The 87,539-nt window shown below is 35.2% G+C and carries 106 protein-coding genes and 7 pseudogenes (1 of these 113 only partly in view); 83 read left to right on the top strand and 30 right to left on the bottom strand.

Translation table 11 applies throughout. The features are described from left to right. Window positions 1-617: 617 nt before the first annotated feature. Window positions 618-1,295: a class I SAM-dependent methyltransferase gene (locus ABH966_RS13295; protein WP_370079134.1), complete on the top strand. Its 678-nt coding sequence runs from the start codon at window positions 618-620 to the stop codon at window positions 1,293-1,295. 674 nt (window positions 1,296-1,969) lie between these two features. Here ABH966_RS13295 and ABH966_RS13290 read toward each other — a convergent pair. After that, window positions 1,970-3,130, bottom strand: a complete 1,161-nt coding sequence (locus ABH966_RS13290; protein WP_370079132.1) for an acyltransferase family protein — start codon at window positions 3,128-3,130, stop codon at window positions 1,970-1,972. 298 nt (window positions 3,131-3,428) lie between these two features. Beyond that, complete coding sequence (locus ABH966_RS13285) at window positions 3,429-3,638, bottom strand: excalibur calcium-binding domain-containing protein (RefSeq protein WP_370079146.1); 210 nt, start codon at window positions 3,636-3,638, stop codon at window positions 3,429-3,431. Window positions 3,639-4,189: 551 nt separating this feature from the next. On the opposite strand from ABH966_RS13285, the gene ABH966_RS13280 reads away from it, so the two are divergent. The 3 genes and pseudogenes from ABH966_RS13280 to ABH966_RS13270 form a co-directional block, all read left to right on the top strand. Then, complete coding sequence (locus ABH966_RS13280; protein ID WP_370079130.1) at window positions 4,190-4,450, top strand: hypothetical protein; 261 nt, start codon at window positions 4,190-4,192, stop codon at window positions 4,448-4,450. 462 nt (window positions 4,451-4,912) lie between these two features. Continuing rightward, the gene (locus tag ABH966_RS13275; RefSeq protein ID WP_370079128.1) at window positions 4,913-6,214 is read left to right on the top strand and encodes an MFS transporter; all 1,302 of its coding nucleotides are present in this window, start codon (window positions 4,913-4,915) and stop codon (window positions 6,212-6,214) included. Then, window positions 6,215-6,355: pseudogene (locus ABH966_RS13270) on the top strand (DDE-type integrase/transposase/recombinase); the annotation flags it as partial. A 26-nt stretch (window positions 6,356-6,381) separates the two neighbouring features. Here ABH966_RS13270 and ABH966_RS13265 read toward each other — a convergent pair. After that, window positions 6,382-6,681: a hypothetical protein gene (locus tag ABH966_RS13265; RefSeq protein WP_370079126.1), complete on the bottom strand. Its 300-nt coding sequence runs from the start codon at window positions 6,679-6,681 to the stop codon at window positions 6,382-6,384. Window positions 6,682-6,965: 284 nt separating this feature from the next. Here ABH966_RS13265 and ABH966_RS13260 point away from each other — a divergent pair, with 284 nt between their 5' ends. Then, window positions 6,966-7,223: a YjcQ family protein gene (locus ABH966_RS13260; protein WP_370079124.1), complete on the top strand. Its 258-nt coding sequence runs from the start codon at window positions 6,966-6,968 to the stop codon at window positions 7,221-7,223. Window positions 7,224-7,826: 603 nt separating this feature from the next. Here ABH966_RS13260 and ABH966_RS13255 read toward each other — a convergent pair. The 9 genes and pseudogenes from ABH966_RS13255 to ABH966_RS13215 form a co-directional block, all read right to left on the bottom strand. Beyond that, window positions 7,827-8,294 (bottom strand): annotated as a pseudogene (locus ABH966_RS13255) (stress protein); the annotation flags it as partial. Between the two features lie 577 nt (window positions 8,295-8,871). After that, window positions 8,872-9,579: a hypothetical protein gene (locus ABH966_RS13250; protein ID WP_370079122.1), complete on the bottom strand. Its 708-nt coding sequence runs from the start codon at window positions 9,577-9,579 to the stop codon at window positions 8,872-8,874. A gap of 483 nt (window positions 9,580-10,062) precedes the next feature. After that, a complete protein-coding gene (locus ABH966_RS13245; RefSeq protein ID WP_370079120.1) occupies window positions 10,063-10,653 on the bottom strand; it encodes a uracil-DNA glycosylase family protein in 591 nt (196 codons plus the stop codon). Between the two features lie 202 nt (window positions 10,654-10,855). Next, window positions 10,856-12,004 carry a tyrosine-type recombinase/integrase gene (locus tag ABH966_RS13240; protein ID WP_370079118.1) on the bottom strand — a complete coding sequence of 383 codons (1,149 nt, stop codon included), beginning with the start codon at window positions 12,002-12,004 and terminating at the stop codon, window positions 10,856-10,858. Next, complete coding sequence (locus ABH966_RS13235; protein WP_370079116.1) at window positions 12,004-12,375, bottom strand: helix-turn-helix domain-containing protein; 372 nt, start codon at window positions 12,373-12,375, stop codon at window positions 12,004-12,006. The genes ABH966_RS13240 and ABH966_RS13235 overlap by 1 nt, the downstream gene beginning before the upstream one ends. A gap of 88 nt (window positions 12,376-12,463) precedes the next feature. After that, the gene (locus ABH966_RS13230) at window positions 12,464-12,925 is read right to left on the bottom strand and encodes an ImmA/IrrE family metallo-endopeptidase (RefSeq protein ID WP_370079114.1); all 462 of its coding nucleotides are present in this window, start codon (window positions 12,923-12,925) and stop codon (window positions 12,464-12,466) included. Between the two features lie 139 nt (window positions 12,926-13,064). Then, window positions 13,065-13,925 carry a DNA adenine methylase gene (locus ABH966_RS13225; RefSeq protein WP_370079112.1) on the bottom strand — a complete coding sequence of 287 codons (861 nt, stop codon included), beginning with the start codon at window positions 13,923-13,925 and terminating at the stop codon, window positions 13,065-13,067. 33 nt (window positions 13,926-13,958) lie between these two features. Continuing rightward, window positions 13,959-15,752 (bottom strand): hypothetical protein, encoded by a 1,794-nt coding sequence (locus ABH966_RS13220; protein WP_370079110.1) that lies wholly within the window; start codon window positions 15,750-15,752, stop codon window positions 13,959-13,961. Window positions 15,753-15,972: 220 nt separating this feature from the next. Then, window positions 15,973-16,329: a helix-turn-helix domain-containing protein gene (locus ABH966_RS13215; RefSeq protein WP_370079108.1), complete on the bottom strand. Its 357-nt coding sequence runs from the start codon at window positions 16,327-16,329 to the stop codon at window positions 15,973-15,975. A gap of 177 nt (window positions 16,330-16,506) precedes the next feature. Between ABH966_RS13215 and ABH966_RS13210 the strand changes: the two genes are divergently transcribed. The 18 genes and pseudogenes from ABH966_RS13210 to ABH966_RS13125 form a co-directional block, all read left to right on the top strand. Further along, window positions 16,507-16,701, top strand: coding sequence for a helix-turn-helix transcriptional regulator (locus ABH966_RS13210; protein WP_370079106.1), 195 nt, complete (start codon window positions 16,507-16,509; stop codon window positions 16,699-16,701). A 31-nt stretch (window positions 16,702-16,732) separates the two neighbouring features. Continuing rightward, window positions 16,733-17,011 carry a helix-turn-helix transcriptional regulator gene (locus ABH966_RS13205; RefSeq protein WP_370079104.1) on the top strand — a complete coding sequence of 93 codons (279 nt, stop codon included), beginning with the start codon at window positions 16,733-16,735 and terminating at the stop codon, window positions 17,009-17,011. A gap of 247 nt (window positions 17,012-17,258) precedes the next feature. Further along, the gene (locus tag ABH966_RS13200; protein WP_370079144.1) at window positions 17,259-17,504 is read left to right on the top strand and encodes a DNA-binding protein; all 246 of its coding nucleotides are present in this window, start codon (window positions 17,259-17,261) and stop codon (window positions 17,502-17,504) included. Window positions 17,505-17,579: 75 nt separating this feature from the next. Continuing rightward, on the top strand, window positions 17,580-17,846 hold the full coding sequence (locus tag ABH966_RS13195; RefSeq protein ID WP_370079102.1) for a helix-turn-helix domain-containing protein: 267 nt from the start codon (window positions 17,580-17,582) through the stop codon (window positions 17,844-17,846). A gap of 26 nt (window positions 17,847-17,872) precedes the next feature. Continuing rightward, the gene (locus ABH966_RS13190) at window positions 17,873-18,604 is read left to right on the top strand and encodes a DUF2786 domain-containing protein (RefSeq protein WP_370079100.1); all 732 of its coding nucleotides are present in this window, start codon (window positions 17,873-17,875) and stop codon (window positions 18,602-18,604) included. Between the two features lie 16 nt (window positions 18,605-18,620). Beyond that, window positions 18,621-18,986, top strand: a complete 366-nt coding sequence (locus ABH966_RS13185) for a hypothetical protein (RefSeq protein WP_370079098.1) — start codon at window positions 18,621-18,623, stop codon at window positions 18,984-18,986. A gap of 118 nt (window positions 18,987-19,104) precedes the next feature. Next, window positions 19,105-19,302 (top strand): hypothetical protein, encoded by a 198-nt coding sequence (locus tag ABH966_RS13180; protein WP_370079096.1) that lies wholly within the window; start codon window positions 19,105-19,107, stop codon window positions 19,300-19,302. A gap of 91 nt (window positions 19,303-19,393) precedes the next feature. Next, window positions 19,394-19,531 (top strand): hypothetical protein, encoded by a 138-nt coding sequence (locus ABH966_RS13175; protein ID WP_370079094.1) that lies wholly within the window; start codon window positions 19,394-19,396, stop codon window positions 19,529-19,531. A gap of 70 nt (window positions 19,532-19,601) precedes the next feature. After that, window positions 19,602-20,264 carry an ORF6N domain-containing protein gene (locus tag ABH966_RS13170; protein WP_370079092.1) on the top strand — a complete coding sequence of 221 codons (663 nt, stop codon included), beginning with the start codon at window positions 19,602-19,604 and terminating at the stop codon, window positions 20,262-20,264. Continuing rightward, the gene (locus ABH966_RS13165) at window positions 20,248-21,219 is read left to right on the top strand and encodes a hypothetical protein (RefSeq protein WP_370079090.1); all 972 of its coding nucleotides are present in this window, start codon (window positions 20,248-20,250) and stop codon (window positions 21,217-21,219) included. Before ABH966_RS13170 ends, ABH966_RS13165 begins: the two co-directional genes overlap by 17 nt. Next, the gene (locus ABH966_RS13160; RefSeq protein ID WP_370079089.1) at window positions 21,209-21,346 is read left to right on the top strand and encodes a hypothetical protein; all 138 of its coding nucleotides are present in this window, start codon (window positions 21,209-21,211) and stop codon (window positions 21,344-21,346) included. The genes ABH966_RS13165 and ABH966_RS13160 overlap by 11 nt, the downstream gene beginning before the upstream one ends. A 19-nt stretch (window positions 21,347-21,365) precedes the next feature. After that, window positions 21,366-21,497 (top strand): hypothetical protein, encoded by a 132-nt coding sequence (locus ABH966_RS13155; RefSeq protein ID WP_370079088.1) that lies wholly within the window; start codon window positions 21,366-21,368, stop codon window positions 21,495-21,497. 55 nt (window positions 21,498-21,552) lie between these two features. Next, entirely contained in the window at window positions 21,553-22,263 is a 711-nt protein-coding gene (locus ABH966_RS13150) for a hypothetical protein (RefSeq protein ID WP_370079087.1), read from the top strand. 28 nt (window positions 22,264-22,291) lie between these two features. Then, on the top strand, window positions 22,292-22,696 hold the full coding sequence (locus tag ABH966_RS13145) for a hypothetical protein (RefSeq protein ID WP_370079086.1): 405 nt from the start codon (window positions 22,292-22,294) through the stop codon (window positions 22,694-22,696). After that, entirely contained in the window at window positions 22,684-22,935 is a 252-nt protein-coding gene (locus ABH966_RS13140) for a hypothetical protein (RefSeq protein WP_370079085.1), read from the top strand. The genes ABH966_RS13145 and ABH966_RS13140 overlap by 13 nt, the downstream gene beginning before the upstream one ends. An 80-nt stretch (window positions 22,936-23,015) precedes the next feature. After that, window positions 23,016-23,195 carry a hypothetical protein gene (locus ABH966_RS13135; protein WP_370079083.1) on the top strand — a complete coding sequence of 60 codons (180 nt, stop codon included), beginning with the start codon at window positions 23,016-23,018 and terminating at the stop codon, window positions 23,193-23,195. 34 nt (window positions 23,196-23,229) lie between these two features. After that, complete coding sequence (locus tag ABH966_RS13130) at window positions 23,230-23,613, top strand: hypothetical protein (RefSeq protein WP_370079081.1); 384 nt, start codon at window positions 23,230-23,232, stop codon at window positions 23,611-23,613. An 80-nt stretch (window positions 23,614-23,693) separates the two neighbouring features. Then, window positions 23,694-23,939 (top strand): annotated as a pseudogene (locus ABH966_RS13125) (HNH endonuclease signature motif containing protein); the annotation flags it as partial. Between the two features lie 183 nt (window positions 23,940-24,122). Here the strand turns inward: ABH966_RS13125 and ABH966_RS13120 are convergent. From ABH966_RS13120 to ABH966_RS13110, 3 genes and pseudogenes are all read right to left on the bottom strand, one after another. Further along, the gene (locus tag ABH966_RS13120) at window positions 24,123-24,632 is read right to left on the bottom strand and encodes a DUF3231 family protein (protein ID WP_370079079.1); all 510 of its coding nucleotides are present in this window, start codon (window positions 24,630-24,632) and stop codon (window positions 24,123-24,125) included. 756 nt (window positions 24,633-25,388) lie between these two features. Continuing rightward, on the bottom strand, window positions 25,389-25,934 hold the full coding sequence (locus ABH966_RS13115; protein WP_370079077.1) for a collagen-like protein: 546 nt from the start codon (window positions 25,932-25,934) through the stop codon (window positions 25,389-25,391). Window positions 25,935-26,169: 235 nt separating this feature from the next. After that, window positions 26,170-26,652 (bottom strand): annotated as a pseudogene (locus tag ABH966_RS13110) (bclA protein); the annotation flags it as partial. A gap of 252 nt (window positions 26,653-26,904) precedes the next feature. Between ABH966_RS13110 and ABH966_RS13105 the strand changes: the two are divergent. The 6 genes from ABH966_RS13105 (at window position 26,905) to ABH966_RS13080 (ending at window position 29,257) form a co-directional block, all read left to right on the top strand. Then, on the top strand, window positions 26,905-27,195 hold the full coding sequence (locus tag ABH966_RS13105; RefSeq protein WP_370079075.1) for a hypothetical protein: 291 nt from the start codon (window positions 26,905-26,907) through the stop codon (window positions 27,193-27,195). Window positions 27,196-27,316: 121 nt separating this feature from the next. Further along, complete coding sequence (locus tag ABH966_RS13100; RefSeq protein WP_370079073.1) at window positions 27,317-27,532, top strand: hypothetical protein; 216 nt, start codon at window positions 27,317-27,319, stop codon at window positions 27,530-27,532. A gap of 118 nt (window positions 27,533-27,650) precedes the next feature. Beyond that, window positions 27,651-27,827: a hypothetical protein gene (locus ABH966_RS13095; RefSeq protein ID WP_370079071.1), complete on the top strand. Its 177-nt coding sequence runs from the start codon at window positions 27,651-27,653 to the stop codon at window positions 27,825-27,827. Window positions 27,828-27,833: 6 nt separating this feature from the next. After that, complete coding sequence (locus ABH966_RS13090) at window positions 27,834-28,388, top strand: site-specific integrase (protein ID WP_370079069.1); 555 nt, start codon at window positions 27,834-27,836, stop codon at window positions 28,386-28,388. A 158-nt stretch (window positions 28,389-28,546) separates the two neighbouring features. Then, the gene (locus ABH966_RS13085) at window positions 28,547-28,840 is read left to right on the top strand and encodes a hypothetical protein (protein WP_370079067.1); all 294 of its coding nucleotides are present in this window, start codon (window positions 28,547-28,549) and stop codon (window positions 28,838-28,840) included. Further along, window positions 28,841-29,257 carry a sigma factor-like helix-turn-helix DNA-binding protein gene (locus ABH966_RS13080; RefSeq protein ID WP_370079065.1) on the top strand — a complete coding sequence of 139 codons (417 nt, stop codon included), beginning with the start codon at window positions 28,841-28,843 and terminating at the stop codon, window positions 29,255-29,257. Between the two features lie 255 nt (window positions 29,258-29,512). Here ABH966_RS13080 and ABH966_RS13075 read toward each other — a convergent pair whose 3' ends face one another. The 3 genes from ABH966_RS13075 to ABH966_RS13065 all read right to left on the bottom strand — a co-directional run bounded on the left by ABH966_RS13075 (window position 29,513) and on the right by ABH966_RS13065 (window position 30,517). Beyond that, complete coding sequence (locus ABH966_RS13075) at window positions 29,513-29,632, bottom strand: YjcZ family sporulation protein (protein WP_370041794.1); 120 nt, start codon at window positions 29,630-29,632, stop codon at window positions 29,513-29,515. Between the two features lie 320 nt (window positions 29,633-29,952). Beyond that, entirely contained in the window at window positions 29,953-30,066 is a 114-nt protein-coding gene (locus tag ABH966_RS13070) for a YjcZ family sporulation protein (protein WP_370079063.1), read from the bottom strand. 298 nt (window positions 30,067-30,364) lie between these two features. Further along, entirely contained in the window at window positions 30,365-30,517 is a 153-nt protein-coding gene (locus tag ABH966_RS13065; protein WP_370079061.1) for a YjcZ family sporulation protein, read from the bottom strand. A 379-nt stretch (window positions 30,518-30,896) separates the two neighbouring features. Here ABH966_RS13065 and ABH966_RS13060 point away from each other — a divergent pair, with 379 nt between their 5' ends. The 22 genes from ABH966_RS13060 to ABH966_RS12955 all read left to right on the top strand — a co-directional run bounded on the left by ABH966_RS13060 (window position 30,897) and on the right by ABH966_RS12955 (window position 50,747). Further along, a complete protein-coding gene (locus ABH966_RS13060; RefSeq protein ID WP_370079142.1) occupies window positions 30,897-31,160 on the top strand; it encodes an HNH endonuclease in 264 nt (87 codons plus the stop codon). A 1-nt stretch (window position 31,161) separates the two neighbouring features. Further along, entirely contained in the window at window positions 31,162-31,470 is a 309-nt protein-coding gene (locus ABH966_RS13055; RefSeq protein ID WP_370079059.1) for a hypothetical protein, read from the top strand. 150 nt (window positions 31,471-31,620) lie between these two features. Then, window positions 31,621-32,124 (top strand): P27 family phage terminase small subunit, encoded by a 504-nt coding sequence (locus ABH966_RS13050; RefSeq protein WP_370079057.1) that lies wholly within the window; start codon window positions 31,621-31,623, stop codon window positions 32,122-32,124. Further along, window positions 32,114-33,760 carry a terminase large subunit domain-containing protein gene (locus tag ABH966_RS13045; protein WP_370079055.1) on the top strand — a complete coding sequence of 549 codons (1,647 nt, stop codon included), beginning with the start codon at window positions 32,114-32,116 and terminating at the stop codon, window positions 33,758-33,760. Before ABH966_RS13050 ends, ABH966_RS13045 begins: the two co-directional genes overlap by 11 nt. Before the next feature lie 11 nt (window positions 33,761-33,771). Further along, window positions 33,772-34,923 (top strand): phage portal protein, encoded by a 1,152-nt coding sequence (locus tag ABH966_RS13040; RefSeq protein WP_370079140.1) that lies wholly within the window; start codon window positions 33,772-33,774, stop codon window positions 34,921-34,923. Between the two features lies 1 nt (window position 34,924). Beyond that, window positions 34,925-35,650 carry a head maturation protease, ClpP-related gene (locus ABH966_RS13035; protein WP_370079053.1) on the top strand — a complete coding sequence of 242 codons (726 nt, stop codon included), beginning with the start codon at window positions 34,925-34,927 and terminating at the stop codon, window positions 35,648-35,650. Window positions 35,651-35,687: 37 nt separating this feature from the next. After that, complete coding sequence (locus tag ABH966_RS13030) at window positions 35,688-36,875, top strand: phage major capsid protein (protein ID WP_370079051.1); 1,188 nt, start codon at window positions 35,688-35,690, stop codon at window positions 36,873-36,875. A gap of 22 nt (window positions 36,876-36,897) precedes the next feature. Continuing rightward, entirely contained in the window at window positions 36,898-37,215 is a 318-nt protein-coding gene (locus ABH966_RS13025) for a hypothetical protein (protein ID WP_370079049.1), read from the top strand. Continuing rightward, window positions 37,215-37,514, top strand: a complete 300-nt coding sequence (locus ABH966_RS13020) for a phage head-tail connector protein (RefSeq protein WP_370079047.1) — start codon at window positions 37,215-37,217, stop codon at window positions 37,512-37,514. The genes ABH966_RS13025 and ABH966_RS13020 overlap by 1 nt, the downstream gene beginning before the upstream one ends. Beyond that, entirely contained in the window at window positions 37,492-37,875 is a 384-nt protein-coding gene (locus ABH966_RS13015; RefSeq protein ID WP_370079045.1) for a phage head-tail adapter protein, read from the top strand. The genes ABH966_RS13020 and ABH966_RS13015 overlap by 23 nt, the downstream gene beginning before the upstream one ends. Beyond that, window positions 37,838-38,239 carry a hypothetical protein gene (locus tag ABH966_RS13010; protein WP_370079043.1) on the top strand — a complete coding sequence of 134 codons (402 nt, stop codon included), beginning with the start codon at window positions 37,838-37,840 and terminating at the stop codon, window positions 38,237-38,239. The genes ABH966_RS13015 and ABH966_RS13010 overlap by 38 nt, the downstream gene beginning before the upstream one ends. Next, window positions 38,236-38,649, top strand: a complete 414-nt coding sequence (locus ABH966_RS13005; protein WP_370079041.1) for a hypothetical protein — start codon at window positions 38,236-38,238, stop codon at window positions 38,647-38,649. Before ABH966_RS13010 ends, ABH966_RS13005 begins: the two co-directional genes overlap by 4 nt. Further along, complete coding sequence (locus ABH966_RS13000) at window positions 38,649-39,242, top strand: phage tail protein (RefSeq protein ID WP_370079039.1); 594 nt, start codon at window positions 38,649-38,651, stop codon at window positions 39,240-39,242. The genes ABH966_RS13005 and ABH966_RS13000 overlap by 1 nt, the downstream gene beginning before the upstream one ends. A gap of 57 nt (window positions 39,243-39,299) precedes the next feature. After that, entirely contained in the window at window positions 39,300-39,770 is a 471-nt protein-coding gene (locus ABH966_RS12995; protein ID WP_370079037.1) for a hypothetical protein, read from the top strand. A gap of 159 nt (window positions 39,771-39,929) precedes the next feature. Next, entirely contained in the window at window positions 39,930-43,907 is a 3,978-nt protein-coding gene (locus ABH966_RS12990; protein ID WP_370079035.1) for a tape measure protein, read from the top strand. A gap of 1 nt (window position 43,908) precedes the next feature. Further along, window positions 43,909-44,301 (top strand): distal tail protein Dit, encoded by a 393-nt coding sequence (locus tag ABH966_RS12985; protein ID WP_370079033.1) that lies wholly within the window; start codon window positions 43,909-43,911, stop codon window positions 44,299-44,301. Beyond that, window positions 44,298-46,610, top strand: coding sequence for a hypothetical protein (locus ABH966_RS12980; RefSeq protein WP_370079031.1), 2,313 nt, complete (start codon window positions 44,298-44,300; stop codon window positions 46,608-46,610). The genes ABH966_RS12985 and ABH966_RS12980 overlap by 4 nt, the downstream gene beginning before the upstream one ends. Beyond that, on the top strand, window positions 46,603-47,775 hold the full coding sequence (locus ABH966_RS12975) for a GLUG motif-containing protein (RefSeq protein WP_370079029.1): 1,173 nt from the start codon (window positions 46,603-46,605) through the stop codon (window positions 47,773-47,775). Before ABH966_RS12980 ends, ABH966_RS12975 begins: the two co-directional genes overlap by 8 nt. Window positions 47,776-47,779: 4 nt before the next feature. Beyond that, on the top strand, window positions 47,780-49,117 hold the full coding sequence (locus tag ABH966_RS12970) for a polysaccharide deacetylase family protein (RefSeq protein WP_370079027.1): 1,338 nt from the start codon (window positions 47,780-47,782) through the stop codon (window positions 49,115-49,117). A gap of 94 nt (window positions 49,118-49,211) precedes the next feature. After that, window positions 49,212-49,496, top strand: coding sequence for a hypothetical protein (locus tag ABH966_RS12965; protein WP_370079025.1), 285 nt, complete (start codon window positions 49,212-49,214; stop codon window positions 49,494-49,496). A 76-nt stretch (window positions 49,497-49,572) separates the two neighbouring features. Beyond that, window positions 49,573-49,977, top strand: coding sequence for a phage holin family protein (locus tag ABH966_RS12960; protein ID WP_370079023.1), 405 nt, complete (start codon window positions 49,573-49,575; stop codon window positions 49,975-49,977). Beyond that, window positions 49,974-50,747 carry an N-acetylmuramoyl-L-alanine amidase gene (locus tag ABH966_RS12955; RefSeq protein ID WP_370079021.1) on the top strand — a complete coding sequence of 258 codons (774 nt, stop codon included), beginning with the start codon at window positions 49,974-49,976 and terminating at the stop codon, window positions 50,745-50,747. Before ABH966_RS12960 ends, ABH966_RS12955 begins: the two co-directional genes overlap by 4 nt. A gap of 19 nt (window positions 50,748-50,766) precedes the next feature. Here the strand turns inward: ABH966_RS12955 and ABH966_RS12950 are convergent, their stop codons facing one another. Then, window positions 50,767-50,958: a hypothetical protein gene (locus ABH966_RS12950; protein WP_370079019.1), complete on the bottom strand. Its 192-nt coding sequence runs from the start codon at window positions 50,956-50,958 to the stop codon at window positions 50,767-50,769. A gap of 315 nt (window positions 50,959-51,273) precedes the next feature. Between ABH966_RS12950 and ABH966_RS12945 the strand changes: the two genes are divergently transcribed. From ABH966_RS12945 to ABH966_RS12915, 7 genes are all read left to right on the top strand, one after another. Further along, window positions 51,274-51,705, top strand: a complete 432-nt coding sequence (locus tag ABH966_RS12945; RefSeq protein WP_370079017.1) for a BrxA/BrxB family bacilliredoxin — start codon at window positions 51,274-51,276, stop codon at window positions 51,703-51,705. Then, window positions 51,693-52,484: a class I SAM-dependent methyltransferase gene (locus tag ABH966_RS12940; protein WP_370079015.1), complete on the top strand. Its 792-nt coding sequence runs from the start codon at window positions 51,693-51,695 to the stop codon at window positions 52,482-52,484. The genes ABH966_RS12945 and ABH966_RS12940 overlap by 13 nt, the downstream gene beginning before the upstream one ends. A gap of 188 nt (window positions 52,485-52,672) precedes the next feature. Further along, window positions 52,673-53,497 (top strand): TIGR02452 family protein, encoded by an 825-nt coding sequence (locus ABH966_RS12935; protein ID WP_370079013.1) that lies wholly within the window; start codon window positions 52,673-52,675, stop codon window positions 53,495-53,497. Window positions 53,498-53,516: 19 nt separating this feature from the next. Next, on the top strand, window positions 53,517-53,870 hold the full coding sequence (locus ABH966_RS12930; protein ID WP_370079011.1) for a hypothetical protein: 354 nt from the start codon (window positions 53,517-53,519) through the stop codon (window positions 53,868-53,870). A 153-nt stretch (window positions 53,871-54,023) separates the two neighbouring features. Next, window positions 54,024-54,785: an ANT(4')-I family aminoglycoside nucleotidyltransferase gene (locus tag ABH966_RS12925; RefSeq protein WP_370079009.1), complete on the top strand. Its 762-nt coding sequence runs from the start codon at window positions 54,024-54,026 to the stop codon at window positions 54,783-54,785. A gap of 932 nt (window positions 54,786-55,717) precedes the next feature. Then, window positions 55,718-56,377 carry an AroM family protein gene (locus ABH966_RS12920; protein WP_370079007.1) on the top strand — a complete coding sequence of 220 codons (660 nt, stop codon included), beginning with the start codon at window positions 55,718-55,720 and terminating at the stop codon, window positions 56,375-56,377. Between the two features lie 520 nt (window positions 56,378-56,897). Then, the gene (locus ABH966_RS12915) at window positions 56,898-57,494 is read left to right on the top strand and encodes a YpjP family protein (protein WP_370079005.1); all 597 of its coding nucleotides are present in this window, start codon (window positions 56,898-56,900) and stop codon (window positions 57,492-57,494) included. Between the two features lie 181 nt (window positions 57,495-57,675). Here ABH966_RS12915 and ABH966_RS12910 read toward each other — a convergent pair. Continuing rightward, window positions 57,676-57,778: pseudogene (locus ABH966_RS12910) on the bottom strand (ATP-binding protein); the annotation flags it as partial. 842 nt (window positions 57,779-58,620) lie between these two features. On the opposite strand from ABH966_RS12910, the gene ABH966_RS12905 reads away from it, so the two are divergent. The 5 genes from ABH966_RS12905 (at window position 58,621) to ABH966_RS12885 (ending at window position 63,095) form a co-directional block, all read left to right on the top strand. Further along, entirely contained in the window at window positions 58,621-59,115 is a 495-nt protein-coding gene (locus ABH966_RS12905; RefSeq protein WP_370079003.1) for a small multi-drug export protein, read from the top strand. Between the two features lie 62 nt (window positions 59,116-59,177). After that, on the top strand, window positions 59,178-59,438 hold the full coding sequence (locus ABH966_RS12900; protein WP_370079001.1) for a YfzA family protein: 261 nt from the start codon (window positions 59,178-59,180) through the stop codon (window positions 59,436-59,438). A gap of 254 nt (window positions 59,439-59,692) precedes the next feature. After that, window positions 59,693-60,484 (top strand): helix-turn-helix domain-containing protein, encoded by a 792-nt coding sequence (locus ABH966_RS12895; RefSeq protein WP_370078999.1) that lies wholly within the window; start codon window positions 59,693-59,695, stop codon window positions 60,482-60,484. 559 nt (window positions 60,485-61,043) lie between these two features. Next, window positions 61,044-61,544 carry a hypothetical protein gene (locus ABH966_RS12890; protein WP_370078997.1) on the top strand — a complete coding sequence of 167 codons (501 nt, stop codon included), beginning with the start codon at window positions 61,044-61,046 and terminating at the stop codon, window positions 61,542-61,544. A gap of 279 nt (window positions 61,545-61,823) precedes the next feature. Next, the gene (locus ABH966_RS12885) at window positions 61,824-63,095 is read left to right on the top strand and encodes an oligosaccharide repeat unit polymerase (protein WP_370078995.1); all 1,272 of its coding nucleotides are present in this window, start codon (window positions 61,824-61,826) and stop codon (window positions 63,093-63,095) included. Between the two features lie 86 nt (window positions 63,096-63,181). Here the strand turns inward: ABH966_RS12885 and ABH966_RS12880 are convergent, their stop codons facing one another. After that, a complete protein-coding gene (locus tag ABH966_RS12880; RefSeq protein ID WP_370078993.1) occupies window positions 63,182-63,832 on the bottom strand; it encodes a FusB/FusC family EF-G-binding protein in 651 nt (216 codons plus the stop codon). A gap of 593 nt (window positions 63,833-64,425) precedes the next feature. Here ABH966_RS12880 and ABH966_RS12875 point away from each other — a divergent pair. From ABH966_RS12875 to ABH966_RS12840, 8 genes and pseudogenes are all read left to right on the top strand, one after another. After that, window positions 64,426-66,087 carry a S9 family peptidase gene (locus ABH966_RS12875; protein ID WP_370078991.1) on the top strand — a complete coding sequence of 554 codons (1,662 nt, stop codon included), beginning with the start codon at window positions 64,426-64,428 and terminating at the stop codon, window positions 66,085-66,087. Window positions 66,088-66,149: 62 nt separating this feature from the next. Further along, on the top strand, window positions 66,150-66,785 hold the full coding sequence (locus tag ABH966_RS12870; RefSeq protein ID WP_370078989.1) for a class I SAM-dependent methyltransferase: 636 nt from the start codon (window positions 66,150-66,152) through the stop codon (window positions 66,783-66,785). A gap of 12 nt (window positions 66,786-66,797) precedes the next feature. Beyond that, entirely contained in the window at window positions 66,798-67,769 is a 972-nt protein-coding gene (locus tag ABH966_RS12865) for an HD domain-containing protein (protein WP_370078987.1), read from the top strand. 212 nt (window positions 67,770-67,981) lie between these two features. Next, window positions 67,982-68,110: pseudogene (locus ABH966_RS12860) on the top strand (IS1595 family transposase); the annotation flags it as partial. Between the two features lie 725 nt (window positions 68,111-68,835). Next, window positions 68,836-69,234: a MarR family winged helix-turn-helix transcriptional regulator gene (locus ABH966_RS12855; protein WP_370078985.1), complete on the top strand. Its 399-nt coding sequence runs from the start codon at window positions 68,836-68,838 to the stop codon at window positions 69,232-69,234. Then, window positions 69,234-69,581 (top strand): DUF3147 family protein, encoded by a 348-nt coding sequence (locus tag ABH966_RS12850; RefSeq protein WP_323657388.1) that lies wholly within the window; start codon window positions 69,234-69,236, stop codon window positions 69,579-69,581. The genes ABH966_RS12855 and ABH966_RS12850 overlap by 1 nt, the downstream gene beginning before the upstream one ends. Window positions 69,582-69,592: 11 nt before the next feature. Beyond that, window positions 69,593-70,075: a GNAT family N-acetyltransferase gene (locus tag ABH966_RS12845; protein WP_370078983.1), complete on the top strand. Its 483-nt coding sequence runs from the start codon at window positions 69,593-69,595 to the stop codon at window positions 70,073-70,075. 300 nt (window positions 70,076-70,375) lie between these two features. Beyond that, window positions 70,376-70,840: a hypothetical protein gene (locus tag ABH966_RS12840; RefSeq protein WP_370078981.1), complete on the top strand. Its 465-nt coding sequence runs from the start codon at window positions 70,376-70,378 to the stop codon at window positions 70,838-70,840. A 145-nt stretch (window positions 70,841-70,985) separates the two neighbouring features. Here ABH966_RS12840 and ABH966_RS12835 read toward each other — a convergent pair whose 3' ends face one another. Next, on the bottom strand, window positions 70,986-71,333 hold the full coding sequence (locus tag ABH966_RS12835; protein ID WP_370078979.1) for a hypothetical protein: 348 nt from the start codon (window positions 71,331-71,333) through the stop codon (window positions 70,986-70,988). 339 nt (window positions 71,334-71,672) lie between these two features. On the opposite strand from ABH966_RS12835, the gene ABH966_RS12830 reads away from it, so the two are divergent. From ABH966_RS12830 to thrS, 7 genes and pseudogenes are all read left to right on the top strand, one after another. Continuing rightward, window positions 71,673-72,170, top strand: coding sequence for a hypothetical protein (locus ABH966_RS12830; protein ID WP_370078977.1), 498 nt, complete (start codon window positions 71,673-71,675; stop codon window positions 72,168-72,170). A 23-nt stretch (window positions 72,171-72,193) separates the two neighbouring features. After that, window positions 72,194-72,440, top strand: a pseudogene (locus ABH966_RS12825) (hypothetical protein); the annotation flags it as partial. 264 nt (window positions 72,441-72,704) lie between these two features. Continuing rightward, complete coding sequence (locus tag ABH966_RS12820; protein ID WP_370078975.1) at window positions 72,705-73,283, top strand: group-specific protein; 579 nt, start codon at window positions 72,705-72,707, stop codon at window positions 73,281-73,283. A 252-nt stretch (window positions 73,284-73,535) separates the two neighbouring features. Further along, window positions 73,536-74,156, top strand: a complete 621-nt coding sequence (locus tag ABH966_RS12815) for a hypothetical protein (protein WP_370078973.1) — start codon at window positions 73,536-73,538, stop codon at window positions 74,154-74,156. Between the two features lie 62 nt (window positions 74,157-74,218). After that, the gene (locus tag ABH966_RS12810; protein WP_370079138.1) at window positions 74,219-75,004 is read left to right on the top strand and encodes a lipid II flippase Amj family protein; all 786 of its coding nucleotides are present in this window, start codon (window positions 74,219-74,221) and stop codon (window positions 75,002-75,004) included. 121 nt (window positions 75,005-75,125) lie between these two features. Beyond that, on the top strand, window positions 75,126-75,485 hold the full coding sequence (locus tag ABH966_RS12805; protein ID WP_370078971.1) for a hypothetical protein: 360 nt from the start codon (window positions 75,126-75,128) through the stop codon (window positions 75,483-75,485). 457 nt (window positions 75,486-75,942) lie between these two features. After that, window positions 75,943-77,859 carry a threonine--tRNA ligase gene (gene thrS, locus ABH966_RS12800; protein WP_370078969.1) on the top strand — a complete coding sequence of 639 codons (1,917 nt, stop codon included), beginning with the start codon at window positions 75,943-75,945 and terminating at the stop codon, window positions 77,857-77,859. A 208-nt stretch (window positions 77,860-78,067) separates the two neighbouring features. On the opposite strand, the gene ABH966_RS12795 is transcribed toward thrS, so the two are convergent. Next, window positions 78,068-78,532, bottom strand: coding sequence for a hypothetical protein (locus tag ABH966_RS12795; RefSeq protein ID WP_370078967.1), 465 nt, complete (start codon window positions 78,530-78,532; stop codon window positions 78,068-78,070). 147 nt (window positions 78,533-78,679) lie between these two features. Continuing rightward, window positions 78,680-78,820: an aspartyl-phosphate phosphatase Spo0E family protein gene (locus ABH966_RS12790; RefSeq protein WP_198516187.1), complete on the bottom strand. Its 141-nt coding sequence runs from the start codon at window positions 78,818-78,820 to the stop codon at window positions 78,680-78,682. A gap of 552 nt (window positions 78,821-79,372) precedes the next feature. Here ABH966_RS12790 and ABH966_RS12785 point away from each other — a divergent pair. Next, window positions 79,373-80,005, top strand: a complete 633-nt coding sequence (locus ABH966_RS12785) for a hypothetical protein (RefSeq protein ID WP_370078965.1) — start codon at window positions 79,373-79,375, stop codon at window positions 80,003-80,005. An 11-nt stretch (window positions 80,006-80,016) separates the two neighbouring features. Next, window positions 80,017-80,571, top strand: a complete 555-nt coding sequence (locus tag ABH966_RS12780) for a histidine phosphatase family protein (protein WP_370078963.1) — start codon at window positions 80,017-80,019, stop codon at window positions 80,569-80,571. A gap of 81 nt (window positions 80,572-80,652) precedes the next feature. On the opposite strand, the gene ABH966_RS12775 is transcribed toward ABH966_RS12780, so the two are convergent. Together ABH966_RS12775 and ABH966_RS12770 are read right to left on the bottom strand one after the other, a co-directional pair. Beyond that, entirely contained in the window at window positions 80,653-81,207 is a 555-nt protein-coding gene (locus tag ABH966_RS12775; RefSeq protein WP_370078961.1) for a GNAT family N-acetyltransferase, read from the bottom strand. Window positions 81,208-81,659: 452 nt separating this feature from the next. Next, complete coding sequence (locus ABH966_RS12770) at window positions 81,660-82,250, bottom strand: hypothetical protein (protein WP_370078959.1); 591 nt, start codon at window positions 82,248-82,250, stop codon at window positions 81,660-81,662. A gap of 146 nt (window positions 82,251-82,396) precedes the next feature. On the opposite strand from ABH966_RS12770, the gene ABH966_RS12765 reads away from it, so the two are divergent. Next, window positions 82,397-82,891 carry a GNAT family N-acetyltransferase gene (locus ABH966_RS12765; RefSeq protein ID WP_370078957.1) on the top strand — a complete coding sequence of 165 codons (495 nt, stop codon included), beginning with the start codon at window positions 82,397-82,399 and terminating at the stop codon, window positions 82,889-82,891. Between the two features lie 85 nt (window positions 82,892-82,976). Beyond that, window positions 82,977-83,375, top strand: a complete 399-nt coding sequence (locus tag ABH966_RS12760; RefSeq protein WP_370078955.1) for a GNAT family N-acetyltransferase — start codon at window positions 82,977-82,979, stop codon at window positions 83,373-83,375. A gap of 53 nt (window positions 83,376-83,428) precedes the next feature. Here the strand turns inward: ABH966_RS12760 and ABH966_RS12755 are convergent, their stop codons facing one another. Further along, window positions 83,429-84,166 (bottom strand): class I SAM-dependent methyltransferase, encoded by a 738-nt coding sequence (locus ABH966_RS12755; protein ID WP_370078953.1) that lies wholly within the window; start codon window positions 84,164-84,166, stop codon window positions 83,429-83,431. A gap of 322 nt (window positions 84,167-84,488) precedes the next feature. Between ABH966_RS12755 and ccsB the strand changes: the two genes are divergently transcribed. Continuing rightward, the gene (gene ccsB, locus ABH966_RS12750) at window positions 84,489-85,658 is read left to right on the top strand and encodes a c-type cytochrome biogenesis protein CcsB (RefSeq protein WP_370078951.1); all 1,170 of its coding nucleotides are present in this window, start codon (window positions 84,489-84,491) and stop codon (window positions 85,656-85,658) included. A gap of 88 nt (window positions 85,659-85,746) precedes the next feature. On the opposite strand, the gene ABH966_RS12745 is transcribed toward ccsB, so the two are convergent. The 3 genes from ABH966_RS12745 to ABH966_RS12735 all read right to left on the bottom strand — a co-directional run. Then, complete coding sequence (locus tag ABH966_RS12745) at window positions 85,747-85,947, bottom strand: cold-shock protein (RefSeq protein WP_053592785.1); 201 nt, start codon at window positions 85,945-85,947, stop codon at window positions 85,747-85,749. A 218-nt stretch (window positions 85,948-86,165) separates the two neighbouring features. Further along, complete coding sequence (locus tag ABH966_RS12740) at window positions 86,166-86,792, bottom strand: response regulator (RefSeq protein WP_370078949.1); 627 nt, start codon at window positions 86,790-86,792, stop codon at window positions 86,166-86,168. After that, window positions 86,785-87,539: the 3' portion of an ATP-binding protein gene (locus tag ABH966_RS12735; RefSeq protein WP_370078947.1), read on the bottom strand. The gene runs 1,438 nt beyond the window's last position; 755 of the gene's 2,193 nt are visible here — the last part of the coding sequence; the start codon falls outside the window, past its right edge — the gene reads right to left on this strand; it ends in the stop codon at window positions 86,785-86,787. Before ABH966_RS12735 ends, ABH966_RS12740 begins: the two co-directional genes overlap by 8 nt.

Genomic DNA, 87,539 nt, shown 5'->3' with positions numbered 1-87,539 from the left:
ACTAATCACCTCATGATTAGTATGCGAGAAAGTGAATCAAAAGTGTACATCTTTAAGTGAGTGCGTTTGTACATGTAGATCTTAGCATTTGTAATTATGAAATAAAAAGCAGACAGCCTATTTATACTCAATAAATATTGGGCCTATAAGGGTCAGTTTTGGGGGGAGTCTTGATATCACGTTTGTAGAGGATAAATGAAGCTGATTTTGCAAAAGAGCAACCAAACAGCAACATTTATCCTATTTTTGTTCCCAAACTAGTTTGAGAAGTATACAGATAAATTCTAAGTATATCGAATGCCTCATAATCCATTTATATCAATGTTTCATGAAATTACAAATAGATAGAAACGTATGATAAAGTATTGAAAATGTTATTACTTGAACCAAAGTGATTGATGTTAGTTGAATACAATATTAATCATTCATTTATTTTTAGTTCAGATCGGTTACATTACCTCTAAAAATGGTTTTTATTTTGAATCATTACCAATATGAGGATTTTTTGTATGTTAATATGGAAATATAAAAAAATCAGTATGCAACAAACGGGTCATTTTATTGAAAACACTATGTAGTGCTTTTCGTATGCAAGGTAGGGAAGGAGGTCAAGATAAATGAAAATTACTATGCGATATGGGGTTGACGCTCCATTTTGGGTTGCCTTTTTAATTATTATCGGGCTGGTATTTACGTTATCGGGTGTAATTGGTTTAGTCAATGGATTTGTATTGGGCTATGGTTTGATTTGTCTTGTGACGGGCCTATGGATGTTTACATACTCAACAACAATCAAAATTGCACACAGAGAGGTGATTTTGAGCCTTGCACAAGCTAAATCAGGTGATGAACTTCTTGATGTGGGAACAGGTCGCGGACTTTTAGCTATTTCCGCATCTCAAAGGGGTTGTAAGGTGACAGCCACTGATATTTGGTCAAAATGGGATTTGGGAGGGAATGGAAAAGCTAAACTACAAGCTAATATGGTTGCTGAAAGTGTGAAAGAAATCGACATCATGGATGCTGACGCTCGGGAACTTCCATTTTCGGACGAAAGTTTCGATATTGTTGTCTCAAACTTCGTAGTTCATAACATTAAAAGTGTAGAAGGAAGAAGGAAGGCGATTCTTGAAATGTGGCGAGTTTTAAGACCAAATGGTCGAATAGTCATTTCTGATTTCAGTAAAACTTCTGAATACATTCAAATATTGAATTCAGTTTCCAATCGCGTTGAAGTAAAGCGATTTTTTTATACATTTCCGTTTTCAAAAGCTGTTGTTGTGCAAAAGATTTAAGAAATCTATAAAAGAAAAAGATGTATTTTCTAAAAGGTTCATATAACAGGGGCAGAACGAGCAAATGATGATTATAAGTTTTCTTTTAACTAGTTGGATATTAAGCTGGTTTAAGTTTGACGAGTTGTTTATTCAAGCATTCAAGGAACTATTTAACAAAAAGGTGACAATTGCAAGTTATTATTTTATATTTTTTTGTATTGGGGCAATTGGAGACTTAATCTTATTTTTCAACGGAAATAATATAAATTTATTCAGCTAACAACCAGGTTGAGGAATAAAGAAAATATCTTATAACATTAAAAGCACAGAACTCTCTGTGCTTTTTAAAGAATCCTATTAATGTTTTGAGAAATATACAGATATATTCTAAGTGTATTGAATACATCATAATCCATTTATATCAACGTTTTGGGAATTGTTATATGGATAAAAATGTATGGCAAAGGATTGAAATTGACATTACTTAAACCAATAAGATAGATGTTAGTGGAATACATTTTGCCAATATATTCCACTGCTATGTGTACATTTAAAGACTTTTAATAATGGAGCTTATTAAAGTAAAGCACCCGTTGAACAAGAACCATTATTTTTATGACACATCATTATCCTATTAAGACAAAAGCCAGCATTAATGCTGGCTTTTTCACTTATCTAAAAATTATTTCCTTTTACATCATTTTTTTGAGGTATGGAATCTTTCTCCATACAAAATGACTTAGCAAAAAGCTTAGAATGATTCCTAAAAATACCGTTATAAGAAATTTAGTCCAGACTGATATTGGTAGGTCATTCAATGTATATTGAAGGAAGACAACTACTGGGACATGGATGAAATAAACAACAAATACATTGTTTGCTAACATCTTTGACCAACGATTAGCGCCGTTAACTTTCTCTCTAAATATAATTAGAAGACCGATTACAAGTGAAATACACAGTAACGTCTCAATTAATGATCGAGCCAACGAACCGAAGTTTTGTCCACCCTTTAAAAGAAAAGGATCTATCGTATTTCCTCCAAAATACAAAATGGTCACTATTAATATTCCAATAACAAGCCAGATGTATCCTGCTCTCGCACTCATAGTTAAAAACCATTTGCGATGATAAGCCATAATGCCTAAACAAAAGAAAGTCACATACTGTGGTACATGTGCAAATTCAGTTTGAATAAATCCTAAAAAAGCTGTCCAATGATCAATAGGAAACCATATCCTTGTAATAAAAGTCACTAAACTAACGACCAACCACAGGGAGAGAATCTGATAAACCTTAATGTTTCTATCAGACTTTTGTGTGAATTTCTTAGATGTAAAGAAGGTCCAGACCGAAAACACAATCGCATACACAAGTAAATGCTCTAAAAACCATAAATGGCCAAATTGCATATCAGGCCATGATGGCCCAGTCCAATTCGCGGGTTCATTACCAAGTCCAAAAAATATATTAACATAGTAAGAAAAAAATGGGATGGGTTCATAATCTCTGAAATTAATGTAATATAAATACATCAGAATAGGAATCATCACGAGAAATCCCAGTAGTAATGGAATACCAATTCTAATAAGCCGTTCTTTTAAAAACCGTTTCGGCCCTTTTCTTGAGATTGATTGGGGGAGAAAATAGGCTGATAAAAAGAAAAACAAACTCATAAAAAATGCTGCATTTACAGAGAAAAATCTGCCCAACCAATTGATAGATTCATCATCCAAAAAATACCACCAACCACCTGGTCCATAAGCTTGTCCAGCATGGTGAGCTACTACAAGCATAATTAAAGCTATTTTTAAATTATCGATGAAATATAAACGATCACTCTCTTTTTTCACCTATAAACTCCTTTCCCACTAGAAGTTACACTGAGATAATATCAATGTATTTATTACCACCTTAGGAAAAAATCTGTTAAGTTCTTTATGAGGTTCAAGCCGATTTGAACCAACTTGAACCAAAAAACCTTTGTAAACGTTGATACAATAAGAAATTGATTAACGTTTTGAGGATTAATCATCGAGTAGGGCAGTGAATTTAGAATGCATCGATGTAATGAAGGTCCACATCAGCTTCAGCCGAGGTAGTTATTCCTTAAAATAAACTCATATTATTCACCCTAACAGAATTCAAACTTTATCTCTCGCAAGCAATACCATCTTTGTCACGATCTTTCGAAGCATTTGCTTTATATAGTTCAGCTGATACAAAAGGTGCGTATTTTGTTTTTCCGCCTTTGTTTTTCACATTGGCATCCTTAGCAACGCCACCTTTGTAGTCCTTATTTAACTCTGTGCAATTTTTGTATGTTTTCGCTGCTGCCTCTATTGGTGTCGGGATGCTCATTGTTGCACCGATTAAAAATGCACCTGCGATAATTGAAGTAGCTAATTTTTTCATAAATGTTCCTCCTAGAATTATTTTTATTGTTTTACCATGAACTACATAATAACAATAGTAATTAAAGTAGATTCTCCTTTATTATTGTTAATTGATGTAATAAAACATTAGGTTTAATGACCTCGAGTAAATATTACTATTATGTTCATGAGAAAACAATCCATTATTGCTTTATATTTACAAAATTGTTTGTGTGAAATACATAATTATGTTTCTTTTAAAGCAATTTTTAAACTCAATTAATGTAAATGATTTAATCATATTATCATTCTTTATAATTTCTCATATCTTTTGCAAATTTTATTCATGTCGTTTGTCAATTCATTATCATATGATTTTTTAATCATTAGAACAAAGGAATCGCCAAATAAAATACTATTCAAAGTAAGGTTTTCAAATTGATGAAAACTATAAACTGAAATTAGTTCTCCAAAAATATTTATTTTTATGCATTCTACCGTTATCGAAGAAGGTAGATGAAAGGCGGTGTATTTTAATTGAGTGTAATAAGGAATGACTCAGTTTTTACAACCAATCTAAAAGAAGCCTATGAATTTGCACATTACTTATCTTGTATTAAAGGTGTAGATAATGTTGAAGTAGAACAAATTAACGATAATTGCTACGTTAGATTTACTATGGAATGCATTGATGGATTAGGTGAACAGATTTGGAATATCGTAGAGCAATTCAATTTTGAAAGTTTAGTTTTTTACGGTGTGTATTGGGACGTTTTACGAGGGAATATAACTGAGTAGAAATAAACATTATGCCTTCCGCAGATGAATGTGGAGGGCTTTTATTATGTAACAGTTCTTAAGCTAAATGGCGTAAACTTTCGTGATATAAGTGTACATTTTCCATTAGCCATCTCTCTATTGGATTAAAGTGATTATATCTGTTCGTTAAACTTTCGGAATTATTTGAAAATAATTCGATAAAATGTATAATTATTTAAAGGGAGGTAATAAATACCGTATAAATTGTTTTGGTGTCGTTCATTTCCAAATAAATTAAAAATTATCATTCGCGGTTAAACAAGTAGGAGATGTTTAATCTTCATAAGAATCTTCCACCTCTATGTATATTACCTCTACTTGAAATCTAAACTAGAAAACAATACTATTATATCTTCTTTGCCAAAACATTCTATGCAGTATCTTCATTTTGCTTATAGATTATTCTTTCAAAACAATCTAGGAATGCGGAGGAGATATGTTATGGAAAAGAACTCAAATCTATGGAAAATTGTATTTGTAGCTAGTTTTATAGGTTTAACAGTTGATGGTATGGATATCCAAATGCTGTCATTGGCTATGCCGAGCCTAATTGACGAATTCGTCTTAGATACCAAGGCTGCTGGTTGGATCAGTACATTCTCTCTATTAGGGATGGCACTTGGTGGAATCCTAGGAGGTTGGTTATCTGACCGCTTTGGTCGTGTTAAAATGATGACCTATATGATGATCTTATTCTCAGTTGGAACCGCTCTTTTAGCTTTTGTACAGACATATGAACAATTTATTATTGTTCGTTTCATATCAGCAATTGGTATGGGGGCTGAATATTCTTTGGCCACAATGTTAATGGCTGAATATGTAAAAGTTAAAAATAGAGTAACGATTATGGGCGTATTAGGTTCTTCCTATTCATTAGGATATTTAGTCGCGGTTTTATTAGCGGGCGCGATTCTACCTGAATATGGTTGGAGACCATTATTCTTAATTTCAATCTTCCCGGTTGTTGTGGCGATCTATATTCGAGTAAAAGTACCCGAACCTACTGGCTGGAGATTGGCTAAAAAACAAGCTAAAACATCGAAAGTTAAGAAATCAAATGAATGGCTTGCTTTGTTTAGAGATAAGAAAGTTTTTACAATCTTTCTATTATGGATATTAACTTCTTCTCTATTGCAATTCGGTTATTACGGGATAGGTACTTGGTTACCGACGTATATAGTGAAAGAATTAGGCTTTAATTTCAAAGAAATGACAGGATATTTAATTGGAACATATACAGCATCGATTCTTGGTAAAGCACTTGCTGGTTGGGTTGCCAATGTAATTGGTCGTCGTGGGGTTTTCGTCATTGCAGGATTATCTACAGCAGTCATGCTACCAGTCATATATTTTTATCAATCACCAGGAAACATCATTATTTTAATGACTATTCTAGGTTTCGTATACGGAGCGCCGTATGGTGTAAATGCTACTTATTTAAGTGAAAGCTTCCCGACTCATATTAGAGGAACCGCTGTAGGTGCGGCTTATAATACGGGAAGAATAGGTGCAGCTATAGCTCCTATCCTTATTGGAATTATCGCTACTTCACAATCAATTGGATTTGGACTAGCTGTGTTAGGTATTTCTTATGCAATCATGGGGTTAATTCCTGCACTATTCATTAAAGAGAAAATGTATGATACTTTTGAAAACGATAAAAAAGGAGATGTATTAGAAAAAGAGGGGGAGATCGGGAAAGAAGGGGGTCTAGCAAAAGAGGTTCTAGTGCAGAAACCTTAAAGAGATAAAAAAGCCGCAAAGCGTTTCTTTAAGAAAGCTTTGCGGTCGATTTATGTTTCTAAGCCTAGTGGCATAACAGTTGATAAGAATAAGTATTATCCGATATCAATTGAACAGTTGAAAAATGAGCAAAGTATACCTACGCGAACGGAGAAAGCTATTTGTTATTATTGTTCTTTACCCTGAATTTCTTCATTGAAAAAATGGATACCTGTATGTCCTCCACCTTCAGCAACCATTTCGTTTGAAGCTATTTTTGTTGGAGATGTTCCAGCTCGTGTCGCTGCTTGAGCAGTTATCCGCTCTGATATGTTTTTGTCTATCTCCGTAGTATTTAAGTAGGATCCTAATTTAGCTTTTGCGCTATTGAGCATACTTAACGCTTTATCACGGTTTTCTTTTTTACTTAAATAAAATGCTGTTAAAGCTAACCCTGCAATTACAACACCTGTTCTTCGTTTTGCCATTATAAATCCCTCCCAAAAATATAGAATCTGACTCTATATTTTGTCTTTTCCCTACTTTTAGAGGAATAAACATAATTTATATATACATTACAGCATAAATAACCTTGTGCCTCTTTCATAAAAAACAAAATTCATAGTTCTTATATAAGTATGAAAAAGGAGAAACATTCCAAAACAGGGGAGAGTTAAGGGGCTTGCACGGTAAGGCTATTTATTATGGAGTCATTATGTGACAAATGTTACCTTTTAATCTATATTATTAAATAGATTGGAGGTAGCATTGTTTGGATAAGGAAAAATTAATATTAGATATTCTAGAAGGATTAATTAATCAGGAAGAGCCTAAATTTTATGATTTTGAAATAGAAAAACAAACATTCGGAGAAATAGTTGAAATGATCCAAGAAAAAGGGTTCATTTCTGGTGCGAGCATTTATCGTGAATGTCTAGAGAATAAATTAATATCGGTTTCCTTGTATAACGCCAAGGTTGAATCGAAAGGATTAAATTACATAGAAAATAATATTATGAGTCACATCTAACTGTATGTCACCCCAAAAGATAGATTTTTTGTCTAACTTTTGGGGTGAAATACGATTGAGTGACTATTTTTTATTTACTGGCACAACTACTGTTACTTTTTCGCCAATAAATCTGTTATCTTTTGAAGCACTATCAAAAACAAATTTTAATTCTTTGACACCTTCTAAACCTTCTTTTCCTAAATCAAATATAACTTCACCTTTTTGTATTACTTTGCCAATAAATTCGGACTCAAAATGAGAAATTTCAACAATAGAATTGATTTGACGTTTTGTATCAGTAGTCATTTTCGCTGAATTTGGATGAAAACTTAAAGTGTCATCAGATAAATTTTCTCCCGTTATCGATAGGATAAGTACATTTGTTTCAGCTTCTGTTTCAATCATTTTTGGATCACGCGCAACAAGTTTAGCTGTTTTCATGCCATCAATTGAAAATTCAACATCAGCACTTTTGTATTTTTCAGTTGGTGCTTCATATAAATCCGTGATTGTATATGTACCTGCAAAATCATCTTTCACTACATCACCAACATTCGCTTCTGTTAAATTATCTACTTTATTGGATTTGCTTTCTTCTATTTTAATGTCAGTCGAACCTGTTACAGCTTTTTCTAGTGAAGATGCATACTTAGCAAATTCATTATCTTCCATATCACCATTCATTTGTAATAAAAATTTTCCACTTTGATGAGTGTGAGAATAAAACATAGGACTTGAATTTCCTAATTCATCATAATAACTCTTTGCTTTTTTTAGATTTTCTTCATTATCGAATAAAAATATTCGACCACCTGAATTATCACCGAGAGAAGGGATAAAAATTCTTTTACCTTCTTTTCGGATATTTCCAAATTCATCTTTTGGTAAGTCTGAAGCTTCTCCTAGTTCTAAACCATCATCTTTAAAATGTTTAATTACATCATCTGTTGTTTTAGCTAGAACTTTTTGATGTTCTTCAGTTTTAGCACCATTCTCTTTTGGCTTATCGTCCTTTGATGAATCGCTTCCACATCCAGTTAATCCTAAGCTTAATACTAATGCTGCACTAAAAATTAGTTTTTTCTTCATTGAAAATCCTCCCTTTATATTACCATTCTAGGAAATTTGGAGGAAGAAGTACATAGACAAATAGAAAACTGTAATTAATACCTATTAAATTAGTAACTGCTAAATTGTTAGTGTGGATTAAAATCCATTTTTTTGGTGTGTGACAAGCAAAGTATACAGACACTTGCAGCTAGTCCCTTTGTAGACCAAACGGCTACTTCAAAATTAGGCACTAAAATTGGATTTGGCAATACAATCATTACAGCGAGATTTCTTAGTGTTAGGAAATCTCAAATTGAGTAAGATTTATCTACCAATGATTGAAAAAACTACTAAAAGGCAATTAACGACTATAACAACATCAAAAGGGTATTAGCTAAAGAAAAAATAAAAATCGTTAAGTGGGAGAATATTGACGAAAATTTTAGTGACTAGACCGTTACAACACCTAGAGATGACCTAGTATTACGATATGCCAATCAAACATTGAAAACGAAGGTTGAGAAATTACTTTTAAGCCATATAAACAAATGAAAGGGACTGATTAGAAAAGTGCCTATTTTTTATGTAAAGAAAAAAGCCACTCATTTGAGTGGACTTATTTCTTTACGTCTTCAATTAAGCCTAATTCTTGTTTAATTGTTGTAATCCCGACAATTCCTTGCAATAATTGACTATCAGAAGCTGTAATATCAGATTTTATCTTATCCATCTGAGAAGGAGAAAAGTTGCCTTCATCGAACATTTTCATAGCCTTTTCAGCAGCCATTTGTCTTGAAGCAGCTGCATATTTAAACTGATCCATAGCATCTTTAACATCTTTTTTCTGCTGCTTACTTAATTCATCAACTGGTAATGAATTTTTAAGAGTTAACTCTCCATATCCTTCTTTCAAAGCTTTCATATTATCGTAAGCTGTGTATACATCAGTACTACCATTTCCTATTGCTTCGAATGTTGGTTTCCAATATTTATTCCATAATTGATCGTACGATTTGGTCCACTCGTCGATGGCTGGTTGAGTGTTTTTAATAAAATAATCTTTTTGTTTAGCTATTTTATCTTGTTCTTTCGATTTAGCTTTAGCCTCTTTTTCTGCTTCTTTAGCATCTTGCTTGGCTTTTTTCTCTTCTTCTTTAGCCTTTTTTTCTTCTTCCTTAGCTTTTTGTTTAGCTTCGTTCTCCGCATCTTTTTCTTTAGCTTTATCTAATGCTTCCTGAGGCTTATCTGTTACTTCAGCTTTTTCCTCGCCACAAGCAGTAAGTAAAAGTGCAGACAAAACTCCTATGTAGACTAATTTTTTCATTATTTATATTCCTCCTCTAAATTACCATTTTAGGGAATTCGTAGGGAAAAGTACATACAAAAAAACAGACAACTTTGATTAGTTATCTTATTCTCCAAGAAGATCCGTCAGTTTTATTCCCTTGGTTCTCGGTTAAAATACAAACGTTTATCTAAAAATAAAAAGCAACTAAAGCAACAAAAAAGCAACCAAAATTCCGAAAGTAAGTGAATAACGGTGAAATCGAATCATTATACAATGACGTAAAACCTTGCTATAATAACCATTGCGAATACATATGAAAGAGGGTAAAAGCATGAACGCTTACGATGAATATAAGCGTTCATGCTTTTTTGATTCCTTGATATATCAAGGGTTATAGGGGATATTTCAAGTTGATTTTTGAAAAAAGTCACGGAAAGTAAACATTTATTCTTGTTTTATCTTTAATTGATTAGGAAATAGTTATTACTAAAAATTTAACTTCCTATTAGTTAGTCATTATTAAACAAACCAATTTACATTTTGAATAGAGTCTATGAAATTTTGTTTAAAAAAGCTAGTGTTTTGTTTATTTCTTGTTGATGAGGGATGGTCACTTTCAAAAATTTTACTAACAGGGACACCTATCTTCTTTAGTTGAGGTTTTAATACCCTTGCTTGTCCCCACAAGACATATGTAACCTGGTTAGTATTGCTATGAATAAATTTAATTAATTCATTTGAAAATTCTTCCCAAATTTTAACGTGAGTTCCAGGTTTACCATCCTTTTTACATGTTAATGCAGTATTTAGCCATAATACACCTTCAGATTCAGTTTTGCTGAACCAATCAGTAGGTGGTGAAAGTTTAAAAGTACCATTAGTTATTTTTTTTCTCATTTGTTTAATGGCGGGTAATTTTTGATATTCATTCATATACAATAACTTAAATATGTTCCGTAAAGAGGCATTTTTTGTTGGTTCTGTCCAGGATGAGTAGTTTCTTACTTCAAAAGCTCGACCTGTTGCTATTGGTGTGTCCTGTACTAATCCTGGGTAAGGATCCCTGCCAAAAATGACAACGTTAACATTATTTAAATCGACTTGAGTCATAATCCGGTCCAATTCTTGATTCTATGTCTAATAAACATTGGTGTATATCTGGTGTGAAAAATTTTGACCAACTAGTTTTAATTGGAGAGATACTAGAATAAAATTTAGATTTCAATATTGTTGACACCACTTTCATTCAGATTTCTTCCAGTATATACTTATTTTATTATGGTGTTCAAATAAATTGTAACTATGAAAAAGATTATTCTACTAACAACTCTGTGAACTTAGCATGCATTTTTTCAGTTGCAGCTGCGCGCATTCCAGAAGTAACGTGTAAATAAATTTTCGTAGTGGTGTCAGAGTTTTTGTGACCAACACGATTCATAATGAAATTTAAGTCCACACTAGCCTCTGCCAACAGACTAATATGTGTATGACGGAGGATATAGGTGCGAAATTGTTTTTGTATATCGGTAAGGGCGCCAAGGCGTCGAACGGTTTGGTTGAGCATCTTGACGGTAGGGGGGATACCTTCCTTGTCACCGAATACAAATTCAGACTTTACCCATTCACGATCTTCACGCCATTGATAAAGCTGTTTCAGTTTTTCTATCACAATATCATCAATATCCACGGAGCGGATACTACCTAATGTTTTTGGGGGTGTAAGCTCAAAGTCACCACGTACACCATTTTTCGCATATACCGTTTTGTTGATGTGGATCACCTTTTTTTCTAATTCGACATCTTCATACTTTAAAGCAACAGCTTCTCCTGGGCGCATACCTGTGAAAGCAATTGTGTAAATCAAAGTACGATACATGATATTACGGTGTTTGTCCACGTAACTTAAAAATTCCTTCAATTCGTCTGTTTCTAAATAAAGCTTCACTGTTTCTTCAGTAGTAACTTCCTCTAACGTCATTTTTTTCTTTGGAACAAAAGTAGCGTCTACAGGGTTCATCTCAATCAATCCAGTTTCTTTTGCATAGGCAAAAATCATTTTAGCTGCATTGTGAGTACCACGCAGCGTATTAAATGCAGTGCCGTTTTCAAATAGATGATTGAGGACACCTTGTAATTCAATAGTTGAGATGGCAGTCATTCTCTTTTTCGCTAAGTAACGATTGAGTAGGGAAATGCAGTAGGTACGATGGTCATTAGTCGTTTCCTTATTACCTTTCATCCGATAAAGTTTCAACCAATCTTGGCTGAACTCATCAAACGTAATTTTTGCATCAAAGGTATATGCTTTCTTTAACTCAGCAATAGCTTTTTCTACTCTTTCACGAGCTTCGCCTTTACTTTTACCACGACGAGTAATTTGTCGACGTTTACCAGTGGAAGGGTTACGAGGACCTTCACCAGTACAACGCCAAGTTGTCTTATTTATTTGAACGAAATGCACTAGTTGTCACCACCTTCATGAAATATATCCCAGATTATTTTTAGTTTCTCAACATCTTGCTCATTACAGTGGGGGAGAGACTTGTACCATTGCTGTAATGAGAGATTGTGAGCAAAAGGTTCTTTTAATGCTGGATTATAAGAAGGGTAAATTGAAAAATCTACCATTTCAACCATCTTTAGGTAATCACATTTATATGCGTTAGCGATTCGCTGCAAAGTTTCTGGTGTTGGTTTAATAGGATTACCAGTGCGACGATCTTTTCCTCTTTCAAGCATAGCTAAGTAGGAATAGGTAATGTCCATACGCTTTGCTGCATCACGTAAAGCCTCATCACCACGTAATTCTTTCAATAACTCACCTAAGCTCAAATTATTCACCTTCATTTCATTAATTTTGAATGCTTATATCATTATGTTTTCAAATATAGAACAGAGATAGTTCAGTTCCTATTCCATTTCAGCATAAGTGCTCTCTTCTGATGTATTGTTTTAATCGCTTAAAGGCAAAATCATATTCCACATTAAACTGCTGCTGCACATATTCGACAGTGAGATTACCCGGTTCTATCTCATCCAACATGAAAGAGGGGACACAGGCATGATACATAAAGTGGTTTGCTTTGTTCTCCTGATATTCTCGGAATAGAGGAGACATGTGACTTTGATTTCCAGTATGTAAAAGGACATGTGCTAGTTCATGGCAAAAATCCTGCCATAGCTGCTGATGTGTAAGTTGCTCATTTAAAAATATGTATGCACTCTCTTTTAGAAAGAGTGCCTGACTTTTATCTGGCCAATAAAAAACATAAATACCAAGCTTCAAGGATATTGTTTTGAAATCTAAATGTTCAGTTGTTAATATTTCTAACCGATTATAGAACTCTTCTATGAACTCCTCTGTATGCGTTTTGTACTTCATGGAAACATCTCCTGAAAATAATATAGAACTAATGTTCGTGTATAGTGTACAATAAAACCCCACCATTTGGAAGTGGGGTAAAGTATAAACAATATATAAAGATAAAAGATTGAAGCGAAACTTTAATATAACGCTATTTTCATAATATAGGATCACACAAATTAAGATGGTTTTCAATTTGACCAATTTCAATTTTTTTAGAGAAAAAAATAAATTCTTGACCTTTAGTAGATTTAGCAATTGAATAATTTAAATTGTACCGTTTATAGTCATAGCGTTTATAGAGTTTTTCAATTTGTTCTGCTATATCATATGTCAAAATCCAATATCGATTTCTCATAGTTTTTTTTATAATTTTGGCTAATTCTACGTGGTCTTGGTGAGAATAAAAATTTGTATATAAATCTGGCCCTTTTATATAATAAGGTGGATCAAAAAAGGTTAGAGACATTCTAGTTTTTTTTATAACATTTTTTATAAAGTCTTTTGCGTCCATATTATATACTTGGATTTGGTTTCTAAATGCATAAATGTTTTCAATACGGTTAATTATATCTTGTTTATTAAATCTACAATCAACAGTATTTTTTTCTTGAGATTCACCACCAAGCATACCAGCTTTAATAATGCCTGAAAAACAAGTTCTATTCAGAAAAAGAGTGGCGAAGGCAAGTCTAAGCTCACCTCCATCAATACCTTGAGCATAAATTTCTTTTTGATTTCTCCATTCTTCAGGAGTAACAGGGGTATCGTTAATCATTTGTATTAGTCCAGCTGGATCTGTAATAATGGTTCTCCATAATAAATATATTCCTGGATCAATATCATTAATAATTATTTTTCGTACATCACCATTAAATAATAGACTGAGGGCAACAGCAGCTCCTCCAGCAAAAGGCTCGATATATGTCGTTAAATTATTTTGTTGCACTAAATGTTTTACATAATCATATGTTTTATATTTACCACCTGGATATCGAAGTGGGGAGAGACTGGCCATTTTATCACCTCATTGATATAATATAACATTACTTTAATTTTGGCCAGAAAATTTGTATATAATTTCATCCATAGATTTTATTATTCTACAGATATTCTCCCAACTTTCAAGATTCTCAAAAGAAGTAGGATTAAAATCAGGTAAATGCACAAATTGATTTAGTTTTTGGGTAAGAGAAAAGTTATTAGATTTACTAAAAAGACTAATAATACGTGCTTCAGTAGTAGCGTAAAGGCCATCCTCAATTTTACCAATATGTTGAGCTATATATTGTGAAAATTTCTCATTTAGCTCTTTAGATGAGAAGTTTTTTACTGTTAAGCCTTTTAATTTATTTTCATCTGTATGATCAAGATTTGAAAATAATCGTGTATATTCGTAAGCATAGCTCTCCAAAAGACTTCTCATAAGAAAGTTAACAGAAAGACCAAAGAATTTATATTCAAGTTTATCTAATTCTCTAATTATTGCGTTGATACGAGTATTTTCACGATATTTATTTTTGAATGGATAAGCCTTTAGTAGATAATCGTATTCATCAGGATTCTTTCTTTTTCGACCTCCATTATTTTGTTTTTTATCCTTATCAGTTGAATTATCAACAAGGCTATCATCTGTTTCCCGACCATCCTCAAGGCTATCATCTGTTTCCCGACCATCCTCAAGGCTATCATCTGTTTCCCGACCATCCTCAAGGCTATCATCTGTTTCCCGGCCATCCTCAAGGCTATCATCTGTTTCCCAATCATTCTCAAGGCTATCATCTGTTTCCCGATCATTTTCAAGGCTATCATCTATCTCACGTTTATCGTCAGGTTCAATTTGGTCTTTATCATTTTCTATATTTGAATCTGATACAACCTCTTGTTCAGCTTCTAATCCATCTAAGCCATCTTCAGAATTCTTGTATTTAGTAAGTAATTCTAACAATGTTGCATGTGTTTCATTAAGAACTTCTGGTGTTTTTTGATTAATTTTCTTTCCTTCAAAGAAATTATAAATTTCTTCTTTTTTATTAAGTAGACGAGTATTAATAATCTCTTCTTCCCAATACATTTTCGCTATTAAAACCAGAATATTTAATAGTAATTTTTGTTTCATATTATTTTTAGGTAGTATGAGTTCATTATCATTTGAAAACTTAAGATTTAAACCATTTTCATCTGTAAAAAAAGTAAAGAAACGATATACAATTAACTCAGTTGGAAGAGAGGTATCAACTACATTATCTATGAATGTAGAATCACTACAGAAAATTTTATAATTTTCTATAATATTTGTGAGAATTGAGTATCTTTGTAAAGCTCTTTTAATTGTTAAAGGCGAATCAGGAGAGATAGATTTTATTTCATCTATTGTCTTACCGTTATCTACCATCTTTTTATAAAATCTCATTTTAGAAAATTGAGACCAAAGTCTTATTCCGTCAATATGTCTATTAAGTAATGCTTTATCTGCATCTTCTCTATATTTTACTATATCTACAGGAATTTCTTTAATAAATTGAGAACAATCTTTAGTAATTTTTGGGATGGGTTTATTTAAGCTAGTTAGTTTAGGATTATTCAATAGCTTTAACGACGACACACGCCGATTACCTTCTAATACAACATATTTGTTATTTTCTTTAACAACAATTAACCGTTCACCAGGAGTAAAACCACCATAACTATTAATACTTTTTGCTAATGTCATTAATTCTTCATATTCTATTAAATAATCAATAGTCTCTGTTTCAGTAAAATTTCTATCTTCTCTTGTTGTAAACCTAGGATTTAATGGGTCTAAAACTAAATCATTCAAATGTACATTTTTTGTTTCAAACAATTTTTCTTTCTCCTTACGTAAATTAATGTTTTTGTAGTTATTTGTAATAAAAATAGGTTATTGATCCTTGCGTAAATAGAACTAAAAAGTAAATAAAAATAAAGAGCTACAATATTACTACTGAAACTCAAATTCATTATTTACCTTGTTTACATAACCATAAATACTTAATTTTTACAATAATTTTTATTAACAAAGACATGCTACATTTTGCATGTCCTTATTTTTTATCGTTTTTTATGATTTCCCAAATGTTACGAAGTTTGCGTACTGCTTCCTCATCTGATTCGGGAAGCTCTCTATAAAATACATTAAGTTCTGGATCATTGGCGAAGGCTTGGAAAGCAGCTTCGTCTTTTTCTTGTGGTGTAAGTGCAGGGGTATCAGTTCGGCCCAATAGGTAATCAGTGCTTACTCCAAAATAATCTGCTAACTTAGTTAATGTAGAATTATCAGGTTCCCCTAAATTATTCTCATATTTTGCATAACCTTGCCTCGTGATACCTAATAAATCTGCAATTTCTTGTTGGGTCTTACGATGTTGAGTTCTGAGCATTTTAAGTCTAGTTGAAAACATAGTAATTCCCCTTTCGAAATATAAATTTATGTATTTTAATAATTAATACAATTATAACGCAACAATAAGTTACTGTGTGCAACTAGAAGTTACTAAAAAGATATTGACAGTAACATTATGTTGCTTTATATTGGATTTGTAAGGTAACCAAAAGTTGCCAATAAGGAGAGGTGAAGCGTGAGAGAGAAACTGATAAAACTTCGTGGTGAAAAAACAATTACTGAAGTTGCAAAGAGCCTTGATATTACAAGGCAGATGTTGAGTGCTATTGAAAGTGGTACAAGAACACCTTCTTTAGAATTAGCTAGAAGAATCGCGATTTATTATTCAAGTACCATTGAAGAAATTTTTTTTGAACTCGAATGCAACTAAATGTTACCATCTTGTGAAGGAGATGAGGAATTTGGGATGGAGTATGACAAAGCCAAAACGTAAGAAAAGACTCAAAAAGCCTGTTCCTTCAGATGAATTTAGGAATATAAAGGGGGCTAAACGTGAACGAATGATTGCGGAAAGAAAAGCGAGAAAGCTTACACAAGCACAACTAGGTAAAATGGTTGGCTGTTCAGGTGTAATGATTGGTGCTATTGAAAGTGGGCGGTCTAATCCAGGATTAGAGATTTCCTTACAGTTGAAAATTGTACTAGAAACACCATTATTCGAATTGTTTCCTGATTTATAAAAAAGTAATTGACTTGGAAGGGGGCACATTTTTTCCAGTTATCACGAAAGCATGCGAAAGAAAACAAAAATCTATCTAATTTTCGGTAGTTGATATCTCAATGTTTTTGAAGGGACGAAAAGAGACGAAAATATATTATTGAATTTAATTCCAAAAATGGATAAAAATCAAAAAGTATAATGGAGGTGAGGCTTTGATTAATGTAAATTTTGATTCTGTCGAACTTCGAGCATTAATTAGAGAGGAAATGAGGGCAGCGATCAATGACTTGGATTGGCAAGTAAGACCACTGCCGCCTATGTTAACGAGGGAGGAATTGAAACAGCTACTGCGCATCGGAAATACGAAGACTTCAGAGCTATTAGGGAGGGCTGATTTTCCTGTACTACGTGAGGCAGGTGTGTTAATTCCAACACATTTATTTATGAAATGGGTGGAAGAGCATACGGAGTGGGTGGAACAAAATGTGAAGCCATTAAGATCCATTGGTTAACGCTTCATATAAGAATTTTAACGTACAACAACTAAATAGAGTATTCCAGTTTGGAATATGGAAGGTGGTGAGAATATGAAAATGGGCTCCATATTGCAAGCATGTCGCGAGCGTGCAGGTCTATCACAAGAAGAGCTCGCACATCGCATGAATCGCACGCAGCCTTGTATCTCGAAATTTGAGAACAGTGTAAAAGTTCCAGATGCCGTCACATTTATGGAATGGTTCAAGCAGACAAACACACAAGAAGTTGCTGTTGCATTCTTAATGGGCATGGACGGGCTTACTATTCTACAAACATTGCTTCCGGTTATTGGTGGGTTTGTTTGTTGGTTTATTTGATTAAGTTTTCATAAGGAAGTGAAAAAATGACAAAGCGTAATGAATCAATTATTGAAAAAATCAAAGGTTTGTTAGCACTTGCAAATGATCATCAAAATGATGAAGAATGCCAGACTGCATTTATGATGGCTCAAAAATTAATGATTAAATATGATATTTCTTCATCAGAAATAGTTGAAAAAGAGAATGATAGAGCTATATCAGAAGGTCAAGCAACAGCTCATAAAACCTTATATTGGTGGGAGCGACAATTAGCGAATATAATCACACAAAATTTTAGAGTTACTTGGTACTACAACAATAAAATCATAAAAGGTGAAACAAAAAAGAAAAGAGCAATTATGTTTATGGGATTTGATAGTGATGTATCTCTCGCTAAAGAAATGTACGTGCTAGCTTATGATGTTTTAAGTTTTTACGTTCAGAAATTCGTTAACGACTACTACGATAGCACCCAAACCCATAGAACCAAAAGGATGACTACTGAATTGAAAAATTCATACACTAGAGGTTTTTTGAATGGTTTAAAAGAGAAATTCGAAGAACAAGTAAAAGCAATGGAACAAGAATACGGATTAATGGTATTACTCCCAACAGAAGTAAAGCAGGAATATGATAAAAGATTTGGAAACAAAAAAGGTCTATCTTACAAGATTCCACCTGTTGAAGAAATAGAAGCTTATCAAATGGGGTTCAAAGATGGAAATAAAGTGGATTATACAAAATCTACGTTGGATAAAGAGACAACATTATTTTGAAAGTGGTGACAAAGGGATGGAGAAAATTAAAGCATTTCTGGCTTTTCTTGAAGCATCTAAATTTAAGCTTCATAGGTTAGCAAATGCCAACTTAGATATGTGTTATTCAAATTTCCAGATGGAGGATTTGTTATCGATGCTAATGGAAAAGCAGGAAATGGCACAGAAGGCAGGGATATTATCTTCAGATTTTTATGACGGGATTTGCAAAGTGCAAGTGACGTATGAATATTTTCAGCGTTTAACAGAAGGTGTAAAGGAGATTCGCATTATATCTTCAATGTTTCAAGAATTTGAACAAGAACATCTTTCAGCAGAAGTAGATGGTGTGCAGTTGGTAGCTGTTCGGAAGGCTGAAAATAAAAAAATGCAAGCGCAATAGCACCTGCATCATGTTTGAACTGTAACTTTGGTAGGTGAACAGTTCAAAAATTTAATAAAAACCTTGTTTCTTTATTATGGACAAGAACTGTATATAAGTCAATAGAGGAGGAATTTGCATGGAACAAGTATTAGAGGAACTACGTACATTTTTGTCACAGGAGGAAGAGTTACTAAGGGATTATGCGGTCGATGTGGCCGAAGCTTTCGATAGTTGTTTGTATATGAGCAATCAAAAGGATTATTTGGCACAAAAGGGTCGAGTAAATGCTATTAAAGACGCTATTGAACTAGTAGAAGATTTAGAGAACCATTGAAAGCTGTTTGATTCGTTCTCGTCACAGGATTCATAAGCAATAAGCTTATGAGTCCGATGATGGGAATGCATCGGAAAGGAAGGTGATCCATGTGAAGATTAACGTAAAAGAATGGTTAGCAAAAGAACCAGTCGAGCGATATATGGATATTTACAGAGCCGTACGTCAAAATGACGCAACCCTTAAAAGTAAGCATAAAAAAAGCTTACAAGCACTGGCATGCGAGTAAGCAACTTAAAAAATAACATTGAAAATATTATAACGAAAATGTAACGAAACAGCAAGAAAGGGGAGTAAAAATGCTACCAGAAATTATTGTCCATGGGAATTTACGTGTCTTAACAAGTGCACAACTCGCTGAATCGTTTAAAACAGATAGCAAGACTATCAATCGTAACTTTCAACGAAATCAGGAGCAATTCGAACTTGGCGTACATTACTTTGCTCTAACAGGTGAGGATTTGAAAGCATTTAAAGGCGTGCGTCAAAATGACGCTACCCTTAAATATGTTTCGGTTCTTTATCTTTGGACTGAAAAAGGGGCTTTTCTACATGCTCAGTTTTCTAAGAGCAAGCAGGCTAAAGATGTCTATCGTGTACTCATTGATAGTTATTACACAATGTTGGACAAGCCACAGAATGAACGAACTCAAACTTTGGCAATTAGTCTAGGTGATTATCAACAACTTGAAAGTAGGGTGACAACTTTGGAACAGAGATTACAAGAAGTTACATTGCATTCAGGTGAACAATTACGTTTGCGAAAAGAAGTGAATAAACGAGTTTTTGAACTGGCAGGGAACGAAAAGGATGCCAGAAGAGCACTATTTCGAGCAATATGGTCCGCAATTAAAGAACGCTATCAAGTGGGCTCTTATCGTGACGTGAAGCAACATGAGCTACAGGACGCATTGAGATTTGTTGTACAGTGGGGAGCGAGCAACTATGAATCTATTAATTAATGAACCACCTTTGCAAGTGTTACCAACACTTGCTTCAGAAATTGGGTTAAACAATGCAATAGTTTTACAACAAGTACATTATTGGTCACGTGTATCAACTAATGTGCGTGATGGTCACAAATGGGTGTACAAAACTATAGATGAGTGGCATGAGGAGTTTCCTTTTTGGTCGAAACGTACATTAGAACGTGTTATTCAGAGTCTCGAAGACATAGAAATCCTTGTTACTGGCAACTATAACAAGCTTAAAATGGATCGTACAAAATGGTATCGAATTAAATACGAAACACTTCAAGAACTGCATGAAAAAGCAAAGCGACAAAATGACGGAATGCAAAGCGACAAAATGACGGAATCCAAAACGACAAATTGTCAGATAGGAAACCGACAAAATGACGTGAACGTTCACGACAAAATGGCGGTACCAATAACCAGAGAATACACAGAGACTACTACAGAGAATACACAGAGAAAAGGGAACAGTCGCAAACGAGTTTACGACGAATCTTCCGTGCATTACCAATTAGCTAATAGACTCTATCAAAAGATATTGATTGATGACCCCAGTTTTAAACAACCAAACATGAACACTTGGGCTGATACTATTCGCTTGATGATGGAACAGGATAACAGAACCGTTGAACAAATCGAATATCTAATTGATTGGTCACAAGCCAATTCATTTTGGAAAACTAATATTCTCTCAACAAAAAAGCTACGTGAAAAGGCAACAACACTTATACGCCAAATTAAAGCTGATAAAGCTAAAGAAGCTAAATCTAATGCAACTACATCGAGCTACCGTAAAGGGCGTCAAGAAGTTGTGCCTGATTGGTTCCACAAACGTAATGAAGGAAACTCAAGTTCGGTAGAGGTTGGTCAAGAAATAGACTTTGAAGCCGAACGTCAAAGAATATTAGAAAAGTTAGGGAGGGCTAAAGAGAGTGCGAAATGAATTAGTTTTTATTCTCCACTTAATGACAGGGTATTCAGAGCAATACCTTGATAAATTGTCAGACGAAGAACTGAATCGTATGTATGATGCTCAAATGGAAAAGAGCATGAATGAGAGCGTGGTGTAAGCAGTGGGTAATCATTTTTATGGACGTAAAGTGGTCAATGCAGTTACGCAACACGACTTGCAAAAGAAGGTTATTGACAATGAAAAACGAAAATGGCGTATGGTTGGCAAATTCACAAGACATCACTACAGCGGTCATTGGTGCTGCGTGATGGAGAGACAATCAAAAGTAACCCAAAAATAATAATACGAAAGAGGGAGTATTAAATGAACTTAAATAAAATGGTGATGGATAGTTTAGCAAAAATGCAATCAGAAGGAAAGGTTCAGGAGATTGTAGAAAAGCACGTTGAATCAACTATTAATGATGTTGTAAAGGACTTATTTGGAAGTTGGAGTGACTTCTCTAAAGACCTTAAATCTAAAGCTAAAGAAGCACTACAAATCAATTTTAATGATTTAAATTTATCAACATACAATCATTTAATCTTACAGGCTATTAAGGACAAATTAGATGACGAGATTACAAATCAAGGTGTTGCTAAAATTAAAAATCAAATTGAAGGTTTACTATCTGACTCGAAACGAGAGTACAAATTATCAGAAATTGTTAAAGAGTTAAAAGAGGAAATTGAAGATTTGGAAGAAATTGGTTATGAAGAATACCATGAAATGACACTTCACATAGACAAGCCTTACGGAGCGTGGTGGATTGCTTTAGATGCAAGAGAAGATATTAGGGAATATGATTGCAAATACAGATTGCACGTAGATGAAAGTGGGAAAGTTTATTCGGTCAAAATTAATGATAATGGTTTTGGAGGAAGTCGCTCTATTGATGAATTTGACATCAAAGCTGTTATGAAAGGTCTGAGAGGATTGGAAGAAACATTATTCAAAATTTATGCGAGTGGTGCAAAGTTAATCATTGATGAAGATGATGTTGAATTAGAAATATCAAATCCTGAATATGATTGATTCCTAAATGTAGATGGAGGGAAGTTGTATGAGTAGCAGAATTGAGCTTTTAAAGCAGCAAAATGCTTTACACAATCAGCACTGTGTTATTTGTCTAAATCGATATGATCGTAATGCTAAAAGCTGTAAGTCTTGCGACATCTTCATAAAGTTCAATGAAATCGGTAAAAGCTTGTTAAACCTAAATAAACGTGATGTTCAAGTATCTTGTAAAAAAAATAAGACTGATATTTTAGCAGAATCAAAGACTGAGCACGGTATGGTTTTAACAATAGATCGGTACTTGGATTTGCAAGAGATGGGCTTGAAAAACTATCAAATTGCAGAGTATTACGACATTACAAAGCAAGAGCTAAATGAGTGGAAGGTATGGCAGGGGCTAACTGGTAAACGTGGTCCAGTGTCTAAAACGGATATAGCATGCAGCAGTTAAACATCTTTGATTACCCAGTAGAGCCAAAACATGAAGCTATTCAAAAGCATGATAGGGTGAAACTTAAACTTTTGGATGAGTCTATAGATCGGGAGATTCATAATTATCGGAAATATTATTGTGATCATCTGATTGAAAAAATCGGAACAGTGGTTGAAATAAAAAGAAATACTGTGGAAGTTCAATTTACTGAGGAAGTCGTTTTATGTGATGTTCGTGAATTGGAATGGATAGCGTAGAGCTACGGTTGCAGCCGTAGCCCTACAATTAAGCCTCTCGCTTAATACAACTACAGTAATTATAACAGGGAGGGGCTTATATGGGCAATATGGTTAATTTGGGCGCGATGGGTGACGGAGTATACATCGTACAACAAGGGGCAGTTGTAGAGGTTCTGGAGCCTAAAGAGTACGGACAAGATTCTATCCAGTGGCAGCATGGCAAGGTATTTGAAGTGAGCGAAAGTAAACGTAGACGTGTTGGGGCAGTTAAAAAATAGAAAGATCTTGTTCAGAAACGAAAGGGGAATTTTTATGAAAATGTTTGTAGCACATCCGGGACCATTTGGAGCAATTCAGCGTGAAGTATTAGTGCAGCAATTAATATTACACAACGGGGTTTACTTAGCTTTGCACAGACCAGCTCGATTACATGAAAAATACGATATGTGGATTGTATCAGATTATCTTACAGGCATGATGTTATCTAAATCTATCAGCAAGAATTATGCAATAGAAAAAGCTAAAAAGCTTGTGTCATCAGTAAATAAACAAAAGATGCAAGTATCTCAAAATCATGGATTAAAAAAATTGATGTCTACTTTCAACGGATCCGTGGATTTCAAATTACTTGAACGAATAGAGCGTAAATGTATTGAGCGAGGTACTACGTCTGTGAGGGTAATCGAATATAGGTAAGTGAAATCGAAAGATATTGTGCAGGGGGTCAATTTATGTGTGAAAAGGTTTGCTGGACTTGCGGTCATTTTGCTTTTGCTTGCTTTGTAACAGGTGAATTCTTAGTAGCAGAAGAAGTCCATTGTCATCACAAAATCCCTCGCCATATGGGAGGTACAGATGAATTTAAGAACCTTGTAATAGTGCATAAAAATGTTCACAAATTAATACACGCTACAGAAACAGAGACGATTGAAAGATATAAGAGCCTCCTCCGATTGGATGGTAAACTATTGGAGAAATTAAACCAATTTCGTAAGAAATGTAATTTAGTTGCTTTAGTCTAAAAGAATAAGATGGAACGCCGTATGAGCTGAAAGGTTCACGTACGGTGTGGAGCAGGGGAAAAGATGGAGATAACTTCAAAGTCTTACCTATTGCTATAGTGGGATAGTACAAAAACATCTTGGGCCGATGCAAAAATATCCCCAGTTTGATACTGGGGAGACGGTTTGCCAGGTAAATAAATATTATTTTTCTGGATAATCTACATGTAATGGTGGTGGAACTAACCAACCTTTAGTCTTATTAAGACGTAGTAGTTTAGCACCGAGTAGAGCTTTTGCTGCATGGAATTGACCATACATTAAAGCAATATCTTCTCGAGTTGAAGTGCCCATTGCTTGACTACATGCAACTAATCCAGCAGCAAGGTCTACTGACAGTGCAGCACTAATTTCTGGATCATTAAATTTTGCTCCAGGAGGAATGTCTTCAATTCTTGCTACCGGACGCTCGGGTGGTGCAGGAGGTAAGCCAACGCCGTTAGTTTTTAATACCTTTTCTAACGGTTTCACTTCGTCTCTTAAAAGTTGGATGATATCTTCAATAATTTTTTTTAAATCTTCATCACCAGCGTGATTATAAAATGTTTGATATCCAGCAATTAAGCCATTATTTGTTGCTAGATTTGTCCAGACACTAAATACTTCACCATAATGTAATGGTTCATCTTTTGGATTTCCACTAAGTATACCCATACTACACTTCCTTTTCTAATTTTTCGCCATTTTTCAAACAAGGATAGTATGGATGAAATAAAAAAAAAAATTCATAAATAAATCAACATTAATGAAGATTATTGTAACAAAGGCACATAATCAAACTTTTTATTATGTATTAGCGGGATAGCGTTGTGCAAGTACAACTTGGGGCGATGCAATGCAACAGGTTGCTATCCCAAAATAAATATATGTAATTTAAGTTGAAAACATAACAACAATAAAAATGTGTGTAAAACGATGAAAAAAACCATCTCCTTAAGGGAAATGGCGAAATTAGCAAATTGAAAATTGGAAAAATGTGTGATGTGTTATATTAAATGCTTTCTCTATGAATATATCTAGGTTTTTGCCATCTAATTAAAAATAACTATATTCAAAAGGGTCACTTGAGGCAGAGTGACCCGAAGCCAATAAATTTTTAAAAAGGTGCAGAGCTAAGCTAATTTGCTTAACACTATTATAAATATGTAGTAATAGCAGGTTTTGTATAGTGGATGACCTAGGAAATCGAATTGAAAATAAAAAACCATAACGGTGTGGTCGTTACAGTTTTAAGGTAGTGTGCGTGAAATATTTTTTCTGAACAATATGAGAATTAATCGAAAGATATCGTTCAGTAAAGGAAGAGTGCATAATTATGAAAAGAAAAAAGGAGTAATTCCTGCGCAAAAGGTTAATCACTCCTAACTATGAAATCTATTGAAGTTTTGAAATAAAGAGAGTTTTATATCTCTAGACAATTGGACTTAACATTTTAAGGATAATAGAAGCATTTACGTTTGTTTGTGTGCCTCCTGCTAAAGTTTGGAGGATTACTGCTGCGGCAGAAGAATGATTCCTAAGTGTAAGAAACCCGCTGGATGGTATAGAAATTATTACCTGACCTGTGTTTTGTTGAGTACCAGCTCCTGAACCATAGACTGCTTGCGCAACCGGTACACCATTTAAAAATAGTGTGAATTGGTTAGGTTCAACACCTGATACGATAAAAGTAACCTCGTAGATTCCCGGTGTGGTAACAAAAATTTGAGAGGTTCCTGGAGCATGCGTAATCCCCGGTGTAACTATACCTGTTGAATCAAAAATAATATCTGCCTCTACAGCTACGGTTTCAGCACCTAGATTATAGATATAACCATATTCGCAAAGACCACTACATGCTGTTGGTGTTACAGGAGGAAAAGCACCAGTAATTCCACAGAGATCGACGGCTGTGAATGGTCCTATTTGGCTTCCGCATAAACAGGAACGTTTATTACAGTTACTACAGTTATCCATTTTTTCACCTCCATTTGTAGTATTTTATTCGTGTGAAAAATGGAGTAAAGGGCAATAGGCTACAATCAATTAATAATTTAGAATCATTATTAATGTTCTATTTTAAAAAAAGACCACTCGTATGAGATGGATACGTCTTTCTAGCTATTCAACTAAGCCCCTGTTAGTTCAAGAATAAAATTACTAATTATTAATAACTAACGACTCACTAAATATCTTTAATATCATTCCTTATTCAATTAGTCTGCCCTACAGCTGTAATTTTGCAAGTTGAAATTGCAAATCTAACGATTGTTTCAGGACTTATTGGTAAAGTACCTAACACTATGCCAAGACCTGTTTGTTCCACGGTAAAATCTGCTGCAATAGAACCATTAACTGCTAAAAGATTCACTGTAGAACCGATAAGTGTATCTAGCAATTGTCTAATCGGTCGTTCGCGACAATCACATTCGCACCCTGAATTAACAGGTGGCAACAAGTTGATAGTAGGTCCTGGTGGTAAAAATCCTACTCCTGTAACATCAGAAATATTTACTTCAAAGGTTGTCGCACCATCTGTAACAGTAACTAAAAAATCATTCACTTCAATAATTGTGAATAAAAAAAATAGAGGAGGTACATTTGGTGCGTCTGCAACAGTGCCAAGAATTACAGTTTGCCCAACAAGCTGCTGTAAGACGGACTGAAGTGGAGAAACACAACAATCACAAAGACACGAAGAGGCGGGGACTGAAGGACAGCAACTATTAAGTGCTGTGTACTTAACTGGCGGACAATATCCGTAAGGTTTTATTCTAGTAATTTTCTTTTTTTTAGACATAATTTCACCCCACTATTTCTTTTATAATATGTTTAAAAGAAATATGAGATTGGATTAAAACCTATTTAGGTTTGAACAAAGATACTTTATGTGAGCAGCGCTTACTGAACAATATGAGTAAAGTATGTAAAAAGGAGGTTGAGCGTAATGATGATTGGTGGTAAAAGAGCTTGCGGTAAAACCACAGAATTAATTAAAAAAGCAAGTGAGGAACATTTATACATTGTTTGTGCTGATAGAAATAGGTTAGATGTAATTACTCAAATGGTGCAATACATGGAGCTGGATATACCTTTTCCTATAACTGTAGATGAATTGCCTTTAAGAAGTCCATACATCAAAGAAGTATTAGTTGATGATATTGAAGATGTACTTTCTCGATTAATAAGAAAACCGATTCTAACGGCAAGTACAAGTATGGAATTTAAACAACTTTAATGAACTATTTGAGTAAATGGATTATTAAAAGTTTAAGGAAAGTAAATATTACCCTTGCAAAATAGAATGTATGTTCTTATAATTAAGTGAAACATACGTTCTGTGAAAGAGGGATGAAAAAATGGAATTGCCAACACTATTAGAGTTCATGAAAAAAGCAAAAGAGGTACCAAGTGAAAAATGCATTAATGGCAAAGAACATAAATTTGAGTTCTTTAGCCATGTCAACGGGAAAGACATCTCTTCTTATTATTTTGAGTGTGAAGCATGTGAGGAAATTATTGTTAAGAAAACGAAAAAGCTTGATATGGACGAATCAATAGCAATAACATATTGAAATTAATTTAGAAATAATTCAATAACAGCCTTTACGGAAAATACCGGAGGCACTAACAAACAGGAGAATGACCTGTTTTGTTGGTGCCTCTTTTTATTTTATTAAAGGAGTGGAAGATATGAGGACGTTACAAGCAGAGTTGGTACAAAAGGGATTATGTGAAAAAGTTGAAAGGCAAGCGTCAAAAAGACGCCAACCTAAAAAGAAGATGAGTCAAAGAGAAATTGAAGAGTTAATGGGAATTAGACGCAGCACTTACAAAAGAGTAAATGGAGCATTTAGACAGAAAGGGTGATTGCAAATGAAAGTTGTTCAGCCAATTCGTGATCCAGAAAAGGTAAATGCAATGCTTCAATATTTAAAAAGTATAAATGAAAGAGATTATATGTTGTTCTATATCGGCATAAGTGCTGGTCTTCGAATATCAGACATGTTGCAGCTTCGAAAAGAAGATGTTCAATACGCTCATATAGATATTGTGGAAAAAAAGACAAACAAGCCAAAACGCTTCACTTTTCCACCATATATAAGGAAAGATGTTCAACGCTATATACAAGGTTTGAGTGAAGGTGAGTATCTATTTAGAAGTCGGCAAGGGGTCAATCGGCCAATTGATAGATCAACAGCCTATCGTATTTTGCGTAAAGCAGCAGAGGAATGTGGCATTAGAGAAATAGGGACGCATACATTACGCAAAACATTTGGTTATCATTTCTATTTAAAGTCAAAAGACATAGTAGCGTTACAAGCATTATTCAATCACTCGTCACCAGAAACAACATTGAGATATGTGGGAATCAACCAAGATGTATTGGACAAAGCAATGGATAATTTTAAACCTGATTGGGTGAAATGATTTAATCAATTTCTTTTATTTATACAGTACAACATAAAAAGCAATAGCGTGTACTCATATTCGGAAGTGGGTTGAAGCGTTGCTAATACAGGGTTTGTGGTAAAGGGCGAGTGCACCAGTCTATTTATTGAAGTGCGGTAGAGGGGGCAAAAGGAAGAATGAACTTAGATGAAGCAAGGGAGCAGATAAAGAAGTTAGAGAGCTATATCGAATTGGTTGAAGGATATGTTCCAGAAACGTTTGAGCAACATGCAATTAAGCTTTATGTCTTGCACGAACATGTAGCGAGAGTGGCTAAAATGCTGAACGAGTTGGGCTTTCGAATTGGAAAACGAAAAGTAATTGGAACAGATGTATCAGATATATTACGGGCTAAGCCAACAGATGAACTACATGAATTGGCAGTGAAGTTATTTAAACAAAACAAGAAGATGGCTAAGGGGCGAGTGTAAATGGAGATCATGAAGAACTATGCAGATTTATTACGCATTATAGATATTGCAAAGGCTGAAATCGAAATGCTAGAGGTAGACAAAGAATATTGGATTGGTAAGCATGAGCATTTACCATTTTCATCAATAGGTGCAGCAAAGTATGGGCTTGACGTAGCTTCACAACGAACAGATCGTTTGAATGGACGCATTGCTTCACTTGAAGAAAAGCTAGAACACTATCAAGCAATTGAAAAAGAGATTCGTGAAAACGTAGAGAAGCTTGAGGGATTAGAATACAGAATAGCTAAGTTGCGTTTTATCGATGGTATGACATATCAAGAGATTGCAGACAAATTGGATTATTCATATGGCTATATTCGTAAAGTGGTATCGCAAGGTAACAAAGAGGTAACAACAACACTTGTCAAAGCGTGATATATTTACAGATGAAGAAACAGGCAATACCAACTAAATAGACGTTTGCGGAAACGTCAACACTGCAAAGCCACATCTCTATGTTGTGGCTTTTTATTATGCCTTGAGAGGTTGAGCATGAAAATGAAAGATGAAAATTTAAAAGGATCACCCGGAGGATAGTGACCCTTAATAATGATTTGGAGGTGTAAGGTTAAATTAGTATTACCTTACAATAGTTATGAGCATTATATGCGGTATTGGCGGTATTGGGTATTAGTAACCTCTATGCATGAAAGTAGCGCCGACAATAATCAGAAGAATGAATAGAACAACGACTAAAGCGAATGGGTTTCGTTCGCGACGCTCTTCGCGAAATTCTCCGCAGTATTCCATAAAATATCCCTCCTTTCTATAATATATAATATGTATAGTTTTCAAAAGGGATTGCGATAGTTATCTTAGGATGCGCTAGAAAAATGTTTAAAAATAAATATGTTAAAAATAGGTATACACTATCAAGAAAAAATATTAGATGTTAGCTAAGTCATATCCAATCGGGTATATGGCTTTTTATTATGCCTAAAATGGTTGAGCATGACATTGAAAGAGGAAAAATATTTAAAAGGGTCACACGGAGGATAGTGACCCATCGTAATTATTTGAAGGTGTAGGGGTACCCTAATAATTATGAGCATTAGGGGCAGTATTGGGTATTAATAACGCATGAAAGTAGCGCCGATAATAATCAGAAGAATGAATAGAACAATAAGTAGCGCAAATGCTGAACCGCCACCCCAGCCACCATAACCACCAAATTCCTGAGACATAATAATTTCCCTCCTTTCTATAATCTATAATCATATAATATGAATAGTTGTCAAAAGGAATTGCGATATTTATCTATTTTACAAAAATAAAGTCTTATAAATTGAAAAAAATGTTATGACATTGGGAATACAACGAAGAACAGTCTGATAGACTTTCACCTGATTTCTAATCAATATTAGGAAGGTTAAAAAGAAAAGGATCACTCTGGTAAAAGTGACCCTAAAATAAGGAGGTGTATGGCTAATTAACTTTATCCTATTATTTATTCCTATGTTGTGAACAAAAGAGGTTTTGAGATTAATACAAGAATGTAGCGCCGACAATAATTAAAAGAATGAATAGAACAACAATTAGGACGAATGCTGAACCGCCACCATAGCCACCGCCGTTATAGCCTCCGTAATAACAATTGTTGTTGTAATTGCCTAAATTATTTCCGAAGTATCCCATGTATATACCTCCTTTCTAATTCTATAATATGTATAGTTATAGAAAGTGAAGAAGGTATTCATCCTATTGAAAACTTTTTTAGAATAAGGATGGGATTGCTCCTTTTGTATATTGAGTCATCTTAAAAAATTTAAAGATGATAGGTTAAAAATAATGTTAACTAAAGGTCATATCCAAAAGGGTATGACTTTAATTTTGCAATGGTGGGACAGCAATGTATAAAAAATATGGGCGAGGTGAGAGTTTGCTATCCCAAGTCCATTGTATGTTAGTAAATAGATCGAAATGACAAAGTATTTATTGTGGAGGGATGAACAATAAAATGATTAAGGCTGAACGTAAGCAAGAACTAATCAAGCACATAAATAGTAATGAGTTGATGAAATTTTATAAGAGCCGTGAGTGGATGTCTTTACGCAAAGAAGCATTAAAGCGTGACAACTATGAATGCCAGTTATGTAAAGCAGCTGGTCGCTATCACAAATCTGAAAACGTTCATCACATGAAAGAAGTCAAGGCGCACCCACATTTGTCATTGACTCTAAACAACTTACAATGCTTATGCATTAAGTGCCATAACGATGTACATAATCGTCTAGAGTCAACGAGGTCGCCTAAGTTTACCAATGAAGAGAGGTGGTAGCATGAATCTTACTGATGGGACATGGACATATGACACAGAGATTATAGATACAGCCATTACGAATTCACAACGTGATTGGTATGAGCGAGACATGCTGAATGCTTTCACTCGCTATGCTTACTATCGATACAAGCAAATAAGAGATTGTGTTAATGCTCGTAAGTGTAAGCATATGACAGTAGATAAAGTGCGTGAACAATTAAAATCAGCTGATAAACTTCAATTCACGTGTGAACTGTTACGAATTACGGCTGATGAAGTGAATTACATTGTGGAATTCGCTGATCAACATTTGAAGTATGTAAAATAACACCCCCGGGTAAAAAAATTCGCGATTTATTAAGGGAAATGTTCAACGAGTAGGGTTCAGGAATGAATATATTTTTTAGATTTCCGCGCGACAACATGCACACTAAATTGTTGATGTATAAATATGCAATAGGAAAGGTGGGCGGTAAGGGTGCAAAATCATGAATTAGCATTTGAAGATTGGCTTGAAGGTGTGAAATATAAGGATATTGCGGCAAAATACAACGTCAAGGAAAATACGGTAAAATCCTGGTACAAGCGATACAATTGGAAAGAAAAGAAGGAGCAGTGCACACAAGAAAGTGGGCAAGAAGCGATAACAATTGCACCCGAAATCGTTGAGTTAGTACCAGGTAATAAAAAGTTGCGTAGAAGGATTGAAAAGGATCTTCGAGAGCAACTTTTTGAAATGGGAGCAACCCAGGCGCACTTTATGGATCTCGTTGATGATTACCTTGCAATGTGGGATGTGAAAAACATGCTCATTGAGGATATTCAAGAGCGAGGTGTCACAGTTCCAGGAGCTCGCGGTGATAAGAAAAATGATAGCATTGGCGAGCTTAATAAAACGAATGCACAAATGCTTAAAATATTAAGCGAACTGGGACTTAAAACAAGTGAGATTAAAATAGAAGGTGAGGATGATGACTACTAGAAAAAGTAATGTTCATATTGACAACTACATCGATGCGGTATGCAGTGGTGAAATATTAGTTAGTAAAGATGTAGCTTCATTAATGGAACTAGTAGAGCAGAAATTAACACAAGAAAATGTATGGATTGATGAGGATGCTATTAACCAAGCGATTGAGTCCATAGAAAAATACTTTCCGTTCAAACTTTTTAAATGGCAAAAGTTCGTGGTTGCTTGTATGTTCGGACTTTTTTACGATGATGATTCACTTGTTTTTAATGAATTTCTTTTATATATGGGCCGTGGAGCAGGTAAGAATGCATTTTTAGCAGCACTTTCATTCCATATGAGTGGTAAACAAGGAATAAGAGGTTACAACATTGATATTGTAGCTACATCCGAAAAACAAGCTAAGACATCGTTTAACGATTTATTTGATGTATTAGAAGATCACTGGAAGACATTCAAAAAACATTTCAAAAAAACAAGGCAAGTGATTCGTCACATCAAAACGAAATCTGAAGTTAGCTATTATACAAATAATGCTAAAACAAAAGATGGATTCCGACCAGGTATTGTTGTGTTCGATGAAATCCACGCCTATGAAACGGAAGATAATATTAAAGTATTTACCTCTGGTTTAGGGAAAGTACCAAGAGCTCGTCGGATTTATTTAACAACTGACGGAAATGTTCGAGATGGATTTCTAGATCAGATGAAAGAAGAGGCAGAACAAGTACTTCGTGGTGAGATACCGAATTCTCGTTTATTTCCGTTTATGTGCAGACTAGACGATCCAGAAGAAGTACACGAAAAGCGCATGTGGGAAAAAGCAAATCCATCGATTATGCATTTACCTGATTTGATGCTTGAAATGGAGTTAGAATATGATCGCATGCAGAATCGTCCATCAGCAAAAATCGAATTTATGACAAAACGCATGAATCAACCTTCACAATTATCTGCTGATGGAGTTGCTGATTGGAACAAGATTAAAGCAACGAACAAACCATTTCCTGACTTGAAAGGCGCTGAATGTATAGGTGGTATTGATTACGCAGATACACGAGATTTTGTAGGAGTTGGATTGTTGTTTAAGAAGGATGGTAAAAGGTATTGGAAGCACCATACATTTATTAATCACAGGTCATTAAAATTATTTAATTATGCTGTCGATATTGAGCTTGCTAAAGAACAGGGTTTAGTCACTATCATTTATGAAGAAACCAATAAACCTGAAATAATCGCTACTTGGTTTGCTGAACAATCCAAGTACTATCGTATTAAAAAAATCGCTAGTGACATCATGCGAATCAATCACTTGCGAGAAGTATTTGAGAGTTATGGTTTTTCACTTGATATTGCCCGCAGTGGAACAACAACACATACAAAGTTACAGCCTACTATAGAAGAAATGTTCGCCTACGAAAAAATCATATGGGGAAATGACCTAATGATGCGATGGTATACAAATAATACTTATGTAAAGCCTGATGGAAAAGGGAACATAACATATGAAAAAATCGAGCCGAAGATGAGAAAGACTGACGGCTTTTTTGCGTTGTTACATGCTTTGCAATTTGAGTTAGAAATTGTAGAATCTCGAACTTTAACTGCTGAAAATGTGTCGAAAGCATTTAAAACATACAGTTACTAGGAGGTGAGTAAATAAGTATGTGGCAATGGGTTAAAAAGTTTTTTAAAAACGGCCAATTAGAAAGTTTAAAAGATTGTTACTATGAATTATCGGCGGAGTATTATTATAAAAAGTTAGCAGTAGAAACATGTGTGAACTTAATCGCCAATGCTTTATCTAGATGTGAAATAAAAACCTATAAAGAAGGAAAATTGCATAGAGGAAACATGTATTATGCCTTGAATATACAACCAAATCAAAATCAAAACGCAACAGCATTCTTTCATAAAGCTATTCGGAAATTTATCTATGAAAACGAATGCTTAATCATTATGGAAAATGACAACTTCTATATTGCTGATAGTTTTGATGTGAAGGAATATGCTTTTTATGAAAATGTATATTCAAATATACAGATCGGTGAGCTCACATTAAACCGAACATACAAAGAATCCGAAGTAATTCGTTTAAAACTTACAGATACAAAAATATTATCGGTAATCGATGAATTGTATGAATCACACGGAAAAATGGTTGAAGCTGCTAAAAGCTATTACAAGCTAAAAAATAATAAGCGGGTATTAGTTAAAGGTGATTATTTAAGGGCGCAGGATGATGAAACGCAGAAAAAAATAGATGACATGTTTGAAAATCAATTGAAAAATTGGTTTGATCCAGACAAGAAAAGTGTTGCTTTCCAATTACAAGATGGTTTTGAGATTGAAGACATGTCAGATTCAAAAACCGGTTTAACAATAGATAGTAGAGATATAAGTAACCTTGTGGATGATATTTTTAATTATGTAGCGATGGCATTTCATGTACCACGTGGTTTGTTGAAAGGCGACTTAGCGGATATTGATAAACAAACTGACAACTTTATTATGTTTGCACTTAATCCACCTGCAGAAATGATGGAAGATGAATTTAATCGTAAGGCCTATTCAAAAGATGAATATTTAAACCGAACATTTTTAAAAATTGATACATCAAAAATCAAAATTACAGACATCGTACAATTGGCTACAGCCTTTGACAAAATGTTTGCGATTGGGGTTTATACAATTAATAATATTCTAGAAGAACTGGGGCATGAGCCTGTGAACGATGAAATTGGAGATAAGCGTCATGTTACGAAGAATTATCAAGATGCAGAGACCGCATTAAAAGGAGGTGAAACCTAACATGAAAAATCGTTTTAAGCAATTTAAAAATCAACAATATGCTGAACAAATTCCAGAAATTAAAAAGGAACTATCCGCAAAAAAAATTGATGCGTCCACAACTGAAATTGTCATCTATGGTGACATTGGGGAAAGCTGGTGGTACGATTCTATTTCTGCAAGTGACATTGATTCATTATTAAAAGATGTAACGACTGACAATATTACGGTTCGCATTAACAGTCCTGGCGGTGATGCTTTTGACGGTATCACGATTTATAATCGTCTGAAGGATCATAAGGCAAAAGTAAAAATTATTGTGGATGGTTGGGCATGTTCAGCAGCTTCAATTATCGCAATGGCTGCAGACGAATTAATCATGAATACGGGCTCGATGTTGATGATTCATAATGCTTCGACAGGCATTTGGGGTAACAAAGAAGCTTTAACTAAAGAAGCTGAATTATTGACCAAACTAGACGCGTCTATTGTTGATGTATATTTATCTAAAGCTCAAGCGACAAAGGAAGAAATAGCTACTATGATGGACAATGAAACATGGTTCACAGCAGATGAAGCGATCGCTATTGGTTTCGCATCATCTACAGTTGTGGAAGACCAAGCCGATGACGACAAAACCAAAACAGATGCAGAAGCATTTAAAAATAGCGTTCTTGCTCGATTTAAACGAGAGCCAGCGCCAAAACAAAATATTTTAACAAATTTCCAACGCAACTCAGATGAGTAGGCGTTTTTATTTTACTCAAAAATAGGAGGTCATTTATATGACAGGTATTAAAAATTTAGATAATGAACCAAAAGTTATCGAAAATAAAGAAGCTCAAGTGGCTGCTCTAAAAGCAGCATTTGAAAGCGCTGATCCAAACGAAGTTGCAGCACGAATTGTTGAGAATTATGAAGGTAATATGCTACACTTCCAAGATTTAATGAATACGACAATCCGCGAGGCTAATCGTGCAAACGAGCAACAATGGGACAATGCTGTATTAGCATCACGAGGCATACGTACATTGACGACAGAGGAGAAGAAATTTTATAACGCTGCAATTGATGTGCAATCATTTGACGGTGTAGCTACATTTGTACCACCAACTGTATATGAACGTGTATTCGAAGATTTAGCAATGGACCATCCATTATTGTCTCGTGTTAATTTTCAGCGTGTTGGTGCAAATACGCAATGGGTAGTGCGTAAGGAAGGGGCAACAACAGCCTTTTGGGGAGATGTATGCGATGAAATCAAAGAAATGGTTGACCATGGATTTGAAACAATCGAGCAAGGTATGTATAAACTTTCTGGATTTTTAGTTGTCTGCAAAGCAATGTTCGAACTTGGGCCTGAATGGTTAGATCGTTATGTACGTGCATTTTTAACAGAAGTTATTTCAACAGAGTTAGAAAATGTCATTGTTAAAGGGACTGGTAAAAAACAACCGATTGGTATGATAAAAAATTTAGCAGGTGCTATTGTGGATGGTGCATATCCAGATAAAGCCAAAGTAATTTTGGATGTTTTCACACCTCAAGAAATCGGTGAAAAAATCTTGGCACCAACAACAAAAGGAGGTACACGTAGTTATACGGGCGTATCATTAATCATTAACCCGTTCGATTATGCGACAAAATTATTTGCGTATGGGGCAAAGCAACGTGATGACGGTTCTTGGACACATAATAATTTTGCTATTCCTGGTTTGGAAATCATTCAATCGCCAGCTGTACCTTTGAATACAATGATTTCCGGTAAACCAAAAGATTATTTCATGGGAGTAGCTGGTGAAACAAAATTAGAATCTACTGACGTATTACGCTTAATTGAAGATCAGCGTTTATATTTAACTCGTCAATTAACAAACGGTCGTCCACTTGATAATGATTCGTTCATCGTATTTGATATTACAAATATGGCTATCAACAACACAGCCACTACAAATACACCAGACACACCTTAACTAATTTGGGAGGGAAACGAACATGATTACAGCAAAAGTAGTAAATCCATTTAAAGCGCTAGAACATAATGGCCATATGTATAAAGCAGGCGACACATATCCAGCTGAAGGATTTACAGCAAATGAGGGACGTGTGTATTTTTTAACAGGTGTTCATCCTGAGTACAAAAAAATCTATCTTGCAGAAGTTACAATTAACGAGCAGGAAGAACATAAAGAACAAGTGTCAGAGTTTCCAAAGCACACGGGAAGAGGCTATTATGAGCTTTCTAACGGCACTAAAGTAAAAGGTAAAGAGGAAGCTATCGAAGCGGAAATTGCATTGAAAAGCGGTGAATAATGATGAATGAACTGCTTATAGAATTAAAGCATCGATTACGTATTACCTGGGATGATGAAGATGCTGAGTTAGAACGTATCATTGATAGAGCAAAGTCGTACTTCGAGAAATTGACGAGTAAGGCTTTTTCTTTTGGATTAGACGCATGGGAAACAGAGTTGTTATTAGAGCGCTGTCGTTATGTATATAACAATGCAGCAGATGAATTTGAAAAGAATTTTGCAGATGAACTGAAACGCCTTATTATGCATGTTGCATTAGAAAAGAGAGCTGAAAATGACCAACAAGAAAATCCGTGATGTGCTGAATGACGGTTTTATACAATATGGTGTAAAGGAAACAGAGCGATCTCCTAAAGGAAAAAGAATCGGTGAAAAGTTTGTACCAATGGGGAGACTTGCTTATCAGCAAATGTCATGTCGTGATGAAGATTATGAAATGGCCAAAGTATTGAGTGCTGTTTTGAGTTTGAAGATTCGCACGCTCTGCCCTCCAAGTTTACGCAAATTTGATAAAAGTAAATTAAAAGTCATTGTGGATGGCAATGAGTATGACGTGATTAAGGTCGATTCGGATCGAGAAAAGATGTATCTCTATTTTTATTTGCAGGAGGTGGGAGCACATGAGCAAAACGAAAACCAAGATGCAGGAACAGATTGACGCATTACTTACAGCGTTAAACATCTTTGATATTCCTGTTTTTGAGGATGATTTAGCAGAGGATGAAGAAACTCAGTTTAAGAAAAAGAACTATCATTTCTTTGTTTATGAAACAGGTGACATGAGTAAAAACGATGATAATAAGTCTATCAGTCAAGATGTAGTTATCTATTATTATTCGGAAAATCGTGATGACATCGATGAACGTACGATTGATATTGTTATAGAGCTTTCTAACTTACCTCGCATGTCTTTGAAACGTACCCAAAAACAAAGATTAAAACGAAAAGATACGGATAACTACGTTGATAGAGTTGTATTTCTTTATCAACGCAAAATTGTGACTGGGTGTATTGAATTATGAGGTCACTAGTTGAATTTAATGATTTAACTTCTTTGGAAGGAAAAATTAAGGCGTTACCAGGTCGAGCAGAGAAAGCCATTAACCAAGTGCTACACACGGATGCTATTGAGATTGCTACAAAAGAAATGTCCAATCTTTTACCCGTTTCAAATGTTGCTAATAAGAGACACGCGAAAGAAAGTAATTGGTCAACAAGTGAGGAACATAATTTGGGGTTTGTTGTGAAAACAAAGGGAGGAGCCGCCAATAAAAAAGGTAGTTTTGGTTACTTGGTTTTCCCTGATGAAGGTCGAGGACCAACTAATCCCTGGGCACAGCATTTTAGTGATCGTTCATTACAGAAATCAACGCCTAAAATTTTAGAGAAATTACATGGCGCATTAGAAGAATTAATAGAGGAGGGCTTATAATGGCAAAACAAGTAATTGAGCAATTTGATGCGTGGAATATCAAAAACGCATCGATTCAATTTATGAAAGGAGGCAAACAAGAACCAGGTACAAAATTTGGTTGTGTAGGTACGATTGCATCTGAACCTGAGACAACCGTTTTATCGAAAAAATGTGGTCGTGCAACAATTGCGGAGAAAACCGTTACATTAAAGCTAAATGTAACAGTTAGTGCCCATGTACCTGTACAAGTTTTACGTGACTATTTCGGTTTATCTAACGAGGATTTAAAGCCTGGTATCTATAGTTATGGCTCCAATTCATTGGGTAAAGACTTTGTATTTACAGCTGATGTGGTAGATGAATTTGAGGACCTCACAAAATTAATTGCATTCCCTAAAGCATCTAATGCAGGTGGTTTTACCATCAACATTGATACGTCCCAAGAAGAGTTAGCGATGCTTGAACTAGCATTTAGTGCAGTTGCGGACGCACATGGCCAATTCTACTATGAGGCGATTACAGCTGAGTTAGAAGAACCAGAAATTGCGGAAACTTGGCATACAAACTTCACACGAAAATTAGTTGAAAAAACTGAACCAGATACACCTTAATTGAACGCCTCCTAAATGGGAGGTGTTTTTATTTTTGAATAGATGGAGGAGAATCACATGAAAATTCAAAAGGTCGAGTTAAAAGAGGTAGAAGTTGTAGAGGTTGATGGTGAATTTGAAAAGCGATTTGTTAACACGAAAGTACACCCAGCCTTTTTAACGAACGCTGCCGTGAAAAAAGGTTATGATACAGGCTTGTTAGAATCGAGTCTGTTTGAAGATTTACTGAAAATTAAGGGACTTGAAACGCTTATTACACAATCTGATGAAGAAGCTTCTCTTGAATTATTAAATGCTTTTGATGAGCAAAAATTAATTGCTGTTATTTATTTAGCTGCAATTGGCGCCAATAAAAATCTTGGATTATCCTTTGATGAATTTTTGGAAAAGTACCATTATTCATTAACGGATACAATCCAACTTTATGCTAATTTGATTGTTGGATTAATGAGTGAATCGAATGAATTTGCTAAAGTTTTACACAAACAAACGAAAAAATCCAAAAAAAAACACCACCACCAAAGCTAGTCATCAAGCATGTGGAGGATCTTTACACACTCTACGTATTAATAGCAGGCATCGACCCCGAAACCTTTTGGCATGGTCCAATAGCAACAGTAGAGCGTATTTATGCGAATAAACTGGCGTTTGATGGGTGGAGTAATAGCCTGATAGGAGAGTGAGTATATGGCTAACAATAACAACGAAGTCAAAATAACCTTCAAGGCATTTAACCAAGAATTTAATAAATCAATGACGGAAATGAACAAAGAAACCACATCATTACGTCAACAGATGAAGCTCCAGCAAGAACAGATGAAACACAGTGCTTCTGAGACTGAAAAGTTAGAGGCGAAAATGAGTGGTTTACAACAAATTTATGAAGTGGCAAAGCGTAAAACAGAAGAAACCACAGCAACTTTAGCACGTGCAAAAAATCTATGGGGTGAAAATTCAGAGGAAGCCAAAAAACTAGAGGAACAGCTTAAGCGTAATCAAATTGCTGAACAACAAGCAGCCAATGCCATAACAGGAACAGAACAAGCATTACAACGTGCTAAGCAAGCTCAAGCTGATCAAACGGAGTCTTTACGACAACTACAAAATTTATTTTCAGTCACTGGCCAATCGGTTGGTGATTTTTCTGATTTATTGGGGCGAGATTTAACAAGAGCTATCCAAAATGGTTCTGCCAGTGCAAAACAATTAGATACCGCATTCGATAAAATCGCACGCTCATCATTAAACGCAGGTCGTGATATAACAGAGTTGCGAGCATCCATTCGTTCGTTAGACAGCGGTTCTTCTGTTGAACAAGTTCGACAAGATTTAGCTCGATTGGGACAAGAAGCAAATGAAGCTGAACAAGAAGTGAATGGTCTTGCAGATAGCTTAAAGTCTATGGCAGGTGCAGCAAGTGCGGCTATTGGGGTAGGCACAGCAGTATCAGCAGCATTAGCAAGCTCTAGTTTGGATACATCTATTAAGATTTCCTTTGATGTACCTGAATCATCAAGAGAAACCGTTAGACAGGCTGTGCGAGATGTAGAAGCGTACGGTGTTGATGGAGAAGCCTCACTCGAAGGAGTTCGTAGGCAATGGGCTTTAAATAAAGATGCTACAGATGAGGCTAATCAAGAAGTTGTAAATGGTGCAGCTGTCATTACCCGAGCATATAGTGGAATCGATTTTACTGAACTGATTCAAGAAACGAACGAAGTTGGCAAGGCACTGGGTATATCCAATATCGAGGCAACCAACTTAATTAGTCGTTTATTGAAAATCGGTTTCCCTCCTGAACAGCTTGATATTATCAGCGAATATGGCGGACAGCTGAAACGAGCGGGCTACAATGCTAAGGAGATTGAAACTATCTTAGCGAGAGCTGCTCAAGAAAAAAGTTGGAATATCGACAACCTACTAGATGGCTTGAAAGAAGGGCGTATTCGCGCTGTTGAAATGGGTAACGGATTGAAAGAATCCATGAAGGACGCCATTCGTGATGTTGTTGGGGATACTCAAAAAATGTCAGATGAGCAACTTTCCGCGATGGAAGCCAACTTTTCTAAACAAGAAGATGCCTTAGCAAAATCGCTAAGTAATCGAGAGAAGTCCATCTCCAAGGGTCATGCTCAACAACAAAAATCTTTAGATAAACTGCTTCAAAGAGAGTATGACGCTGTATCTAAGAGTTATGACCAACAACAGAAAGCACTTGAAAAAAAATTAAGCGCTAATTATGATGCTACGGTTAAAAGCTATGAACAACAACAAAAAGCATTGGAAAAAAGATTAACTGCTGAAACTGAGACATTAACTAAAAATCAGCAAGAACAGTTACGTCAGTTAGAAAAGGCGCAACAAGAAGAGCTGAAAATTTTTGAGAAAAACTCTCAAGCAAAAATAAAGCTCATAGACAAAGAGTACAAAGAGCGTATGAAGCTCATTGATGAAGAAAAATATAATCAGTTAAAAGCCTTAGACAATAAAATAGATGCATTAGATGCTAAAACTGAAGCTGAAGATAAAGCCATTAAGAAACAAGAGAACGCACAGAAACGTGCTGAACTAAACTTACGTGTAAATAATGCGAAAACGAACGCTGATCGCCAGAATGCAATGCGAGAATTACGCAATTTTGAAGAACAGTTACGTCTTGAAAAAATCAGAGAAGATCGCAAAGAACAAATTGAAGTTTTGAAAGGTCAAAAGGATGCGGTAAAAGAAGCATCGGATTCTAAAAAAGAAGCGCTTAAAACAGAGACTGAGACTCGAAAAGAGCAACTTTCAGAGCAAATTGCAAACGAAAAAGAAACATTAAAAAATGGATTTGATGAGCGGAAAAATGCATTAAAAGAAATGCAAGCAGCTGAAAAAGCAGCCTTGCAAGAACGTCATAACGCTCAAAAAGAAGCTTTTCAACAACGCAAACAAGAGGAATTAAAGGTACTTAGTGAATCTAATAAGGCACAGATTGATGCGTTACGAGAAGTGAATCAGGCGAAATTATCGGCACTTCAAGAGGAACATACTAATCGTAAAGAAGCACTTAATGAGAGATTAAGTGATGAAATGGATGCTGTAAGAGAAGCGCACAAAGCTGAATTAGATTCATTTAAAGCTATGAATGCCGAAAAGTTAGCGATAGCGAAAGACCCTCCTGACAGTGCTGCTGTACAAGCCTTATTCTCTCAGTTAGAGGGATGGGGGAAAGCAATTGCTAAAGGTGGTGAAGAAGGTTCAAAGGCATTTTCCGAAATGGCAACATGGTTATCCCAAATCGAAGATGCTACTTTACGTGAAACGATTGGCGTTGAAATTTTCGGGACTATGTGGGAAGACCAGGGCGATGCAATTGTTAGTGTGCTAGATGATGTGGCTAATGGACAGATTACTGTTGCTGAAGGCCAAGCGGAAATTAACAAAATGACGGAGCAAGTTAATGCTGATCCAATGACAGAATTGAGACAAGCTATATCAGATGTAAAAGAAGCACTAGATCCGTTGCTAGGTGTTATTGCAAAAGTAGTATCGAGTATTGCTAGTTTTGCAAAAGAACATTCAGGTTTAACCTCAATCATTGTAGCTGTTGTTGGTGCTATTGGCACATTAGTAGGAGCATTTACCGCACTCAGCCCAGCAGTATACACCATAACCACCTTATTTGGTGGTGGAAAGGGTGGTGCTGGCTTTGCTTCGATTTTGGGTAAGCTCGTTCCGGTCATTACTAATCTAGCATCAAAAGTCATACCGGCTTTAAGAGTTGCTTTTGGTGCTTTGACGGGACCAATTGGTATTGCGGTCACAGCGTTAACCATAGCCGTTCCGTTAATTATTGAAAACTGGGATTCTATAGCGGAATTCTTCACAGATCTATGGGATTTTATTGTTGGCGTTTTCAAAAAAGCTGGTGGCGCCATAGTCGACTTCCTGAAGGAAAACTGGAAAACCATCCTTGTAGTCGTTACGGGACCAGTTGGCATATTAGTAAAAACGATTGTCGAAAACTGGGACAAAATAAAAAGTAAGACAGTTGAAATTTTTACGGGTGTCTCCAACTTCTTTTCGAATATCTGGTCAAAAATTTCCGATGTTGCTAAGACTGTTGTGGGAAAAATCAAAGGATTCTTTTCATTCAGTGATCTCCTTAGCAAGGTCAAAGAAAAATGGGATTCTATTTATTCGGCCATTAAGACACCAATAAACAAAGCAAAGGATGCTGTTAAAAAAGCAATAGATGCTATAAAGGGATTCTTTAAATTCGATTTTAATTGGCCAAAGCTCAAGAAGCCCAAATTTAGTATTAAGGGCTCTATCAATCCATTAGATTGGTTCGGTGAAGGGCTTCCTAAAATCGATATTCAATGGCATGCAAAAGGTGGCGTATTTAATAAGCCAACGTTGTTTAATACAGGAAATGCATTGCATGGGGTAGGAGAAGCTGGTCCAGAAGCCATTTTACCTCTTAATGAGCGAGTGTTAGGTGCAATTGGTAAAGCCATATTTGATGCATCTGGTGGAGGACAACAAGAACCGCAAGTAATTCACAATAATTATGAACGCATGTTAGAGGGCGCACAATTTATTATTCGCGAAGAAGCTGATGTTAAGAAAATTACACGTCAAATTTATGAACAGCAGCAACGTGATCGAAGGGGGAAATAGCATGCGTGACATCACATTTAAAGGAATACACTGTTCAGAATTTGGGCTTGAGGTTATGGACACCGAAAGGCCCCTTTTTGGTGAATTTAGTGATTCGTTTATTAAATTACCTGAGGTTAGTGGCAGTGTAGTGGTAACTGATAATAGTGAAAGCGACATTGAAGTTCGCATACAATTCCTACTTACACCGTTGTTAGGCCAAACCTATTATGATGCTTGTCGGGCTTTACGTGGTTATTTTAAATCATCACAAAAAGAGCGATTAATTTTTGATGAAGATCCAAATTGGGCATACATGGCTAAGTTTATTTCTAGTGAAGATTTTGAGCGTATCGTAGATGACGGGTTATTTTGGGCAACATTCCGTTGTTCACCTGATATGGTGGCTGTATGAGTTACGATATTAAGGTTTTAAATCATAGCAATCTATCGCTTATCGGTACGCTTGAAAATGTTATTAATGCAGAGATTTATGAAGTCATCAATGACCAATACACCGCTGACATACAAATGGCTGAAAATATATTCCCCTCTTTTTTACACTATCCTAATTTAGTGGAAATGGATGGGGATTATTTTATTATTGCGGGGGTAGACAAGCAGCGTGATCGAAGTAAAGCAATTAAGCTGATGCTTGAGCATGTAAGTTATCTATTAAATAATCCATCGGAAGCTCCCTTTGTAGCAGAAGATGAAGAAGAATTTTATGAGGGTTCACCACGGAGTATCATTTCGCAATGCTGGGGAATGGACGGATTTAAGATTATTGATTTAGCAGGCGGTTATTATTACTATAGGCCAAGCGCTAAAGGTGGTAGGAGTCGCATTAATGAATTCGCACGCCAAAATGGGTTAGAAGTTGAATATAACAAGTTTGTAATTACGATTTATAACAGACGTGGTGCCAATAATAAACTAGTGCTAGAGGTTGGGAAAAACATTCAATCGATTACACAAAAAATTGATTTGAATGAAAATTTTTCATATGAATATGCACATGAAGTAGACATTATAGATTTTAGTAAAATGTCTGGTGCTCAACAGCAAGAAATCGTATCAGCTGAGCTAGGGGATACCGTTCGCATGATTGATACAGATTTAGCCATTGATGCAACGGAACGTATCGTAGGTAAACGCTATAATCCTTTATTTAAAGAAGTACCGAAGTTGGATGTAGGGCAAGTTATACGTGATATTGTGAATGTCATGAATGAAGATAAGGGATATGAAGAGAAAGAAGACCCTACCTTAAATTACTTTTTACAGAGTTGGCAAATGGGCAAGATCAATTGTATGGCTCTTGATGGAATCGAACTTGGCGAGGAAGAAATCTTACCTGACAATATATCTACCTCTATTGATTATTATATCCAAGGTGAACTAAAGGGTATGTCTTTAAAGGTTAAGCCCCAATACAGTAAGTACCACGTGTACATTAGTGAGTGGTATGAGGACAATCAATTTGAAGAATACAAACTTGAGAAAATAACTGACGTTATGAGTAACTGGACATTTCCAAAACCTAAAATGCAAGCAATCAGTATTACCGTAAGTGAAGTGCCACTCGAACAACTTAATCCAGAGATTCACAAAGTAAGAGATTATGCAGTGAAATTCAATAAAGTTTATATTGCCCCGTTACGTGAATTTAAAATTGGTAAGAACAACATGTTAGGCAACAGTAGCTTGTTAATTGACACAGAAGGGGAAAATATAGAGCTTGATGATTTTTCTGTCAAGTTAAACTATCACCTGATGCAAGAGTACGGAGGTATTAAATTATCATTAAGGCCTGAATTTAGTAATTATAAAATAAATATTGTGACGTTCGGCTCCGATGGTGTTCCATTTGTGTATGATTACGAAACGATAAGGGATCAGTTGCTCAATTGGAAACTACCACGTGATGGTGCTGAATACTTATTAATTACTATCTCAGAAGTTCCAAATTCACAATTTGATCCAACTGTTCATAAGAATGTGATGTATGGAGTTGCTTTCGAAAAGATACCATTTGAACCTCTTTACGAGTTACGCATTGGAGAAGTGAATTGTTTACAATTAAATGGTGTGTCAGTACCTGCTAGTCCTTCATTAAATGCTATTCAAGCAGAAATATTTTATAAAGAATTACTCGAACACAATGGATTACGCTTGAAGTTATTAAGAAAATATCGTTCTTATTACGTTAGTATACGTACTTACAGCAGTAAAGGTATTAGAACTGTCAGGTCATACGAGAGTATCAAGGATTGGACTTTCCCACGTAGAAACGTGATGTACATGGTTATTAGCATTCTTGAAAAACCACCATCAGAATTTGACTCATCAAAGCATAGGCAAGCTTGGTATGCTATTAGATTTACAGCACAAAATGATGAGGTTGTTGACCCTGGTTTACTTGGACCAACGTATTATTTAGAGTCAGAAACTGTATCAGCAGGTAGTGACGGGGCTGAATTTCTTTTTACAACTTCCTACGATGAAGTAATTAGTGTGACTACGGGGATTGGCCAGGTAGAGCAAGCAGAGCCGATAACAGCACTATGGGAATTAATTAAAGATGCAGAAGATAAATATACAGGCGTTAAAATTAATTTGATAGGCTTGGAAAGCGGAAATGTAGATATAAGTGTACAAGCCATGTGTCAAGAGGGAATTGAAGAAGAAGAAGAGGAAGAAGGAGAGGGGGATGATGTTTAGTGGTGGAACTGGTACAAAAGATGACCCATTTTTAATTAAAACTGTACAAGACCTTATCAATGTGAGGGATAAAAATAATGAAAACCCTAAGTATTATTATAAACAAGTAGCGGATATCGATTTATCAGGTGCTGAATGGCTACCAATAGGCTATCAAGGTAAAGCGTTTGGTGGTACCTATAATGGTGGTGGATATACGATAAGTAATTTAACCATCACTGAAGATATTGAGGGTCCAGCTTTTATCAGCTCAGCAATAGAAGCAACACTTTTAAATATCACGATTGATAATGCGTATATTACTAACACGTTATGGACCTGGATAGCTATTTTAGTATCATCAACAAACGATTGTACAATTACCAATTGCCATGTAACAGGCAAAATGGAATCCACAAATGTACACAGTAGTACAGGCGGCCTGATAAGTTCAGCTGGTACAGGGACAATAATAAATAGGTGTTCTGCTGATGTAGATATAACAGCAGGATTGGCGGGAGGGCTTGTTTGCTATTCCAATGCTGTTATAAAAGATTGTTATGTTACAGGTAAAATTGGTGGCGTACAAGATGAAGATAAGCCAGATGATAAGTATATACAGGCTGGTACATTTGCTAACGTTCTATATAGTGGTAATGTTGAGAATTGTTATACATGTGTAGAGATTTATAACTATTCGTCACGTAGTAGGAAACAGTTGGATGTTTTTGCTAAAAATTACGGTGCTGAAATAATTTCCTGTTATTGTGATGTATCGTTAGGTGTAACTATGCGGGGTTGGTCTAGCGATTTAAATTATATTGAAGAAATGTTTATAAGAGGCACAGATAATAAATTATATGTAAATTACGAATCACAGTACAATAAAGATCGTGATTATTGGGAGCCTGAATGGAATAGTACAGGTCCTCCCTCATGGTGGCCAAAACCTTATTATAGGGCACAACCTATAACAGGTGAAGTATGGTCAAATTTCTGGAAGCAAGTAACAGAAATTTACACCGAGGCACGTACAACTACAGAAATGCAAACACAATCAACATTCGATGGATGGGATTTTGATACGGTATGGACAATAGACGAAGGTAGAGACTATCCTCGATTTAAATTAAAGATTACACAAATAAAATGCAAGCGGATGCCATTAACAAACTACAGAAGGTGATAATATGACAAAATTTAATCAAGAAAAGTTAATCCGTGATGCATTGGGAAGCCCTATACCTAGTCAGGGTTGGGATAATGTAAAGCAAGTTTTTGTAGTACCAGGCGGAGAAGGTGTTGATTTTACAAAAAAGAAGCTAATCCGTGATGCAGTTGGCGCAGTCATACCGCAATATTGGGATGGTGAGAAGGGTGGATTTGCAGCTATTACATCGGGAAATCGACAGTCTAAAGAAACCATTAACCAGGGAAGATTAATGACAGATTTCTCAAGATGGCAATTGTGGTATGGAGTAGTTTCACAAGATACAGAACATGTTAAAGTCGGACAGTCGTCTGTCAAAGTAACTACAAATGATGCCAATACTACATCAGCGAGTAGACTAAGATCAGTACAATTTAACTTATCAAAAACCAAAACAATGATGATACGTTTCTACGTAGAAGATGTGAACAAGCTTTCTAATATTGAGTTGAGATTATCTTCAGTTGATAATATGGCCAGCTATCTTTCTTGGAAAACGACAAAATGGAAAGTGATTAGTGGATGGAATGAGGTCATGATACCTCTTTCTAAATTGAATGTAGTAGGTAATGAAAGTCTTAATAATACGATTACAACATTACAAATTAGTGTTACTGGCGATCATACATTTGTCGTATTTGATGGAGTCTACACCAACAGGATTTCAAAAGGAAATGTATTGCTTCACTTTGATGATGGTTTTATTTCTCAATATACGAACGCTTTTCCCCTCATGTTGGCTAGAGGATTCGTTGGATCAGTTGGTGTCATTAGCGGCTCAGTAGGTACAACGGGATATATGAATTTAGCACAATTAAAAGAGTTATATAATTATGGGTGGGATTTGTTTAATCACACTGTTACACATCAAGATTTATCAACATTGTCAATAAATCGTATTCAGGAAGAATTGGACGTGTGTAGGGAATGGTTAATATCCAATGGATTTTCCAGAACTGCTGATTTTGTAGCGTACCCTTATGGCGGTTATAATAATGACGTTTTAGAGGTCATGAAAAACTATAAATTAGGAAGGTCAATAAGAGAAGAATATGAAATTCTTCCACCAATTCAACCACATTTGCTTAAAACAGTCATTCTATATAACAATGTAGAAGAAATCACATTTAGAAATGCGATTGATTATGTAATAGAAACAGGGGCAACGGTGATTTTCCTACTTCACAAAGTAGAAGATGTAAATAAAGATGAAATGAATTATCCAACAGAAAAGTTTAAAAACATGCTTGATTATCTATTTTCAAAGCAGGAAGAACTAAATGTACTGTCATGGAGTGAGTATGCAAATATGTTTTAAGAGAAACGCGGCATAAGCTAGCGTTATTTTTATTATTTAATTCAGCAGGGATTCCTTTCCTTTTGTCGAATTTAGTAAATAGAGGAGTGATTTATTGCTAACCAAAATTAGAAAAGTTAAGTTTGAGCCAGAAAGAAAAAATCCAATGTATAACGTAATTATGGAATGTCCAAATGGGAAGGAACTATATGTGAAATTTGATTATACTTATGCAACTAAAAAATTTTGGCCATTAAAAGTAAATTATAATAAAAAAATTTATGGTGCAAAACTTGCATGGTATACAAGAGAAGTTGAAAACATGACTGTTGAATTGTTTTTAGAAACAATTGCAAATAAGATAAATAAAAAATATAACTTTGATTTACTACAAAATTAGTAATAATACATTTTGTTTTATGCCTTCCACAATCATCTGTGGAGGGCTTTTATTATGCAAAAAAGGAAGTGTTGTAATGGAAAAATGGATAGGGGCAATTAGTGGATTAATTGGGGCTTTAGTGTCTTATGCTGTGGATGGTCTAGGCATGGCAGTAACTGTATTAATCGGTTTTATGGCTATTGACTATATTACAGGAATTATGGGCGGTATCGTTAATCGTAACTTAAACAGTCGTGTAGGATTTAACGGCATCATACGAAAAATTTATTACTTAATGTTAGTTGGATCAGTGTATTTACTGTCGCTAGTAATTCCAGGTATCGAGTACGCAGGTGATGGGGCAGCCATTGCATTTTGCGTACTTGAATTTATTTCTATCACGGAAAACGGTACAAAGATGGGTTTGCCTACGCCAGAGTTTATTAAAAATATTTTAGCAATTGTTAAGGATAAATCAGGGGAGGGGGATGCAAAATGAGCTATATTATTGAAAAACAAATGATGGCAGATTTGCCCAATAAGGCATTAACCGTGGTGAAATATGTCATTGCCCATGAATCTGGTAATGCGAAAAATAGTGGTATTGATGCATTAGAAAGAGAAATCGCCTATATGAACCGAAACAAAGCAAATGCCTTTACTTCTCACTGGGTTGGTGGTGGTGGCCGAATTGTACAAGTTGCACCAGTTAATCGAGTGCAATACGGTTGTGGGCATAAAGGTAATCCATATAGTTATGCGCAAGTGGAATTAGCACGTACATCTGACAAGGAACAATTTAAAAAAGATTACGAAGCGTACATTTGGCTTTTACGAAAGCTTGCTAAAGATGCAGGTATATCAATTGTTTTAGACAGTATTGGGAATGGAGTCAAAACGCATCGATGGATTACAAATAATTTAGGTGGTACTACTCATGTGGATCCATATTCATATCTAATCAGCATGGGAGTAACAGAGGAGCAATTCAAAAAAGATATCAAAAATGGACTTGAGGAGGATTTGAAAGTGAATCAATATAATGAACTAAAGAAAGAATTGAACTTATTAAAAAACTTAATAGCAAACAAAGCTAATTTACATTCTTCATCTGAAGTAGCCTCAACACACAAAAGCGCATGGGAATGGGCTATTAAAGAGGGTATTATCAAAGGAGATGGAAAAAGCACAAATCCTACTGGTGCACTTACCCGTGAACAAATGGCAACAATGCTCAAACGTTATCATGATAAGTATGTTGCTAAATGAAAACTAAGACCAAGATAGTTTAATGGCTATCTTGGTTTATTTTGTGTTCTGTATTTTTATTGTGAGTGAAATTATTCACAAGTATTACAACTGAAATAACTAAGCCTTTTAACATAGTGCTTAAAACTCCAGGTTCCATCAATTGATTCAACGTTATACTGAAGCCGAATATTATGACTACACCCAGAATGGCCTTTATCCATGGATTCATTTTGTTACCTCTTTTATATGTATTTATTTACATTTTATTGGAGTCAAATGATAAAGTAAATGAAAAATCTTTATAATAAGTGTGGATGGAAGACTAATAAAAACAGTAGAAAATATAATAATAGAATCCATCTTTCGGGTGTGTAACAAGTGTTTAACAAACCAATCCTCGTTACACAAAAAAGTCACCAAAATCACGAAAAAGTCACATTTCCCCCGAAAACCCATGAAATCAGGCAAAAGGCAAGTCTTTGTACATTCGAGAAAAACCTTGCTATAATAACATTTGCGAATACATATGAAAGAGGGTAAAAGCATGAACGCTTACGATGAATATATGAAACAGGTAGTGAAACCGATGCGTGAGGAGTTAGTGGGGGCTGGATTTACGGAGCTTACGACGGCTGATGCGGTGAATGAGTTTATGGCGGAGACGAAGGGGACTTCGTTGGTTGTGATTAACTCGGTTTGTGGTTGTGCGGCTGGGTTGGCGCGTCCGGCTGCTCGTGAGGCAGTGGAGGCGGTTAAGCCTGATAATCTTGTGACTGTTTTTGCGGGTCAGGATCCTGAAGCGACTGCGGCAATGCGTAGCTTTTTTGAGGATGTACCACCAAGTTCACCATCAATGGCAATTTTAAAGGATGGGCAATTGGCATACTTTATTCCACGTGAACAAATTGAAGGATTCCCTGTGGAGCAAATTGTTTCACATTTAACAGGTGTTTTAGAGCAAACATGCGAGAAGTAAAAACCATTGTTACGACAGCGGGCAGACCAGACGATTTATCGTTGGGGCTCGCTGCTTTTGCGTGTAAACAATTAGATGCATCATTTGAGCCAAGAAAAAAGCGTTCTGTTCGGAAGATCTCTCAGGAATTGCATGCGCATGTGATCGTTGCTGGGAAAAATCGTTTTGAGTATTATGCTTTTGGTGCCAATGAGCCGTTTTTCTTCCATCCGAATTCAGCAGCGTTTCGCTTAAAGCGTGTAGCTCGTGGAGAAGTGGAGCCGTTTTTAGAAGCGGCACAGCTTGAAAAAGGAAATTCGGTGCTTGATTGTACATTGGGGCTTGCTGCGGATGCCATGTTGGCGGCTTATACAGTTGGGGAATCGGGGAGAGTCGTTGGGCTAGAAGCGAATCCTAATGTGGCCTTTATTGTTGAGCATGGAATGCAATCTTACGATACGACTGAGTTGCCATTAACTGTATGTATGCGCCAAATTGAAGTGGTGCAGGCTGAGGCAGTTAACTATTTGAAAACTTTACCGGACAATACTTTTGATGTCGTATATATGGATCCGATGTTTGAAGAGATTATTGAAGAAGCTAATAATTTTGAAGCATTACGCTTCGCTGGGGAACATGTGACATTAACGGATGAATGGGTAAGTGAGGCAAAACGAGTGGCAAAAAAACGGGTAGTGTTAAAGGCTCATTTTCGTTCAGAATGGTTTACCAAATATCAATTTAGACAATTAACAAGAACAACTGCGAAGTTTCATTATGGTGTTCTGGATGTTGAATGAAGTAAATATTGTGTTTTCAAGAGGTTTGTTCATTGTGAACGGGCCTCTATTTTTTTATCTAAAAATCAAAATATGGTAATATAAAACAGTATTGGATAGTTAATTAGAGTGATATCTATTCCTTTTTAAAGAGAAGAATAGAATTGATTCCAAGACAAACGAAATTTCTATAAAAAGGAGCACTAATAATGAATCGAAAAGAAATTGCCCAGGAGACATTGCGAATTCAGGAGCAAGGCTATTATAAATATGGCAATGAGCAAATAGATTTTGCGGAAGCACAAAAATTTTCGGAGAAGAATAGTGAGTTGATTGACCCGAAACAGGGGAAAGACATTGTCAAAGAATATCTTAATCTTCCTAAACTGCAACAACAATCTGTATATTCCTTGGGAAATGAAGCAACGGTAAAAGCAATTATTGACTTTGCTGCAACAGGAAAAGAGAAAATTGGGGTGTTAAACTTTGCGAGTGCAAAAAATCCTGGTGGTGGATTTTTAAAGGGGGCTATGGCTCAGGAGGAAAGCTTGGCAGCTTCCAGTGGGTTATATAAAACGCAGCTTTGTAACGAGGGCTATTATAAGGCAAATCGTTCGAATCGATCGATGATGTATACGAATTATGCAATCTACTCTCCGGATGTAGTCTTTTTCCGTGATGAGCGCTTTGCTCTGATGAAACAGCCCGTGACAGCCTCGGTGCTAACTTTACCTGCTGTGAACTACGGACAGGCTTTGGCGAAGGGAGAAGATAGTCAGGAAGCAGAACGTGTAATGAAAGATCGAATGCGATTAGCATTAGCGCTATTCGCATATAAAGGAGACAAGCATTTAATTTTAGGAGCATATGGCTGTGGTGTCTTTCGAAATGATCCACAAAAAATTGCTGCATGGTGGCGTGAGCTTTTAGAGGATGAAGGCTTTGGACAATTGTTCACAGAGATTAGGTTTGCCGTATTAGACACCTCTAAAAATCACAGCTGCATTAGTGCGTTTACTAATATAGTAGAATAATTTAATAAGTAAAAGAAAGATGTGGCGATCTGAAAAAGAAATAAGAACATTATTTGAACTTGATTTATTAAAAAAGGCACAGTCAATGGAACTTACGAAACCCTCTAGTCCGTGGGGTCATGAAACAGTAATCCCTGCATCTGGTGTAATTGCGTGTGGATGGGATCAAGATGAAAACGTTGTTCTGATTAGCGGTTCAGGATACAGCATGACAGAGCCAATTACTGGTTCTCGCATACATAGAGCTTATGATGCTAATACGGCTTATGACAGTATAAGTGAAGATAATTTATTTTTTACTATGGGTAAGAAAAAGTTACTTATTATTTTGCACCTCTATTACATGACTCGGTTATGTTTGAAATGGATATAGAAAAAATTTCTGATTTGTTGGAAAAAAGAAAGCAGAATGTTAATTTAGGAAAGGAGATTTTGCACATGATGGCAGACAAAATTCCTCGTTAAGCTCGTGGTCCTCCGCGGCCAATTATAATCTCATTTAAATAATTAACAAGGAGAGACAAATATGATTGGTCCGAAAAAAGTAACGAGAGAAGAAAAAATGGAAATTGCTTATTCAATTGCTAACCAAGTTTTAGAAAGATATGGTTCACAGGTTCAAGCTATAGGAATTTACGGTTCGTTAGCGCGAAAAAGTGATGGACTATTTTCAGATATAGAAATTAAATGTATTTTAAACTCTTTAGATGAGAGTTTTAACTATGAATGGACAGCTGGTGATTGGAAGGCAGAAGTGAACTTTGAAAGTGCAGAAGATATTATGGAAGAGGCAATTACAGTTGAGGAAGATTGGCCATTGACACATGGGCAATTTTTCGACATTCTACCTGTGTATGACCCGGAAGATTTTTTCCATGAACTAAAAACAAAAGCCAACTCAGTAGCTCGTTCAATATTTAAAGAAGCTATCTGTCGAACGTTAAAAGAAGAAATGTACGAGTATATCGGTAAATTGAGAAATATTGAAATGAATGGTCCTCATACATTTTTACCGATTTTGGCGATGGAAATTGCAACTGCTGGTGCAATGATTTTGGGATTACACAATAAACAAGTTTTCACAACTTCTGCACAAGTATTACCTGAAGCATTGTCGTTAACAGATAAGCCTGAAGGGTTTGACGTTCTATGCGAATTGGTGATGTCTGGGAATCTCTCGAATCCACAACATATTATTGCGATCTGCGAGAACTATTGGGATTCATTACTAAAATGGTCTTCTCAACATGGGTATCAAATTGAATGTTCAACTGTTATACCTTTGTAACTTAAAATGAACTGTTTACTTTTTAAAAACTCTATGATATAATATGAATCGTGCTATTTTAGGTGGCATATTTACGTAATCTGGAATTCTGCTTTTTGTTTTTGTAGATACTTATTCACACTGGCGCATGCTATAGGGCTGCAAGGACGCAAAAGAAGGTTGGGTTTGCGTTGCTTAAGTTAGAAAGCACACAGTGGAATTTTACCGCGGTGATGAAACATTTACGTTTCAAGATAATATTCCCCAGATGATTGGGTTGAGACTTTACAATTTACGAAAAATGTTACCTATTAAATACTAAAGGGGTGGTTTCGCAAAAGCGAGGCTGCCCCTTGTCTAATTTGCGGATAGAAAAGCTGAAGCGACGAAAAGAACCATCGAAAAGACATATAGAAGAGCCATCTGATAGTAGACCGAACTTTGTCTACTCTTTTTTATATAATGAATTCCCAACGGTTACATTCTATATAGTTCTTTTTGATTATTTTTTCAGATGAATATTTCAATATATATGAACTTATGTAACAATGTTAATTAATATTTTAACTTAAAAATGCCTATATAAAATTTGTAAGTTATTTACAATATTACTATAGTGCAAATGTTGAAAACGAAATCGCTACCGACTGTCGTATTCGTTGGTAACAAGTTAATACCATGTTCAAAAGCGAAGCCGTCTGGATATGGGATGTTATGGAAAGTAGTAAAGTGACATGAATTGAATTAGAAGATATCAATTGATCAAAGTGCAAAATAGCCTTACTGAACCTTTTGTTTTCTGAATATTTCTACTTTTATTACAGAAATGATACTAGCTAAAAGCTGTCGTGCCAAAAGTATAGAGAAAAATTGTGGAGGAATAGATATGGCGGTAAAGCAGATATTATTGATTTTAGATGTATTAGATCAACCAAAAGTAGGGGTGACTATGAATGAATAAAGTCGGTTTTTTGACTATCGGACAATCACCTCGTTCAGACATTACACCAACATTTAAAGAAATATTTCATAAAGATATAGAAATTGTTGAAAGAGGAGCATTGGATTCCTTAAATGAAGCACAATTACTATCAGTTATTGCGAGAAACGAAAAGAATATATGTGCTTCGCGATTGCGTGATGGTAGATCGATAATCATGAGCAGAAGAAAACTGCTACCATTATTACAAAATGAATTAACGAAGTTGGAACAAGCGGTTGATATGGTCGTCGTATTAAGCACAGATGATTTGCCGACTTTAACATGTGGAAAGCCCGTTTTTTATCCAAATCGAATCGTAACCCAAGCTGTTAGTGCAATGGCCGAAAAACCGAAGATAGGTTTAATTATCCCATTAGATGAACAGAGGAGAAGTAAGCTTAAAAAGTGGCAAGAGGTTTCGGATGATATCACAGTTGCTGTTGCCTCACCATATGATTATGGAAACTTTAAAGAAGCAGCTCGTTATCTTAAAGATTACCGGGTGGATTTAATTATTTTAGATTGTATGGGATACAATGATGAGCATAGGCAGTTTGTTAGAACAGAGAGTGGTATTTTTACAATTTTGCCACGTACTTTAGTAGCAAGAATGGTACTTGAATACTTATAACAAGACTAAAAAGAACGTTCCAGACTGTAGATGTTATAGATAAATTTACTCTACAGTCTTTTTTATTTTGTCGAAACTTAATGATCAGAGAGGAGGTCTGGGGGAAGATTCGCAAGTAGCTCAAAAAGTTCAGGACTGTGAGCGGAAGAATTGGCTATAAAAGTAGAAAAGTCCGCAAGCTCGCGGACTTTCTTTGTAAAAAGGAATTGTATTAGTTCGTGAAGCATAAAGATGATAAGTAACCTAACATTATTAAAAGACCAATACCCATTGCGATTTCCATGTTCTGTACCTCCTTTTAAAAAAACGACACATTTAACCAGCATACTGTTAATAAATGCCCGATTAGTTTGGGGCAACAGGATGATGGTCATACAAACGTTTTCACAGGATGTGAAGTTTTTACTTTATACATAAATATTGTACAATGAATTATAGAAATATGAAACCTTTTATAGGCTTATGCGTATATATAAGTAATAGAATTACCAATTTGTACATAAAGAGAAGGTGTTAATTAATGAAGAAATGGGTTCAAAAAAGTATCGTCATTATGGTTGCGTTTTTAACTTTTGGATTAATTACGCCAACACATGAGATATGGGAAGCATTTGATCAAAATCCATCAAATCGTGCTTCTATCGGACCATCACCTGGGACAAGCACTGCAGAAGCGGCTGCTCTTCCGATAGAAACAGAAATACAAGAAGAACCAGTCGACTATGGCTCATTGCTCGTTGACGCTGCGAAAGAGCAATCCTATAAAAAATTCGGCACAAAAATCGGCCCAAAAATTAGCAATGAATTTGACTCCATTATCTTCCCGAAAATGGAGGAAGCTATTGCGATGACAGTAGCAAGCTTAGACGATTCATCATTAGCATCGTTAACAATTTCTGAAAAGCCAAGTGGCAACTACGGAGAAAAAATTTTCAATATTAGTAGCAATGAAACAGGCATGGATTTAATTCGCTTCCATGTCCGCACAGAAAAAAGACCACAGGAAGGCTATTACTACAACTTCCACTACCACAGTGCCGAGGACGACTTTATGGCACATAATAATTTAGGAGATATCTATTGGGAGAAAAACACACCTCCGAAATGGTTATCCTAAAAAATCACGAAACACTCGTTTTAAATACGAGTGTTTTTTTGTTTGAAAACATTGATATATCAACATTTATACCGATTTGCTGAGTTATTATATTTACACATTATCTAGGTAGGGGAGGGAGAAGAAAAGCAAGTGCTCCAAATTCCAAGGGCATATCATCATATATGCACGAAGATGACCAATCAGGGAAAATTTCATCCCATGATTTGAAGTTCACATTCGTTGTGAAAATCGTGCTACGTTTCTCATAACCGGGCATCAATGAGCTGAAAAAACAGTTTTGATGGGACAATATTTGTTATTCAACATATAATCCACATTTTTTAATTTTTCCCCGAACGCTAGTAACTTTTCTTTAAAGTCAAGGTCTCCCCATTGAGGTCTAACGCATCACATTTTCGCATTCCAGTATAAGAAAGCAAAAGTAGAAAGGAATAGTACTTCTCATCCTCATATTCTTCCGCATAATGTAACATTGTGCTTTGTTGGATCGATGAGTACTAATAACTCAGCTTATTTGTTCCAAGAGAAGGTAAACTTACACCTCTTAATTTTTTTCGATGAAGTATTTCATCTTCAATAACTGCATTAATGGTGATAAAAAAATAGCGCGTGTGTTAATAAATTCATATTGATAAATAGCTAAGTTTATAGAAACTTAATAACGGTTTAAACAGATAATAATTTCTCGTTGAGTTATGTTTTTAAGGTTCGGTGGGGAATTTCTATACAAAATACACCGTTTAACATGATTGCAACCGTAAGTTGACAAAGTGCAACTGCAACATTGTAGAAGTAAGAGCAATGTTTTTCTAAGATTTAGATAGTATTTAAGAAAGGAGATTCATGTTTAATCGAAATTAAAAAACAGTGCATTATTGAAAGTAATTAGAGAGGAGAAACAATGAAACAATTATCGGAATTATTTTTACAATAGTGGTATTAATTTTTTAAAAGATTTTTCAGGACTCAATCCCAAGAGTTAATGAGCCAATAACAAATATATTCGTATTTGTAGGCTTTGTCTTTGTTGCTGTTATATATGGCATGTCTCGATTTAGAAAAAAATAGTGAACACGCCTTGGAAAAGTAAAAAGGAATGTTCTTTAAAGAAGGAGAGTATTACATGTTTCGTCAAATGGTACAAGAGTTTGTTGGTCAATTATCTGAATTAGATTTATTTTTACAGTATTTGGGCGTTTTTTTTATATCTTTCATTCCGTTCGTAGAATCTCCTGGTGGGGCTGTAGTCGGTTCTCTCATCGGGATCCCGATTATTTTTGCAGTAATTATTAGTATGATAGGAAACTGGATTTCAATCTTGTTCGTTATTTTACCCTTTAATGCTTTGTTTATAAAAATTCGTAATCGTAATTCAATAAAAAAAGGATTTATTCATAATCGCGCAACGAAAGCGAGAGAAAGGTACGATAAATATGGAGTTCCAGGACTTGCACTTATTGCTCCATTAGTCGCTTCCGCCCATATTGCTGCTTTCACTTCATTAGCTGCAGGAACAAATAAAAGAAGAGTTATCTTCTGGCATTCCGTTAGTATAGGTTTTTGGGGAATCCTCGGTGGAGTATTAGGATGCTATTTAAACTATGATTTAATGAAATAATATTTTGAGTCGTTTACTACATTTGAAATTAATCAAGATTATTAAGAGAGGATAATAACAAGATGAGTTTAATAAAAAAATGGATAATTAATCTTGGAGGCTTCTTAATTCTTAACCTCATCTTTTCAACTTTGGATGGTACATTTGTAGTTACTAATGTTAATTTCGGTGATTTTGGAAATAGGATATTACAGACTGAATTTTTTACCGAGAGGTTAAGTTTTTATGAAAATCCCTTTTTCAATATAGTTGCAATCTTCGCTGCACTCCAAATAATAGTTGCTGCTTTATATGATATATCTAAAGTGGTAACTGGTAAATGATATCTTTCAATTCTAATCGAATGAATTGAAACAAATAGATACCCGTGTTATCGTGATGTATGGGAATAAAATGGAATATAAAAGTTCGTGAATTGGATAAATATTCATTATTCACTGCTTTGTTCCCTGTGTAACATTCGTTGAAGTATTTTTACTAACTAAACATATAGCTGTATGAAGGTAGCGGCATTTTTACTTATAAGTAGTAACTATTAAAATAAGAGAATATAACAAATGGAAGGAGTTCAAAGCAAGTGACATTTGGTGAAAAACTTTTTAATTTGAGAAAGGAAAATGGGCTTTCTCAAGAAGCTTTAGCTGAAAAATTAAACACGACGAGACAAGCCGTTAGCAAATGGGAGAATGGTCAAGGGTATCCTGAAACTGAAAGACTTCTTATGATTGGAAATATTTTTGGTGTTTCTATGGATTATCTGTTAAAGGACTCTGTCGAACCAAGCAATGATAAAGAGTCAGGATATTATGTTAGCAAAGAAATGGCAGAAGGTTTTTTACTCTCTGTTCGTAAATCAGCTAAATATTTCTCAATGGGTTTATTTTTTATTGCTTTATCCTTTATCCCTTATTTTATTTTTAAACAAGACCCATCAACTTATTTAGTACCAACGATTATTCTTGCAACCATAGGAATAGGTTTACTTGCGTCAACATCTTTTTTTGAAGAAGATAAATATAAAGTGCTTAAACAAGAACCTTTATTGTTTGATGAAAAATATCTCCAAGAGCTAAACATTAGATATAAAAATATGAAGAGAAAATACTCAATTATTATGATAGCAGGATTCGGATTATTTGTAGTGGGGTTCTTACCAATTGGATTAGAAAGGAAAAAATTTATTTCCGCTGGTTTTCTGACACCTTATTATCCGATTTGTATTGGGCTGATTGCAGTCGGTATCTACATTTATACCCATATGTCCAATATCCTAGATGCATATAAACTTCTTGCCAGGAATGAAGTATATACTAATCGATTTGGCTTTATGTTTCGAAAGAAAGTGAGAAAAAAGTTTGATAATTTTTAAACTAATACAGATGAAATTGATCAAAACATATACATTTTACAGCCCATGATTAAAGTTGTTTTATGCTTTGCATAGTTTGAAATTATGATAGTTATCTTTGTGCATTGAATTATCAATGTCTATAGGCAAGATTAGATAGAGTATCTATCACAGCAAATTTATTTGGGAGAAAATACACCACCGAAATGGTTATCCTAGTCGAAACACTCGTTTAAAATACGAGTGTTTTTTTGTTGGAAAACATTGATAAATCACCGTTTGTAGCAGATTGTTCTAATGGTAGCGAAGAAAAAACATGTACCCCAAAATGCACCCAACATTAAAATTTCATTATTTTTCGATTTCATGTATTAAAAAAGATGCGTGTACTCCATCTTTTTAATAGTTTTGTTTAAATGAATTGAATTGTTTCAATAGGTAAATTTGAGAAATTAGCTCCCAGCCACTACATTTACAATTAAAAATAAAGTAGGATTCTTTCTACAACCGTCTATACAATTGTTTTTGGATTTTAATAAGATATACAGAAAGTAATATCTTTTTATTAGGAGGTGAATCTTTGTCAAATCAAACATCAACATGTCAAAATAGAAAGTATACAATTACTACAGGACCATTTCTTGTTCCATTGGATGCTGCGGTTGGACAGCCTAATAATCGACTTGTGATTCTTATAAAAAACCCTACAAGCAAACCACTAGAGGCTGATGTTGTGATTGAATATTGCCCTTCTTTACAGCTTTCAATGGAAGGAATATCACTTCCTTTTATAACGAATGAGAATGAAAAACCTTTTTTAGAAGGTCTTCCGTCAACTGTTATACCTCCAAGGAGTTGTACTCGATTGGAGTTTGATATTAGTTCTCTTGTAAATGGAATTCTTCATGTTAAATCTACAGGCGATTATTTAGTAGGAGAACGCCCGTTACGTGGAAGACTTGAAATCGAAGTGGTTGGTGGATCAGGCCTTTCTAGTCCTACAAATCCTGGTCTTGCTGTTGCAGATCCTTCCATGGTATTCCATTACGGTGATATGAAGGTTATGCTTCTCGGAAATTAAATTATAAAACCTTAAAACGAGTACAGGAAGCACAAAAGCGCCGTACTCGTTTTCGTTTTGGATATTGATAGCTATAGAATTTTTTCGTGCACTCGGCATGCGTATCCTGAACAACGAAGACAGAAATTACTTACTAGGCTTTAAATGTTTAAATTTACTAACAAAAATAGTAAGTAGATATGCAAAAAAATCCATTGGTATGATATACTATTCTTGTTTTACATAATTGGAAATTAATATAAAGTATGGGGGAGAAAGTGTTTTGGGGTGTGAAAGGACATGAAACAATTTTTTAGAAAATTAAATAAAATCGATACGTTTTCGCCGTATTTCTTTTTACCATTTATTTTACTGCTATATTTCTTTACGAGCATGTTTGATTGGCATAGGTTTGAAATGTTCAATATACATGTTTCCATTTGGCCAGCAGTTATTTTAGCAGTTATTTGTTATTACATAGGTGTTTACGTTATAGACAAGATGAAATGGACAATTCCTTCATTTGGTCTGTCGTTTTTAGGCAAATATGTGATTCATTTTATCGTGTTTCTTACGTTACTTGGTTTATGTTCGTACATATGGATGGTTTTTGGAGGCGGACTTGGTATTTCGGATGAGTCAAATCGCCGAAACCTAAATCCAAAGCTGAACTTCTTTAGTCAATTACTATGGTTTGGAGTTTTATTGCTGCTATCCTATAAAATGATTTTAGAAAAGCATATGACGTGGAAGAAAGGGTTTATCTACGGTTCTATCTATGTATTTATCATTTTTTTATTTGTGTTAGTTGCCTATCGAACGCCATTAATTATTATCCTATTTACAGGGATCATCATTGTCCACTACGTAGTAAAACGAGTGAAATTAACGTGGTTTTTAACAACGCTGTTAGTTATTGGTGTAGCTTTCTCTACGTTTAGTTTTATTCGTGTGTTAACGGAGGATCGGTCATTAGAATTTAATAACCGAGACCAGCCTGATGTGGAGCTAACGGAAGAGGCAAGAGACCAACTGTTAACGGCTGAACAAAAGGTAAATCAAACGCCGTTATGGGTGCGTGCATTAAATGAAGAAAGTGTAACAGGGCATATTGTGTTAAGTACAATTATTGAGTATACGCAGGAAAACGGTTATTTAAACGGTGAAGTCCATAAAGGTATCTTTAGTACGATATTACCTGGTAAACAAATTTCACCTCGTATGGTGGTAACTGAAGTTGTCAATTCCATAAGTGTGGAGAAGGGTAAGGTCATTACCCGTGGAAATCGTACAACTACACCAACTTTTATCGGTCAATTATTTTTAGATGGGGGCTATTTATTAGTAGCAATTGGCTTCTTTTTATATGGTGCTTTAATTTCACTTCTTTATAATAAAGTGAAACAGGAGGGCATTCGTAGTTTCCATTCTGTCGCCTATGCATTTACTATTACGGTATTTACGGTGTCTATGCATACAGGTTTACTCGATTTAATCTTTGTTTTAATGCTTGGCTTTGTCATCATTGCTTCGTCGATTATAAAAGTGGATCAAAATCAGCTTCGTTATTAATTAATAAAAACTATTTATAGAGCCTTCCCCGCAATGGAGAAGGCTTCTTTTTATTCCTCTATAACACTGAATAATAATGTTTCACTTTATTGAGTGATGCGCTCGAAAAATTCCCTTGTTTTTTCGATATCCGTTACATGTCGATTGCATGTTTGGCTGTCTGCGCAAATGTAATTACTATAATTCGTGAACGTTCCAACGATTTGCCCTTTTACAGATGTAGTAAATAGGCCTACATCGGAATGGCGGTTACATATTGCACATATTCCACGAATAGTATCATTGGAGAATGTGCCTTTAATCGATTTGAACTTTTCATCTTGTTCCAGCAAGACATATTTTCGATGTGTTCCAGGATCATCCCATGCTAAATAACAAATCTCCTGAAAATCCATTTCTTCAAGCTTCGGTAGTTTTAGCTTTTTTTCCTTTTTAAAAAGGCTCTTCAGTGTGTTGGCAGTGACTGCTTTGAAAGGGATGACGTATGGTTTTAATCGTTCAATATACTCATCACCCTGTGCACGATTTGTCACTTCGAAAAGCTGTTCAATTAGCTCAGCTTCCTCAGCGGACAACGCTAATTTTGCTGTGATCTCGTTTTCAATGATACCGTGTACGGCAAGGATGACGTCCTTATCTTTCGTCGTTGCAAGTGTTCGTATGATTTTATTCATTTGCTGTTCAAGTAAATGATAGTTTGCCACCGTTAAAAACGGCTGAATTGTTGGTTTTTCCATTTGAATTCACTCCTGTATTGTAGGCTTTTCATAAAATTTATGGCCTAAAGAGATCATTCAATTATGTTATTTGCGTTAACTTTTCTAGACCTCTTTGACCTGTAAAGTGTTTGGTCTAGAGCAAGCATTACAAAAGAATGCGTCCATTTCGATTCCTCCTTGAAAAGAAAACTATCTTTATCATAACATTTTTTAGGAAATAAATAAAGTTACAATATTCAGATTTTTATATTAAAATAAATGGTATAATTGTATTTATTGGGTTTCCATCATGACATGGGGTTGGTTTCCATTTCGACGGGGTGCTTTGTCGCTGACGCTTCGCTTTCGCGCAGAGCAAAGCTTCCTGGGGGCATCTGATAAGCCGATTTGGCCTTGAAGACGTTATCACAGGAAAAGGGATGGAACCCTTTTTTAAAAGTACTGTTACCAGAGAAAATTTTTAAGAAAAGAGGAACGTCTATGATTCAGTTTGAAAAGATGAACACAAAGCATTTTTTGCAAAATTTAACGGTAAGTGATTTGCGATTAGTCCTGATGAAAAGCAGATGGTACTAAGTACGAATTTTAATGGATATTTTAATCTATGGGGAATGGATTTAGAGAAAAAATTTCCTTATCAAATGACTTTTAATAATCAAACTTCGAATTTTATTAAATATTCGAAAACAGGTGAATTCCTTTTAGCAGGATTTGATAAAGATGGCGATGAAAATAGTCAAATTTACGCAATCTCACCTGAGGGAGGAAGCCTAGGACCAATTCGCTATAAAGAGGGAGAGCGTCATTTCTACGCACATTTGACTGAGGATGGTAGACATCTTTATTACTCAACTACAGCTGGAAATTCGACGTATTTAAATAGTTTAGTTTATGACATTGAGAGTGAAGAGGAAAAGTTACTTATTGAGGGTAGTAATGCACCTACTTTTATCGCTACAGTTAGCCCAGAGGAAAAATCATTTGTTTATATTAAACAGTTTGGTAATACGCATTCCTTAGCATATGTACAAATTGATGGTGAGGAAATATTGCTCACGCCATTAACGGATAAGCAACATACAGTTTCCGATGTTGTGTATACTTCTGAAATGGAAATTTATTTTTTAACAGATTACGATGAAGATTTTAGCTACTTAGCAAAATTTGATATTCAGTCGAAACAATTTATAAAGTTGCTTCAATTAGTAAAAGAAAACTTTACAAGTATTCATTATTCGAAAGAAGAGCATGCACTTTATTTAGTTGGTTCCTATGGTGTAGAGGATCGGCTTTATCGTTATACAGTGGCAGATGGGAAAAATGAAAAACTAGAAACACCTGTTGATATTATTGAGAAAATGGTTATTATGCCAAGCGGACATTTATATTTGCTTGGAAAATCGGCTACGAAGCCAAATAATATTTTTGTTTCAAAGGAAATGGGAAGCTCGTGGTTGGAGTTAACTCACTATAGAGTACCGGGTGTTCGGGACGAGGATTTGGTGGAACCCGAAGTGCTACGTTATCCATCGTTTGATGGTTTGGAAATTGAGGCACTCTTGTTCAAGGCGAAGGAAGAAAATTCGAATGGCCATGTTATTTTATGGCCACACGGTGGTCCGCAATCAATTGAACGCAAATCATTTCGACCGATGTTCCAATTCCTTGTGACCCAGGGATACACTATTTTTGCACCAAACTTTAGAGGCTCATCGAACTACGGTCTAGACTTTATGAAAATGGTTGAGGGCGATTGGGGTCATGGTCCACGTCTTGATAATATTACTGGGGTTGATTGGCTTATTGAGAAGGGCTATGCGGATCGTGATAAAATGCTGCTTTCAGGTGGTAGCTATGGTGGCTATATGGCACTGTTATTACATGGTCGCCATGCAGATTACTTTAAAGCAGTTGTCGATATTTTTGGTCCAAGTAATTTGTTTTCATTTATTGAGTCTGTTCCGGATTTTTGGGCGCCATATATGAAGCAATGGATAGGAGATCCAGAGAAGGATAAAGAAAGATTAACAGTCGATTCACCAATTACGTATTTAGATGGTATGACGAAACCTATGTTAGTCATTCAAGGGGCGAACGATCCACGTGTTGTGCAAAAGGAATCTGACCAAATCGTTGCTGCTTTAAAGGACAAGGGGCGAGAAGTGGAATATATTGTGCTAGAGGATGAGGGACATGGATTCACGAAAAAGGCGAATGAAATTTACGTGTATGAGAAAATATTCGAATTTTTTAATACACATATCAATTTATAAACGAGGGCTATGATTATTCATTTATCAGACTAGTAATCGATGGAAAACATAGGAGGACGATTATGCTACTAAATCAACAAGGATTTGATTTATGGGCTGATGGTTACGATAAAACGGTTCAGCTAAGTGAAGAAAGCAATCAGTATCCATTTGCGGGATATAAAGCAGTATTAAATACGATATTTAACGAGGTCATGTCCATTCCAAAATCAACTGTATTAGACATTGGATTTGGCACAGGGGTGTTAACGGCAAAACTTTATGACAATGGCCATTTTATCAATGGACTCGATTTTTCCTCGAAAATGATCGAAATCGCCAAAGAAAAAATGCCTGATGCAAACTTAATGAAGTGGGATTTGTCAAAAGGGCTGCCAGTAGAGTTTCTTCATCAAAAATATGATGCCATTATTAGCACCTATGCGCTGCATCATTTTACCGATGAAATGAAGGTGCAATACATTACAGCATTATTGCAGCAACTTACGCCTGCAGGCAAAATTTTTATCGGTGATATTGCGTTTGAAACTAGAGCGCAGCTTGAAAAATGTCGACAAGACAGTATTGATTATTGGGATGATGATGAATTTTATTTTGTCCATGAGGAAATTAGCGCCTTGTTAAAAGGCGTATGCCAATTAGAATTTCATCCAATCTCGCATTGTGGTGGGATTTTTGTACTTTCGAATTTTGCATAGGAAGAAGCTTACATGATTATTTCTGATTATTTATATGGTGAATTTGAGATAGATGATGTGTTAGCGGAACTTCTTTTGAGTAGACCGGTACAAAGATTGAAGGGGATTCATCAAGGTGGGGCAAGTTATCTTGTAAATAGCCGATGGAATGTAACACGTTATGAGCATTCGATTGGTGTCATGCTGTTAATTAAACAGCTTGGAGGCTCTTTAGAGGAGCAGATTGCAGGATTATTGCACGATGTTTCACATACAGCTTTTTCGCATGTCATTGATTTCGTCCTTGAAAATAAAGCTGAAGATTATCATGAAGAAATATTTATGAATGTGATGATGAATTCTGAAATTCCTCTTATTCTTAAAAAGTATAACTTTGATTATGAACATCTATTTAGTAATACTGCGACATGGAATTTACTTGAACAACCAGCTCCTGATTTATGTGCAGATCGAGTAGATAATACTTTAAGAGATATGTACACATATGGGCGAGCCTCACTAGAAGAAATAAAAATATTTTTAAATGATATTATGATTCATCAAGGGAAGATGTGTCTGAAAAGTATTGAAAGTGCAGAATGGTTTGTGAAAACATATTATCAAGAAGTACTTGATTTCTTTATGGATCCGTTAAATATTTATGCCTATCATAAACTTTCACAAACGCTAAAGTTAGCATTGGATAAAAAGATTATTACGCTCGCTGATTTTCTTAAGGAAGATGAAGAACTAATTGTACTGATGAAATCTTCAAATGATAGGCAAGTGCAGAGCCTATTAAAACAGCTTCATTCTAATGTAAAAGTGAGCGTGGATCAAACAGAATTTGATATTCATCAAAAGAATAAAACTAGACTTATTGATCCTTTGCTTTACCTTGAGAATCGATTAAGAAGGGCAAGCGAATTATCTGAAGATGTTAGAAAAATGAATGTAGCTGCTGAAGAAAAATTTCTACAGGGTGTGTTTGTGAAAATTCTATGAGTATATCGATAAATTAAAACTTTTTCGGTAGAACAAGGAAGGGGTTGTCAGTAGACAGCTCCTTTGCTTTATGTAAACACCCCAAAAATGGGGTGTTTCGGCTAAGTTTGAAAGGGTTGATACATGTGTTTTTTATTTCTTGTATTTTTTTTTATGTAGTCGGTATACCACTTCATATTCGGTGGGGATACTATGGCAATGTTATTTTGAAGAAGGCTTGGATGGTCCATTTTCAAGGAGTAGCCACTAAATATCTGGATAACTACTTATATTGGTTTCGTTGGCTTGCTTTAGGAAAGAACGTTGCATTTGAAAAACGAGTGGAGCAAATGCTTGTTTAAGCGTGTCAAAAATTGAATAACATAACTGTCAATTCTTTAAGGGGAATAGCTGAAAGAAAAAAACGTCAAAAGACTCATCAGAAATACATTTCTAAGGAATTTAGTGTGTTCCGATATAGCAATACATTAGAGAAAAGATAAAAACAAATGTTAAGGCAATCCCTAACACTGTTTGGTTATGAGTGCTTTTATCATTTTTTAAGTTCTTTAGAAAAGTAGTGAAGTTTACAAACCATAAAACACCTAATAAAGGTATAACAATTAAGAACATAATTAACATAAAATACCACCCTTTGTTGTTTTCTGATTATTTTTCTATATATTTTAGTATATCATAAGCTTTTCTATCACAATAAAACAACAAAGCTTTTAGAAAAGAAGAGCTCTTTAACACGAGTTCAGACAATATTTTTTTCCCTCGGGGGTCCCGTTATATCTCTTTGTCTAGCTGTCCTATCTTATATTGCTATGAATACGTTCACTAACGAAGCACTTCGAAATTTTCTTAATGGATTTTTTTATATGAATGGATCCCTTTTTCTTTTTACAGCTATTCCGATCATCTATCCAAAATGGTTAAAGCCTTATGCTGGATTACCTTCGGATGGTTACCAAATTTTTTATACATTGAAAAAACTGAAAATATAAAATTTTAGACATCCCTTTAAATGTATCGCAAACTACGATATAATCGATTTTGACGATATATTTAAAGGAGCAAAATTATGATTAAAGAATTAAATAACTATTTTACAACAATTTATTACCATCTACATACAACGCATGAAGAGTCAATTTCGCATCAAAGCGTGCGAATTTTACAGATGATTCAAAAGGAAGATGAAGTAACTGTACGTGATATTGCTGAGTTATTGAATATTTCTCAAAACACAGCGTCTGAGCATATAAAAAAGCTAGAGCGTAATGGCTGGGTGAAAAAGGAGCGATCTATCGAAGATCAACGCAAAGTACATCTACATCTTACAGCAGAAGGGTTTCACGTCTTAAAGAAAAACACTGAATTAGATGATGAAAAACTGCAACATGCGCTAAGCCAGCTTTCAGAAGAACAACAACAAACAATTTTACAGGCATTTCGTCTATTAAGCGAGGTGTCTAAATAATGTACACATTAGTAAAAATCCTTTGCTCGGCGGCCGTTATCGGTATTGTTACAGAGGTTGCTAGAAGATTTCCTTCCTATGGCGGCATTATTGCAGCTCTACCACTTGTCAGTATTTTAAGTATCATCTGGCTTACTGTGCAAAGTGAGCCGAGTGAACATATTCAGCGCTTTACGGTTGGTGTAATTGTTGGATTACCAGCTACAATGTTTATGCTGTTTGTTATTTATATGGCGATGAAATCATCGATCCATATCGTGTTTGCCATTGGACTAGGAATTGCTTCATGGGCAGTTTTTCTAGGTGTTCAAAAAGCCATTGCTAGTGTATTTAATTTTTCAATTTAGGAGAATAGTAGATGACAGTAATTCCAATTCAGCAATTACATCAAAATGATGTGTTACAGTTTTTTAAAGAGCATTGGGGAAGTACAGAAATGGTCATTTCCAGTGGGATATATGACTGTAGTCAATTAGATGGCTTCGCCTATGTAGATAAACAAAACATGATGTTAGGTCTCGTGACGTATATCATTCGTGATAAAGAATGTGAAATTATTTCCCTTGATAGTATTGTGGAGGGGAAGGGGATTGGTTCATTGCTTGTACAAGTTGTTGAACAACATGCATCCGAACAAGGCTGTACAATGATTACCCTCATTACGACAAATGATAATTTACATGCGTTAAAATTTTATCAAAAGCGAGGTTATTGCTTAATCGAAATCTTACAAAACGCAGTAGATCAGGCAAGAGCATATAAACCTGAAATTCCTTTAATCGGCAATGAAGGGATTCCGATACGTGATGAAATAAGATTAGCAAAGCAATCTGACTTATAATGAGTCAGGTTGTTTTTATTTGTATTAAAGGGTAACGTAGCGCAAAGAAGTAAATTGGCGTAAAAAACCCTCACTAGAACTTGAAGCAACGGATAGAACGTCCAAAATCGTGGATAGAGTCTTCGGGATGATGGATAGAACGTCCAAAGTCGTGGATAGAGTCTCCGGAATGATGGATAGAACATGCAAAATCGTGGATAGACCCTCAGGAGCGACGGAAAGAATCACTGTTTATTTTCGAGGTTTCATCACCTGCGATTTCTCGCTATACTTATGGGTAGTAAGAAAGTGAGGAATGAAATGAAAAAATTACTATTTGTTTTATTATTTAGTGTTCTAGTGGTGGGAGGAGCCTTCATCATTTATTTAAAAAGCAATCCACCACTTGTCATGAACAGCTATACGAATTCTACAGAAGATTCAACTATAAAAATCGTAGAAATAGAGAATAAAGGACTACGTGACATCAAGCTTCAACAAATACTCATCAATGATAAAGTGCCTGAAAATGTTGAGCTTGTCGTGAGTAAGTCGGAACCGTTTGAAGCAGAAACGAAGCTAGTAGGTAATCCGAATATTACATATCATAAATTAAGACAAGTAAATATTTTTCCAAGTCAATACATAGATCGTAAGGCCATCGGAAAGCAGCCACAGCATTATGCAGTGAAAGTTGAGGCACCTAATATTAAAAAAATAACAATTAAGTACGATTATTTAAATATGCCATTTACTTTAACAGCTGAGTTACAAGCTACTAAATAAAGGGAAGCTATTATCAATGGGGGTTTTCTTTTTCAAAGTTGGTTAGGCTGCATGCATCTTAAATCAGAAAAGCGCGAGAAATCAACGTTTCTAAAATTGATTTCTCGCGCTTTTTAAGGCTTAGACCAGTTTTGTCTCAACCTTATCATTTTCTTTTTTTTATTTGTAAATTGCCCTTATTAAACATAACAAGTCCATTAAATCGCTCATAAAAACCATATAACGGATATAACAGTCCAAGGAATACGATAAAGGAAGGGATTTTTTCGATAACAGGGATTATGCCTGATAGTAAAGATCTTAATGTTTCTGTTAAGAAAATAAATAAAGGAATGATTGCAATTGTACCAATTAATAGAAATGGGGTTACTTTTGTCTCTTCTAATTTGACGTGGCAGTGTGGACATTTCATGGTAAATGGTGATGAAAAATCCTCAAAGTCTTCAAGCGTTATTGCTTCTTGACAATCTGGACATGGTATAGATGTTTTCATAAATAAAGCTCCTTAAAACGAATTCTCTTTAGTATAGTTGAGAATTATTACCAAAGTAAGCGGGAAATATTGGGGTTAAGAAATTGGAAATCCGAAGAAAAAGCGTAAATAAGAAAAGGGTCGGGCTGTTATGTGCAGTTTACCTCCCAACTAACGTCATTACATCCATAAACTTTGATGGGGTAGTCCATTGCCCGTTAAACCTTAGCTATAGACTCGTTTTATGTCTTATCATTTATGCCCGTGTCATTTCATAAGATTGTTTGATGAAAAAATACTATCTCTCCTAAAACATGGTAATCTAATAGTAACATTCGTTGAAATGTTAGGAGGGACTAAATGGGGTTTGTCGTCATCGGCATAGTACTTGTTATCTGTATTTTCACTGTGACTTTAGTGGTTATTCGGAAGCATTCGGAGGGGGATATTAAGCTGGAAGTAACAGCTGTATGTGAAGGGAAAAACGAATTAAATCAAGCTATTATGAAGATATATTTTACATTTTCAATTGGCACACTGGCACAACGTAAAAAAGAAATAATGGGCAGTATTGATTGGTCAAAAGGATGGATGCCTGTTTGCTATAATTTAAAGGAATATGGAGTCTATCAGGACGAAAGAATACTCCCTGCTACAAATGAGAAAACGTATACAACCTTCGAAATCAACGCTACAAATGCTACAGATCCTCTGGGACGGGGTGAGGGGTATGTTGTACTAGTATTAGAGGATCCTATTTCTATAGATAAATCCAGAGCAGGTGTGATTCTTGCAGTAACCGCCAATATGGTGACCTATCAGCTATCTGATTCAACTAGCTGGAATAATGACTTTTAATCTTAATGAAAATCAACAAGATAATCCACATACAACACGTTAATAACTTCCATCGCCGTTTGAAAGGATGGATGGAACGATTTCAAGGCGTAGGTACGTATTATTCGGATAGTTACCTCTACTGATATCGTTGGCTTGAGTTACATAAAAACTTGGCATTTGAAAATCGGGTAGAGCAAATGCTTATTTCCGCTAGTCAAAAAATCTATATATTTCACAGTTGAAGCATTAAGAAAAGATAAAGCGCACCATTTATCAGATGCTTTTTAAAGGACCCAATGGTTTACTGTTATTCAAATAATGGAGCAAATTAGTTGAACTAGAAAGTTTAAGAACAACACAAAACTGCTAGAGAAGAATTACATTCTCTAGCGTTTCTTGTTTCTATGTTAATTCATTATAACAAATTATTCCACAAATCACCATTCTGTTTTTCACCTTATTTTCTAGGTAATATAGAGTGATGAAAAGGAATGAAAGGATAATGAAGAAATCATCCTTTAAAGAATTAAACTTTGATGAGGAGGAAATATGATGGATTACCTATATCATATGGTGCCAAAAAAAATGACGGGGGAGGATCTTATTTCTCTTAACGAGATAAAATTGATACATCCTGAACTTTATAAGGCCTACTCAAAAAAGTATTTTAACCATCCAGAAAGGCCGAGCTTATTATTGAAAAGCATCCCCAAATTAAATTGCTTATGGAATGATGTGATTTTTTTACTACCTCTTCATCCTTACTATGTTTACGAAGCTTTACATTCTCTTGGAGTAAGTATTAAAAAAGATTTGATGTTTTATGAAATACCAACAGAAAGATTGGTCAAAAATAAAAATGCTGTGTATTTCTATAATAAAGAGAATTATATGGGCCCAGCTTCGGATATACCTTGTGAAGAAATACAAATCATTGATATCATTTCATATCCAGAATGTTCGGCTTTACCATCAGACACATTTGCCTACTTCACAGAAGAACATAAAAAAGGTGTTAACTTTGGGATGTTCGCACATATTCCACATATTTTGAGTTTAGGATACATTAATATTAAAGGTGTAAATATGATTAATTGGAGTGTTGCTCCAGTTCAAACAAAATTGATTTAATATCGGCGTTTAGATAAATTAGCGACCTTGTTGAACTAACGGGTTCTAAGTTACATTTTGAATCACGAAATATAAAAACCAAAAAGACAGAATTTATTCTACACGTTTTGTAGATTAAATCGAACTTTTTGCTTTAAAAAAGCTATTCGTTAGGAGGAAAGTACCTAATGAATAGCTTTTTTGTTTGGTAGGGAAATAATGGAACCTATTCAATTGGATTTCGTAGAATATTAAAAGGAAGGAGTGTCTTTGTTGTATTCGTTACTATACTATAAGGAAAAACCTTGGGAGATAGACAATGAAGAGGAATTATACAAATATGCTGCTGTGGTTCAAAAGTACATCGCCATCTTAACCTATGGCAATCAGTTAGATGAACAAGCCTTAGATGAACTTATTGCAACATATCTAACAGAGGAAAGCTGCGATGACTCAAATAAATTTAATATAAGGTATGATACATATGATGCAGATGTGAAAAGTCCCCATAGGAATCATTGGATTTTTGGAATTCAGATGGATGATGAGCAGCTTTTAGAGTTTGAAGCGATTATCCAACGCTTAGATGGTACGCATGTCCGAATTCAACATAGGAGTCGAGGACATTATGAAGTTAAAATTGATGGTAAACTATATTCCACAAAGGTATATCGAACTAGAGAGTCCTTGAAGGTTTACAGAGAGCCTGTTGAAGGGGAATATTTACTTTTTATCGACGAGGAGTCAGAAGATAATGTCCTACTAAGAAGTAAAATGCATATGATGCCAGAAAAATTGCAATCGCTTTCTCTATCAGCGACAATTCCTCGTGAAGAATGGGAAGTATATGTACGAGATTGGATCAAACGATTACTAAAAATCATACAAGAGTGACGACCAATCATCAACCGAAAAGAAGGTAATAGATTTTGGATATTTTGACAGATAAATTAATAATGATTGGTTTGTTTATTCTCATCATTCATTCGATAGAGACACTTGCGTATGCAGTTCGATTATCGGGTGCACGTGTAAAATTATTAGCTTCTGCACTATCACTGTTTAATGTCATGGTCATGTTTTCAAGGCTAGCAAATATGATGCAGCAGCCTTTTACAGGAAGTCTAACTGACACAGCACCAAAGGAAAACACATTGCCATTTGTGGAACAGCAATTCCGCATACTTATTGGCGCCGCTTCACTAGGTACATTGGTAGGCATTCTACTATTGCCGACTTTTGTAGCGATATTTTCAAGGGCTATTATTCATTTGTCTGAGGAAAGAGGCTCGATCCCAGCATTATTCAAAAAAGGTTTTAGTATTGAGTATATCAAAAGGGGAATAAAACATATTCATTTGCCAAGCTTTTCATACTTAAAGGGGATTAGCTTGCGTGATATTCCTCTAAAATTATTTATCGTAAATGTCGTTATAACGGCCATCTATACCATTGGTGTACTGTCTGCACTTTACGCCTCTTTATTAGTTCCTGAAAGATCGAATACTGCTGTGATGTCATCAGGGCTTATTAATGGTGTAGCGACGATGTTACTAATTATATTTATTGACCCTAAAATTTCCATTCTAGCAGATGATGTTATCAATCAAAGAGGCAGCTACTTAAGCCTTAAACGAGCTTCTGTGATGATGATGGGATCAAGACTGCTAGGCACATTTTTGGCACAACTATTATTTATACCAGGAGCAAAATATATTGCATGGTTTACACAATTCATGTAAGGGGGATATACATTGATGATAACTATTCCAGCCAAATAACAACTTTCTTTAGGAATTAAGAAGGATAGATTGAAGTTGATATTAATGTGATAACTTTCAAAGAAAGGAAAATCGATATCTAATGAAAAAAATATGCTTCCTAATTTTAATGATGTTTGTGTTAGTTGCTTGTAGTACGAATCAACAAGAGGAGGTCCATTACATAGCAAAAAGTGAGCACTGGAAGGCCGTATATCATAGTAATATGGAGGAGGGCTTGCGGCTTTTCTATCTTGGGGAAGAGGGAGATTTAGGTGGTTTGGAAATAACGATAGAAGGGTCTAAAGAATCCCGATCTTATATTGACTACCAGGTAAATACGGATAAACAGTTTATCTTAAAGAAAAAAGAAAGTACGAAAATTTTTAAAAAGGATGCTGCCCCAATCATTCAAATACAATGGCAGTCTCACAATGAGACTTTAGAAGTGCGAAATAGCTGAAATAGATGAAGACATGAGCATAGGAGTGCCCAGACACCTTCGCTCAAAAAATTCAGTGATCGACATCGCTACTTTCCTGCTATGCATTTGCAATAAAAACACCTTAAATTGTTTCATAAAAACGAATTTTCGGACATTGACAAGTATTGGAGCATTCGTTATAGTAGATAACAATTTCACAAAGCAATGAAATTGGCGATGACAAGGATACGAGTTTAAATAAGCGATTCACAGAGAGGGGGGCGATGGCTGAAAGCTTCCTAATACAGCTATTAAAACTTACTACCTTTGAGCAGTGCTTGGAAACTTGCACCGTACTTGCAACGTTACTGCATTTCAATGAGCCACTAGTGCATCTAGTGGGAATTTGGGTGGAACCACGGGTAATCAACACATGCTCGTCCCTTTATGGGGCGAATATGTGTTTTTTTTATTTTAAAATAAAGGAGTAGAGAACATGTCAAATCAATTAATTAACATTCAATTTCCAGATGGGAAACAACAAGCATTTTCAAAAGGTGTTACACTAACCGACATTGCACAAGCGATTAGTCCCGCTTTACGTAAAAAAGCAATCGTAGGGAGTGTCAACGGAACCATCATTGATTTGACGCGCCCGATTTTGGAGGATACACAAATTTCCCTTTATGATGCTAGCTCAAAAGAAGGAATTCAAGTAATTCGTCATTCAACAGCTCATTTACTAGCTCAAGCAATTAAGCGTTTATACCCTGATGCTCGATTTGGGATTGGCCCAGTAATAGAGAATGGTTTTTATTATGATATCGACATTGAGCATTCCTTTGCGCCAAGTGATTTGCAACAAATTGAAAAAATGATGAAGCAAATTGTGCAAGAAAATATACAAATACAGCGTAAAGAAGTAACAAGAGCAGAGGCACAACAGCTATTTGCTCATGATGCGCTAAAGCTAGAGTTATTAGAAGATATTCCAGAACATGAAGTTGTGACGGTTTATGAACAAGGAGACTTTTATGATCTATGTCGTGGACCTCATGTACCTTCTACAGGTAAATTACAACATTTTAAATTAATGAATGTGTCTGGAGCTTACTGGCGTGGAGATAGCAATAATCAAATGCTTCAGCGTATATACGGTGTAGCGTTTGCCTCAAAAAAAGAGCTTGAGGAACACTTTGTTTTCTTAGAAGAAGCGGAAAAGCGCAATCATCGAAAGCTAGGAAAAGAACTAGATTTATTTATGTTTTCAGAGGAAGCACCAGGGATGCCATTTTATTTAGCAAATGGTCAAATTATTCGTAACGAATTGGAATCTTATTTACGTCATGTACAAGCAAAATTTGATTATCAAGAAGTACGGACACCATTGATGATGAACCAGCGACTATGGGAGCAATCCGGACATTGGGATCACTATAAAGACAATATGTACTTTACACAAGTAGATGACCAAAGCTTCGCATTAAAGCCGATGAATTGCCCTGGACATATGCTAATTTTTAAAAATGATTTACATTCATACAGAGATTTACCGATTCGTATGGCTGAATTTGGTCAAGTTTATCGACATGAATTTAGTGGTGCATTAAATGGACTTTTACGAGTTCGGACTTTTTGTCAGGATGATGCACATATTTTTGTTACGCCACAGCAAATTGAAGATGAAATTGCACTTGCCCTGAAAATAATAGATGAGGTATACAAGGTTTTTGACTTCCAATACGATATTGAATTATCAACACGTCCAGCTGATTATATGGGCGATATTGACCTTTGGAATGAAGCGGAAGCTGCATTAGAAAACGTACTAACTAATCTAGGTTTTCCTTTTACAATTAATGAAGGCGACGGAGCGTTTTATGGACCAAAAATTGATATTCATATTAAAGATGCCATACATCGCAGTCATCAATGTGCAACGGTGCAACTCGATTTCCAACTACCTGAGAAATTCGATTTAACATATATCAATGAACAGAATGAAAAAGTAAGACCTGTCGTTATTCATCGAGCGGTATTCGGTTCAATTGATCGCTTCTTAGGCATATTAATTGAGCATTTCAGAGGGGCGTTCCCAACGTGGCTTGCACCTCAACAAGTAAAAGTAATCGGGGTAGCAGATACACATCAAGATTATGTTCAGCAAGTAGTGGATGCTTTACAAAAGGAACAAATCCGTGTAAGTATTGACAATCGGCAAGAAAAGCTTGGTAAAAAAATTCGTGAAGCTCAAATGAAAAAAATACCGTATATTTTAGTGCTTGGTGATAAAGAAATGGATCATCAACATGTCACTGTTCGTAAATATGGTCAGCAAGCATTAATTGAAAAACCATTGCAACAGTTTATAGAGGAACTAAAGCAAGAAATACAGCAAAAAGCCTTATCTTAAAAGGGGATTAAACCATTCCTTATATTAATATAGCTCGACTCCAGAGGTAAGTCACTACTCCCTCGAGTCGAGCTAATAACAGCCATGAAATGTATGTTGTAATATATGTTTTTCTAAATTTACTGGAAAATATTGATTTTTTCATCGATTTTGCTACTATTATCAAATTTTCAAGCATACAATAAACTAAACAACAAACAAAATAGATTTAATTGATGGAATCACTTTGATAATTACTATTTCCTAAAAGGATAGTTTGGGTCTCAGCGTCAATGACCAGGTATTTATAATAAGTCTCCTGATTATTTTGCTTAAAGGATGCTAAAAAATATACTTGTCGATTGGGATGAATAAAAGTATGTTGAGTGAGGTCTATTTTTTCACGTATAAAATTAGTTTTTAGATGAAATGTCTCCTCAGCCTTAGGTACGTCCTTAAAGGCTATTTTTTGACGAATGTTTAAGGTAGCATCGTTATACTCCTCATAGATTGTCTTGTCTATTTGATGATAAAAATCATTCTCAGTACGAAATGTCTGATATTGATTATTAGGATATTTATAAGATGTTGTTCCAGAAGATATGCAAAGAATAGGTGCTGTATTTTCTACTGAATCTTGAGGCTGCTGTAGTAAAAAGCTCGAAACGACCAATGATAAAAAAAATACCTGCATTTTTAGGCCTCCTTTTCCTGTCATAAAGAAGATATCCCATTTTTATGTTATTTATACGTATCTTTACAACATCAATAGGAATTTGCTATCTATTCTATAATCGGAACCTAATACAGGGTAAAACTAGTCGAATCATCGGAAATCGTTTCAGCTGGCTTTATTGATCGCTTTTGAATATTTATTTAGTAGGACATCTAATTCTTGACTACAATCTACCACGCTAGGATGGGTGAAACCTAAATCCATAGCCTTTTTATACATATCTTTCCTTTTATTTTCAATCTCCATCTTCAAGAATTGTTTAAACGATATCTTAACCAAAATCTTTTCCCCCTAAAATTTTTTCTTCATATTCTTGAAATACATTGACCTCGATTCAACTTTTTCATTGTATCTCACCTAAAACGAAAAATATGTCACATTGTGTATAGGTTGAGAAATTCGTAATTTAGTCATAGAAAAATATAATCATAATTATATAATGGGAAAATAAGAAATTTTAACACAGGGTATTTCAGCCTATTTAAATATCCTTTTATTGTATGAATTATGTGTTTTATCACCCTCTACATTAGAATATTAGGGTTTTTTTTTGGCCAAATATAAGAACGGGCAAAGAGTGATATTTAATAGTTTTACTCCTTTTTTACTATAAAAAACTAATGTCGAAATCTACTGTAATTTTAATGGTCTTCGTATCTTGTCACAATTTATCAAATAAACTTCTTTGTTGTTTGTTATTGAGGAGATTTCATGTTGGTTCATAATGTTGAGAATTTTCGAAATAAACGGAATGATGGGTAAATAGAGTTTGCATAATTGATATGATAGGGGGAGGTTATGGTGTTGAAGTTAAGGTTGCCTTTAATAAGCATTATGATTGTTACTAGTTTAATATTATTAGCATCTTCAGAAGTGAAAACAAAAGAAGGAGAATCTTCAGAATCAACAGTGGTTACTAACCATTCCATTCAACACGTGGAAGAATCAAAACAAACGCCTCCAACTATCGATAAGCATTATGATTTTACATATTTAGAGAAATTGTCAGAGGAAAAAAGAGCTTTATATGAAGATTTCTTGAAAAAAGGGAATATTAATAGTCTAAAGACTTTTACACCAGAGGAAATGGTGTTAATTATGATGAATTTAATATTTGAGCATAATTTCGATAAACTCTATGCAATTACCTACAATAACAATGAACTTCCAGATAAAGAAACTTTTATAGCAGAGTATATAGATTATTTATTAGATGAGGATATACAAAATTATTTAATGTACAGATACTACGATAGTATTTCTTTGAATAAAGATTCTAGTACCGAAAGTATAGCAATTGTTCAATTAGAGATAATTTTCGGAAGCTCGCACTACCTCAAGACATATGCCTTATTAAGAGAAGATAGTATGTGGAAGGTTGATCTATACAATTATATGAAAGAAAAGAAGGCAAAATCTGAAGAAAAATAGAGGGAACTATAATGACTGTCATATATTTTGTAAGACACGCGCATTCTCATTATAGCGCTGATGAGTACAATCGCCCACTTTCTAGTAAAGGGTTTGAGGATAGGGATCGTGTTACTAGATTATTTGAAAATAAAAATATCCATACGATATATTCAAGTCCATATAAAAGAGCCGTTCAGACGGTGGAGGGCATCGCACAAGAACATAAATTACAGATAAAAACGATGGATTCCTTTAAAGAAAGAATATTATCTAATGGAAATATACTTGATTTTGACGCTGCCATTCATCAAGTAAGGAGTCACCCGAATTTCGCATTTGATGGTGGAGAATCTAATGAAACCGCAAAGGAACGAGCTATTACCAGCTTACAAAAAATTATACTTGCACATCCAAATGACAATATAGTGATTGGTACACATGGCAATATTATGGTCTTGATGATGCAGTATTTTGATGCGCAATGTGACTACTCGTTTTGGAAAAAACTTTCAATGCCTGATGTGTATCAATTAACATTTCAGCATTTTGTGTTAAGTGATGTTCGAAGAATTTGGGAAGAATAGGGGAAGGGGCTGTCTATTGACGGCCCCTTGGTTCATTTTATCGAGAAGTCAGAAGTATTTCTACCACCTGCGGAAAATTACTTATCCAATTTGATTCCAATCTTCTCGTAATAGACCAAATAAAACTACATCATGAAATTGACCGAAGCGGAAAATCTCATTTCGTAGAGAACCTTCTTTTGTAAAGCCACACTTTTCGTAGGAACGAATAGCGCCTTTATTAAAGCTAAAAACCTGAAGCTTAATTTTATTAATGGAAATATAATTAAAAATAAAATGAATAAGAGTTTTCATGGCATCGGTGCCAAGCCCTTTGCCGTGCCATTGTTCGCCAATTGAGATACCTACAAAGCAAGTACTATTTTTCCAGTTGATTCCATAGACGCCACAGGAGCCGATAAGCTCATTAGACGACTTTTCGAATATACCGAAGATAAATTCCTCTTTTTTTCCACTAATACTTTGAAAGAATGAAGCATGATCCTCAAAGGTGTTTGGAAAGGGAATATCGTCATTGGCAAGTAACAACGTATTCTTTTCACTTTCGATTTTTACAAATGCTTCTAAGTCGGAAGAAGTCATTTGCTGTAAAGTAATAGATTGTCCAGTAAGAAATTCTTTAAAATAATTTTCCATTTGTTTTCTCCCTTGTTCAAGGGCTGCAGTTAGAGTTTACATCCCTTGGATTATTTGTTGTATAAACAAACATCTACTGCAATCTCTGCGCTCATATGCCCAACTCCTTTAGTTTAGATATCATTATAGTAGCATTTTTGGTAATTAGTAGAAACAAATATTTCAAACTCCATAAAGTGAGTTGATTTCCGTTCTGACTGAGCGCTTTCTGAAATTGTTCCGATAAATCTTCAAAGTATTCATACAAAATTGTTCCGATAAATCTTCAAAGTATTCATACAAAAATGAATTCATCACAATAACGTAGGGTGGTCGCTGACGCTTCGCTCCACGGTCACATCTGTGACGCTGATCCCCAAGGAGTCGCACAGTCTCCACTTTAATCAACTTATATACAAGAAATACTTTTTAACAAATGTCATCTCTAACTTTTAGTGATGAAACTATATAAATTATAACTTTCTTGAAGGACGCCAATTGGTTTGGCTATCTACATTTTGTTTCTCCATCCAATTTAGAAAATCGTCTATGCGCCGAATATCGTAATCTAACACTGCTTCATATACATAAATCGAAGGAAGTACCATGGATTTCTTTAGCAGTTCTTCTTTTATATTTAAAATATACTTTCGACTCTCTATTGTTAAGGAGTCGTTCATTAACGATACTAAATCCCTTGATAGAGGACCTTTTCCTGTTTCGGAAAACAGCCACATATCAATATTCCAAATTTCTAATGGGGCATGCTCATATTGTATTTTAAAATAGTAACCATTAAATGGCGTTTCCAAATAATTACGATACTTTAATTCTAAAACCTTCGGATTGCCAGTTAAGTCCGCTAATATCGACATGGCTTCCGCTACATTCGGGCGAACACAAAATGTTTCGATATCGATATCTTGATCCACTAGTAAATCATACGCTGTAGCGCCGACAACATAAGCTTGACCAATTGTATTCCATTTTTCTAGTAGTGCCAATTCTTTTAGAATGAGCGAGGCAGTTTCTTTTCGCTCTTGTGCTCTCTTTAGTAATTCCAAAATTTACACCTACTCCACAATAAATTTCTAAATCATGTTAGAATACATTATATTTGTCATTTATTCAATATATTATTAAGAGATTCAACTGGGCCAAGACCAATCTAGGTAGATTACGAGGACTAAAGATGAAAGGGAGAGCTTCGATGAGATTAAAATTTTACGAAGAAAATGATGATCACTTAATTGAACGATACACAATCACAGAGGAGCAGCTTCGCTATACGATGTCTCCGAAAGAGAGCATTGAACTTGTGAAGCAGGATAAAAATCGTCATGCCATTCTTGTATTAGATGAAGACAAGCTCGTAACCTTCTTTGTGTTACATGAAAATGATGGTGTCAAGCCATATTCCTCAAATGAACACGCAATTTTAATCCGCGCCTTTTCGACAGACTTTTATGAACAAGGGAAAGGTTATGCAAAAGCGGCATTACAGATTTTGCCGGACTTTGTTTTGCAGCATTTTCCAAATATCAATGAGCTTGTGTTAGGGGTAAATCAACCGAATACTGCCGCGCAGTCACTTTATAAAAAATGCGGTTTTGTCGATGAAGGAAGGCTGGCAAAAGGGTTCAGAGGTGAGATTAAAGTGATGAGTTATTACATGGGTAAAATTAAAGGAGAAAAACTAGATTAGAAATGGTGTATTTTAGAAAATCTTTTCTTCGTACAACTAATTTAGCTATAAAAGAATGAGGTGAACAGAATTGGTGGAAGCGCGTATGGACCATTTCGATGAAATATGTGGGATTGATCAAGAAGTAATTGGAGATTTTTCGAGAAAGGAATATTTGCGTACTGCAATTAACGAGAAGCGTTGTATCATTCAACAAAGTGGAAAAGCGATTGCTGGCTTTCTTATTTTTACGAATGACTTTTTTGACAATAGCTTCATTTCATTAGTTATTGTTAAGCCATCTGAAAGAAGAAAGGGCATTGCCACAGCATTATTAGATTTTTATGTAGAGAAGTCTACCACTCCAAAAATCTTTTCTTCTACTAACCAATCAAATACTAGTATGCATAAAGTATTTGAAACGGCGGGATTTATAAAAAGTGGGTATATTGAAAACTTAGACGAAGGCGATCCAGAAATTATTTATGTGAAATTAAAGCAGTAGAAAGCAAGTCTCGGGCAGTAGGGTACTGCTACGAGACTTGCAATTATGAAAGGTTATTTTCTTGCGCGTATTAATAAAAAGGAAGGGCGACGATACTCTTTTTCTAAGGAAGGCAGTTTTTGACTGGCTTCTGAATCAGGAAGAGGCTCTAGCATTTTTTCTATTGTTAAGTCATGTTCGATTAATGTATTGATGATTGTAGTGATGCTACGATGATACTTAACAACACCATCTACAAGCCAAGTTTGCTCACGCAGACCCTCATCATGGTAATTGTCAATTGCGTAATGGCTCCTATTCCCGCTGTCATCATAAAGCCAATTATCCTCCATTGTTTTACGGGCTGTAACAATCGGATGCTCTACAGAAAAAACAAAAACGCTACCCGGGCGAAGCATGCTCGCAATTTTACCAACCACTGCACTAAAATCCTTTATATAATGCAAGGAAAGGGAGCTTGTTATACAGTCAAAGCTATTAGGTTCTGCATGATAATCTTCTATTGCTTGCAAATAATAGTCTATATTCGGATGGGCATGTTCATGTTGAGCAATTGCCAGCATATTTTTTGAAACATCAATAGCCGTTACATGTTGTGCATTGTTCTCTATACAATAGTACGCGAATTCTCCCATTCCACAGCCGATATCAAGCATTTGTAAATTAGTTAAATTAGGAAGTAAGGATTTTAACGCTGGCTGTTCAAGTAAATTATTGAAGTTGTATGGTGCTTGACGTAACTTTTTATATTGACGGAAAAATTCCGCATGGTCATAAATATTTTGTTTCATAGTAAACCTCCACTTGTCTTACATAACGTTATGTAACATTTGCGCATATTTATTGTCACATAGCCACCTTAAAAGAAATAGACTTTTATTTCAATTTTTAGTAATATGTAGATAGAGGCATGCCAACTTTTGTAAATCCCCATCTATATAAATTGTATAGATGGTTTTTTGACATGAGGACGTTTTTACGCCATAAAATTGTAACAATTCAAAAAAATAAAATTATCTAGAGGTAAATGATGGCACTTATTTTAATGAATGACGTTATTTTTATTGGGAGTAATTATGCGGTTTCCCAAAAAATACATTGGAGGATGTTACATTGAGTAAAGAATCATTATTAAGTTTAAGTAGTAATTCATTGTTCTTGGCATTTATTTTACTACTGATCGCCATTATACCGATTGGGCTTGCCGTGAAATCAAAAGGAAAGATGTTTGGAAAAGTGGGGCTTCTACTTACATATATTGCTTTTGCTTTACAGCTAGTGTATTTCATATTAAGGTGGATTGCTGTTGATCATGCACCTGTAAGTAATATGTATGAGTTTATGACGTTCTTTGGCATCATGCTTACTGGTAGCTATTTGATCATTCATTTCTTATATAAGCAAATTGTGGTAGGTTTGTTTACCATCCCTGTGTCATTAATTATTCTCGGTTATGGAAGCGTTTTTACAAAAATGGTTTCACCACTTGTTCCATCACTGCAAAGCAATTGGTTAACGATTCATGTGATGACAGTTGCATTTTCAAGTGCTATTTTATCGATTTCGTTCGCAACGGGTATTATTTATTTATTAAGAACATTAGATGTTTCTAAATTTTCGATGAGTACAGTTGCCTTGGAATTTGTTATGTATTGTTTAATTGTCGTGATTGGCTTTATCGGGGTGGGCACTTATTTTAATTTAGCAGGAGATAAAATCGAGGTTCAATTTGAAAATAAGCTAGAGAAGAAAGAAACTGCCGTTTATACGATGACACCGCTGATTGTCAATAAAGATGCAGTTACAACTAGTGGGGATCAGGTTGGCGCTTTGCAGATTACTAATAAGTTAGATGCGAAGAAATTGAATTCTATTGTATGGTCATTTATCGTTGGAACAATTTTATATGGGGTGATTGTACTTATTACGAGAAGACGATTAATTGTTTTATTAAAGCCATTAACAAACCGTGTACAACCAGCATTAATGGATGAAATTACATATCGAGCAGTTGTTATAGGTTTCCCATTGTTTGCTTTAGGTGGGCTTTTGTTTGCCATGATTTGGGCTCAGATTGCTTGGAGTAGGTATTGGGGTTGGGATCCTAAGGAAGTGTGGGCACTTATCACATTTTTATTTTATGCCGCTTTCCTTCATTTCCGACTTTCTAAAGGCTGGGAAGGGGAAAAGACAGCTTGGTTAGCGATTATTGGATTTGGCATTATCGTGTTTAATCAAGTATTTGTAAATTTAGTCATTGCAGGGTTACATTCTTACGCATAGGGGCTAAGTTGAATATAGTTAACTAAAAAAGAGACATCCATAATTGGATGTCTCTTGAATTTTGCACTCTACATGCTAAAGCTATAAATTAAAGCTTTACAACATTAGTAGCCTGAGGTCCGCGATTACCTTCTTCTACGCCGAACTCAACTTTTTGGCCTTCTTCTAAAGTTTTAAAGCCATCTGATTGAATAGCAGAGAAATGTACAAATACATCATTTCCACCTTCTACCTCGATAAAACCAAAACCTTTTTCTGCGTTAAACCATTTTACTGTACCTTGTGTCATGTGAACAACCTCCCAAAAAAATTAAACAATCATATTGCTTCGATAACTTGCAAAAAAATCACATATTCAAAAGCTCGTATTACTTTTGAATACGTGATTTTAGCGGTTAAGATGAAGTAATGTAATTATTGTTTTGATTATATAACAGTTCCAGACATTTATCCAGTATATTCCGATTTTAGTAATATAAAATTTACATTAACGTAATTTAACGATAATTAGTTGATCCATGCCTTCTCTTTTGCGACGATTACAGCCTCTGCACGAGATTCTACCTTTAGTTTGACAAAAAGTTTGGATAAATAATTTTCTACAGTGCGCTGTGTGACCCCAATGGCTGAAGCAATTGCTTTATTCGTACAACCTTGTGCGACAAGCTGTAATATTTCTTGTTCCTTGTCACTTAGTAAAATCTCTTGCTGCATATTTGGTAAATTGATGCGCTGCTGTACAAAATCTAAAAAATCAGCTGCTAGCAAGATCTCACCTCTTAGTGCGGCTTCAATGGTTTGAATAACTTGCTGTTTCGTGGCAAGCTTTGATAATAGTCCATCGACCTTTTTTTCAATAAGTAATTCGTAATAATCGGAAAGCTCATAGCCAGTGTAGAGTAAAATCAGTGCTTCTGGTTGCTTTTTCTTAATCATTTCTGAAAGCTGGATGCCATTGATTGGCTTCATATTTATATCGATTAAAAATAATTGAAAAGCTTGAGCATCCATTCTAGACAGAACAGCGGCACTATCCTGCTCTGTGTCGATATGAACATTTATTAAATCCTGTAATAATGTTTTTGTACCATCTAAAACGACAGGATGGTCATCTACAATAAGAATATTAATCATATGATTCCACGTCCTCTTGTATTTGAATAAATATTTGCATTCCTTCATTATGATTGGAGGTTATCGTGATGTCTCCATTAAAAGCACGGACTCGTTCTCGAATACCGTTAATACCCATTGAAGCTGAAGATTGCATTAAATCTTCAATATCGCAGCCAATACCATTATCTTCGTATTGTAGGATAAAACCGCAATCGATCACTTGTAGTTTTAGCGAAACTTCAGTGGCCTCGGCATGCTTAATGGCATTATTTAAAAGCTCCTGCACAAGGCGATAGACGACTAAATGTAAGGTTGCATCCTGAAATTGGACGCGTTCTATTTGGGCGTTTAATAAAAAGTCGGCACGTATTTTCACCTTTTGAATCAGTTTTTTTAAGGCGATTTGAAGCCCAAATGTGTCAAGCAATGGGGGGCTTAGATTTTCACAATACTCACGTAAATCCTTCGATGCATTTAGCAATTGCTCTCGAATATCTAATACCTTATCTTTTTTTATATTAGGTGAGCTAGCAAGTACATCTAACTCTCTCGCTAAATGAAGTTGTTCCTGTAATATAGTGTCATGTAATTCCTGCGCTAAAATACTTTTTTCCTTTTCAATGATATTCCATAATAATTTATCGAGCCAAGGAAGCTGTGTATCATTGTGATCCTTCATAAGCCTTATTTCACATACTAAATCTTCTATGAGCTTTAAATTATCAATAAACATTGAAACATAGAGGGCAAGTAACTCTAACCAAA

Origin of the sequence: Lysinibacillus sp. RC46, from assembly GCF_041262385.1 — a bacterium.
Lineage (GTDB): Bacteria > Bacillota > Bacilli > Bacillales_A > Planococcaceae > Lysinibacillus.
The sequence above is the reverse complement of the archived record's forward strand: the minus strand, read 5'-3'. Positions and strand labels throughout refer to the sequence as shown.

Excerpts from the sequence above, each read along its gene's own strand:
- ABH966_RS12955 (WP_370079021.1), top strand. The coding sequence starts at position 49,974 with ATGAGCTATATTATTGAAAAACAAATGATGGCAGATTTGCCCAATAAG.
- ABH966_RS12990 (WP_370079035.1), top strand. The coding sequence starts at position 39,930 with ATGGCTAACAATAACAACGAAGTCAAAATAACCTTCAAGGCATTTAAC.
- ABH966_RS13200 (WP_370079144.1), top strand. The coding sequence starts at position 17,259 with ATGAGGGCAGCGATCAATGACTTGGATTGGCAAGTAAGACCACTGCCG.
- ABH966_RS12795 (WP_370078967.1), bottom strand. The coding sequence starts at position 78,532 with ATGCAGGTATTTTTTTTATCATTGGTCGTTTCGAGCTTTTTACTACAG.
- ABH966_RS12805 (WP_370078971.1), top strand. The coding sequence starts at position 75,126 with ATGAAAAAAATATGCTTCCTAATTTTAATGATGTTTGTGTTAGTTGCT.
- ABH966_RS13225 (WP_370079112.1), bottom strand. The coding sequence starts at position 13,925 with ATGGCCAGTCTCTCCCCACTTCGATATCCAGGTGGTAAATATAAAACA.
- ABH966_RS12835 (WP_370078979.1), bottom strand. The coding sequence starts at position 71,333 with ATGAAAACATCTATACCATGTCCAGATTGTCAAGAAGCAATAACGCTT.
- ABH966_RS12915 (WP_370079005.1), top strand. The coding sequence starts at position 56,898 with ATGAAGAAATGGGTTCAAAAAAGTATCGTCATTATGGTTGCGTTTTTA.
- ABH966_RS13010 (WP_370079043.1), top strand. The coding sequence starts at position 37,838 with ATGAGCAAAACGAAAACCAAGATGCAGGAACAGATTGACGCATTACTT.
- ABH966_RS12745 (WP_053592785.1), bottom strand. The coding sequence starts at position 85,947 with ATGACACAAGGTACAGTAAAATGGTTTAACGCAGAAAAAGGTTTTGGT.
- ABH966_RS13250 (WP_370079122.1), bottom strand. The coding sequence starts at position 9,579 with ATGAAAAAATTAGTCTACATAGGAGTTTTGTCTGCACTTTTACTTACT.
- ABH966_RS13030 (WP_370079051.1), top strand. The coding sequence starts at position 35,688 with ATGACAGGTATTAAAAATTTAGATAATGAACCAAAAGTTATCGAAAAT.
- ABH966_RS13060 (WP_370079142.1), top strand. The coding sequence starts at position 30,897 with ATGAAATTTTATAAGAGCCGTGAGTGGATGTCTTTACGCAAAGAAGCA.
- ABH966_RS13145 (WP_370079086.1), top strand. The coding sequence starts at position 22,292 with ATGAGTAGCAGAATTGAGCTTTTAAAGCAGCAAAATGCTTTACACAAT.
- ABH966_RS13115 (WP_370079077.1), bottom strand. The coding sequence starts at position 25,934 with ATGGATAACTGTAGTAACTGTAATAAACGTTCCTGTTTATGCGGAAGC.
- ABH966_RS12900 (WP_370079001.1), top strand. The coding sequence starts at position 59,178 with ATGAGTTTAATAAAAAAATGGATAATTAATCTTGGAGGCTTCTTAATT.
- ABH966_RS13020 (WP_370079047.1), top strand. The coding sequence starts at position 37,215 with ATGATGAATGAACTGCTTATAGAATTAAAGCATCGATTACGTATTACC.
- ABH966_RS13165 (WP_370079090.1), top strand. The coding sequence starts at position 20,248 with ATGAATCTATTAATTAATGAACCACCTTTGCAAGTGTTACCAACACTT.
- ABH966_RS12855 (WP_370078985.1), top strand. The coding sequence starts at position 68,836 with ATGATTAAAGAATTAAATAACTATTTTACAACAATTTATTACCATCTA.
- ABH966_RS12935 (WP_370079013.1), top strand. The coding sequence starts at position 52,673 with ATGAATCGAAAAGAAATTGCCCAGGAGACATTGCGAATTCAGGAGCAA.
- ABH966_RS13170 (WP_370079092.1), top strand. The coding sequence starts at position 19,602 with ATGCTACCAGAAATTATTGTCCATGGGAATTTACGTGTCTTAACAAGT.
- ABH966_RS12980 (WP_370079031.1), top strand. The coding sequence starts at position 44,298 with ATGAGTTACGATATTAAGGTTTTAAATCATAGCAATCTATCGCTTATC.
- ABH966_RS13120 (WP_370079079.1), bottom strand. The coding sequence starts at position 24,632 with ATGGGTATACTTAGTGGAAATCCAAAAGATGAACCATTACATTATGGT.
- ABH966_RS13285 (WP_370079146.1), bottom strand. The coding sequence starts at position 3,638 with ATGAGCATCCCGACACCAATAGAGGCAGCAGCGAAAACATACAAAAAT.
- ABH966_RS13190 (WP_370079100.1), top strand. The coding sequence starts at position 17,873 with ATGACAAAGCGTAATGAATCAATTATTGAAAAAATCAAAGGTTTGTTA.
- ABH966_RS13015 (WP_370079045.1), top strand. The coding sequence starts at position 37,492 with ATGACCAACAAGAAAATCCGTGATGTGCTGAATGACGGTTTTATACAA.
- ABH966_RS13045 (WP_370079055.1), top strand. The coding sequence starts at position 32,114 with ATGACTACTAGAAAAAGTAATGTTCATATTGACAACTACATCGATGCG.
- ABH966_RS12880 (WP_370078993.1), bottom strand. The coding sequence starts at position 63,832 with ATGGAAAAACCAACAATTCAGCCGTTTTTAACGGTGGCAAACTATCAT.
- ABH966_RS13155 (WP_370079088.1), top strand. The coding sequence starts at position 21,366 with ATGGACGTAAAGTGGTCAATGCAGTTACGCAACACGACTTGCAAAAGA.
- ABH966_RS12960 (WP_370079023.1), top strand. The coding sequence starts at position 49,573 with ATGGAAAAATGGATAGGGGCAATTAGTGGATTAATTGGGGCTTTAGTG.
- ABH966_RS13075 (WP_370041794.1), bottom strand. The coding sequence starts at position 29,632 with ATGGAATACTGCGGAGAATTTCGCGAAGAGCGTCGCGAACGAAACCCA.
- ABH966_RS12940 (WP_370079015.1), top strand. The coding sequence starts at position 51,693 with ATGCGAGAAGTAAAAACCATTGTTACGACAGCGGGCAGACCAGACGAT.
- ABH966_RS13000 (WP_370079039.1), top strand. The coding sequence starts at position 38,649 with ATGGCAAAACAAGTAATTGAGCAATTTGATGCGTGGAATATCAAAAAC.
- ABH966_RS12755 (WP_370078953.1), bottom strand. The coding sequence starts at position 84,166 with ATGAAACAAAATATTTATGACCATGCGGAATTTTTCCGTCAATATAAA.
- ABH966_RS12765 (WP_370078957.1), top strand. The coding sequence starts at position 82,397 with ATGAGATTAAAATTTTACGAAGAAAATGATGATCACTTAATTGAACGA.
- ABH966_RS13105 (WP_370079075.1), top strand. The coding sequence starts at position 26,905 with ATGATGATTGGTGGTAAAAGAGCTTGCGGTAAAACCACAGAATTAATT.
- ABH966_RS13070 (WP_370079063.1), bottom strand. The coding sequence starts at position 30,066 with ATGTCTCAGGAATTTGGTGGTTATGGTGGCTGGGGTGGCGGTTCAGCA.
- ABH966_RS12840 (WP_370078981.1), top strand. The coding sequence starts at position 70,376 with ATGAAAAAATTACTATTTGTTTTATTATTTAGTGTTCTAGTGGTGGGA.
- ABH966_RS12870 (WP_370078989.1), top strand. The coding sequence starts at position 66,150 with ATGCTACTAAATCAACAAGGATTTGATTTATGGGCTGATGGTTACGAT.
- ABH966_RS12995 (WP_370079037.1), top strand. The coding sequence starts at position 39,300 with ATGAAAATTCAAAAGGTCGAGTTAAAAGAGGTAGAAGTTGTAGAGGTT.
- ABH966_RS12875 (WP_370078991.1), top strand. The coding sequence starts at position 64,426 with ATGGATTTAGAGAAAAAATTTCCTTATCAAATGACTTTTAATAATCAA.
- ABH966_RS13185 (WP_370079098.1), top strand. The coding sequence starts at position 18,621 with ATGGAGAAAATTAAAGCATTTCTGGCTTTTCTTGAAGCATCTAAATTT.
- ABH966_RS12985 (WP_370079033.1), top strand. The coding sequence starts at position 43,909 with ATGCGTGACATCACATTTAAAGGAATACACTGTTCAGAATTTGGGCTT.
- ABH966_RS12975 (WP_370079029.1), top strand. The coding sequence starts at position 46,603 with ATGTTTAGTGGTGGAACTGGTACAAAAGATGACCCATTTTTAATTAAA.
- ABH966_RS13035 (WP_370079053.1), top strand. The coding sequence starts at position 34,925 with ATGAAAAATCGTTTTAAGCAATTTAAAAATCAACAATATGCTGAACAA.
- ABH966_RS12950 (WP_370079019.1), bottom strand. The coding sequence starts at position 50,958 with ATGAATCCATGGATAAAGGCCATTCTGGGTGTAGTCATAATATTCGGC.
- ABH966_RS13025 (WP_370079049.1), top strand. The coding sequence starts at position 36,898 with ATGATTACAGCAAAAGTAGTAAATCCATTTAAAGCGCTAGAACATAAT.
- ABH966_RS12925 (WP_370079009.1), top strand. The coding sequence starts at position 54,024 with ATGATTGGTCCGAAAAAAGTAACGAGAGAAGAAAAAATGGAAATTGCT.
- ABH966_RS13195 (WP_370079102.1), top strand. The coding sequence starts at position 17,580 with ATGAAAATGGGCTCCATATTGCAAGCATGTCGCGAGCGTGCAGGTCTA.
- ABH966_RS12830 (WP_370078977.1), top strand. The coding sequence starts at position 71,673 with ATGGGGTTTGTCGTCATCGGCATAGTACTTGTTATCTGTATTTTCACT.
- ABH966_RS12780 (WP_370078963.1), top strand. The coding sequence starts at position 80,017 with ATGACTGTCATATATTTTGTAAGACACGCGCATTCTCATTATAGCGCT.
- ABH966_RS13215 (WP_370079108.1), bottom strand. The coding sequence starts at position 16,329 with ATGTTTTCAACTAGACTTAAAATGCTCAGAACTCAACATCGTAAGACC.
- ABH966_RS13090 (WP_370079069.1), top strand. The coding sequence starts at position 27,834 with ATGAAAGTTGTTCAGCCAATTCGTGATCCAGAAAAGGTAAATGCAATG.
- ABH966_RS12945 (WP_370079017.1), top strand. The coding sequence starts at position 51,274 with ATGAACGCTTACGATGAATATATGAAACAGGTAGTGAAACCGATGCGT.
- ABH966_RS13245 (WP_370079120.1), bottom strand. The coding sequence starts at position 10,653 with ATGACTCAAGTCGATTTAAATAATGTTAACGTTGTCATTTTTGGCAGG.
- ABH966_RS13180 (WP_370079096.1), top strand. The coding sequence starts at position 19,105 with ATGGAACAAGTATTAGAGGAACTACGTACATTTTTGTCACAGGAGGAA.
- ABH966_RS12920 (WP_370079007.1), top strand. The coding sequence starts at position 55,718 with ATGAATAAAGTCGGTTTTTTGACTATCGGACAATCACCTCGTTCAGAC.
- ABH966_RS13095 (WP_370079071.1), top strand. The coding sequence starts at position 27,651 with ATGAGGACGTTACAAGCAGAGTTGGTACAAAAGGGATTATGTGAAAAA.
- ABH966_RS12905 (WP_370079003.1), top strand. The coding sequence starts at position 58,621 with ATGTTTCGTCAAATGGTACAAGAGTTTGTTGGTCAATTATCTGAATTA.
- ABH966_RS12970 (WP_370079027.1), top strand. The coding sequence starts at position 47,780 with ATGACAAAATTTAATCAAGAAAAGTTAATCCGTGATGCATTGGGAAGC.
- ABH966_RS13140 (WP_370079085.1), top strand. The coding sequence starts at position 22,684 with ATGCAGCAGTTAAACATCTTTGATTACCCAGTAGAGCCAAAACATGAA.
- ABH966_RS12785 (WP_370078965.1), top strand. The coding sequence starts at position 79,373 with ATGGTGTTGAAGTTAAGGTTGCCTTTAATAAGCATTATGATTGTTACT.
- ABH966_RS12790 (WP_198516187.1), bottom strand. The coding sequence starts at position 78,820 with ATGGAGATTGAAAATAAAAGGAAAGATATGTATAAAAAGGCTATGGAT.
- ABH966_RS13230 (WP_370079114.1), bottom strand. The coding sequence starts at position 12,925 with ATGAAGTACAAAACGCATACAGAGGAGTTCATAGAAGAGTTCTATAAT.
- ABH966_RS12885 (WP_370078995.1), top strand. The coding sequence starts at position 61,824 with ATGAAACAATTTTTTAGAAAATTAAATAAAATCGATACGTTTTCGCCG.
- ABH966_RS13080 (WP_370079065.1), top strand. The coding sequence starts at position 28,841 with ATGGAGATCATGAAGAACTATGCAGATTTATTACGCATTATAGATATT.
- ABH966_RS13265 (WP_370079126.1), bottom strand. The coding sequence starts at position 6,681 with ATGGCAAAACGAAGAACAGGTGTTGTAATTGCAGGGTTAGCTTTAACA.
- ABH966_RS13055 (WP_370079059.1), top strand. The coding sequence starts at position 31,162 with ATGAATCTTACTGATGGGACATGGACATATGACACAGAGATTATAGAT.
- ABH966_RS13065 (WP_370079061.1), bottom strand. The coding sequence starts at position 30,517 with ATGGGATACTTCGGAAATAATTTAGGCAATTACAACAACAATTGTTAT.
- thrS (WP_370078969.1), top strand. The coding sequence starts at position 75,943 with ATGTCAAATCAATTAATTAACATTCAATTTCCAGATGGGAAACAACAA.
- ABH966_RS13100 (WP_370079073.1), top strand. The coding sequence starts at position 27,317 with ATGGAATTGCCAACACTATTAGAGTTCATGAAAAAAGCAAAAGAGGTA.
- ABH966_RS12820 (WP_370078975.1), top strand. The coding sequence starts at position 72,705 with ATGGATTACCTATATCATATGGTGCCAAAAAAAATGACGGGGGAGGAT.
- ABH966_RS12930 (WP_370079011.1), top strand. The coding sequence starts at position 53,517 with ATGTGGCGATCTGAAAAAGAAATAAGAACATTATTTGAACTTGATTTA.
- ABH966_RS12760 (WP_370078955.1), top strand. The coding sequence starts at position 82,977 with ATGGACCATTTCGATGAAATATGTGGGATTGATCAAGAAGTAATTGGA.
- ABH966_RS13295 (WP_370079134.1), top strand. The coding sequence starts at position 618 with ATGAAAATTACTATGCGATATGGGGTTGACGCTCCATTTTGGGTTGCC.
- ABH966_RS12865 (WP_370078987.1), top strand. The coding sequence starts at position 66,798 with ATGATTATTTCTGATTATTTATATGGTGAATTTGAGATAGATGATGTG.
- ABH966_RS13085 (WP_370079067.1), top strand. The coding sequence starts at position 28,547 with ATGAACTTAGATGAAGCAAGGGAGCAGATAAAGAAGTTAGAGAGCTAT.
- ABH966_RS13005 (WP_370079041.1), top strand. The coding sequence starts at position 38,236 with ATGAGGTCACTAGTTGAATTTAATGATTTAACTTCTTTGGAAGGAAAA.
- ABH966_RS13150 (WP_370079087.1), top strand. The coding sequence starts at position 21,553 with ATGAACTTAAATAAAATGGTGATGGATAGTTTAGCAAAAATGCAATCA.
- ABH966_RS12810 (WP_370079138.1), top strand. The coding sequence starts at position 74,219 with ATGATTGGTTTGTTTATTCTCATCATTCATTCGATAGAGACACTTGCG.
- ABH966_RS12740 (WP_370078949.1), bottom strand. The coding sequence starts at position 86,792 with ATGATTAATATTCTTATTGTAGATGACCATCCTGTCGTTTTAGATGGT.
- ABH966_RS12850 (WP_323657388.1), top strand. The coding sequence starts at position 69,234 with ATGTACACATTAGTAAAAATCCTTTGCTCGGCGGCCGTTATCGGTATT.
- ABH966_RS13135 (WP_370079083.1), top strand. The coding sequence starts at position 23,016 with ATGGGCAATATGGTTAATTTGGGCGCGATGGGTGACGGAGTATACATC.
- ABH966_RS12845 (WP_370078983.1), top strand. The coding sequence starts at position 69,593 with ATGACAGTAATTCCAATTCAGCAATTACATCAAAATGATGTGTTACAG.
- ABH966_RS13275 (WP_370079128.1), top strand. The coding sequence starts at position 4,913 with ATGGAAAAGAACTCAAATCTATGGAAAATTGTATTTGTAGCTAGTTTT.
- ABH966_RS13130 (WP_370079081.1), top strand. The coding sequence starts at position 23,230 with ATGAAAATGTTTGTAGCACATCCGGGACCATTTGGAGCAATTCAGCGT.
- ABH966_RS12775 (WP_370078961.1), bottom strand. The coding sequence starts at position 81,207 with ATGGAAAATTATTTTAAAGAATTTCTTACTGGACAATCTATTACTTTA.